Below are 104776 nucleotides of genomic sequence, written 5' to 3'. Positions count from 1 at the left end.
TTCGCTATATTTGTAGAATATAGGATGTGGTTCGGCATAGTCAAATCGGAAATAAGATTTCGGTTTGCCTTTGCGCTCACCTTTCGCTATATTTGCATTTGTTGTAGAATAAAAGGGAATTGTAGTTTTTACGAGTAAAAAGGGGAATGATTTTAGATACATTGTTTATAGAGAGTCTCTCGAATTTCGTACATGGTCTGTCAACGGCTTTTTTTCTATATTTCGGAATCAAATTGGTTTTCTTTCGGGTTACGAATCGGCCTCTTTTTATTTTGGGGTGTCTTTTTTGCCTGTGGGGAGTCCAAGACTTGAAAGACTTGTTATTGTATATAGATACTATCGGCGATTCTCCATATTATTCTACTATTCTTTTATCGATAGATATGTGGGCGGTTCCTCTTTGTGCGCTTTTCTTGTTGGAGATATTGTCCCCCGGGTTCGCCACTCTCCGTCGAGTCCTTTTGTTTGAATTACCATTGGTTTTATTTACCGTCGTTTATATAATGACCGGTTTATTCGAGGTTTATATGTCGAGTGTCGTTTATACGGCGGTAGTTTGTGCATTGGTAGTCTTGTTTATAGTCGTGAGGGTGAGGAGGTATAACCGGTATATGCGTGATAACTATTCTTATACCGAGCGTATTAATGTGCAGTGGCTGATGAACAGTATGGCTATTTTGGCCGTGTGTCTGTTGTCTTGGTTGTATGTTTGTACGAATGTCAGCCATTTGGGCGATATGTTTTATTATATTTCATCTACTGTATTGTGGGCGGTTGTTTTGTATTATAGTTTGCGTCAAGAATGGATTCCTCAGGCGCAAGATATGGAGTCGGAGGAAACGGGTGTATCCCGTAATTTCGTTTCGCAGATGGGAGGCAAGCTCGAAGAGTATATCCGAGAGAAGGAACTCTATCTGAACCCCAAATTGTCGTTGTCGGACTTGGCGGTCGAGATGGGAACAAACCGAAGTTATTTATCTAATTGTCTGAATAACGAATTGGGTATCACTTTCTACGATTATATCAACTCGTTCCGGTTGGAAAAGGCGAAAGAGATTCTCGATGACTCCGGTTTCGAGGGCTGTATCGAAGATGTGGCGATTCGCAGTGGGTTTAATTCTGTTTCTACATTTCGTCGTTCTTTTCAAAAAAAATACGGTTGTACTCCTTCGCAATATCGGAAAAATGCCTTAGGACATAGATAGTTGCCTTGAAGATTCCGTTAAGGGAGAGTAAATTGTTCAGGCTCAATCAAGACAATCAAAAAACTATGGGATCTTTTTTAACCCCTCTCCTCAGAAACAGGTTTCTTCGGTGCTTTCTCTATACTAGGCCAACTTTTGTTTATTGGTCGGTTTCGAAACTATTTATTTGAAATAAAAAAGGCTGTCTCCCGACAGCCAATTTGTAAACCTTAAATCTAATACTATGAAAAAACATAGTACAAATGTATAACTGTAATTCTTATTTTCCAAATCAAGGCCTTAAAAAGGTTGTTGATTTAACATAATTTGAGTGAAATCAATTGATTTTGTTAACTAGTTTGTTTTGCTCTTATTTTCTTGGGAACGAGAAAAGTATTTATGAAAGAAGAGCAGCTGATAATCTATGGAATTGTTCCAATAGGCATGGTTGTGTCCTCCGGGACGTTCGATATAATCGTGTTTTATATTACGGGTGAGTAATGCCTGATGTGTTCTTCGGTTGACTTCGAGAAAGAAATCGTCTACTCCGCAGTCGATGATAATGGCGAGATCTCCGTCGTTTAGAGAGGGGATCAGGTTAATAACGGTGTGTTCGTCCCAGCGTTTTTTATTGGCTACGAATTCTCCCAACTGGTCTTTCATTTTCCAGTTCGTAGGGAAAGGGCGGATATCGAGACCTCCGCTGGTGCTGCCTACGGCTCCGAAAACGTCGCGGTGACGGATTGCATTCCACATGGCTCCATGACCTCCCATACTGAGCCCGGAAATGGCTCTTGCCTTGCGATCGGGTATGGTACGGAAGTGGGAGTCGACGTATCGAATCACTTCGTCTGATATATAGTCTTCGAATTGCATGTCTTTATTGCGGGGGCTGTTCCAGTACCAACTGTTAATTTTCCCATCGGGGCAAACGATGATGAAGTTGTAGAGGGAGGCGATTTGCGGCAACTCGGGTTTTATTTTCAGCCAAGCCGAATAATTGTCTCCGCATCCGTGTAGGAGGTACACTACCGGGTAACGGGTGTCGCTATGGGTGTAGCTTTCGGGGAGGATAATTACGTTTTTGAGGTCGTGCCCCATTTTGCTATGTATAGTTATCGTGTCGACTTGTTGAGCCGAAAGAGTAGCGACACATAGGAATAAAGTGAGCAGTAAAGAAATGTTTTTTTTCATGGGTGTAATTTTTAAAATTTATCGTTTTACATATTCGGTAACAAAATCTATATTGTCGAGTAACAAGTGACCGGGGGCGTTATAGAATTGTAATCCGGTAATTTCTCCGGCTTTAACTTGGGAAATAAAAAAGTCTTTACCGATTTCGTCGCTTAACAGTGCCTGCCAAGCGGTATCGGAAGCATCGAGGGTTTGTCCGTCTTCTCCTTCGGTCGTTGCCAATATATCGGTGAGGATAATTCGTTGTTCCTCTTCGGGTAACTCTTCTTCGGGTTCGAAAAGATTGTATTCGTCATCGTCGCCGGTGATTTGTCCGATGAGGTCTTCGCTATCTTCGTAACTGCTGATCTGTCCGGAAAGCCACCATTCGCCGTTCCATTGAATGAATCCGGTACGTAAAATGAGAGACGGGTCTTTCATATTGCGGGGCAGCCCTACCAGCGAGCGGTTGGTCGCTTCGATAATCCGGTCGGTCGCTATGTGGCGGAATCGGGTGATTGTCTCATCGGCGTTTTCGTAACGGAAATAGCCGGTGTATTTGTGTCCCATACTCGACAGGGAGGCATACAAAGGGGAATCCTCTCCCAATACTTCGGCGAGCCAGCGGGGTGGTGTGAGCCGCATAAATTCGGTTACATGGTTGAAGCCGAAGTCGTTACAAAGCAGGTTTACCATATCGGGTATTTGCTCGTCCATACCGGCTTCTTTGGCTTCTTCGGCAAGGGACTCGGCTTGGTCTTCCAATAAGAAACCGTTGTTGAAGAATAGGTAGGACTGGGTACAAAGCCAAAGGAAACGGGCGTGCAATGCGTAAAGGTTATGAGACTCTTTTTCGTCGATTCGGAAGTATTGGAGTAGCTTTTCGTTTTCGGGAGCCGATTCGTATTCGGTCTCGAATATTTCCATCACGTCGGAGGCTATTGCAGCGAATGTATCGAGTGTGGGTGAATAGGGTATGTCGAGGTTGTTGAGTTGCATGTGGTAATGCCACACGAGGAATTGTACCTCTTCGATGTTGATTTCGCCGGGCGTATAGTCTTCGTCGAGTGTATAAAACGGGAGCGGTTTTCCGAAACGTTTACCGTGAATGCGCGTGAAGGCTTGAAAAATACCGGTTTGTGAAATAATATCCTCGAAATAGGCCGTGAGGATGCAGGCAAGCTCTTTTTGTTCGGTCTCGTCTATTTTGCGATAATCGCTTTCTTCGAGAGAGGTTTCGACGGCTCGAATGGCAGCCAGAACTTTATTGGCCAATGTGATGTAGTAAAGGTCGGTGGGTGCTGAGCCGGAGTAAGGATGCAATGTTTTCCAATCGCCGTTATATATGCGTTGTTTGTCGGTATTCATGCGAAACTTGTGTTATGTGTCTACAAAAGTAGTTATAAATTGGGAAAAGAGTGGCGTATTGCAGCGTTTTATTATTTCTGTTATATGGTTTCCCATTATAAAACGAGTTATAAGGGATATTTGCAGATGAAAAAGCCGGGCCTCATCGTACAATCGAAAGGAATGTATTGATTATCGCGGATAAAATAATTAACTTTGTGACCTAAAAGACATAGGGTCATAGAGATGGCCCACAATATTAATAGCGTTTGCTATTTGTTCCATACAGAATGAAACGTCGGAAACTTCATTTGATATGAACGGGAACAAGTTGTAAGCGTCCTGCTTTGCATGGGCGTGACTTGCCGTTCATAACACCAATTCCGACGGGTGCATTCTGGGCAGTTTCGTCCATGCTTTGTATCCGTTGAATTTGTTGTATTATGAACATTGGCATTCGCATAGATTTTGAATGCCAATGGATTTTATCATTAAGCATGCCTCCCCATTGTACACAATTTTCAAATGGGTATCGGGGCGTTTTTTCGTGCGGGGAAAACGAGGAAAGTATTACCGCACGAAAACCTATATTTCGATAACGTTAATTTGGAGCATTGGATTGTTGTCGCCGGTTGCGAATGTTTATGCCCGTGGGTTTACCGAGTCGAGGTCGAGGCCCACTTTTGTTTCGCCCTATTATTTTGGTCCCAATGCTTTCCCGATTCCTGATGTACTGACAAAAACCAGTGATAAACTTAAAATTGAATTGGCAGGGGATTACTATTGGGGCAAGAATTATACAACGGATATTTTTCTGAAAACTCATATCCCCTTATGGACGCATCGAGCCAATCTTTCGCTTTGGTGGCCCGTGATTGAATGGTACGATGATACAAAAAACAAAGGTAAAATGTCGGGAGATGTATACCTCAGTGTAGATATGCAGCTCTTCGAAGAACGAAGAATAGTGCCATCGTGGACTTTAAGAGCTGCTCTCAAAACCGCTTCGGGGGGAGGTTACGAAATCGACCGTTATTATGATTGTCCCGGTTATTTTTTTGATACCTATTTTGGTAAAACGTTCCAGATTGCGAGCGCCGTGATACAGATTTTTTCCGGTGGCGGATTCTTATGTTGGCAAACGGACAACGGCAGGCAAAATGATGCGGTTCAGTATGGAGTTTTAGTTGGGTTACGATTGGGAAATTTCAGTATAAGCGAGACTTTTGGCGGATATAGTGGTTGGGAATCAAATTCTAAAAAATATGGACATTTGGCTCATGATTGCCCTATGTCTTTGAAAACAAAACTTTCGTATGTCATATCCAATTGGGAGATCGGTGCGATGTTGCAACATGGTTTGTCCGATTATCCTTATACTCAGCTACGAATCGGCATCTCTTATTCTATCGACATTCTCAATCGGGAATGAGTTTTTTGTGCTTTTTACGATAAAATTTATTCTATGCCTGCCTTGTGTTTGTTTGACAAGTCTGTCTAAAAATAGGTAGTGCTCCGGTATCACCAAATAAATTTGTTTCTGCTCTCACCTTTCGCTATTTTTGTCTCGGAATTATGAAAAAAGGAACAGAACAAGAAGAACAGGGCGCGCCGTTGGCTGCCGGTTTGCATGCGTGGTACGCCGAGAATCACCGGGTGTTGCCGTGGAGGGGTATTACCGATGCGTATCGTATTTGGATTTCGGAGATTATTTTGCAGCAGACACGGGTGGTGCAGGGCTTCGAGTATTACAATAGATTCATATCCCGATTTCCCGATGTGCGGTCTTTGGCTGCCGCCGATGACGACGAGGTGATGAAACTGTGGCAAGGATTGGGCTATTATAGCCGGGCCCGTAATTTGTTGACTGCTGCGCGTCAGGTGGTGGAACGATTCGGTGGGGAGTTCCCGACGACTTACGAGGGTATACGTTCTTTGCAGGGAATAGGGGATTATACGGCGGCAGCGGTAGCTTCGTTCGCTTACGGGTTGCCTCATGCTGTGGTGGACGGTAATGTGTATCGGGTTCTTTCCCGAATTTATGGTATCGATACGCCTATCGACACGACCGAGGGACGAAAGTTGTTTGCCGCTCTTGCCGACGAGTTGCTCGACCGGAAAGACCCGGGCGGGTATAATCAGGCGTTGATGGAGTTCGGTGCACTGTATTGTGTGCCTCGCTCACCTCAGTGCGGAAGGTGTATTTTTGCCGACCGTTGTATGGCTTTGGCGACTCATCGAGTAGAAGAGTTACCTGTGAAACAGGGTAAGACGGTGGTAAAACCTCGTTATTTCAATTATTTTTATGTGAGACAGGGCGGAGATACTTGGATTCGTCGGCGAGAGGGGCGTGATATTTGGCGTAATTTGTATGAGCTTCCGCTTATCGAGACCGATGAAGAACAGGGGCTCGATGACTTGCAGCGTAGCGGTATTTGGGCAGAGTTGTTTCATGACGCCGGACAAGTGGGTGTTTCGTCTCAGGTGTATAGTTGTAAGCATGTGTTGTCGCATCGTATCATTCATGCCCGTTTTTACATGGTGGAGACGGAGTTTGCTCCCGATATGACCGGGTATATGAAGATTCCGGTGGAACGATTGGGGGACTATGCCGTGTCGCGCTTGACCGAAAGTTTCTTGGAAAAGCTGTCAATGAATTATCCTTCGTTGTTTTGAGACCGGATAATCTTACTTATTCATACGGGTAAGGAAAGGGATAGTCGCTATTTATATAAACGAGGCTGATGTGCTGAATGTCGCTATGTTTGGGGGCAGTCGAAATCAGAGGGGATTTTTTATGTGTCTAACTCCTGTCATCAGAAACTATTGTTTCTTCGGTTTCTTCCCTTTAACCCCTCTCATCGTCGCTACCGCTCCTCTGTTTCTCCCCTATATTTTGCGTTGCAACACCCCGCAATGCTGCGGGACACGGCAAGGGAGAAGGTAGAATGTTGTCTTGTTGCGTAGAAAGCTCGTCGGATTGTAACAAAAGCTAAGAAATGTGTTGTACTCCTCCTCTGCACACGAATGTGCGATAGGGGAGGTGTCACGAAGTGACGGAGGGGTTGAGCTTTCTCAAATCTATTCAGTTGCTTTTTAACCCCTCTCCGAAAAAAAAACTATCGTTTTTTCGGTTTCTTCCCTATATTTTGCGTTGTAACACCCCGTAATGCTACGGGACACGGCAGGGGAGAAGGTTAGAGTGTTTTGTCGCTAAAATTTGTTTCTGCTCTCGGTTTGCACTATCTTTGACACAACATAAAACAATCGAATGATAGAAAGAGTAATCATATTGGATGCTGTCGATCCGGTAGCGTTTTACGGCGTGAATAACGCGAATGTACAGTTGATTAAGAATTTGTTCCCGAAAGTGCGTATTGCCGCCCGCGGGAATGTGATGAAGGTGATCGGCGATGAGAAGGAGACCGAGGTTTTCGAGGAGAAAATCAAGTTGCTTGAAAAACATTGCGCCGAATATAACCAGTTGAGCGAGGAGGTAATCATCGATATTATCAAGGGCGATGAACCGCAAGCGATAAAACCGCAGGAGAACCTCATTATTTACGGAGTGAACGGTAAACCGATTACGGGGCGTACGCCAAACCAAAAGAAACTGGTGGAGGCTTTCGCCAAAAACGACTTGACTTTTGCGCTCGGTCCGGCGGGGTCGGGCAAGACTTATGTAGCGATAGCACTTGCGGTGAAAGCGTTGAAAAACAAAGAGGTGAAGAAGATTATCCTGAGCCGTCCGGCTGTGGAGGCAGGAGAAAAATTGGGCTTTCTGCCGGGGGATATGAAGGATAAAATAGATCCTTATCTGCAACCGTTGTACGATGCTTTGCAGGATATGATTCCGGCAGTGAAGCTGAAAGAGTACATGGAGACGAACGTGATACAAATCGCTCCGTTGGCATTTATGAGGGGGCGTACGTTGAGCGATGCGGTGATTATTCTCGATGAGGCGCAGAACACGACCACACACCAGATAAAAATGTTTCTTACCCGATTGGGTATGAATGCGAAAATGATCGTTACCGGCGATATGACGCAGATCGATTTGCCTGCGTCGCAGACTTCGGGGTTGATACAGGCGATAGGGATTTTGAAAAATGTAGAGGGTATAGCCCGAGTGGAATTCAACAAGAAAGATATCGTGCGACATAAATTAGTACAGCGTATTGTCGAGGCTTATGAAAAACACGACGAGAAAGTACGCAAGGCTTCCATGTCTAAAAAGTATGAACAAGCCGAGAAAAAAGGAGAAGAGTAATGGGCGGTAACCCGTGGAGAAAATGGTTGGGAGAGAGTGACGATCCGGGTCGTAACCGATTGCAGGCTTTTGTTTATTCTCGTTTGTGGATGGGGGTATTTCCTTCATTCTTGGCAGGATTCGCTGTTATATTCCTTATTTGTTACTGGGGGAATCTGCCTGTCGAGAAGTCGTCTAACAAGGCTTTGCTCTCCGGACTGTTATGCGTGGTGGGTTATGCGATAGGGGTTTGGGCTGCCGTAGCTCCCGATAAAGACGATGAGGAAGACGAGGTAGAGGATTCGACCGGAAGGGCGAGTTGGATAGATAAAGTGAAGTTAGCCGTTTGTTGTTTGGCATTAGTCGCTATATTCGCTTATCCCAGCATAGAACGGGTACTTAGCGGTGAACGAACCATTTTAGAGGGTTGTGTCGAACTGACGGGAAAATGCTTGATGATTGTCTGCTTGTTTGTTCCCGTTTATATCCGTTTAAAACGAAAGTCGAGAGGGAGTTTGAAATAGATTTATCTTAATCTTGCAATCGGTACACTATCTCGTTTTTATGTTGTATCTTTGCGCACAGATGTGAAAATGGGCTGCGCCTAGGAACTCTCAAATGAATTTGTTACAGCTCTCGGCTTGCACCGTTTTTTGCAAGGTCATTATCGAAGACGAATAACCGATTATAGTATAAACAGAAAAAGTATTACAGAAATGAAAAATGCTTTGGTAAAAACCGATTTCAAATTTCCCGGACAGAAGAGTGTGTATCACGGCAAAGTGCGCGATGTATACAATATCGACGACGAGCTGTTGGTGATGGTGGTCAGTGACCGTATTTCGGCATTCGACGTGATTCTTCCAGAGGGTATTCCTTACAAGGGGCAGGTGCTGAACCAGATTGCCGCTAAGTTTTTGGATGCTACGTCGGACATTGTCCCGAACTGGAAGGTGGCTACTCCCGATCCGATGGTGACCGTAGGGCTGCGTTGCGAACCATTCAAGGTAGAAATGGTCGTGCGGGGATATTTGACGGGACATGCATGGCGCGAGTACAAGGCCGGCAAACGAACGCTTTGCGGAGAGACGATGCCCGAGGGCATGAAGGAGAACGAAAAATTCCCGCATCCTATCATCACGCCGACTACCAAAGCCGATGAGGGTCACGACGAGGATATTTCGAAGGCGGAGATTATCGCCAGAGGTATCGTCTCGAAAGAGGACTACGAACAGTTGGAGAAATATACGTTGGCGTTGTATCAACGAGGCTGCGAGATGGCTGCTCAAAAGGGGCTTATTTTGGTGGATACGAAGTATGAGTTCGGCAAAATAGGCGATAAAATCATTCTCATCGACGAGATTCATACGCCCGATTCTTCGCGCTATTTCTATGCCGAAGGTTATGAAGATCGTCTTGCCCGTGGCGAGGAACAACGTCAGTTATCGAAAGAGTTCGTGCGTCAATGGTTGATTCAGAATGGATTTCAGGGTAAAGAGGGTCAACAGGTTCCCGAAATGACCGAGGAATACTGCAACAGCGTGTCGGATCGCTATATCGAGCTATATGAGCATATCGTGGGCGAAAAGTTCGTGAAAGCCGAGGGCGAGGACGTTGCCGCCCGTATCGAAAAGCACGTGACCGATTTTTTGAACAACCGTAAAAAATAACCGGTAAAAATCGATTGGTGACGAATGGATTATAAAGCGGAGGGAATAAAGCCTTATGACGAGGAGACGGACAAGACGACGCAGGTGCGGGAGATGTTCGATTCTATCGCTCCGGCTTATGACACAATGAACCGGACAATGACACTGGGTATAGACCGGTGGTGGCGTCGGGTGGCTGTGAAAATGTTGCGTCGCTATTCTCACCGTCGTATTCTCGATGTGGCTACGGGTACGGGTGATTTGGCGTTGCTACTGGACGAGCGTCTGAATCCAGACTGTGTCGTGGGTATCGATTTGTCGGAAGGCATGTTGCGCATAGCTCGTGAGAAAGTGACCGAGCGAAATGCACAAGAGCGGATTCTTTTCGAGGTGCAGGATTGCTTGTCGATGACATTCGACGACAACAGTTTCGATGTGGTGACGGTCGCCTACGGGGTGCGTAATTTTGAACATCTCGAAGATGGTTTTCGGGAGATGTACCGGGTGTTGAGTCCCGGCGGCGCACTGTGTGTGATCGAGTTGTCCACTCCCGAAAGATTCCCGTTTCGCCAGCTTTATAAGTTCTATACCTATACGTTTATTCCTTTCGTGGGTCGGTTGGTGTCGAAAGACCGCCGGGCTTACAGCTATCTGCCCCGTTCGGTAGCGGCCGTTCCACAAGGTGAGGATATGCTCACTATTTTCCGTCGTGCGGGTTTCGGCCATTGTTATTGTCGTCGGCTTACTTTCGGCGCTTGCACGATTTATATCGGAGAGAAGTAAGAGGAGATAAATAAGAGTGAATTTAGCGAGGCAGTTTTCTAACTGCCTCGCTTTTTAATGATTACATTTTATAATAAGTCGTTCCGGCAAGTGTGAGAGATGAAATATTACGTCTGTCTCGTGCTAATCTGTAAGAACCTTTATAAATGGTATTCCCATTTTCGTCCAATAATCTCACCTCTCCATTTTGTAATCTATAAGTAGCGGTGACGACTAACCGGTCGCCGTCCCATAATTCGCACTTCCCACTGCTGTAAAGATATATTTGTCTACCGTCGTTGGCTTTGAGGCGTTGGGTTGAACGGAAAACGACATTTTGCGATATACAAGTTTCGAAGGAAGCAATGTTTTCAATCGGTTTATTTGCGTTTGAAGAAAATATGATTCCTCCGCCAAGTAGCATAATGGCAACAATTAATTTTTTCATGTTTTTTTAGTTTGAGATTTTCCTACTCATTTATCGGCTTTTCGGATTCCTCCGGTTTGTACCTTGAAAGAGATAGATTACGCACATAAAAAAACGCGGTACTTTCAGTATATTCCCGCTCAGAGGTGTTTGGCGTAACCCGACAGAAAAATAGACCAAAAGCCCGCGCTAAGAAACGCGAGCATTTCAACTCTTATTCTTTTCTGTCTTTTTAGTCGCCAAACTTTCTGAGCAGCAGAATAAAGCTAAAACGCTTTTCCAATATGTCTAAAATGTGCGTATCAAATTATACGCTATGTTTCATAGGCAAATTATGTTATTGTTTATGATAAAAGCAAAGGTAATAAAATATTTATAATTTGTATAAAAACAGAGGAATCTGTGTAGTTATTTACAGATGTTGTATTTCTTTACGGGCAAAATAATGGGGCTATCCGACTTTTTGGGGGGCACTTCACAAAATCGGAGAGGATTTTTATGCATCTAACCCCTCACCTCAGAAACGGCTGTTTCTGAGGTGTCTCCCCTATATTTCTAACGCAACACCCTGTAATGCTACGGGACACGGCAGGGGAGAAGGGATATAAACAGACTGATGAGATGTCGTTTTCAACCCCTCCGTCACTACGTGCCACCTCCCCTATATTTTGCGTTACAAAACACAGGGGAGGAGTTTTAAATGTTTCCGATTGTGAAACAGAAATACTCTATAAAGCTACGGGGACATGGAGGGAAAGGAGGTTTAAAGTTTCGCTTCAATGGCGATATGCACATCTCTCGCGTTCTAAACGTAGACTTTCTCATCATTGCATAAGGATAGTTTTAGTAATAAAATAGGGTATTCCCCTCTTCATCAGCCGTTTCCCCGTAGTATTACGGGGTGTCCGCATAGATCGGAACAGAGGAGAAGTTGGAATACTTCTCGACCTTTCCTTCTGTGTCTCATTGAGGGGAGTTTATAAAGAAAGAGCTGCCAATCGGCAGCTCTTTCTTTATGGATAGATAGTTTGGTCCAATTATTTCTTGGCCGGGCATGTAGGCTTGATTTGTTTGAAGAAATCGTTGCCTTTGTTGTCGACGAGAATGAATGCGGGGAAATCTTCCACTTCGATTTTCCAGATGGCTTCCATGCCGAGCTCGGGATATTCGAGGCATTCGATACTCTTGATATTGTTTTGAGCGAGGATAGCAGCCGGACCTCCGATACTGCCGAGGTAGAATCCTCCGTGTTTCTTGCAGGCGTCGGTGACAGCTTGGCTGCGGTTCCCTTTTGCCAACATAATCATAGAGCCCCCGTGACTTTGGAAGAGGTCTACGTAGGGATCCATTCGACCGGCAGTCGTGGGACCCATCGACCCGCAGGCCATGCCTTTCGGCGTTTTTGCCGGACCTGCATAGTAGATGGGGTGATCTTTGATGTACTGCGGCAAGTCTTCGCCCCGGTCGAGCCGTTCTTTGAGTTTGGCATGCGCGATGTCCCGACCGACGATAATCGTTCCGTTGAGCGACAGACGTGTGGCAACGGGGTATTTATCCAACTCTTTGAGAATTTCGCTCATAGGTTGGTTGAGGTTTATTTTAACGGCGTTGCCTTCACCGGCTTGGCGGAGTTCTTCGGGAATGAGCTCGCCGGGGTGACTGTCGAGTTTCTCGATCCAAATACCGTCTTTGTTGATTTTACATTTGATGTTTCGGTCGGCCGAGCAGCTCACTCCCAATCCTACGGGGCAGGATGCTCCGTGGCGGGGCAGACGGATAATGCGTACGTCGTGAGCCAGATATTTACCGCCGAATTGTGCACCGAGTCCGATACGGTGCGCTTCTTCCAAGACTTGTTTTTCCAACTCGATGTCCCGGAAAGCTCGTCCGAATTCGTTTCCGGTCGTGGGCAGACTATCGTAGTAGTGGGTGGATGCCAGTTTCACAGTGAGCAAGTTTTTCTCGGCCGAAGTCCCGCCGATGACGAATGCAATGTGATAGGGCGGACAGGCTGCCGTACCCAATGTTTTCATTTTTTCCACCAAGAAAGGAACGAGTGTCCCGGGGTTGAGAATGGCTTTCGTTTCTTGGTAGAGGTATGTCTTATTCGCCGATCCACCGCCTTTGGTGACGCAGAGGAATTTATACTCCATGCCTTCGGTAGCTTCCAAGTCGATTTGCGCGGGAAGATTACATTTGGTATTTACCTCGTCGTACATGGTAAGGGGCGCGTTTTGGGAGTAGCGCAAGTTTTCCTCGGTATAGGTTTTGTAAACGCCGAGGGAGAGAGCTTCTTCATCGCAATATCCCGTCCAGACTTGCTGGCCTTTCTCTCCGTGAATGATTGCCGTACCGGTGTCTTGACAGAAAGGAAGTATTCCTTTGGCGGCCACTTCGGCATTGCGGAGGAAGGTGAGTGCTACGTATTTATCGTTTTCGCTGGCTTCGGGATCGCTCAAAATCTTAGCTACCTGTTCGTTGTGCGAACGGCGAAGCATAAACGATACATCGCGGAAGGCGGCGTTCGCCATAGCGGTAAGACCTTCCTTTTCGATTTTCAAGATGGGTTTTCCTTCAAACTCGCTTACAGAAACATAGTCTTTCGTGAGCAAATAATACTCGGTCGTGTCTTCGCCGAGCGGGAACATGGGTTGATACTTAAACGGTGTGATAGCCATAGTTATATGTTATTTAGTATGTTTTGTCTGACGATGGGGAGACCGAACGAGGTGTGGATAGGCTCCGGCGATCGTGTTGCAAAAATAATGAAAGGCGGGTGCAGAATAAAACAAATTCATTTGTTTTTTATGCCCAGCCGGCTCTTCTTTTCGCTCGCAGGACAAAAATAAAGAATTTTTTCGGTAATTCATCTTTTGTCGTGAAATCTTTCGAGAAAGAGGTACAATGTATGAAGCTGCCATAAAAAGGGCCTCGACCGGGGTTTACTTTGCCGTACCATATATGGCTAAACTAATCATTGAATTTATGGAAAAGAATTATCAAAAAGAAAATCGCAATCTGCGAAAATCACGCGATTTGCTCGTGGAACGAATCTTACACCGGTATCCTGCCCGTAGGGTCGATAGCGACGACGATTTGTTCGATGCTTTGGAGGAATACGACTCGTATCGGAACGAACGGTATGAGCGTCTTGCCGACGACCAGAGCAAGTTGTGCAAATTGTTTATGTCGAACCCGAAAATGGGAGCGTTTATCTCGGACGTTATCGGCGGGGAGGATGCTCTTATCGCTTGTGTGCGTTACTTCGGGAAGGATATGCTCGATTGTGCCGAGGACGAGGGTCGCATGGCAGAGGTTCGTAAGGCGAACGACGAGTACCTGTCACGCATGGCACGATTCGGCGAATTGGAAAACCAAATGCGGGAGAACTTGAAAAACAGCACTCGTTGTATGGAGCGTTTCAAGTCGGAGAAAGGAATGAGCGACGAGGAGTTCGAGGGTTTTCTCGACCGGGTGTATCATTTGTGCAACCATGTGTTTATGGGAGAATTGAACGACGAAGTTCTCGGGTTGCTTTTCAAGGGGTTGTATTACGACCGTGACCTGTCTTGTGCCGAGCGGGAAGCCGAGGTGCGTGGACGTAACGAGCGTATCGTTTTCGAAAAACGGGAACGTAACGGCGATTCGTTACCTCCTTTACGAAACGGCGGCAGTTTCGAGCCCGATGCCGATCTTTCGCCTGTATTCGGGAACCGTCGTCGCCGTAGCGTGTGGGACTTGTAGATTTTTGAAAAGGGGATTGAAGTAACTTCTAAATTATTCTAATTCTTATGTTTTTATTGTATTCTAAAATGAAAAGAGAGATGAAAAATTTTTTATTGAAATGGAAAAAGCCGCTTCTTTGGTTGACCGGTTTCGTATTGTTGGTACTGTGTTGGCAAGTTTGGGACGGACTGTTCGATGCCGGGTTGGCATTGGCGGCGATCGTGCCGGGTATGTCGGGTGGAAAAATCGTATCCAACGAACCGCTGACGACCGATATTGTTCGTGAAGGGAGTCCCTCTCTGTTGCGTAGCGAAGTGGATAAACGCATCGTGAAAATACGTCCGATGTCCACGCCTATCGATCAGTTATCACGGTGGAACGGTTCGCGGAAGGCTTCGTCGATGATTGTCGATTATTATTCGGTCGATGTGAAACCTACCAAGTCATATATGAAGGCCTCGTATGTGGCTCCCGGGGCATCGACCGTTAACGACTCGCATAAAAAGGCGACTATCAATGCCGTGGACAACAGCATATTCGAGGTGTCGGAAACTTTGTTGGTTCAAGGTGTAAAAGGGTATGATCCCGACGGGGAGATGTCGAATGCCGACTTGGTGCTTTATATCGCCGCAAAAGACGAGGATACGGGGGCATTGACCGTCTATCCCATCAATGGTTCCAAAATAGGTTCGGTGACCAACTGCGTGCCGTCTATTCCCGTGAATACGCCGCTTATCCGTATGGGGCGCGCGGCAACGGAACTCGATGTGCAGACGGCACAATTCGCCGCTTTGCCTATCAAGAGTCAGAATTTTTGCCAGATATTCAAAATGCAGATCGAGCAATCGACTTTCCAAAAAATAGCGAATAAAGAGGTCGAATGGGATTTCTCGGATGCCGAGGAGGCCGCTATTTACGATATGCGATTGGGTATGGAAAAGAGTTTTATGTTCGGTGTGAAGAACACGATTTTCGACCCTCGTAAAAAGGAAAATGTGATGCTGACGGGCGGTATCTGGTGGCAGGCCGGAAATCATTATACCTACAATCCTACTGTGGAGATGACACAGAACGATTTGATCGATATGATGCGACAGGCTTTTACCGGGAACGGAGGGAATAAACGGAAGGTGTTGATTGGCGGTTCTTCGTTTATCGGCCGTATCAATAAGATAGAGATGACCAAAGTGGTGATGGCCCGCGAAGATAAGGTTCAGTGGGGCATCGACTTCTCGGAAATCAAATCGAAGTTCGGGAAGTTGTATGTGCTTTATTCGGAGGTATTCGACGATTGCGGCATGAGCGACTACGGATTTATTTTCGACCCGGAATTTATCCAGAAATGGTCTCATGTCCCGTTCGACTCGCAGGAACTCGATTTGAAAAAATCGGGGGTACGCAATACCGATGCGTTGGTACTGACCGAGGCCAGTTGTTTGACATTGCGCTATCCGGCTGCACACATGCGTATCGAGCCGGTCATACCCGACGAGGAATAAGTGATATGATTCAAGGGGACTGAGGGGCGACCGGGACATCGTGCCCGGCTCCCCTTTTTCTAAAATTCGGCCTCTCCTCGAAACCGTGTTTTTTCGTGTTACTCTCTTATATGGTTATTTGAAACTGTTGCGTTACATGGCGCGGGAGAAATTTTTATACAGACGTTCTTGCGAGAGAGATATGGTTGTTTCGGCGAGGGGCTATATAGTTTTTAAATTAAATATAATGATATGATGAAGATTTATCAGACCCGGTTGGGAAACCTATCTACCTCGGTCGATGTGAACGGTGTACCTCGTCGGGTACAATTCCTTGCCAGTGACGGTGTAAACGGAGTTTTTTCTACGGCCGACGAACAGTTGCAGCGGGCTATGGAAAATAGTCGGGGGTATGGGAGACGATTCAAATTGTCGGACGTCGCACAACCGGCATCGGAAGAGAAAATTTATATGTTAGTGCCGGAGGTTCGCTCTTGGCAGGACGCAAGGGATTATTTGAGAAAAGAACCGTACGGGCTTTCTGACGAGGAAGTCTCCTCTCCTGCTCTTATCGAGCAAGCGGCCGAACGGTTGAATTTGATTTTTTCACAATTAAAAAAGAGGAACAAGCGATGAAAACGACTATACACAATCATTTGCGAGGGCAAAACGGGTGCTTGGGATTTTATTATGGGTTGGCATCTCTTCTCTCGGCATATCCCGAGGGCGGTTTGCCGGGAGAGTTTTTTATCAATGGAGAAACTCAATCCATTTGGATATGGGATTCTACCGGTCGTTCGTGGTACGATACGAATCATGCGGCTCCTTCTCCGTTCATGGGTATTATCACCGAACCGGCGACTTTCAGCCCGGCGGTCGAAAGCGGTGTGCAGGCTTGTTTCATCTATGTGGCCGGAGGTAAAGGGTCTTATGTTTTCCCTGCCTTGAAAGGATCGGCGGCAATGACCGTGACGACAGACTCGTCGGCAATTATCACCCTTGTGTGGGACGGAACGGCATGGCGGAATTATGTGACTCCATTGATGTTCGACGATGCCGTGCGTCCTGTTTATCTCTACCGAGGGACGTGGAATCCATCTTTCACTTATCGATGTACCGGTGGAGCCGCCGATGTGGTTTATTTTATGGGTAAGTACTATCAGGTGAAGTTTTCGGTAGGCAGCACGACAGCTTCGCCGGCATCTTCGAATGATTGGGAAGAACTTTCTCGTTTTTGTGCCATAGCCGACGAGATAAAATTGAAGCCCAACGGATTGGTTTTGCTCGATGGGCAGCAAACTATTCGGGTGTCGAGCGAGCTTTCTTCGTGGGAGTTGTGCAATGGCGAAATCTGTCATAAAGAAACAGGAACTTTTTTGTCGCAGGCCGGGGAGTTGCGTGTGCCCATTGGAGATGGAGAAGTCGTGATAAGTCCTTTACAAAAGGGAATTGTCGTTTATTCGGGCGATGGCGATAAAGTCTTTCAAATAGGGTTGGATGCAGCCGGAGAGGCTTTGTTAAAAATGACTCGGCCCATTGAAAACGGTTCGTGCGAGGTGTCGATTTCTCCTCGGCAAATCGAAATCTCTCGTCTCGATGGGACCGGATTACCGGTTTACCGCAGTTCGTTTACTGCCGACGGGTTGAATTGTGCATTAAAAAAATGGACCGATATTCTTTCGGAGGGTGATATTTATGTGGACGAGAATAATTTTGTGAGACAGAAGAAAGGCGCGTGATGAAAGTAAGTGTAGATGAGTTGGTAGACCGGGTTAAAGCGAACATGGAGGAGCTAACCGATTCTTTCGATGCCGGTATCGTGATGACCGCAGGGATAGGAGTAGAGCGATATATACGGGAGAAAATGCCGGATGCCTTGCTTGCCGTATGGGCAACGGAACCGGTATCGTCGTTGCCTTTGATAGATTGCGCTTCGTTGTTGCGACCACAGCGTTCGTCCGACGGTAGCGGATATGTACTTTTGCCCGATGATGTGTGGCGTATGGCTGAGTTTTGTATGGACGGGTGGAGGCAGCCTGTTACGGAATTTATCGATAAAACGTCTCCCGAATATGAGTTGCAGTTCAATTTTTATACCCGGGGAGGCTGTTCGACACCCGTATGTGTTTTATCGAACGAAGAAGGACAAAAACGTATCGATTATTACTCGCTTCCTGCGCATGTCATTTCTCATCGGGTGAGGTCGGCTCGTTATGCCGCTTATCCTGCCCGCGATGCCGAGAGTTATGAGTTACTTCCTTCGTTGATACCGGTCGTTTGTTATACTTGTGCGGCTCTTGTGTATGAGATATTGGGTCGTCCGGAACAAGCTGCGGCCATGATGCGTTGTATCGTGCGATAGGGGTTATAGATTCGGGACAGTTTCAAATCTTCCCGAATCTATTTTGTTCCCGTGTGTGGCCGGAATTATTTATCGGGGCGAACGTCGCGCAATAATTCGTATGGTATCTTGCCGATTTGAGCTGCCGTTTCGGAAAAAGAGCTGTGTACCGATCCCAATACATGGCGGGTACGCGATAGGAGGTATAGCTCTATCAGCGCTTCTTGCATACCTTCCAAACTGTTACGGTCGGCTTTGTGGACAGAGGTGAACACTCTATTTCCGAACCGATTTACAATCGAGCGTTTGTCCTCCTCGGAGTCGGAGGCAAGGTAAAATGTCGTGTCGCCGTTCTGTTCTATTTCTTTTTTCATACGCTCGATAAATAAACGGGTAGGACTTTGTGCGATAGATAGAGCATTGTCGGTCCGGCGAATGTGGACACCCACTGTATTTGTTCCGAAGAGGGAACAACGGGTATCTATTTCTTGCAAGATGGAAGCGAGAGGACGAAAAACGGAGAAGCGGTCATTTTCATCTTCGGGAGAATAAAAATATACGAAAGAGGCTATATAAACTTTCCTATTCTTTGCCCAGTCGTAAAAATCGAAGTTCTCGTAAAAAAGGTGTAAGGCCTGTTTTTCATAGATACAGTTATTGAAGATTGCCTTTTGAAAAAGACGGGGAATGAAAATATTTTTCTGCCGGGGCCTGTCGTAAAGCAGGTAATCGCTCCATGTAGCCTCCGTTACTTTTACATTCGGTAAATCGATCGGTTCGAATAATTGGTCGAAACGGCAATTTAATCCTCGGTCTTTGAACCAAATAATATGTAACTCGCTATTTGCTTTTCGGCTTAGTTTAATTGCCGAGTCGATCGCTTTCATGCGATTGGCAAGGCCGCCTACCGGAACGAGCAATATATACCTTTTTTTCATGTTCGAAATGTTTATTTTCTGTTCGATACGAAAGAGAAAAAAATGATTGTAATTCTCTTTTTTATCCGATAATCATATAATATTAAACAAAACTATGAATTTAATTTTATTTCGTTTTGTCTTTTAATAAATGTTTTATCGAGAGCGGATTGAAAGAAATCGAGCAAATGAGGTTGTTTCGCCTCATTAAAAGAATTATTTTTGCAAACCCGTTTAGGGAAGCGGATAAATATTTTGTTCTAAAATGAAAGAGTAGTTTCAATGATCGGTAAAAGTTTGGATATAGGGAGTTCTGTCATTCGATTTTTTTCGAAAAACTTTTATACACTCATTCTTTTTGCGTTGGTTCTTATATCTGCATTTTCCAGTATATGGCTTTTCTATTTTGAAATAGTGAAAGACACGAATCCGCTTTCGTCGATACCGGCTCATATTGTTAAGACGCTGTTCGATGCAATGGTTTTGATGTCTCCTTTTTTTGTCGTCAAAAGACGGGGATTCGTTTTTATACCGTTGATTTTGCTCGATGTATTTTGTTTGTCGGCCGTATGGTATTACCGGAACTATTTGGATATAATACCGTTTTCTTCTTTCCTTTTGTATGAAAACCTTACTCCTTTGTTGTTGGAAAGTGCTTTCGCTTCGGCGCGATGGATCGATTGTCTGGCAATCGTTCCTACTTTGATGACCGGGGTTCTTTACAAATTTGTTTTACAGAAAAAAGTGCAAAAAGAGCGGAGGCGGCTATGGTGGCCGGTGATCGTTATCTTGTCGGTTTTTGTCTGTTTTCATATTTTTCTTTCGGTGCGGGATATAAAATCGAAACAGTATGATTCTCTTACCGATAGATTTGTCACTTTCCCCAATAATATATTGTATTTCGATCTGAATGGAATGTGCGGATATATTCTGTATCATGCCGCTACTTCGCTTTTGCCCCAACCTGAATTGACGGAAGAAGAAACGATTCGAATCCAAGATTATCTCGACGCTTATCCTCGTTATGCAGATAACATCTATTCGGTTAATGAAAACAAAAATTTGATACTTATTATCGTAGAGTCGCTTAACTCGTGGGTGATCGGCAAGAGCTTTTGCGGAGAAGAGATAACACCATGCTTGAACCGGATCGTAAACGACAGCAACTCGATTACAGCAGTTCATGTTTTGCCACAAGTGAAGGACGGTAGATCGAGCGACGGGCAATTTATGTTCAATACCGGATTGCTTCCCTTAAAGAGCGGAGCCGTCGCTACCCGATATGACGATGTGGATTACTATTCTATCGCCAAAGCGTTGAAGCGACGGAATTACACGGCGGTAAACATGACGGTCGATGGGAATAATTATTGGAATCAGGCCGAGATAAGCGTCGCTTACGGGTATGACCAGAATATCGATAGATTGGGTGGTGGAACAAGTGTTACGGATAGTGTGCTGATGGAACGGGCTATTGAAAAAATAAAAGTGCAGAAAACGCCGTTTTTCTATCAATTGATAACAGGGACGTCTCACAAGCCTTATAATGAGCCGTATCGGAAGACGAAGTTGTCGGGTGCTACTGAGTTTCCGGAGGAGGTGAGAAATTATATGGAGGTTATTCATTATACCGACCGTTGTATCGGAGCGTTCGTCGATTCGCTTCGTAGTAACGGATTGTACGATAATACAGTTATTGCGATAGCCTCGGACCATAACCAATTACTCTCTCCTTGCGGAGTACCCGATTATAACGATACGGAGGCTGCATTCATCGTGGCGAACGCCGGTGTGAAATATACGCATACTTCGGTTATGGGACAAATCGATATTTATCCTACCTTACTCGACATAATGAATTGTAACGATTATGCATGGAAAGGTTTAGGTTACAGTATTTTGCGCACTCCGGTCGGAAGTGCGGCCGGTTGGAATGGGACAGTTTACGGTAATGAAGGAGATTCTTTGGCCTCCCGGCAGATAGAGGCATGGGATATTTCGGAAAAAATAATTACCAAAGGATATTTCAGTTTAAAATAATACTATAAATTATTATTTCATTACATTTGCATCGAATGTTATCGAATGCAAATGTGGTTGGATAAATTTTCGGCACGAGTTTTTTCTTGGAACCGCGAGGGACAGTATCTGTTGTTTTATCTGCTTACTGTCTGTTGTTTTATGTTTCCTATCGAATATTTACATATCGGGTTGAAATATTCGACTATTTTCGATTTGCGTATCCTTCTTCCACAGGGAAAGCCTGTGGGCGATACGCTTTCGGCTTTTGCGCCGACTGTGGGCGATGCTTTTTTATTGTCGTTGCCTCTTTTCTTTTTTACGAACAAGAGGTGGGTCGTGTTTATTCCGCTTTTTCTGTTCGACGTTTTTTGTCTTATCCAGACTTTATATGCTCGTGTCTATGAGGATATTATGCCATATTCGTCGTTCCTTCTCGTGAATAACGTCAACGATGTGCTGCTTAACAGCGTGAGGGGATTGATACGGTTACGCGATATATTTGTGTTCTTTCCCACTCTGTTACTTTTGGCGGGGTATATTTTCTATTTCAGGAAACAGCGTCATTATCCGTCTTCACGTACCAGAGCGGTTGCCGCCTTCGTATCGTTGTCGATAGCTTTGTCTTCCTATGCGGTCAGAGCTCATCATATTTATCATCGTGCGCCTTCCGATCAAGAGTCTCCGTGGACGGCTTTCATTACGCCTTATAATTATCGTGAGTACGTGGTGTTTAACGGTGTCGTACCTTATACGTGCTATGCGTTTGTCTCTTCGCTTTTGCAGGGTGGAGAGCTGAATGCCGAGGAACGGAAAACCGTTGAATCTTATCTTGACGATATGCCGCGTTATGGTGATAATAGATATGCCGTAGAACCGGGAAGGAATCTTATTCTTATCGTCGTGGAATCGATGAATTCGTGGTTATTGAACCGGACAGTGAACGGGGTGGAGATTATGCCCCGGCTCAATCGTCTACTGTCCGAAGAAGGCACATTTTCGGCTCTCCATTTAATTCCGCAAGTAAAAGACGGTCGGTCTAGCGACGGCCACTTGATATTCAATACTGGGCTTTTACCTGCGAAGGTAGGAGCGACCGCCGTGCTGTACGGCGGAAACACCTATCCGGCTTTGGGGCATGCGTTGAGAGATAAAGGTTATCGGACTTTGAATATCGTATGCGACCGGGCTCAGGATTGGAATCAGGCGGAAACTTCTCCGGCATACGGTTTTGAAACTTTATATGATAAAACATCGTTCGGTGCGAGCGAGACTTTGAGCGATTCGGTTCTGTTTGCCGAAAGTCTTTCTATTTTGAAATGGACACAAGAGCCGTTTTTCTCTCAGATAGTGACTATCTCGACACATGCTCCGAACAAGGCTCCGTCCAATCCCACGGCTCTTTCCCGATACCCGACCGAGTCGAGCGAGTTGGTCAACACGATGGAGGCTTTTCATCGCCTCGACAGACAGTTGGGCAGTTTTCTCGATTCGCTGAAAGCGTGCGGGCTGTACGAACGCTCGGTAATCGCTATTGTTTCGGACCATGACGAGTTGGGTAAAAATGTGTTGGACGGGCGCGAGCATAGGACACTTGCCGACCGTGAGGTAGCGTTAGTTTTATTGAATACTCCGTACACGATTTCTTATGAGGAGACGGCGGGGCAAATCGATGTATATCCGACATTGCTCGATGTCATGGGGTGTAACGAATACGGTTGGAAAGGTTTGGGATATAGTTTGTTCCGTACTCCGGTCGAGAGTGCTGTTTATTGGGACGGAAGTTCTTTGGGAAACCGTCGGTCTCCTTTGTATTCGAGGCAGACGCAGGCGTGGGATATTTCTCGTTTGATGATTACCGGAGATTTCTTTTCCGGGAAATCTTTCGGGTATGACGAGGAGTGAAGTGTGGGGTAATGTTTATCGACCGTTTTGTCCGATATGATTTTAATATTTCTGTATTTGGCTCTTTGAAAAAAAAATACGAAATTTGCAAATCCGAAAGAAATATAAAACTTATATAAACAAAAGAGATTACAATGAAGAAAAGTGCACTTCAAACCGCTCGTGCTTCGTATCAGCCTAAGTTGCCCGAAGCTATTAAAAACGGCGTTACCATCGTCGAAGGCAAGGCCACGCAATCGGTTGCCGATCAGGAGGCTATCGCTAAGTTATTTCCTAACACATACGGCATGCCTGTTCTCCGTTTCGAAGCAGCTGCAAAGAAAGAATATCCGGCTATCAATGTGGGTGTTATCCTTTCCGGCGGTCAAGCTCCCGGTGGACATAATGTAATTTCTGGTCTTTTCGACGGTCTTAAAGCTCTGAATAAAGAGAGCCGTTTGTTCGGTTTCCTTTTAGGCCCCGGCGGATTGATCGAACATAAATATATGGAACTTACGGCCGATATTATCGATGACTACCGCAATACGGGCGGATTCGACATTATCGGTTCGGGACGTACCAAACTGGAAACGAAGGATCAATTCGACAGTGGTCTCGAAATTATTAAAGAGTTGGGTATCAAAGCTGTCGTTATTATCGGTGGCGACGATTCCAATACCAACGCTTGCGTACTCGCCGAATATTATAAACAAATCGGAGCCGGGGTTCAGGTAATCGGTTGCCCGAAAACTATCGACGGAGACTTGAAGAACGAGATGATAGAGTCTTCTTTCGGTTTCGATACGGCTTGTAAAGTATATTCCGAAGTAATCGGTAACATACAACGTGACTGTAACTCGGCTAAGAAATATTGGCACTTTATCAAGCTGATGGGACGTTCGGCTTCGCATATCGCTTTGGAATGCGCTTTGCAGACTCAGCCCAATATTTGTTTGATTTCGGAGGAAATCGAGGCCAAGCAGATGACTCTTGACGATGTAGTAAACTATATCGCCGAAATCGTGGCTGCCCGTGCCGCCAAAGGTAACAACTTCGGAACGGTGTTGATTCCCGAAGGACTTATCGAATTTATCCCTGCCATGAAGCGCCTTATCGCCGAGTTGAACGACTATCTGGCTGCGAACGGTTCGGAATTCGCAATGATTAAGAAATCGGAACAAATCAATTATATCATCAAACACCTTTCTCCCGAAAATTCGGCTATCTATGCCAGCCTGCCCGAAGGTGTCGCCCGTCAGCTCACGCTCGACCGCGACCCCCACGGAAATGTTCAGGTATCGCTTATCGAAACCGAAAAACTGTTGGGCGAGATGGTTGGACGTCGTTTGGCCGAAATGAAAGCCGAAGGGAAATTCGTGGGTAAATTCGCTACGCAATTCCACTTCTTCGGTTACGAAGGCCGTTGTGCCGATCCTTCCAATTTCGATGCCGACTATTGTTATTCTCTCGGTTATACCGCAGCACTGTTGGTAGGCGAGGGTAAAACGGGTTATATGTCGTCGGTTCGCAACACGACCAAACCGGCCAGCGAGTGGATTGCCGGGGGCGTGCCTGTGACTATGATGATGAATATGGAACGTCGTCACGGAGAAATGAAACCTGTTATACAAAAAGCATTGGTTCGCCTCGATGGGGCTCCTTTCAAATATTTCGCCGCACATCGTGACGAGTGGGCTATGAACACGTGCTATGTTTATCCCGGTCCTATACAATATTTCGGTCCTACCGAGGTTTGCGACCAGCCTACCAAAACGTTGATGTTGGAACAAAACGGAACTATTTGAGAAACCGTTTTGAAGTCTCACGAAGATAAGACCGATTATTAGAAAACAAGCAGGTTGCCTGCTGCCGAAAGGCATATAATTATTCAACAAAAAATCCGCACTTGCGGCTTGCAAAATCCCTCGGTACAGAGCGTTCTGTGCCGGGGGTGTTTTTTATTCGTTCTTGGTAAGCGGAGATTAAGGTTCATCAATAATTAGTGTGGATTGTCTTTGTATATTTCAACCCCTTCGCCCTATGGGCACTCCCCCTATATCGCTGTGCGACACAGGGGGAGAGGTTGAATGCTTCATTTCTTTCTAATATTATATTCTAAGTTATTCTTCTTAACCCCTCTCCTCAGAAACTGTCGTTTCTTCGGTGTCTCCCCTATATCACTAACGCAACACCCCGCAATGCTACGGGGCACGGCAAGGGAGAAGGATAAATACAATCATCTCATTAGATAAAATAATGTCGCAGAAGGGTGTTAAAACTCCTCCTTTGCTATGTTCCGTAGCCTCACGCGGGTGTTTTTCTCTATTGAGCTATTTTAAAACTCCTCCCTTGTGTTTTGCAACGCAAAATATAGGGTGAGGTGTCACGGAGTGACAGAGGGGTTTGGAAATAAATTAACCATAGCTTCTATATGCGAATGTATGATAGGAAGTGTATCTGTAAGCGGGGAAATGTTGAAAAATTGGAGGTTTGCAGAATCGAGGCATTGGGAATAAACAATTTATGAAGGTCGGTTTCCCTATCATCAACTACGAACCATTCTTAAACGATTCGCCCCTGCGTTGTATGAAACAAAACGCAGGGGCGAATGTTGTTACGGAACTATATGTATCGATTATTTGCCGCTCTCGATAACGAGGGTAGCTTTTTTCAACCCCTTAGATGTAGCTTCGAGGGTGATTTTCCCCGGTTCTTCGGTCGATGATACGATGGCGGTCATCATGCCTGAGAATACTTTCATGTGGGGGGCTTGGAACGATTCCAACGATGTGGGATCGCCGTTGGCTCCTGCCCGGTAGTATCCTTTTCCTTTTACCTTAAAGGTTATTTCATTGGCTGCCGTGGGGCAGAGGTTTCCGTCTTTGTCCACGATTTTCACCGTTACGAACGAGAGGTCTTTTCCGTCGGCCATGATTTTGTCACGATCGGCTGTCAGTTCGATACGATAGGGTTTACCAGCTGTTTTCATCTCTTTTTCGGCAACTGCGTTTCCGTCTTTATCATAGGCGATGACTTTGACAGTCCCCGGTTCGTATTTGGTGTCCATCCACATCAGACGGTAGCGTTTTTGCCGTTTGAAGTTCGCCGTCGATAGAGAGTCTCCACTATTATGGACGGTTACTGACAGGTCTTTGGTGCGTTTCCCCTGACTTTTGCCATTTATGAAGAGCTCGGCGGTGGGGTAATTGGTATAGACGAATACGGGAGTTACTTCTCCCTCGCGGCCTTCCCAGTTCCAATGGGGTAGGATATGGAGGGTTTCCACATCTTTATTCCAATGGCTGCGATAGAGGTAGTAGCGGTCTTTGGGGATTCCGGCGAGGTCGATGATACCGAATAGGGAGGAGTGGCTGGGCCAATCGGAATAGTAAGGGGTGGGCTCACCCAAGTAATCGAATCCGGTCCAGACAAATTCTCCTATGCAGTAGGGCAAATCTTCGTGCTGTATGAAATCATCTTCGGGAAGATTGGACCACCCGCAGTGTTCCACATCGTAAGAGGAGGACTGGTGGTCGGGGTATTTGGGCATGGACCGTCGTACTACCGGGAATTTGTAGACTCCCCGTGAACTGATGGTCGATGCCGTTTCGCTTCCTAAAATGATTTCTTGGGGGAGTTTTTTGTAATTTTCGATATATTTGAACGGGCGGTAATTGAATCCCGGTACGTCCATGACTGCCGCCATGTTGTTGTTGACTACGGCGTCCGGGGCATCCATGCCTTGCGTGACGGGGCGGGTGGGGTCTTCGCGGTGGCAGATGTTCTGCAACCATAACGACAGTTTGGGGCCTTTGTCGCCCGCCCATTGGTCGGGGACTTCATTCCCGATACACCACATGACTACGCTGGGATTGTTCCTGAAATGGCGTACTAAGTTCACAATATCTTTTTCTGCCCATTCGCCGAATACGGTGTGATATCCGTTTTGGACTTTGGCTGTCGCCCATTCGTCGAACGATTCGGCCATGACCATCATACCCATTTCGTCACAGGCTTTAATCAATTCGGGTGCAGGCATATTGTGCGAGGTGCGAATGGCGTTACAACCCATATCTTTCAACATACGGATTTGCCGACGTATTCCCGCTTCGTTGGCGATACCTCCTAACGGGCCTAAATCGTGGTGATTGCAAACTCCTTTGAATTGCACCCGTTTGCCGTTCAGGAAGAACCCTTCGCCTTGTCGGACTTCAACGGTGCGAATGCCGAAAGTCGTCGAGTATTGGTCTTTCAGCACATCGCCTTCATATATTTTTGAAATCGAGGTGTAGAGGTCGGGGGTCTCAGGAGTCCATGCCGCAGGATTTTCTATTACAAATTCTTGCTCGAATAGGTCGTTGTCGAAATCGCTTCCTTGTTTGCGATTCGTTGCGACTATCTTTCCGTTATGGTCGACCAAGTCGGTCACGATGACATAGTCGCTCAGGGATTTTCCAGACGGGTAATTCCAAGAAGTCGCTTGCTTTACTTTTGCATATTTGTCGGTGAGTGCGGTGGTGATGATTTGTGTTCCCCACACCGGTACGTGGGCATCGTCGGTTACGATCAGGTGTACATTTCGGTAAAGACCGGCGCCGGGATACCAGCGGGAGCTCTCGGTAAAGTTTTCGAGCCGTACGGCAAGTGTGTTGCTCTCTCCTTGTTTTAAGAAAGGCGATGCGTCGACAGAGAATGCGTTATATCCGTTAGGCCAGTAGCCTGCTTCTTTTCCGTTGATGTAGACACGGGCATGGCTCATGGCTCCATCGAATACCAATGTACATTTTTTTCCGTCTGTATATTCGGGGACATCGAATCGAAGCCTGTACCAGCCGGTTCCTACGAAGGGTAAACCTCCGGTACGTCCGGCGTGTTCCATCGCTTCTTTCTGTCCGTCTTGAACAATCGCCGTGTTCTGTTTGTCGTTGTTGATACTGAAAGGACCATAGATAGCCCAATCGTGTGGGATACAGACCGATTGCCATTTGGTATCGTCGAATTGCGATGTCTTGAATTCGGGATTGTCTTCCCTTGTAAATTTCCACCCCTTTTCTAACAGTTTTTCTGTACGAACCTGTGCCGATAACCATAAAGGGGTAACTAAAAGTGTTAATAGTGCGATTCTTTTTATCATATTTGTAATTTTAGATGGATATGGTAAAAAAATTTCGGATAATATCTATTACGTTTTTATTGGTGGATAAGAGGTTTAGCGAGAATTTTTCCCAATTCTCGGGGCGAGACTCACTCGAAGTATTCTTCGTCTTCTTCGTCGGGAATGTGAACGATAAAAGTCGTCGCTCCTATCGTCACCACATCGCCGTCGTGTAATACCGCGCGTTCCCGATCGCTCAACAATTCATGGCGGAGGAATGTGCCGGTGAGACTGGGATTGTCTCTGACCGTGAGTATCGGTCGATTGCCTTTTTCTTTCACATTGATGATGCAGTGGCGACGATCCATGCTCATGTCGCTCGTTTCGATGGGTATATCCACTTCCGTACCTTTCGATGCACGGCCTATTATATTATCGCCTGCGTGTAAAGGAAATTCTTGTCGGTATCCGAACGCATTTTCCAATACCGTGATGAAACCGAGAGAGGTGTCTATGTCGTTCTTGTGGCATGCGTCTATCTCGGGCAGTGTCATTAGGAATCGTTTGCGACAGGCCGGGCAAATGAAAGATATGTTGCAGGAAGCGTCGTAACGAGACTCGTCGAAAGAAAACGTTTTTCCGCATTTCGGACAGATTACCTGTTTCATAAATATCGAGAAGTAAGTGGCAAATTATTTTTCTTTGTCGAAATAATAGTCTAACACATCTTTGGCCGCCATAAACGAACTTTGCTCGTTGTTCAACACTTTCTGTTGTTTCTCTTCCAACATTCTTTCGATTTGAGGATTGCGATAGAAGTGGTCGCGAAGTTGTTCGTTTATCGTTTCGAACATCCAGTATTTGGCTTGTTCCTGCCGTTTGTAATCGAAATATCCGTTTTTCTTGACAAAAGCGATGTATTTGTCTATCATGTCCCAGACCTCGGCGATTCCCAACTCGTAGTATCCAGAGTAGGTGAGCACTTGCGGAGTCCAGCCCGAAGGCGTAGGCGGGAACAGATGTAATGCGTTACGGAATTGGGCTTGGGCTAATTTGGCTTTTTCGATGTTGCTTCCGTCGGCTTTGTTGATGACGATACCATCTGCCATTTCCATGATGCCTCTTTTGATTCCTTGCAGTTCGTCACCTGTACCGGCTAATTGGATAAGCAGGAAGAAATCGACCATCGAGTGCACGGCTGTTTCCGATTGCCCGACCCCGACTGTTTCTACAAAGATGTTGTTGTATCCGGCGGCCTCACAGAGAACGATCGTTTCACGAGTTTTCCGGGCTACACCGCCTAACGAGCCTGCCGACGGTGAAGGGCGGATAAAGGCGTTGGGGTGTACCGATAGTTTTTCCATACGGGTTTTGTCGCCCAATATGCTACCTTTCGAGCGTTCGCTACTGGGGTCGATCGCCAATACAGCCAATTTCCCACCCCGTTTCAGTACATGCAACCCGAAAGTATCTATCGATGTGCTCTTGCCGGCTCCCGGTACGCCGGTAATACCCACCCGCACCGAGTCGCAGGCATGGGGCAGACATTTTTCTATGACTTCCTGTGCGAGAGTCTGGTGCTCGTACAGATTGCTTTCCACCAAAGTTACGGCCTGACTGAGTATGCTCGTGTCGCCTTTGACGATACCTTCGACATATTCAGAGGCTGTAAAGGATCGACGTTTCGCTGTCCGCATCTTTTTCAAATACGGATTCACGATAGGCGGTTGTTCTATTCCTTTGTTTACTGCAAGTCCTGCATATTGAGCGTCATTTTCGGGGTGATCCATAATTCAAGAAATTAAGAGTTATTCAAAAGAACCTAATACCCGTATGGGAACCGATGGTCTTTCGGGGTCATCGGTAATAACCATCAATCGGCTGTTCAATAAATTGTTACGAGCCATAGACGGGTCTGCTTCGATAACCAACTCGGTCGTTTTGCCGGGGTTGAGCGTATTTCGTTTCAGTTTTATGTTCAGAGAGCGATTTTCATTCGCCACTTTGTGTATCGTCAACCGACTTTTTCCGGTATTCGTTATTTTCAAAGTCTGTTTTTTAGCAGTGTTCCCTTTGATGATACCAAAGTCTATGACATTGCTCGATAGCTCGATGTGTCCGGCGTTTTGACGCTGTTCTGGCGAGAGGATGCTAAAATCGTCCAGCAAGTTCGCCGATACCGTGACCGTATTGAAGTCGTTCGAGGAGCCGTTGTCGAGTCCCAAATCAAACTCGTCGCGTCGGAACCCCCAGTCGTCGACAACATCGGGATCGTAATAAATTTTTATAAGACCTTCCTCATCGGGGTGCAAAACTGCGGGTATCATCTCGACCGAGATGTGAGAAGGGACATTTTTAAAAGTAGGAACCAGTTCTGTTTTTCCTTCGTTGCGGACGAATAGATGTCCCTCTTTTACGTGTCCTTTCGGGGTGTCGAACAGCGGTATGTGCAGACTGCGTAACGATAGGGTTCCTATTTTATAGGGATTGGTCGCTCTACGGGATTTTGATCCGATGACGACTCCTTTGATATGGAGCGTCTCTCTATCGCCCGAAGCGTTGGTCGTTATATAGATGGGTTTTGAAAACTTACCGGGGCGTCCTTTGGGGTTGTAGGTCACTTTAATGCTCCCGGAGTCTCCGGGGGCAATGGGTTCCCGGGTGTATTTGGGAACGGTGCAGCCACATGTGGAACGCACGTTTTGCAAAACTAAGGGTTCGTTCCCGCTATTGACGAATTGAAAATCGTGAGTGACCGGACCTGTTTCTTCTTCGAATGTACCGAAATCGTGATTTTTATTATCGAATACAATTTGCGGTTGGGCTACCGATACGGTTATGGAAAAAATGAGAATCAATCCTAAAATCAATTGTTTCATAACTATTATTTTTTAGGTACAACAATCCCTTCGATAATCAATTTTATGGATGCTTTTCTGGCATTGGTATAGACTTTGACCTCTTTTCGAAAGGTCCCGGGACGCCCTTCGGGGTCGAAAGTTACGTCTATCGAACCCGTACCGGCAGGGGCGACAGGCTCTTTGGTGAAATGCGATGCCGTGCAACCGCAGGTACTACGCGTATATATGATAATTAACGGGGCATCTCCGTCGTTGGTAAATTTGAAAGAGTGCGTTACCTTTCCTTTATCTTCCTGAATATAACCGAAATCATAACGGGTGGAGTCGAAAACTATTTTGGCTTTCCCTCCGCCGGCATTTAAAGATAATGTAAACAAGATAGCAATGAGCAAACTCAAATATTTTTTCATATCTCTATGTTTTATCTACTATCGGCAAATTTAGTCAAATTCTTCATACTTTACTTATTTAAGAAGTGGTTTTAATTTTTATATTATGATTCATTTTCCTCTCTTGTGTTTTGTATAGGGACAGTATTTTGTTGCGCTATTTTATTGAAGCATAAAAAAATGGTGGGCTTCTGTAAATCAGAAGCCCACCATAACGTGTAAGCGATCGATTTTATTTTCTTAATTTCAAAGATACCGGATTGTTGTCTATTATTGCTTTGAATATATAGTACCCCGGAGTTAAATCGCTTATGTCTATGGTGTTATGATGTGATGAAATGCTCATGACCAATCTTCCGTCTATCGTGTATAGTGCTGCTCCATTTATATTTTCACCGTCGATAAGAATATTGTCTCCGCTGATATAGGCCGCTTGTTTTTGCCGAGCAGTTTCTATGCTCGACGATCCCTCCTCGTATATCGGGCAGCCGCTATTGTCCACCCATTCGATTCCTGTTTCGTCCATGTCGTTGATTAAAACTATCGAGGCTTGGTTTCTACTCGAATGCATCAAGTTTTTCAATGTCGTGCCTTCTCCTTCCTGCATGTTCCAGTTGAGAAAGAGGTTCTCTTTTTTTGAGGCGAAATAGTAATTCAAATCGGATTTTATTTCTTCTTCTGTGCGGGCTACCGTCCAAATTCTGACATCGGTTATCATTCCTTGAAATTTTTCGCCATCTACCCAGTTGGGATTGGCGCCCAATGTGAGGTCTCCTGTGCCAACAGCTATTGGTGCGCTGAAAGTTTCCTCCACTGTTTTTTCTCCGTTTTTATAGCAGATCAGTTTGTTCCCGTCTATCACCATAGACAGTTTTGCCCATTCTCCGGCTTGTAACTGAGTATTGACCCATTTAGGTTCGTTACCTCCGTTACCGACACAGAATGTAGCTCTCGCCCAGCCGTTGGGTTGCAGCATCAGTTCGTAGCCCCCTGATTTGTTGTCATTGGCAGGATCATCGACGAATGCACTTTTAGTGCTTATCAATACGCCGCCTTGCGCGTCGAGGGTTTCGCTTATACGCACCCACATTTCGATGGTCTGTTGTTGGTTGTAGACATCGGCGAAGTACTTGTTCCCTTCTTGTGACAGGTGAATATCACAGCCTCTGATGCTGTTGTCGTGGATAAAGTTGACAGCTTTGATGTTTGCAGCCTGTAATGACATTCCGCAACTGAAAATCATGGCAAATAACATGCATGAAGTAATTTTTTTCGGTTTCATACGATTTTGTTTTTTAAGGTTAGTTTTTAATGAATTTTTTACTGATAACTTGCGATCCGACATTGAATTTTATAATGTAGTTACCCGATGGTATATTTTTGATGTTTATGTATTTATAGACGGGTTTCGTGTTCGATGTTTGCAATACTTGTCCCGAAGTGGAGCATATTTGATAGCTTATCTTTTCCGTATCTCCATCGTAGGAGATGAACAGTTTGTCGTCCGTGGGATTGGGATAAATTTCGATTGTATTGCGGTCTTTCGACGGAATCACCAGATTGGACATGTTTACGGGCGTTGCTTTTGCGACTTCGGTCAGTACGGCTTTTGCGTCGTTCACCAAGCTCGTGATGCGGTTGTCGGTCTCTTTGCTGATTTCTCCCAATGAGAATGTTTGCAATACTCTTTGCAGTTTTTGAATGTTTTCGTTGGCTTCCGGCGTACCCAGCCCTTTCAGGCGTTCCATAATGACTCGTAACTTTTCATAATCTTGGATGCCTTCACGTAGGCGGGCCATTCTTACAGAGTTGCGAGGTCCGGGATATACCATGTGTTGGTCGCCTGCCGGAGCCGATGCACAGCGGGTATCTTTGAGAACGTTCTGCACCCAAATGTTGTAGGCCCAACGCAAGAATCCTGTATATCCCTGAGCGTATGCGAACCACCCGACAAGAGCACTTTCGGCAGGAGGCGAGAATGTGAACTGGTTGGGGTGTTCGGGCCATGAACAGCTCGTATAAAATGTCGTGGGTTTACCTTGTGCGATTCGAGCCTGCATGTTCTCCGATGTAGTGGGGTGACCCACAAAGATGGACAGATCGTATATGTCTTCTTGCAAGGAGGGGATATAACCCCCGGCCAATGCTATCTTGAAGTCGGGGGTTGTCTCTTTGATGAAAGAGATTACTCCGGCCATAATGGGTTCGAGTTTTTCGTCCATAGCGATAGCTGTTTTTTCGAACCAGCCATTTTCTTTGAGGTGTTCCCGGAAATCGAGGAGGAAGGGCCTCCAAAAATCTGCAAATTCCTGTGTGCCGGGTTCTGGCTGTATAGAAATCCAATCGCCTGATTTTTCGTCGAAGTAACGTGTAGCTCCCCACGGGTACATCGAGTAACAATTGATTTGTTGGTCGATTCCTATCGAAGCCATCATATTCACGAATTTATCGAATACCGTATAGTCATAAGACCAAGTGCCATCGGCTTTTTTGGTCCATAGAATCATACTTTCGTACCAGTCGTCGAAACTTTGTCCTCCGTGGTTGATTACGGCGGTGCAAACTTTTTGTCCGGCATCGGCCAATATTTTAAAATACTCTGCCAGTATCTCGAAATGTTCGTCGCTCCATAGGGTAGGCTTATGATACCTTTTTACCGAAACACAGTTTTGCCAAAGGTCGAGATGGAATTGCCAATCTTTCGGTGCGGGGACTATATGGTCGAGTACTTCTACGGTCAAAGACAGTATTTGGTCTTCACCCGCAGCCGAACGAATAAATATCTCTCCCGTATATTCTCCCGACGGTATGTCTCGTGGAATCTCTACTGTAATCCATATCGGGCGAGTGGTTCTTCCCGGTATCGTCATTTGGGGGATATAATCGAGAACATCGGGCACGAGGTGGCTATTTTGTGTTTTATGCGGCGTTCGAGCGGCACAAGCCAATATTTCGTCTGAAATTTTGAACTTGTCGGAGAGTGTGTATCGGACAAAGTTAGATTTGACATTTCCCGCCGGAATTATGGAAGATATACCTTTTAAATCGGAGGTAACGCATTTTACGTCTTTTATCTCGTTTTTGGTATAAGCCAATGCGATGAAGTTTACTTTTTCGCCTTTCCATACGACTGCTTTCGTTTGTTTTATTTTATTTGCGGGGACATTTCCTTTTTTGTATAAAGTATCGATCGACCCCCATGCGGCGTGAAGTCCCGAAGAAAGATCGTCCCATTGTTTGCTGTCGTAGGTTTCGGGATCGGCGGTTTCTACGAAGTCGTTTAACCCGTATGCCGGATATACCTTTTGGGCAGATATCGGTCCAGAGAAAAGGAGGCAGCATAAAGACCAGAAAGTCGCTTTTTTCAAAAGATTTCTTTGATTAGTAGCCATCATTTTGTTTTATTTTAAGTTCATAAATCGTTTGTTGAGGAATAGGATATAGTTCGTGGTAGTCTTTCGCCAGATTTTTACCCCGGCTGATTGCATTGGAAATGAATACGCCGTGTCGTATCATGTCGCTTCTTCTTTTACCTTCCCAAATAAACTCCCAAGCTCTTTCTTGAAGCAGATGAGCGCGAAAAGCGTCTATGTCGGTTATTTGGTCTATTTTCTTTTTGTGGTCGGTTTGGTCGTAATTGTCGAAACTTCTGCGGCAGACTTGGTGCAGGAGTTCTTTGGCCGTGGGTGTGCCTCCCTCGTCCGGGCCGAAAATTTCGTTTTTAGCTTCGGCACGTAACATGATGACATCGGCGTACCGGTAAATGACATATTCCGATGCATCATTCGTCCCATCGGTGTTTGCATTTTCCTGATATTTCATAGGCAAAGCTCCATATTCGAGAGTTCCGGTACGTCCTGTAACCATCTCTTTCCCATTCCAGTATTCGGTTTTGTGTACTTGTCTGCGCTTATCGGCCGGATCGAAAGAGTCATATACTTCCCACGGGGTTCTGAATCCATTCCAACCGGTCAGCGGGATACCTTGCTGGGACTTGTAATCGGTGGGTAGTACATGGGCAAGAAAGTTGTTCCCCATTACCGGAATGGGAAAACTCGGAAGAGCGAAGATGATTTCGTTGTTGTGTTGGTTTTGAGGACTCCAAATGTCTTTGAATTCAGCCTGCAATTCATAATATTGTAAATCCATGATGTCTTTGGCTACCTGTTCGGCCTTTTTGAAATAATCCAGATAGTCGCCGACGTGTTTGTTCCGACAGTAGCCACCTTCGTGCATGTATAGTTGGAGCAGTACCATCATAGCCGTTGCTTGACTTACATGACCGTAGTCGCTACCTGTCCATGCGACAGGCAAAATTTTGGCATTGATTACTTCTTTCAATTCGGTTTCTACAAATGTGATGTATTCTTCCCGAGAGGGGCGAGTTACCGTAAAGTCCTGAGTGGGATTGAGTATTTTTTCGGGGTCGGTGATTGCCGGAACCGGCCCATATAGGTCGAACAGATCGTACATCCAGAGCGCCCGTACTACTCTCAATTCGGCAATGTATCGATTTTTTATGTCGTCGCTCACAGGAGCGTCTTGTATACGTGCGATTAAAGCTGTGGCTTTTGTTATGGCCGGCACGAAAAATTCGAATATTTCACAGACGAAATAGTCGGTTGCTTTCCACATGAAATCTGTATGGGCTTTATAGAACCAATTCGCAGCCCATAGGTCGGTGGGGACTTCTTGAAGCGTCATTACCGAACCCCAAGAGGTTTTGTATCGTCCCCATTCGGATATTCCTCGGAACTCGGCGTAAACACCTGTGACAGCAGTCTTTACGTCGTCTTCGTTGGTTAAAAAGTTTTCGGGTGTAATTTGATCGAATAGTTCCGGTTCCAAGTTTCCCTCGCATGAAATCATCGAGAGACATAGAATAACCAGTATATGTTTGAATTTTGTCTTCATAGTGTACGTGTTTTTAGAATGTGATATCTATACCTATCGAATATGTCCTTTGAGACGGATATCCGCCTTTTGAATCCATCTCCGGGTCTAATCCCTGATAGTTCGTAATGATGAAAGGGTTTTCAACATCGACGTATATTCTGGCTTGTGAAAAGACTTTGTGTATCCACTTGTGCGGGAAAGAGTATCCCAGTGTTATGTTTTTACAACGTACGAACGATACTTTTTCGAGCAGCCAGTCATCTCCACCGTAGTAGGCACTGTAAAATCCCGATGGAAATTTGTTCGTAGGATTGTCGGGAGTCCACCGTTCCAATACTTCTTTCGAATAGTTTTGCCGTTGCAAGATGTATTCGCAACCGGAGGGCCCGTATTTTGCCCGATTCGAATTGGCCACGTATTGACCGAACATGCCATAGAAGAAAATATTCAAATCGAAGTTCTTGTATTCGAACATGTTGCCGAATCCGATGATAACTTTCGGGTCGGTACTTCCCAAATAGATTCTGTCGGCTGCGTCTATTTTGCCGTCGGGGTGTCCGAGCAATTTGGAACCGTCGTTCGGGTCAAACCCGTTCAGGTCTTTTACTTTCATTTGTCCCGGCAATAAATCGGGCATGGAGGCAGGAGGAGTTTCTCCTATTTGCAGAATACCGTCGGATACGCATCCATAGATAGCCCGGATAGGTGCATCTTCTTTTTCATAAGGCGCCAAGACTACATCGGGGTTGCGTTCTTTCCATCGGTCGTTATAGGAGGATATATTCAAGGTAGTGTTCCATTTGAACGGGCCGGTAAGATTTACCGTATTTAAAGAAAACTCATATCCGGTGCTTTGGGTCGCTCCGATGTTGTCTGCAATAGTAGAGACTTCCATCAAGGAATTCAGTTTGCGGAAGGCGAGCAAATCGCTGACTACTTTGTGGAAATATTCAAACGATCCTGTGATTCGGTTGTTTAGAAATCCGAAGTCGAGACCTACGTTCAACTCTGTCGTCGTTTCCCATTTGAGGTCGGGATTTTCGAGTTGGCTTTTGATACTGCCTGTTTGTACAGCATCTCCGAATACATATTGATTACCGGCTTCATAGTATTCGTAGGCATTGCCTCCGATATTGCTGTTTCCGGTTTGTCCGAAACTGACTCTTAATTTTAATTCGGACAACCAGTCGACGTCTTTCAAAAAGTTCTCATTTTGCATTTTCCAAGCGAATGCTCCCGACGGGAAAAGACCCCATTTGTTGTTTTTACCGAATTTCGAAGAGCCGTCATATCTTAAAGAGAATGTAAACAGGTATTTGTCGAGCAGGGAATAGTTGATTCTGCCGAAATAAGAACCTAATTCGTTTTTGCCTTTGGAAGAACTTACTGGCGGACGGGCCACATTCCCGGCTTCCAACTTGTTCCATAGGAATAAATCGGTGAAAAATTGAGAGCTGCCGGCTCCTAATCCGTCCCAGTTCTCTTGTTGGTATGAATACCCGAGCAATACTTCCAATCTGTCTCTTTCCTTGAAAAGCTGTTTCGTATAGTTGGCTGTTAGTTCGAACAATAAATCGACCGTCCTATTTTCATTGATATTGGCTTTTCCTCCTTCTTGTTTTCCGTATAGCGTCGATTTGGGAAGATAGGTACTGCGGCGACCTTGATTTTTGTCGATACCCATATTGAGCTTTACTTTCAAATCTTTCCAGAATGTAGCTTCGATATAGCCGTTTGCCAGTAATCTATCGGTTTGCGTCTGGTCTGTAATTTCGAGCATTGAAACCGGGTTGGGAATCATGCCCAGTGTGGGACTTAGCGCATAGTTTCCCGATTCGTCTTTTACCGGGACGAGGGGGTCGTAATGCAATGCCGAATTCAGCAGGCTGGAATTTTCGGCGTTACCTTCTCCTAATGGGACATTATTGTTGAAAATGGTGCTGTATGTTGCATTGATACCAGCTTTGACGTATTTCCCTAAATCTTGATCGAGGTTTATTCTTCCCGATATACGTTGGAAATCGGAATTCTTGATTACTCCTTTTTGTTTGTAATAATTCAAAGATGCCAAAAATCGTGTGGATTCCGTACCGGCTGAAACAGATACGTTGTGTTGGTTGATGGAGCCGTCGCGCGTAAGCAGCCCGAACCAGTCGGTCCCTTCTCCGGCGGTAGCGATTTCTTCCGGACTATATGGATTGCCCTTGTAGGGTAAAGCGTCTTCTTCCAGTTCTCCGCCATACGGATATAATTCATTATCCATGCGCCATTTTTGATAGGATATTTCGTTTGAAACATTCATGAATTCCTTAGCCGATAACATTTCCAGTCGTTTGGCTATTGTTTGAATCGAATAGTTGGCGTTGTATTTTACTATGGGTTTCCCGCTTTTCCCTCTTTTGGTCGTGACCAAGATCACGCCATTGGCAGCTCTTGCTCCGTAGATGGCAGTGGCGGAGGCATCTTTAAGAATTTCTATGGATTCGATATCGTTGGGATTCAACGAGTTCATCGGGTTTCGGGAACCATACTCGTAGCGGTTCCCGCTTTCGGGTTCCACGCTTTTATTGGTGACGGGAAATCCGTCGATTACATACAGAGGGTCATTCCCTGCACCGGTCGATGCAGCACCTCTGACGTATATTTCGATTCCTCCGCCCGGTTGAGCGGAATTTTGTTTTACCATTACTCCGGCGGCCTGTCCTGCCAACATGTGTGTGACAGAAGTGTTGGCTGCGATGGGCAGATTCTCTGTTTTGACACTCGATACAGCTCCCGTCAAATCACTTTTTTTAACCGTCCCGTAACCAATAACCACTACTTCGTCCATCAGAACGTCGTTTTTTTGAAGAGTTACCGGAATATAATTTCTGTCACCGATTTCAACTTCTTGTTTTTTATATCCGATGTAGGAGATAACGAGAGTCGTTGCACTGTCGGGTACATCGATTGTGTATTTCCCGTCGATGTTGGTCATGGTTCCCTTGTTTAAACCTTTTACCAAGACGTTGCCCCCGATAATAGGTTGTCCTGAATCGTCGGAGACGACACCGCTGATTTTGTTCGTGCGAACGGGAGCCTGACGTTTGGCGGTGATGATGATCTTTTTATTGTTGATGCGGTAAGAGTATTCGTTCAGGATTTTATCCAAAACGTCTTTTATATTCGCATCTTTCATATTAATACTGATTTTCTTCTCTGTATCGATGTCTGCGTTGTTATAGAAGAACACATAGTCGCTTTGAGCTTCTATTTGTTTCAGCACATCGATTAATGTCACGTCGTTTACCTCGATGTTTATCTTCCGTTCCGATGCGTACAGGTGATTTGCTCCAAATGGTTGAACCCATAGAAGATACAAAACCAGTCCTATGACTTTGTAGGGGAATGAAGATCGTTTTGTGATCGTTTTTTTGTGTTTAAGGGTCTTCATGGTTTTATGTATTTAACTTGGTTTCTTCTTTCGATGTGTTTACGAGAAATGGTCGTATTTTTTATGATTGAATCGCTTGTTTTTTGTTAGGGTCGCTTCATGGTGTTTCATAGGCTGTGTTGTAAAGTTTGACAATCGGTGTTTTCCGGGAAATCGAAATAGACCGTATCGTTGTGTATGGAGTATTGCAAATGGGAGATACGCGCTATTTCCTTGAATATCTCTTCTTTGGTTTCGTTCCTTACGACGAGGGTCAGGTATAAAGTATCGGCGATTTCTTCCGGGCAGATTATTTGAAGTTGGTATTTGTCTTCCAAATATGAGATCACATCTGTGAATCTGTCGTTGTCGAATGTCATCTTTTCCGTAGCCCATGCTATATATTCATGAGCGACGACCGTGTCTTTACGGATAGATTGATTTGACTTGGAGTAGGTTATCTGTTCGTTCGGATTTAATCTGACGGGCACGGAGTCATTATTGAAACGGAGGGATACGGCTCCCGAAATCAACGTCGTTTCCGCAAGGTCTTCGTTCGGTCTGTTTCGCACATTGAAAGATGTTCCTAATACTTTAATCTCTTGTCCTTGTGATTTCACGACAAACGGACGTGCTTTGTTTTTCGTGACCTTGAAATAGGCTTCGCCTTCTATAAACGGATCGTTCTGTCGATGAAAATACTTCGGGATAAATGAGTTTCGTATTATTGTTGAGCCATACTATCGTGCCGTCGGGTAGAGTGACTTCTGATTTATGGGTCGAGGTGAGAACCGTATGGGTTGTGGCGGAATAGGCGTTGGATTCCTTTACGGTATGAAAGATAAAGGCTATCGCAATAATGGCTGCAATTTGAGAAGCGTAATAGACGGTTCTTCTGATTTTTACGAGAGAAGTATATTTCCTTATTCTCTTTTTCAGTTTTTCGAGAGCCGACCGTGTGGATATAATCGGTTGCCACAGAGCCGTATTGTATAACCATAGGTCTCTTATTTCGGCAAAATATGCGAGATGCTTTTTGTCTTCTGCCAAATAACGGCGCAGTTCGGCGCATTCTTCCCGAGTAAGGGATTTATCCAGATACTTCGTTATGAGTTCGTCTATATGTCGGTTGTGTTTTTCCATGTGCTCCACTCTATAATTATCACAAACAAGAGTGGGCATACCCTACCTTAACGAGTGGGTATTAATATATTTTAACTATTCGGCTTGTGCTCGATGTAGACTGTGTCGTTATTGAAACGATAATCTATGGGGGCTATCGATTTGAGCGTTTGCAATATTTCTTTCAGCGGTTCTGTTCTGACCGTCAGCGTCATATAAACAGGGGTAGGGGAAGTGTTCGTACAGGTCATTGTTACGTTATACCATGCGCCTAATTTTTCTATGACTTCTGTCAATTCACAATTGCTCAATAATAGTTTTTCTTGTGCCCAAATGTGGTAGAGACTACTATCTTTTCGCGTATATATTTTCGTTTCTTTCGTCTTGCGGGAGTATGTGACTTGCTCGGCAGGTTGCAAAGTTATGGGAGGAACCGAGCTATTGGGAAAATAGACTTCTACATGCCCGTCAACCAATGCCGTTTCGATGATTTCGTCTCGTATGTAATTCTTGACGACAAAGCTGGTCCCGAGAACTTTTATATCCATATCGTTGGTTTCGACAACGAATGGTTGATCTTCTTTGTGGAAGACTTTGAAATAGGCCTGCCCGTTGAGCCGGACTTTTCTTTTTTTATCGGAAAACCGGCTGGGGTATGTCAATTTACTGCCTGAATTGAGCCAAACTACCGTGCTGTCGGGGAGGGTAATACAACCTTTGTTTCCGATTGCCATCTCTACGCAAGCGTATTGTTCGGGATTAGATTCTCTTGTGAAAAAGTAATACAAGCCTAATAGTATCACTATTATGGCTGCACATTGGGTAATGTAGTAGAGTGGTTTGCGGAATGTTTTGCCGCGGCGATTGTAGTTCTTGATTTTAGAACGGAAACGCTGTAATGCTTTTTCCGTATCTTCTTTCGGTGCGAGTATGGCTTGGGTCGATAGCCACAGTTCTTGTGCTTCTTTGAAATGTGTCTTATTTTCCTCCGAAAGTTCGATCCAACGGTATAACGCGATCTTTTCATCTTTCGAAGCCTCTCCTTCGAGATATTTCAAGATGAGTCTATCTATTTCTTTTATTTCGTTCTGTCCGTCCATACGAAGCAATTTATTTTTTTATTCGAATCCTGAAAACAGTAAGAAGAAAAAGGATAGCAATCCATTTTTTTTCAAATGATTTCTTAGTCCCGACAAGGCTTTTGTTATTTGTTTTTCAACGGTTTTAATGCTTATCCCCAGTCGCAAGGCAATGTCTTTGTTTTTCAAATTGAGGGAACGACTCATGATGAATATACGGTGGCATTGCTCGGGCAGAGATTCGACATAGGTTTTTATTTCCCGATCCAAATCTTTCAATAGTAGGGAATCTTCCTGATAAACGACGAACGATTGTAAGTAGTCGTCTATGAACTGGATATCGTTATCCGAATCGAAACTTATTTTGTCTTTTACGCGTTTGTCGTAAATATAGTTTCTCGATTTATTCAAAACCGATTTGAATAGATAGGCTTTCATCGGGAGGTCGAAATCTATCTCGTTACGCCGTAGCCATAATTCGAAGAATACGTCTTGTACAATATCTTCTGCCGCATCTTGGTTTTGAACGTAACGTAATGCATAGGCGCGCAATATCTGATAATATTGTGTAAATAGATTTTCAATATTATTACTCATATTGGCCGATTTTGTTTAGTTATCTCTTTCTTTATTTTGAATGGAGCATATGTAAACGAATGCAATATTACATAATTTTTCGCAACTATAATATTATATGGCGATTGTAAATGGCTGTTAAGTTATTTTAGATTGGTAGAAATTTTATGTTATTCTTTTCTATTTTGGGCGGAGTCGGTTATCCATAGAGTCATTGTATCTGAGACTTTATCTTTCGTGGTCGACTGCACAAGAATGGTGTTCTTTCCGAGAGGAAGCTCTATTTGTTCCCATTTGACGATGGCATATCGGTCGGGTTTTTGTTTTCCCATGCTTTTCCCGTTCACGAACAGTTCTACTTCTGGCAGGTTGGTAAATGCCATGAAATTTTGTTGAGCGGTCGGGCGCATGTCGCAACGTTTTTCGGCCAGATGTACCATAGGGTCGGTTTTGTTCCAGTTTGCCTTATAAAAGTAGAATGCGTCTTTTTTATATTTACGGTCGAATGTTACGAGTCCTTTATCATTAATTCCCGGACGGTCTCCTTCTCTTCGGTGAGCGGCTCCGAAGTCGAACATATTCCATATGAAGCTACCCCAGACAAAGGGCCGTTCATGAATAATTTTCCAGTTCTCGATATGATAGAATGTCTGCCAGTTTTCGGGATGCCACCAACCGGCCGGGTTCGGACGTTTTAAAGAATCCGATTGATGATAAATACTGGCTCCTGCTCCATATTCGCTGATTGCAATGCGCAACTGGGGGTATTGGTTGTGAGTCTGATCTAAAAATTTCGCCAAAGCGTCGGGCATACCTCCGTACCAACCGTCGTAGCGGTTCCAAGCGATACAGTCGGTAATGAAATTGAGTCCTCCGTTCTGGTTACTGGCAGAGGTTGTCAGGCGAGTGGGATCTTCCGAGTGTGCCAGTTCGTTCAGTTCGGTAATGTAAGTAACAGGATTATCTCCTCGTTCGGTCAATTCGTTGAATAATCCCCAAAAACAAATCGAGGGGTGATTGTAATTTTGGCGGATTAGTTCTTTCAATTGTTCTTCTCCGTTTTTCTTGAAAGCCTCGGAGTCGATAAATCCTTTGTCGGCATATCCTCCGGGGCCGATGAATGGGATTTCGGCCCATGTGATTATACCCGATTGATCCATTAGGTCGTACATGTATTCTGCTTGTTGGTAATGGGCTAACCGAACGGCGTTGACTCCCATTTCGAGCATCAGCTTGGTGTCTTCTTCGTGATGCATCGAGCGTAAGGCGTTGCCGATTTCCGCCCGGTCCTGATGCCGGCAAACTCCGTATAAAGGCAAATGTTTACCGTTCAAGAAAAAGCCATTGTCGGGATCTACACGATAGTATCGTATTCCCAAAGGTTGTATCACCTTATCCAATAATTTATCATTTTCCCATAGGGATATTTCGGCCCGATACATGAACGGGTCTTCACGACCATTCCATAAACGGGGATTCTGTATGGTGAAAGGAATGATGGCTTCTCCTTCGGAATGGGCGTTCAATGTGACATGTCGTTTTATTTCTTGTATAGTTTTATCATGGTCTTTGACGGTGACTTTCACATTTACTTGTTTCGTTGTGGCTGCATTGGATAATTTTACAGTCGCAACGATGTGGGCTTGTTTTTCGGTCACGGACTTTTGAGTAAGATATACTCCGGGAGAAGCGTAATCCAACAGCGATATACATGTCGGTTCTGTTATAATCAAACTGACATCGCGGTAAATTCCCCCGTAGAAGTTGAAGTCTCCGACCAGAGGCATTATATCGAATTGCTCGGCGTTGTTTACTCGCACGAGAATTTTGTTGTCTGTCCCGTATTCGACATCGTCGGTTATTTCAAAAGTAAAAGCGCTGTATCCGCCTCGGTGTTCGCCCCGGTATTTACCGTTGATAAAAAGGTCGGCTACGCTGTTGACGCCTTCGAAATATAAAAATAATCTTTTGCCTTTCCATTCGGGGGAAATGTACAGGTCTTTTTCATAATTGCCGATACCACGTTTGTAGTCTAATTTCCCAGATAGGGCATCCGGGGCATTCCATGTGTGCGGCAATGAGATTCGTTGAGTCGAATTTTTACCGACTTGGTGAGAAAAGCGAAACTGCCAGTTGTCGTTTAGAGACAAATACGAACGTTGAGCATTCGTTTGGAAAATACATAATGAGATAACTATTGTTATGAGCCATTTGATTCTCATGTGCGTTATTGTTTAAGGTTTTCGTTCGACGAATGCAAAGATAATAGATTATTCCTATTGCATAGAATTCGGTTTGTGCTATATAATATTAGAAATGTATCTTCGAGAAATAATTTTTGAATCCCTTCCAGTCTTTGATTTTTGCGTATTTGGGTATCATGCGAAAAATGGGTCACTATAAATTTTCCTCAGATAGTTTGGCAAATTTTATGACATTTTATAAATTCGCATATTGTCACATTAACCTTGTCTCGATATCTATGGGATTATTCGATTTGTTCAAGAAAGATCGCGGGTACGAAATCCATTCGCTCGAATTTTGCGAAGTGGGTAAAGACGGCAAACGCGATACCCGGCCAAGTAGCAAACACTATACCGACTCTCGCTATATTATGCCTGTGGTGAAGATGACATCGCGCATCGACCGCACCGTCAAGATAAAAGTACGCATTACCGAACCAAGCGGCAAAACTCATACCTACGACTTCGATGCCCCGTTAAAACCCGTTGAGAACATGTCGGCGCAATTTCCGTGGTGGGGGTCGGAAAAGCGAGACCATTTCACTGCGGTCGGTACATGGCGGTTCGATATTCTTGATGAAGAAGATCATGTGGTTATCAGTGCTCCGCTCGAAATAGCTCCGTTGGAAGACATTTGGGAAAGCATGGGTTGGATTCATATTGTCTCGAACCTTGAATTTCGTAATATCAACGGCAATGGTGAAGTGATCGATGATTGGAATACAGGCAACTTCGTGGAGCCCAAGTATATGCAAATGCGTTGCCGATGTACCTGCTATTCGGACGTTGTGCGCAAGGTTACTTACCATGTGGAGATCAAGAATGAAAGGACAGGCAAAATCAAAGCGTTCGACCACACAGTCACACTCAATCCCCGAGATGGATCCCAATGGTTGCAAATATGTGGCTGGGGCTCCGATTCCGGTACTTCTTATGCTCCCGGCACTCATACTTACACTCTTTACTATAAGAATCGAGAAATGGGTCGTGGGCGATTCGAGGTCGTGAAATCGCCTAAGCAGCGAGGCTGGATAGAACCTTTGGCATTGGTGCTTCATTTTTACAATACCGATGAAGAAGTGCAACAATGGGTTACTTATGATTGCGCATTGCACATCTACGAGGGAAAAATCATTGAACAGAAATCTTTCAAAGCCAATACATACAAAAGGCTATTAGCCGGATTCCAGTGGCGCTCGCTTGAAAAAGGACATTCATTGAAATTGATATTCAAGTTCTATATGGAGGGTAACTTAGTTTATACCAGTGTTCAAGATGCAGTCACTAATGAACCGGACTCGAAAGATATTTTTCAACAAGATTTCGAAGTATCCAGTTCCATGAGGCTGGAAGGTCCGAACGGTATAACAAGCCCATTCCCAGCCGGGCGTTACGAAGTGGAGCTGTACCTCAAAACCGAAGAACTCGACGAGCATTTTGTGATGCGGCGTACATTAGATGTGAGGTAGATTATTGTTGCTTCTTTTCTGCAAAAGAAAAGGTGGGTAAAAGGAAGCCCCCGATTTTTCCCATAAGATAGATAATCTTTACCAGAATTTTTGTAGAACTAACCCCTCCGTCACTACGTGCCACCTCCCCTATATTTTGCGTTGCAAAACACCCCGTAATGCTATGGGGCACGGCAGAGGAGGAGTTTTGCGACACTCTTTTATCGTGTAATTTTGCCGGTAAGGCGAGAAAGCTTTCCCCTTCACCCTTGTGTTGCGAAGCGGTATAGAGGAGAGACAGAGGAGCGGTGGAGACGAAGAGAGGGGTTAGAAAGAGGCATATAGGATTTTTTAGAACTAATCCCTCCGTCACTGCGTGCCACCTCCCCCTATATTTTGCGTTACAAAACACCCCGTAATGCTACGGGGCACGGCAGAGGAGGAGTTTTGTGATGTTATCATGAGGTTTTGCAGGTGGGGACCGAAAGTATTTTGCATGTTCGTTTTGTCCTGTACTCGCCTTATGCTATCTTTGGGGAAAATAACTTGGATAATACAGTATGACGATGAAACGCGAAAAGTATATTCCGGCTCCGACGGATACCAGCCGGGAAAAACTACCGGAGGAACTTATGGAGTTGGTCGAGGTAATGGCGAAAAATGTTCATGAGGTATGGTCGCAATCTCGTTTGTCCGAAGGGTGGACTTACGGAGCGCGACGGGACGATGAGAAGAAGACGCATCCCTGTCTCGTGCCTTATGAGGAATTACCCGAAATAGAAAAGGATTACGATCGCAACACAGCGATAGGGACGCTTAAACTGATACAAGCGTTGGGATTCGATATTGTGAAGAAGAGATGAAAAGACTAAAAGAATTTTTCGGGGCGATGAAGGATTTTTTCAGACACCCGGTTATCGGTATAGACCGGATTTTGTCATCGGGTATCAAATGGCAATTGCTTTTTTTACTGGGTGTTATCGTTGCTGCTATTCTTTTGTTCATCGTAATCGAATGGCTTACAGGCAGTATTCTTACTATTAAGGAGAACGACCCACGTAATATTTTTGTTGATGTCTATTATCATTTTGCCGATCCCGGCAATCAGTATGTCGTCGAAGGGACATGGAATCGATTCCTTGCATTCCTTATTTCGATCACCGGGTCTGCACTGATGGGCGGTTTGCTCATCTCTATTTTCTCGAATATTATCGACCGCCGGGTAGAGCGTGCGAGGGAGGGTCAGATAGGCTATAAATTTAGGAATCATTATGTGATTATAGGGTTCGATAAGATGGCTATCGGGCTTATCAAACAGTTGTATCAAAAGAGTGTGGCCGAACAGTCGGATCATACGCCTTATTTGTTTGTCATTCAGACTTCGGGTAGCGTCGATTCTGCCCGTCACGAGTTGTTGTCCAAACTTGATGCCTCTATCGACCGTCGTACGATAATTTTGCACGGGGGCCGCGATTCGCGGGAAGATTTGGAGAAACTGTATTTGCCGGATTGCAAGGAGATATTTTTGTTGGGCGAGGAGAATGAAACCGATCATGACTCGATCAATATCGAATGTGCGGCTCTCATTAATAGGATTTTGCGGGAAAAGAACGCAATAGGAAAAGAGCCCCGGGATATAGAGGAGCTGCGTATGTTGGTAGCGCAAATACAGGGCCGTTGTAAAAAATGTAATGTGCTTTTCGAAGCTCAATCGACCTTTGCCGTATTTCAACGGTATGATATAGAATCTATATTCCAACTTCCGAAGAAGACTGAGAAGCAATGGCTGGTGCATTTCCAAAAAAAATATAAAGACGGTGCGGAGAATGAAAAATTATTGAAATTAATGCTGACTTTCAATCGATTGAGCGAAAGGCTTATCGATTTTCTGCCGTTTAATTTTTATGAAACTTGGGCGGAGAAGGTGTTGGTGCGAGGCCTGTATACTCCGCATGACAAAGGTTCGGAAGTCATACGTTATGTACCTATCGACGGTGACGGAATCGGTTATGACAGCAACCGATACGTCCATCTCGTCATTGTGGGAATGACCAGCATGGGAATCGCCATGGGGGTGAAAGCCGCTCATATCGCCCATTATCCCAATTTCCTTCGAGACCGGAGTAAACGGACTCGAATCTCTTTTATCGACATGAATGCCGACACCGAGTTCGATCGGTTGCGGGGCAGATACAACTCTTTGTTCGACATGTGCGACTATCGAGTTATCGATACGGTAGAGCCAGCTAAGAGTTATGCCAACCCGAATACCGATGATAAGTTTACCGACATAGAGTTTGAATTTATCAAAGGTTCTGTCGAGAGCCGTCCGATACAAGAGTTGCTACAACATTGGGCAGAGGAGGAAGACGGACGGTTGTTGACTATCGCTATCTGTTTCGAAATTCCTCAAAAGAGTATCGCTACGGCACTTTATATGCCTCGGCTCGTGTATGAAAAGGCTCATTCGATACTCGTGCGTCAGAATGTTTCCTGCTCGACCATCGAATTGATACGAAAAGCTCATCAATACGGTAAATTGAGGGCGTTCGGCATGTTGGACGAGTGCTATGACATAGACGACGATTGCATGAAACGGGTACGGCGGATAAACTTTATTTATCATAAAATAACTCCCGAACAGCCTTTCCCGCAAACATTGAACGATATCGAGGCAAGGGCATTGTGGGAAGAATTGTCTACCGTGCATCGTTGGTCGAATGTTTACAATGCCCACTCTATTCCTTCCAAGCGAAGAAGTTTCGGAAAATCGGAACCTGAAAATCTCGATGAAGATACTGCTTTGATCGAGATGATGGCAGAAGTGGAACACAATCGTTGGAATATGGAGAAACTGATTATGGGGTATCGTCCTACAACTTCCGGAGAAGACGAGGAGATACAACGATTGGGCAAGGAACGGAAAAGAAAGATAGAGCGTGAATCTTTTGCCCATACTTATATCAAACCGTATGAAGCATTGAGCGAATCGGTTAAGGATTACGATCGATTGATTATGAAATATTTGTGGAGGGTATAATCATTTTTTGTCATTGGTGATTATGGAAAAAGTCCTGCGAGATTACCGTTCCCGACTTCAAGCTAACAGCCGGGAAACGGAGCGGATAAAAATGTATATTCGTATCATTGCTTTTCTTCGTCTTTCGGTAGTCGTTGTTGCGACATTGATCGTGTATTTGTTTAGAAATGAGGGTGTAGAGGTGTGGGGCACAACCGTATTGATAGGAATCGTTCTGTTCCTGTCGTTGGCCCAGGTGCACGATCGCTGGTTTCGGAAAAAAGAATTTGTCGATTGTCGGGACCGGATTATTCATAGGGAATTGTCCTTGTTGGAATATCGTTTCGACGGAATCGACGGGGGCAGTGAATTCATCGACCCTTCCCATGATTATAGCTTCGACCTCGACCTTTTCGGCGAGAGGTCCTTCTTCGCCTATATCAATCGCACAGCGACGACAGTAGGGCGAGTCGCGTTGTCCCGGGAGTTGCTTCACCCCGATTTGAAAACTGCGTCTATTCGGGAGAGGCAGGAGGCTGTCGAGGAAATGTCCTGCCATACGGATTTCAGGATAGATTTTCAATCATACGGGGGCTGTTCGGGAGAGAGCCGGGTAGATACCGAGGCTATCGAACGGCTTGCCGGAATGCCTCGGTTCGGAACGGGGCGGATTGTGCGTTGGCTGGTTTATGCGGTTCCTGCGGTTTATCTTGCCTTATTCGCTTTATGGTTAACGGGAATGGTCGCAGGGAATGTGATCGTGGCGGTTTTCATTTTTTTGTTGGTTTTGTCCGGTCTATTTGCCAAACGGGTAACCCGCATACAAGAACAGCTCAACCGGACGCTTCAATCGCTTTCTCGTTATTCACGTCTGTTCGAGATGATGGAGCGGACGCGATTCCGGTGCAAGCCATTGAGTGAGTTACAAAGCCGGTGTGTTGACAGCAACGGCTCTGTCTCGCAGAGGGTGTCCCGTTTACGGCATTTGCTCAGCAATCTCGACCAACGCTACAATTTCGTAGGATTCGCCTTGTTGAACGGATTTCTGCTTTGGGATTTGCGGCAAATCAACGCGCTCGACCGATGGCTGTGTGACAATCGTGAAAAAATAACGCAATGGATAGATGTATTGTCGCGGTTCGACGTATATGTCTCGTTAGGAACTTTTCGATACAATCACCCCGACTATGTATTTCCCGATATACGGGAAGATCGCACCCCGGTTATGCAGGCCGAAGCTCTGGGACACCCGCTTATCCCGAGAGAGAAGCGCGTCTGTAACGATGTTGCGCCCATGAACGAGGCTTCTTTCCAGATTATCACCGGAGCCAATATGGCCGGGAAGAGTACGTTTTTGAGGACTATCGGAATCAATTATTTACTCGGCTGCATGGGCGCTCCCGTTTGTGCCGATAGCATGACTTTTACTCCGTTGCCTTTGTTTACCGGATTGCGGGCCTCTGATTCTCTTGCCGATAACGAGTCTTACTTTTTTGCCGAATTGAAACGTTTGCAGCAAATCGTTTTGCGTTTACGTCGTGGGGAGAAATTATTTATTATTCTCGACGAGATACTGCGGGGAACCAACTCGGTCGATAAGCAGACCGGTTCGCTTGCTCTTATCCGTCAGTTGGTCGGGGCCGGAGCAACGGGAATTATCGCTACTCATGATTTGGCTTTGGGCAAACTTGCCGATAGTCTGCCCGGAAAAGTCGGCAATTATCGCTTCGAGGCAGCTATACAAGGAGACGAACTTACTTTTTCTTATCGGTTACAGCCGGGTATAGCCGAAAATATGAACGCCTGTTTTCTCATGAGAAAAATGGGTATTATTCCCTCTGACTCTTCTGAAAACGATTGAATGGCGATATAATTATTTTGAGCCGTTACAAATAAATTTGCTATTGCTTACATAAAGAAAAAAAATTATCTTTGCAACGCTGAAAAGAGCGTAAAAATACTCATCAAATAAAAAGAGCGAATTATGGTTTATTCACACGAAGTAGAACACATGTGTGTTGTAAAGAAAGGTCCTAATCACGGACCGGCTCCTATCCCCGAAGAGGGAAAATGGGTGAAGGCAAAAGAAGTGATTGATATTTCGGGCTTGACTCATGGTATCGGTTGGTGTGCTCCTCAACAGGGTGCATGTAAACTGACGTTGAATGTAAAGAACGGTGTTATTCAAGAGGCATTGGTAGAGACTATCGGTTGTTCGGGTATGACCCACTCGGCCGCTATGGCATCGGAAATCCTTCCGGGTAAAACTATTTTGGAAGCTCTGAATACCGACCTCGTTTGTGATGCCATCAATACGGCTATGCGCGAGTTATTCCTGCAAATCGTTTACGGGCGTACTCAATCGGCTTTCTCGGAAGGCGGTTTGATGATCGGTGCAGGTCTCGAAGACCTCGGTAAAGGATTGCGCAGCCAAGTAGGTACGTTGTACGGTACATTGGCCAAAGGTCCTCGTTATCTTGAAATGGCAGAGGGTTATATAAAAACTCTTGCTCTTGATGAAAACGATGAAATCTGCGGATATGAATTTGTTCACATGGGTAAATTCATGGACGAAATCAAGAAAGGAACCGATGCCAACGAGGCATTGAAGAAGGTAACCGGAACTTACGGACGTTTCACCAAAGAGGCCGGTGCAGTGAAATATATAGATCCCCGTCACGAATAAAATAAGGAGGAAGTTACTATGATTAGAGAAGTGAAATTTGAAAGTCAAGACCGTCGTATCAAGCAAATTCTTGCCGCTTTGAACGCTAACGGTATTAAAGATATTGAAGAGGCTAACGCTATCTGCGAATCTTATGGACTCGATCCTTATAAAACTTGTGAAGAGACACAACCTATTTGTTTCGAGAATGCAAAATGGGCTTACGTGGTAGGTGCTGCTATCGCTTTGAAGAAAGGTTGTAAGAATGCTGCTGATGCAGCCGAAGCTATCGGTATCGGTTTGCAGTCGTTCTGTATTCCCGGTTCGGTAGCCGATGACCGCAAAGTGGGTCTCGGACATGGAAATTTGGCCGCTCGTTTGCTTCGCGAAGAGACGAAATGTTTTGCATTCCTTGCCGGCCACGAGTCGTTCGCCGCAGCCGAGGGCGCTATCAAAATTGCCGCTAAGGCCGATAAAGTGCGCAAGGAACCTTTGCGTTGTATTTTGAACGGTCTGGGTAAAGATGCTGCTCAAATCATTTCGCGTATCAATGGATTTACCTACGTTCAAACACAATTCGACTATTATACGGGCGAGTTGAAGGTAGTTCGTGAAATAGCTTATTCCAAAGGTGAACGTGCCAAAGTAAAATGTTATGGAGCCGATGATGTGCGCGAAGGCGTGGCTATCATGTGGCACGAAGGTGTAGACGTATCTATCACGGGTAACTCTACGAACCCTACCCGTTTCCAACACCCCGTAGCCGGTACTTACAAGAAAGAGTGCGTAGAGAAGGGTAAGAAATATTTCTCGGTAGCTTCCGGTGGCGGTACGGGTCGTACTTTGCACCCCGACAACATGGCTGCCGGTCCTGCTTCTTACGGTATGACCGATACAATGGGTCGTATGCACAGCGATGCTCAGTTTGCCGGGTCTTCGTCAGTTCCTGCTCACGTAGAAATGATGGGATTCCTCGGTATCGGTAATAACCCTATGGTGGGTTGCACCGTGGCTTGTGCTGTCGATGTAGCTCAGGCTTTGAGTAAGTAATCATTTGTATCTTATTATGTATAAGCATCTGTGGCCGTTTGGTCGCAGGTGCTTTTTGTTTTCTCCCCGATGTTTTCCTTTTTCGTTTTCTCCCATAGGCCGGAGTATTTTAGCCGGAAATGTTCTTTTAGCGGATAAGAGAAGAGGTTAAATGTCCAATATAAATCGGCAGATGAGAGGCTGTTTTTAACCCCTCCGTCACTACATGCCACCTCCCCTATATTTTGCATTACAAAACACAGGGGAGGAGTTTTAAATGTCTCCGATAGTGAAAACAGAAATACTCCATAAAGCTACGGGGCACGGCAATGGAGGAGTTTAAAATATTTGAAGCGACACTTTCAAACCTCTCCCCCTGTGCCGCATAGCGGTATAGGGGGAGTGCCCATCGGGCGAGGGGGTTAGTTCTACAAAAAAATCCTATGTGCTTCTTTTTTAACCCCTCTCTTCGTCGCTGCCGCTCCTCTGTCTCTCCCCTATATTGCTGCGCAACTTCCCGTAAGGCTACGGGACACGGCAGGGGAGAAGGGGGGAATACTCACAAAGAACCGAAAAGATAAAAAGACCGTTCAAAGCAACACATTTAATCCTTTCCCTCTGTATCGCAACAATCGATATAGGAGGGAGTGCCCGTAGGGCGAAGGGGCTGAAACAAAACCTGCAAGAATCTCAATGACAAAATCCGGGCGAGCGTTGCTTTATACCTTGAAATAAATAATTACTTCGATAGCCGTAGATACGATGATGCGCTACGTGTCGACTCTACTGTCAAATCGTGGGTTCTTGCTGGCTTTATTATAGGATTATTGGTAGTTGCATTCTATGTATTTTGGTATTCTATAATCTGTCTCGAAGAATGTCAAATTCGGACAAAATGATTCTGCAATTATGTCATTAAAGAGGTTGTATTGTCTTGGTTTTTATTTTTAGGTTATGATAAAGTCTTATTATTATGTGATGGTATAATTTTTGTATATTATCGATATGTAATGAAAATGAGTATTAACATATAAAAAATAAACCATTATGATTTCACAGAAATTACAAGAAGCCATTAACGTTCAGATTGCGGCTGAAATGTGGTCGTCGAATCTTTATTTATCGATGTCGTTTTATTTCAAAAAATTGGGATATGACGGATTTGCCAATTGGATGAGAAAACAGTCTCAGGAAGAGTTGGAGCATGCTTACGACTTGGCCGATTATGTATCGAAGCGCGGCGGTGTAGCCAAAGTAGATAAGATAGATGTCGTTCCTCAGGAATGGGAGAGTGTGCTCGATGCTTTTGAAAATGTTTATAAACACGAGTGCCATGTATCTTCTCTTATCGACGAGTTGGTAAATGTCGCTTCTTCCGAAAAGGATAAGGCTTCGCAAGATTTTCTCTGGGGCTATGTGCGCGAGCAGGTAGAAGAAGAGGCCACGGCTTTGGGCATTGTCGAGAAGTTGAAACGTTGTAAAGACGAAGCCAGTATTTTGTATATGGACGAGAAACTGGGTGAGAGGTAATTGTCAAGGATTATTTCTTATAAGTGATTGAAAAAGGGACTTTGGAAGAATTGTTTTTTCCGAGGTTCTTTTTTTGTATATTCGGTATCGATTGGGTAAACTATTTGTACGATGAGAAAATTGCTTTGTCCGCAGTGTAAGGTGTCTTCGATGTATGTGAAGAACGGTAAGGGGGAGCGTAGGGCGGTGTATGTGACCGATGGAGGGGTAGTCGTTGCCCGCAAAGAGGGCGAGACTCTCGATGGTTTCGATCTTGAAACAGTTTATTGTATGGGTTGCTCTTGGAGCGGGTCCCCCAAACGTATGGTGAAAATGTGATTTGTCCGATATGAATCGGTTGATGAGGGGCTGTTTTCAACCCCTCCGTCACTACGTGCCACCTCCCCTATATGGCTGGCGTCACACAGGGGAGGAGTTTTAAATGTCTCCGATAGTGAAACAGAAATACCCCATAAAGCTACGGGGCACGGCAATGGAGGAGTTTAAAATTTTCGAAGCGACACTTTTCAACCTCTCCCCCTGTGCCGCGCAGTGGTATAGGGGGAGTGCCCATCGGGCGAGGGGGTTAAATGATCAATATAAACCGGCTGATGAGAGGCTGTTTTCAACCCCTCCGTCACTACGTGCCACCTCCCCTATATGGCTGGCGTCACACAGGGGAGGAGTTTTAAATGTCTCCGATAGTGAAACAGAAATACCCCATAAAGCTACGGGGCACGGCAATGGAGGAGTTTAAAATTTTCGAAGCGACACTTTTCAACCTCTCCCCCTGTGCCGCGCAGTGGTATAGGGGGAGTGCCCATCGGGCGAGGGGGTTAAATGATCAATATAAACCGGCTGATGAGAGGCTGTTTTCAACCCCTCCGTCACTACGTGCCACCTCCCCTATATGGCTGGCGTCACACAGGGGAGGAGTTTTAAATGTCTCCGATAGTGAAACAGAAATACCCCATAAAGCTACGGGGCACGGCAATGGAGGAGTTTAAAATATTTGAAGCGCATTTTAGCTCTCTCCCCCTGTGCCGCGTAGCGGTATAGGGGGAGTGCCCATCGGGCGAGGGGGTTAAATGTCCAATATAAACCGGCTAATGAGATGCCGTTTTCAACCCTTCCGTCACTACGTGCTACCTCCTCTGCCCCCCCGTAGCATTGGGGTGTCGAGTAACAATAGGGGGCGTGGTAGAGGAGAAAGAATTTGTCAAGGTAGGGAGAGCGGGGGAATTTTGTTCTTGTCTCCGGCGACGGCTATGTAGAATTGTGAGGGGACGAGATATTTTTGTGCTGCCGATAGTAGATCGCCGGGTGACAGTTGCCGTATGGCTTCGTCTTGCTGCGCAAAATATTCGACTGGGAGATCGTTGGCTTTCAATGAAAGGTAGTAGTCCGCTATGGAAAAGGGGGAGTCGAGGGTACGAGCCATGTCTCCTCTCAGGTAGTTTTGTACGGTGATGAACTCGTCGGTCGGGACGGGCTCGTTTCTGAGTCGATCTATTTCGACGAAGACTTCGTCGATGAGCGGGCGGGTGAATTCGGTTCCGGTTTGGGTTGATATGGTTAAATAGCTTCCGTATCGCATGGCGGCGATAGAGGAAGATATGCCATAGGTATAGCCCTTTTCTTCCCGTATGTTGGACATGAGTCTGCTGCCGAAATATCCGCCGAGTATAGTGCAGAGCAGTTTCAGGGCGAAGAAATCGGGGTTTTCCCGGCCGATGACCGGCAGTCCCATTCGGATTCCGGATTGGAGGGCGTTTTCTTTGTGGGTGACTATTATCGGATTTTCGGTACGATGTATGGGGAAAGCGGGGATTATCGCAGAATCGACAGAGGGTACATTCCATGTGTGGCCGAAGTGGAGTTCCAAATTATCGAGAAGTTTCCCGGTGATTTTTCCGGCGATGAAGATACGACATTTCCCGGGAGCGATGTGCTGCCGATGGTAGTCTCGGAGGTCTTCGGTTGTGATATGGTTTATATGGTCGGGGGTGACAGCCCGTCCGTAAGGGTGCTTGTCCCCGAAAATCATAGAGAGAAAAGTCTCGGAGGCGAGGACGTCTACTTTTTCTTTCTGAACGAGCAGTTGTTGGAGACGCCGTTCTTTGAGCCGGGTGAATTCTTTTTCCGGGAAATCGGGCCGTATAACGATGTCTGCCAGTAGAGATAGGCAGGTGTCGAGATGCCGATTGAGCGTGTAGAGCGTGACATAGAGATAGTGACTCGATGCGGAGGTTTGCAACCATGCTCCGTGGTAGTCGAATGATTCGGCTATCTCTTCCGAGCTTTTGCCCGCAGCGCCTTCTTTGAGCATCAACAGGGTGAGGGCGGCTGTACCCGGTTTCTGTTCGGTATAGTAACCTCCTTCGAACATAAGGTCTATGCGGCACACGTCTTCGTCACCTCGATTACAAGCGATGATTTCGATGCCGTTCGATAAAGCATGGATGCCGGGTGCGGGCAGGGATAGGGGCGGAAATGTTCCGACAGGCGGAGTCGTTGTTCGGTCTAACGTCATAATTTTCAGAGTAGAGTGAGTGCTTTTTGTAAATCATCGGGGGTATCTATACCGATTGTTTCTTGTGTGGTGATGCCCACTTTAATCGTATAGCCGTTTTGCAGCCACCGGAGTTGTTCGAGCGATTCGGCGATTTCGAGCGACGACTGGGGCAGCCGGGTGATCTGGGACAATATGTCGGCTCTGTATCCATACATGCCGATGTGTTTGTAGTAAACGTGTTTATCGGGCCATTGTTCGGGGGATATATTTCTCATATAGGGAATTATCGAACGGCTGAAATAGAGTGCTTCGTTTTTGTCGTTGAGAATGACCTTCGGAGAGTTGGGATTGGCGAGGGCCTCGTAACCTTCGGTTGCCTCGAAGGGGCGCACGAGGGTCGCTATCTGGGTTTGAGGCGAATCGAAGCAAGCGATGAGGCTCTCGATCTGTTCGGGTTTGATAAATGGTTCGTCTCCTTGAATGTTGATGATTACGTCTTCGTTTCCGCCCAGACGATTGTAGGCTTCGAAGCAACGATCTGTTCCACTACGGTGTTCGGCCGATGTCATGACAACGTTCCCGCCGAAAGATTCCACGGCGTTGAATATTCGGTCGTCGTCAGTGGCGACACATACATTGTCGAGGATTTTGCGGACTTGCTCGTAGACCCGTTGAATCATATATTTCCCTTTCATGTCGGCCAGCGGTTTCCCGGGGAATCGGGTAGAGGCGTAGCGAGCCGGAATAATACCGATGAATTTCATATTGAATTTCTTATAACGTTTTTTTATTTGATTTCGATCACATAAAGCTGCGCGTTTTCGTATTTGACAACTTTTATACCCGCTCCTTTTTCGATGTATCCGTGAAGGGCTACGGCGTCGAACTGTCTGTCGCCGATGGTTACTTTCCCGGAGGGTCGGAGTATGGTTGCCGCGAGTCCTTCTTTTCCGATATATTCTTGTAATTCGGAGGGAACTCCGATGTATCCTTTTTCTGTGGCTTGATCCGCTTGAAGGGCTAAACGTCCGAGTGGGCCTTTACTGCCGATTTTTTGGAAAAACCAAAAGAGTAAAGCTACGGAAATAATGACTCCCGAGATGACAGTTATTATTCCTTTGCTGATGTCGGCGGCAGATACGAAGTCGAAATCGAAATTGACATTCCCGACTAATGCCAAAATGAGTGCTCCTAATATCAGAATGGAGCCCGAAATGCCGGCTATACCGAAGCCGGGGATAACGAGAAATTCGAAAATGAGCAGAATGATGCCGATGACGAAAAGCAGTATTTCCCAATTTGCGGCTAATCCGTCGATGTAAAGCGGAGTGAAATAAAGTACGGCTGCGGTACAGGCAATGGCCGAGGGCAATCCTATGCCCGGTGTTTTCAGTTCCATGAAGATACCGCCGAATATGAGCGTTACCATGAGAGCCTGAAAGGCGGGGTGAGTGAGAAAACCGGCGATATCGTCGAAGAGCGAGGGTTTGAATTCTTGTAAAGTATAAGTCTCGTACCGGAGTTTTTGCGAAATGATCTCGTCAACGTTATCGACTATGCCTTCGCAATATTTTTGGGCGATGGCCTCGTTTGCCGTAAGGGTGAGTACTTTGCCCGAATCGCAAAGATTGGGGACGATTACTCTTTCGTCGACCATAGCTTCGGCTATGAGCGGATTGCGCCGCCAGTTTCCCGATTCGTCTTTTCCGTGTGACTCGGCCGTCGCCCGCATGGTCGCCCGCATGTATGACTGGTATTTGTCGGGCATGGCGGCTCCGGTTTCATTGACTACCGTAGTGGCTCCCATGCTTGCGCTGCTGCGCATATAGATACTGTCGCAGGCTATGGCGATGAGTGCTCCTGCCGATGCGGCATTGTTGTCGACGAAAGCATAGACGGGAATGGGTGCATTGAGTATAGCCGTTCTCATGGAATCGGCGTGAACGACAGTTCCCCCGTAGGTGTTCAGCCGTAGTATGACGGCTTTTGCATTTTGTTCTTGGGCTTGGTGTAAACCGGCTCTTAAATATCGCCAAGTCGTACTCCCGATTTCTTTGGTTATATCTATTTGATAAACAGTGTTTTGTGAGTTCGATACAAAATACTGGAAAAATAATATGAGAAAAAAGATATATTTGTGAAACTTTTTCATGAACCTATGTGTTTAATATTAAGAAGCACAATTAAAAAAGATAAGAAATATGTTACAAAGTAAATAAAAAATAATCAGAACAATATTATGGGATTGTATTTTGCGAAAACAGATTTTTTTTGAGCCCCTTTGAAATAGCTGAATGTTTCGAAGACGTTTAGGAGAATGTAGAAATTTCAGATTGTAGTAGTTAGTATGAGTAGATTTTCGATGCATTTTCGTAATACAAAGTAGTAGTATAAGTAGTAAACAAGAATTACAAAATCATCAAAATTTTCAATTATGAACTCTCTAAAATTTCAAGATAGATTGTTAGGTCTCCAAGACAATTTGCTAAACTTCGCTTATATGCTTACCGCAAACCGGGAAGAAGCGAAAGATTTGCTTCAAGATACGACTCTTAAAGCTCTCGACAACGAAGATAAATATATCGACAATGTCAATTTCAAAGGTTGGGTGTTTACCATCATGCGAAATATTTTTATCAATAATTATCGCAGGGTTGTACGGAACCAAACTATTATAGACCAGACAGAAGATCTGTATCACTTGAACTTGCCCCAAGACTCGGGATTCGCGTCGCCGGAAGGTTCTTTTACGGTGAAGGAGATTACAACGGCTATCAATAGTTTCAGCGAGGAGTATCGGATACCGTTTTCTATGCATGTGGCAGGGTATAAATATCACGAGATTGCCGAAAAAATGGATTTGCCTTTGGGCACGGTAAAAAGCCGAATCTTTTTTGCCCGTCAACGTTTGCAGGAGATGCTGAAAGATTATAAATAAAGTATAGCCGAATTGTTTTTAGGCTCATTCGAAGTGTTCCTCATAGAAAGCCCTCATAAATCCTATATGATTTATGAGGGCTTTGGATTTTCCGGGAAAGGCGGAATAGCCATACTTTTTTGTCTTTTTCTTTAACCCCTCCGTCCTTCGGACACCTCCCCTATATTTTGCGTTGCAAAAACACCCCGCAATGCTGCGGGACATGGCAAGGGAGGAGGGCGTTGGTGTTCAGTATTTTAGCTTTACCGTTTATTTTCACTCCTTCTTTTTTCTACGGGTACTTTCCCTATCGGCAGGGGGAGGATTGACATGTTATTTTTGATATTCTTTTCAACCCCCTCGTCCTGCGGGCACTCCCCCTATATTCCTTTCAGGAACACAGAGGGAGAGAGATATGCCTCACTCTGTTCTCGTTATCGAAGGTATTAGCCCTTCTCCCCTGCCGTGTCCCGTAGCCTTACGGGAAGTTGTGTTAGCAATAGGGGAGACCCACAGAACTTTGTTCTGCGGAGAGGGGTTCGCTGATTGTTTATTTGTGATTTACCTGAGTTTCTCTTCGAGAAGATCGGAGAGGATATGGATATTCTTTTCATTATCGTACGCTTTCAGCAGCTGTATTCGTTCGGTGCGTTTGGCTTGGTCGAAAGGTTCGTTTAAGGCGGTTTCGACAGCGCGAGCCATAGCCTGAGGTGTATCGGCAATGAGGCAGGCTTTGTCCAAGCCTGTGCCGAATAGCATTTTGCTGTTTACGATACAGTGTCCTCCGTGAAAGAGGGCATTCAATAGTTTCAGTTTTAATCCCGTGGGTTGGAATGTGACGAGCAGGTTGGCTGCCGCTTTTTCAATAAGGTGGTTCATTTGTTCTTCCGAGGGATTGGCGATGAGTTGTGCGCCGGGTGTCCGTTCGACCAGCCGAACGAGTGTTTCCGGGGGATTTTTTCCGGCGAATATCCATGATGTGCCTTGTGTGAGCGGGACGACTTGCCGTAACAGGTATTCGGCGGCTTCGATGTTCTCTTCGACCGAAAGGTTTCCGTGATAAAGGATATAGTTCTCCTTCGGGTCGGCAGGGGCTACTTCGGTGTATGCGTGAAAGGCGGGAAGCAGCGACACCGGAATTTGCGGGTATCTCGACGAGAAATAACAGCGGTCGCTCTCGGAGATCGCTAAAATGGCATCGGCATGCAGGAGTATCTTTTCGTATTTTTCCAATTTGACAGCTTCGAGTTCGTAGTAGAATTTTTTCCACCCTGATGTCTTGCGGAATAATTCTTTGTAATATTCGTGCTCGATGTTGTGCATTCGGACTAATTTGACACGGTCTTTCAGCCGTTTGTCGGATAGAAAGGCGCAGCAATGCAGACCTTCGAACAGTATGGGGGCATTGTCGGAAAGCAGATCGTCGAGAAGTTTTGAACAATGGCGACTGGAAACAATATAAGGGATATGCGAAAGCTGGCGGATAACAGACCGGTGGCGCGGATAGTAAGAGACTCTGGCGGCTACTTCGTTCAGTTGTTCGGCTCTACTCCGGTCGTATTGGAATGTGTGTAGCCATGTCTCGTAGCCCATATTTTTTAACGCTTTCAACTTATAGTAAATATCGATAACTCCTCCATAGTCCGGTGGAAAAGGGACTTGCAGAGAAACGACATGGAAACGTCGGGAGGGAGACGGAGACAAACTCATGGGAAATTAGAATTTGTATCCGAGACCAATGGAGATATTAGCCTGATTGAAGTCGTTTATGAAAATATATTTTCCCTCTATATGTAGGTTTAGGTGGCGAGAGATGTTCATTTCGAATCCGGCTCCGGCGTTTATTCCGAATTTATTTCGGGTATTGGAGAGTTCTTTATCGTTTTGTAACGCATTTCCCCTCCAACTTTGAAACGCGATACCGGCTAAGGGATATACCGAGAATCGACCGGCGAAAGGAATGAGGTAATGAATGTTCCCGTTGATTTCCCATTCGTTGAGGTCGTGGTGCGAGAATGTGTAGTTGACCGACGGCACTACTCGCCAGTTTTTTGCAAAGGGGAGATGCATGAAAACTCCTGCTTGTACGTTTTCTGTATCGAACATGTATCCGGCTGATATGCCTAAGCACTTCGTATTGTAATTTTGTGCTTGGACGGTGGTGGCGGAAAGCAGCCCCATGAATATAAAAAGTCCTATTATTTTTTTCATATCCAAAAGTTTGAGGGACAAATATACGGTATCTTTCTGTTAATATGTAGTCGATGAAGTTATTTTTAGGATAGTATGGCTTTAAATGTGAAAAATGTTTTTGATATAGTCCTTATTGTTAAGAAGATATTAGAAATTGTTTTAATTTTTGAAGAGAGGATTTTCGTACGGGGAGTTTGAAATTGCGGTAGAGTTTGTAATCCTTAGTAATGAATATCGTTTTGTTGTATATGAGGCTGTGCTGTTTGTGTTGCTTTTTTCTATGGGATTGACTTTTACAGCTTCTACGACTTTGGACATGGATTGTGAGCGAGCCAATTCGGGAACGGCCTCTGCGTTGTTCGGAGCAGCAGGTTTTGCTTTTGGAGGTATCGTTTCTCTGTTGGTGGGATTGGGCGATATCCTTTCTACTACGGGTCTGATATTTTTCGTTTGCTCGGTGTGTTCTCTTTGTTTTTCCGTTTTGGCTATGAACCAGACACGTATGAACTTATGGGGGAGTTTCAAATGTAAGATGGGGCCTGCTGCTAGGTTTTTCTTTTTGAGGCGAGAGAAATAAAAATGGGTAATAAAAGTAGTGATCGTAATTAACAGAAATGTATAAATCCCCCGCTCTTTTTCAAGGCGGGGGATTTTGTGTAGGACTATATCTTTATAATTCAAAAAGATGAGTTGGGATAATTTAGCATTTTATTTTTTGATGACTTTCACGGCTTTACCATCGTTCACTTTTACAAAATACATACCGCCAGCAAGATCGGAAAGGTCGAGAGAAATAGTTGTCGTACCTACATGGGCTTGTCTCATTACCAGAGAACCGGCTATATTATATATTTCGACCGTTTCGATTGTATTTTGAGCAGATATCGTAATGATTCCCGTCGTGGGGTTGGGCGATATACGTGAAATGCTTACTGCATTTTCTATGCCTGTATATATATTGTTCAATACCAATGATTTCTTTGCGGGTGTCACACAACTGTTGTCACTGGTAGGCATAGCCCATACGGCTAATCTTTCACCGGCATTGGATACCGCATATAAGTTCCCGGCATAGTCGAATTCGAAATCATTAACATAACCGCCCATTTCGGCAATTTCTTTTCGGAATTTTTCCGTGACAGAAGGTATTCCCTCTTTCATCTTGTAGGAGTACACGGCCACTCCGCCATTTACGCTAAGGGCTATAAGCTGTTCTTTTTCATTGACGGCGAGAGCTCCGTTTTGGGACGACTCACCGATGATGTTGGGCTCGGCTGTATTAAATACGGCATCTTGGTATTGATCGCTGTAATAGAACATACATGGATTTGCGGGAGAGTTGCTTCCGCCACCTCTGTATTGTGCGGCCCAATATCCGGTAGAAACGGGTACGATACTGCTGTTGTCGTTGCCCACGTAACTACTGGCGGCTTTCGATTCGTTGGGCGCAGTTGTCCATGTATTCGATTCGCCGATGTTATAGACGTTGATAAATTTTTTCCAAGATGAACCCGAAGCCGTTTTATCTATGGCATAAAGTTGAGTTGTAGCACCTTCTCCTCGAATACCTACGGCTGTTATTTGGCCGCATACATATTTGCCTCCTATCATTAGGCTGCCATTCGAATTTGTAGCTCCTGTAAATATAGAAGAAATATCAAAGGTTTCGGGGTTCATCAGGTAAATACCTGCGTTGTTCGTGCTGGCGTCGCATAGGAATACTCGTCCATCTGATGCTACGGCTGCTTTTCTCGGACCCATACCGGTTTCTCCGCTCCAAGATATGGTTCCGCTATAAGCTGTGGAGCCTTGTTGAGTGATATCGCTTATGTCTGCACCGAGTACATACACACCCACTGTCGAGGTTTGGGCTTGTGAAGGATTTCCTGCACTTACTGTTCCGGCAGCAGTGTTCGTTATATAGATACGTCCGAAGTAGTCGCTTTCAGGTGATTTATCGATGGCGACACCGTATGGTGAGTAGTACTGGTATAGAGGACTGTCGTCGGATATTTTCGTAAATTTCGTGACGTTTCCGGCGATGGCTTGAATACTCCAATTCAGCTTTTCGGCAGGAAGATCGGCTCTGGATATAGTAGTCTGATTCGCTCCTTTTGGTAGCGCTCCTAATGCAATCGTTTGAACAGCTTCGCCTGTTTCTGGATTATTCAATATCAAGTTTACAGATGTGGCATCCTCGTTTAAGTTGAAGTTGATAGTATATCCGTCTTCTGTTTCGTCATAGGATAAACTGTATGCAAATATACGGGCGGGAGATTCGGATTGCTCCATGCCTTTGGTCGTGTATTTTACGATTTTGTTTCCAGCCAACAGGTATATATCTATATCGGAATTATCTACGATTCCTATACTTGTCATTGGAGAAAGTCCCGTAGTGGAGATGAAAGATTCGGTATCTCCGATGTTTTGGGCTTGATCTATTCCATTCGTAATGTCGTATAAACGAACTTTATAAGAATAATTTCCATCTCCTTGACTTTCACAAATGGGTGCGCTCATATAAATTTTATCGGCGTAACGGAAATAATTCGCTCCGTATGACTCTACCGGAATGTTATCCGAGAAATCGGCTAGCATGATTCCCTGATCGCTCATCCAGTCCATTAAAAATTCTCTTGGGGCCGTGAGTGTACCGTCTATGATCAATCTACTTTTTGCTAAGGGCGAGAGTGTGATATGGGCTTTTTCTCCGATTTGACTTTCGTCGAAGTCCGTATCGTTTTTCTGGAATCCGGCCACTTCTCCGTTTTTAATGTTCCAACATACATATCTGATACCGTATGCCGTATTCCAAGCGTTTCCGGCATGGGAGTCGAAATACAGTTGGAAATCGTCGATCGTGCCGCTTACAGCGATGGTGTTGGCTATATAGTTGGAGTTGTTATTTCCGGCGGCTGCGAGGCTGGCACTTGTATTCGTTTGTAATGTAGCGACGACAACCGGGGCTGAATCTTCTAACGAGGTCGTTTCACTTCCCTGCCATTTATATACGTAAAAGTCTCCGGTTTGATACGCATTGCCTTCTTTGCCGATGACCGTCGAGTTTGTCCCAATAAGCACGCCGTCGATAGTAAAGGCGATATCGGATAGTATATAGGGTAATTCTTTCCCGTTATAACCTTCGGTTACAAGACCTTCGGTACTCATTTCTTTAATGAGTTCTCCGGTTGCTGGATTTAGAACCAAGAGTTTAGGAATTTTATTTTCATCTACTGCCAATACATAATATTTGTTGTCTCGCAGTATTGCCCGACGTACGGTAAGTCCATTCAAGGCTTCGATGTCGGTAATTTCTGTTTCTTTGGAGAGATTGTAATATGCCGCTGCTGCAATATCTCCGTCTTGGTCGGGGTGTGGATAATCAAGCACTTCCTCTTCTATTTCTTCATCAGAGGGTTCTTCATGTTCCAAATCGGTCAGCCTTTTATTAATGAATGCCGTTTCATTGACGATGACTTCGATTGGTTCGGTTTCTTTCCAGAATCCCTCGATGTCGAATACCAGATTGTAGTTTCCGGGAGTCAAATCGGTAAATACGAATAATCCATTATATTCTTTATCGGTTGTATATCGGCCTACTTCTTCACCGTTCTCGTTTTGAAGAATAACAGTTACGTTGTTCAAGGGAGCATAGGAATCGATCGAATTGATTTTGTATTTATAGAGGTCGTGTTCGAGAGTGTTATATTTATCTTTAACAGTCCCCATAATGCAGCCGGTAGTTTCGCTATCGTCGTTGAACCATGCACGTATGGCCCGAGCATATCGCATACCTTCTTGTTTGCAGTAGTCTTTGTTGAGAAGTCTTTGGCGTTCGGGTTGATAGGTGTGGAAACAGCCTTCACAAAGGAAGCCGTCACACCCGTGTTTCAAAACACCGAGATAACCGGTATATCCCATGCTGTTTGAGGACGAGCTACCATAGAAAGATATGTCGCCCCGGCTGTTGTTGTCGTTTTCGCCGGTATAATAGGATTTATAGGTAACCTCATTCTTGTTGACATATGGCCATGCGGCACGAGCCATATCGCGGGCGTTTGTCAATCCGTTTCCCGATTCCGAATCGGTCCCTCGATAGAGAATCAGTGGATAATTCGTACTGCTCCCCTCCGTTGCAGCGTTACTATGGATCGAAATGAAATAATCCATATTGTTGGCCTCTACATCTTGACAAATCACCGATAGGGTAACTAACTGTTGAGTTCCACTTTCTCCGGGCTGAGTCTCGATGTATTTGTCGTTTTCGGTTTTGTGTTCATCATCGGCCGATACAACACCGTTTACCGTGCGCGACATTCTCACATATCCGGCTCCGGCTTTTACGAGTTCTTCCCTTAGGGCCATTCCTTTTATCAAGTTCGTATTTGTTTCGAAGAATCCGAGAGTATCCATTTGAGCATAGTTGATCGTTGCCATCGGCCGGTCGTTAGGCCCCCAACCGCCGTGCCCCGGATTAATATATATTCTGGCCTCGCTTAGATCGTTTGCACTTACCGAAAATGCTAACGTTATTCCTAAGCATATCGATAGAAGTTTATTGAGTTTCATGGTGATTAATTATTTTGAGGTTGCTACATTCATTAAAAATATCTCTCCATTTTGTGTCGTATAGACGATTTTAGAAGCATCGTCGGATGCAGAAGGGTACATGCAGATTTTTGATTGATCTGTCAATGCCGTGCGATGAGTGCCTTGTGACGTAACGGCGAATATTTGGGAGTAAGTAACGATTTCCCCGTTATCATAATCTACCATGCCTACAACCCAATCGTTACCTAACCAGACCGGCGCACGCAATGTCCCCAAAGAAACCGGATTTGTTCCATCTATATTGCAGACGTATGCTTTCGCTTCGTCAATGACATAATAGAGAAGTTTTCCCCCATCGGGAGAAACCGATGGCCATAAATATCCTACATTCGTTCCGTTGGGAGAAAGTTGCTTTGTTTTTCCATCGATTGTAACGTAAAGCTGGCTGTTCTTAATACTTGGGATAGCTGGGAGGTTTTTCAGCTTTTTACCGGCAATCCGTTTAGAAATAAGTTTGCCATTATTTACAGCGAGAACCGTACCTCCTTTCACAGTCACACCTTCTAGATTTCGGGTAGGTTTTACTAGTTGTTCTGTTTTCCCGGTTTGTAGATTTACACTGTTTAATGATGAGTAGCGAAGTTTCCCTTTATATTCACTCTTTCTATAAATTACGGTAGAGCCGTCTTCGGAAAATTGGGCATTAAACCCAGCACTTCGGTCATTGGTAATGGTCGTCAATTTCCCGGTTGCAAGATCAAATTTTTTCAGACCGCTCATGTCTTCGTTGGTTACTAGAACGCAATCCCCCTTCGGACTTATCTTCGGGAGAAATACTCCTTGCCCGTCGAGTGTAAGGGCTTTGGTACTGATTACCTCAATTCCTTGGGCAAAAATCAACTGACTCATAAAAACGAGTACTCCTAGAAATGTTTTTCTCATAATGATTAAAATTATATAGGTAAATAATGGATTATTAAGGATAATTCGAGTATATTTTGAGTCTTTGTGTTTATTTCAGGTTTTCAAATGTAGATATTTTTATTTTATATTCATTATTTAAGTATATAAAAAATGATTCTAAAATATAATATATTTAAAATTGTAATGAAAAATAAATGGAAATAAGATTTGTGGTTCTTGTAAAATATTGATAATTAGATGTTTGTTTGGCTTTATTATTATAATACTAATTATCGGGAATAATCGAAATAATTATTAGCAATTATTTTTTGTTGGTGATAAATTTCCCTTGTTGTATTGAATTTCTAACTTTGATTGGATTGAAGTCGGTCGGGTAACAAGAATGTATTTAACGTAACTACCGAAGTATAAAAATGAAAAAGCCGGTCAATCACCGGCTTTTCTTGTTTTTAATAAGATATCGGACTTTCCATTTGTGCTTTTTCAAGTCCTTCAAGAGTACTTTATTCTTTATCTGATAATCGAGATGTATCGACACGGATTCTTGGAAGGACTCTTCCGCATTTCGTATGCTGTTCCCGGAGACGGCTAAATCGATGGAAGGACAATAGGCGATATAGGTATTATCTTGTTTGAAGATGTAGATGTGGAATACCCCTGTAAGCAGATTACCGGAGATTTCTATTTTATCGGTACGAGGTCGCATAACGTTCACGAGTCAATTTGTTTATATATGATTTCGGGCGGAATAGCCGATATTTTCGAGAAGGCGAAAAGTTTCTTTCCCAAGTCTTTCAGCGAAGCGCCTATATGGTAGATTTCCCCATCGATGATTAGGAACCGATCGTGCGCCTTTGTGTATAACTTGACCTTTACAGGCGAATATTGAGCGTTGAATCGCTTGATGTCGAGCTCTAATTGCGGAGTGATTTTATCCGTATAAATCACCACCGATACCGATTTTCCTCGTTTCCCGAATAAAGTCAAGACAGACTCGTCTATGTAGTTGTCGAAAAGGACGATACTCTTTCGGGCTGACTTGACAAGATCGCAAACGAATTTGTAGGCGTCGAATATCTGGCCGGCAAAAAATATTCCCTCTATCGGCGGTAAGGAATGGCGGACAAAAAAATCTACTTGGTTACTGAGCCTTTGTATTTCGGAGTCATATCTTTGGAAACGGGTATCGATTTTGTCTTCCAATCTTTCAAACCGATGGTTTAAGGAATAACCTTTCAACATATAATCTTTTAGAACAGAATTTGCCCAACGTCTGAAAAGTGTAGCGTTTTTTGAATTTACACGATAGCCTACCGATAGAATAGCATCTAAGTTATAGACTTTTGTTTTATAGTTTTTTCCATCTGCGGCAGTTAGTTCCAAAATGGAACATACTGAATTTTCGTCTAACTCATTACTGGCAAAGATGTTTTTTAGATGTTTGGTTATAGCTTGCCTCCCTGTTCCGAACAGTTCAGATATCTGTTGTTGTGTCAGCCATACGGTCTCATTTTCTAAACGGACTTCCAGACTTACAGAACCTTCTGGTTGATATAATACGATTTCACTCTTTTGTTCCATCTCTGAATAGTTTTTGCAAATGTACATAAATAATTAAAAAACAGTGATGAACTTCTGAGATATGAGTTCACCGGGTATTGGTCTCGTCGTATCAATTCCGAACATCGTATTATCTACACGGTTCATGATGATATTGTGACCGTTTTTGTCTCCATGAGATACTATTATGCAAAGTAAATTTATAGAAATTCTATTTTGCTTTTATATTGTCAAAATCAATGACTTGACGATTAGCAGTGTCTATTTTTTTCGGAATCAAAACCTGTATGAATGTCTATTAATGCGATTACCGGCCTACCATTTGCCTATTAGGTCCATATTTTTAAGACTGGATATAAAAAGAAAAACACTGATAATTAATTATCAGTGTTTTTATAAATCAGTCGGGGTGACAAGATTCGAACTTGCGACCACACGCCCCCCAGACGCGTACTCTAAACCGGGCTGAGCTACACCCCGCTGAATTGGTAGTGCAAAAGTAGTGGTATTTTCTATACTGACAAAATTTTGAACAACTTTTTTACTCCTGTTTTTCTTCGAAATTTCCTAATTGCTTGCAAGAGAGTCGGTAGGGGTTATAATTTAAATAGGTCGCGGTATAGGTCGAATGCTACGAATATTTCTTCCTTATCGACGTGACAGTCGATGACCGGTTTGCCGATGGTTTGTAATAATGTGAAGTTGATGTATCCGGCTTCGTTTTTTTTGTCGTGGGTCATCAACTCGTAGAGTGTTTCGTAGTCCTTACAGGTAATGGGAAATGCTCTGTAATGGCGATAGATGTATGCTGCCAATTCGGAGATTGTTTCGGACGGAAATTTCAGATAACGGTGGGAGAGTAGTAATTCGCATATGAATCCCCAAGCCACGGCGAATCCGTGAGGTATGGGAGTTTCCCGCTTGTGTGAAAGGCTCTCGAATGCATGGCCGATGGTATGACCTAAATTCAAGGCTTTGCGTATTCCTTTTTCAAAGGGATCTTCGGCGACGATACGTTCTTTGACTTGTATCGATTCTTTGAGCAGTGGCAGAAGTTTTTCCCAATTGGGCATGGACAAGTCGAAATCGAGCAATGAACGGTAGGTGGCTGGATTGTCGATAAGTCCGTGTTTTAACATTTCGGCGTATCCCGACAATAATTCGTTCTGTGGCAGTGTCTGAAAGAATTGTGTAGAGACGATGACCGTATCGGCCGGGCGAAAGGCTCCTATTTCATTTTTCAATCCGTTGAAATTTATTCCTGTTTTTCCTCCTACGGCGGCATCTACTGCTCCTAATAGGGTTGTGGGGATATTGATGAAACGGATTCCTCTTTTGAAACAGGCTGCGGCGAAACCTCCCAAGTCGGTGACCATACCTCCTCCCAAGTTGATAAGAAGCGATTTTCTGCTGGCTCCCTTGTGGCTCAGTTCGTTCCATACGTGAACGAGTGTTTGGAGTGTTTTATAGGTGTCGCCGGCTTCGATCGTAATATATTGGGCTTGTGTGGATATGTTTTTCGATATTTCGGGTAGGGCGAATTTTTGGGTATGTGTGTCGCAGAGTATAAAAAGGGTATCGAAAGAAAAGTTTTCGAGCATATTTTTAAGGGTCTCGCCGGGTGTGGCTGTGAATATGATTTTTTGCGACTCCATACAGATGATATTATCGGGTGATTTTTAGCGTGTGTATAAGTTCGTCGACATGATTGGCGAAATCGGGCATGGACGGGAAAACCATATCGGCTCCGGCTTCGATGAGTGCCTGTGCCGGAATGGGGCCTGTGTTGACTGCTATGGTAAATATTTGTGCTGCCGTACCGGAGACTACCCCTAAGGGTGCGTTTTCGATGACAATCGCTTCGTTCGCTTTGACTCCGGCTTTGGAAAGTCCCATTAAATAGGGTTCGGGACTCGGCTTCCCAATCTTTACGTCATATGCCGTCACCTTATATTGCTGTTCGAATACACCGGGATAATCGTGGTCTAACCGATCTAAGAGAGAACCTTGTCCCGAACCTGTGACCAGTACAGGGCGTATGCCGTTACCGATGATTCGTTGCAGCATGAGGTCGGCTCCCGGCATGGGGACGATTTTTTCCAACGCGTTGAAATGTTTTTCCTTGATTTTATAAATCTCGGCACACTCGTCATCGGACACCTGTTTCCCGAAATGTTTGTCGAACAAGTATTTAATTGTACTGGCTCCTGTTCGTCCTTCGTATAGATAAAATTCATCTTTGGAACATTTGAATCCCATAGGGGTGAGTGTACGATACCAAGCTTCGACATGATTTTTCATCGAGTCGTAGAGAACTCCGTCCATATCGATAAGCGCGGCCTTAGGAGTAATGCAAGGCACGTTGTGCTGTAAAAGATAGTTTTTAATAGCGATATTTTCCAAAATGTCGTGTTTCTTGTTTTATTCTACAAAAATAGAGCTTTTGAGATAATTAGCCAAAGAAGTGATGTTGAAAGACTTTTATTTTGTTTGAGATTGGATATTGGGTTTATTTCTGGTTTGTTAAAAATTTAACAAGATGTAAAATTAAGGCATAAATGTTTGTATTCTGTGATAATCCATTATTTTTGCAATAGATACGAGAATAGGTCGAGTTTCGGCATTACTAATCAAACTTGTTTCTGCGTTGGGCTTGTACTATTTTTGTCGCAAATATGGAAATGGATTGTATTTCGATATTATCAAGATTTGTTTTTTCTGCTTTTTGAAATAAAATAAAGTTATAAGGATATGAAGAGACTATTATGTAAATGGATTCCGGTGTGTGCAATGGGTGCTGTTTTATGTGCCTGTGGGGGTGGAGTAGCCGATGGAGATTATGTCGGTGCATTTAAAGAATATGTAAAATCGGAGTTGAAGTCTGGAACGTGGGTTCTATCGGCCGATGAAAACTTATCCGCAGAGAAAGTCGATTCGATTCAAGTAGAAATTCTCCATGAAGTGACCGTTGCCGATAGTCTTCGAGCCGGTCGTCAAGAGGCTATCGATAGCTACGTTTCTACCGAACAACGTTTGAAATATGAGATGGAGGTAGCGGAACATAATTATAAACTCGATGAGAACAGCCAGTTTGCTCGTCGTGCCGATTATGAACGAAAATTGAAAGAGGCTATGCGTTCACATGGGAATGACCGTAATTATGCTTCGAAAATAGAAGGATATAAACAGGCTATGGAGCGTTTGCCCAAAGATCATGAAGCTTATGTAAAATTTGACAAGGATAGGGACTTTTCGTATATTCGAGAATATGAGACCGCCAAATCGGCTTATGATCAATTTGTCGCCACGAATGTAGACGATTATATACAATCGTATGATTTAATCGCTCGCTATGTCGGTCGTGATACGACTGAGGTTTTGGGTGTTGCTGCTCAGGTAGAGTTTATTACTCCGGACGGGAATCAATCTGCTATCGTTTTGTTTAATGAGAAACCAACCTTTGTGAAAACCATCTTAACGGATGCTCAGGCGTTGGAAGACGATGATACAGAAAGCGACGCCATAGAGTATGAAGCGGAATAATAAATAGAATGGTTTAAAAATAAAAAAGGAAAGGGCTACATTTTGTAGCCCTTTCCTTTTTTATTCGATTCAAAATATTATCGATATCGTATAACAAAACATGTAAAAGCAAAAATTTTTCAGGTATGTAGGGGGTATGTGTATTTTTTGTGTCATAATGGTAGAACGACTTTAATCTTTCTATTAAAAATTTATGTATTTATGATTAAAAAACATGTACTCCTAAGTATTTTGGGACTTTTCATTGCGTGTACTGTCGGGGCGCAGGATAATTCGATGGCCGATGAAAAGGCTATTGTGAAGTCGGGTAACATGCGCTTTACGGTGTTGACTCCCGAAATGATTCGTATAGAATATAGTGCGAAATTGCAGTTTGAGGATCGCGCGTCCTTTGTAGTCATTAATCGCCATCTTCCGGTTCCGAATTTTACCCAAGAGGAACGTGACGGATATCTTTATCTTACAACCGATAAACTGGAACTGCGTTATAAACTGGGTACATATCCGGTAAGCAATGATCGTTGTAATCCTAATTTACAAATTACACTCGATGTGAACGGGGTCGAAGAGGTGTGGTATCCTGGGAAACAAGACCCGTATAATCTGAAAGGAACGACTAGAACTTTGGATAGAGCAGAGGGCGATGTGCGTGAATGGTTGGAGAATGGGTTACTTTCTCGTGTTGGTTGGGCTGTGATCGATGAACGAGAACCTCGCAAAGACGGTAGTCTGAGTCTTATGTTCGAGAGAGATACGAATGGGGGTATGGATTGGGTCGCTCAACGTAAGGATACCGCCGCTCTTGATATGTATTTCATGGGTTATGGGCATGATTATAAAAAGGCTCTTGGCGATTTCACCAAGATAGCCGGTAAGATTCCGTTGCCTCCGCTTTATGTATTTGGATATTGGTACTCTAAGTTTCAACGTTATACCGAGCAAGATATGCGCGATATTGTAAATGAAATACGTTCGCGTGATATTCCTATGGATGTACTCGTTATAGATATGGATTGGCATCGTAATGGTAAGACCGGTTCTACCGATGGAACCGAGTGGACCGGTTGGAGTTGGAATAAAGCTCTTTTCCCCGATCCTGCCGGTTTTATCTCTTGGTTGCACGATGAACAAAATTTGAATACGACACTTAATTTGCATCCGGCCGATGGTGTTTTCCCAAAAGAGGATAATTATGATGCTTTGTATGCCGATTTGGCCGGACGTTATTCCGATATAAAGGCCGATAGTCTGACTAACGAAGACGGTACCATTCGTTGGAATATCGAAAACAAGGATTTCTACAAGGCCTTTTTCGAACATATTTTACGGCCTCATGAAAATATCGGTGTCGATTTTTGGTGGGTCGATTGGCAACAGTGGATGATTGCGCAGAATGAACCGAATTTAGGTAATACTTTTTGGTTGAATCATGTGTTTTTCAACGATAAAAAATTGCAGGCAAAAAATCGGCCGTTTATCTTTCATCGTTGGGGTGGGTTGGGTAATCATCGTTATCCTATCGGTTTTTCGGGAGACTCGGAAGCGACTTTTTCTTCGTTGGCTTTTCAGCCCTATTTTACAGCTACCGCATCTAATGTCGGTTATGGTTATTGGAGTCATGATATAGGAGGTCATAATCAGGAGGGAGCCAACGATGCCGAGTTGTATTTGCGGTGGATTCAATACGGGGTCTTCTCTCCTATATTGCGTACACATGCTACGGCTGCCGGCCATATCGAACGTCGCATTTGGAAATATGCTAATTTTGAGCAGATGCGTGATGCCATTTATTTGCGTTATGCTTTGATACCTTATATTTATACGATGGCACGTTGGTCGTACGATACGGGAGTGGGCATGTGTCGTCCTATGTATTATGATTATCCCGAAGCAGATGAGGCTTACCGTTATGAGGGACAGTATATGTTTGGAAACGATATACTCGTAGCCCCCGTCACTTCGTCGGATAAAGGAACGAATGTCAGTGAAAAAGATATTTGGCTACCTGAGGGCAAGTGGTATGAAGTGATGACGGGTGAGTTAATCGACGGTGGTTCGGTCGTTACTCGTTCGTTCACTCGTGAACAGATTCCTTATTATTATCGCGAGGGTGCTATCATTCCGCTTTATCCTCGTATGATGCACCTGAAAAAACGGCCTGAAACACTCACTTTGCAGTTTACACCCGGAGCCAGAGGCGAATTTAATTATTATGAGGATGCCGGAAACAACGCTGATTATCAAACAGCTTGTACATTTACAAGAATTACGCAAAATACCGAGGACGGAAGAACCTCTTGTACTATTTATCCTCGTACCGGATCATTCGACGATATGCCGGAAGAACGGGCTTATCGTCTTGAATTTTTGGCTCGGAACGAGGCTCCGACAAAGGTCACTTTTTCCGATGGAACGCATGCTGTCTATGAGTATGATGCCGAGGGTAAAAAGATCGTGATCTCCGTACCGAAAAGAGCATGCAGTTCAGCTATAACCGTAATCATTGAATAATAAAAAGAGAAAAATATGAAAAGATTTTGCAAGAATATGGCCGTTTTACTTCTCTTGTTTGGATTTGTTCTAACTGCGAGAGCAGATTGGCGGCTTGTTGGAGATACGGCTGAATTAAAGATTCCCGTCGTGCTTTCTCCGGTGGGAGACGATGGAAAGGAGTTTGTTTACGTGGGTGGCTTGCCGGAAGTTTTGTTTAAATTGACCGATGGTATAACGGAGTATGTCCATGAATGTGGTAGTAATAATCCTTTGGGCGATTCTATACCTTTGCGAGAGGCCGGTGAAGACGAGCGAGGGTTGTGTATCCGGTATGCGAGCGAGACCGATGTATATAGATTGACCCTTACAGTCGATGGTAATGCAAAAAGTTTGAAGGCTGAACGGCTCGAATTGCCTAAAAACTTGTATATCATAGGAGGCCCGTTTAATCGAGAGATTCAATTTTGGAAGTTTCAGGATGCCAAAGCCTTAGAAGTGGATCGGACATATCCTTATATTTTCTATTATAAGGGTGTCATGCGCTATAACGATGAGGGTGACGAGTGCGGTAGTTTCATGTTTTTGAAACGATTGAGCTGGGACGATAAATATCACCCTGCATCGAGTGGAGATTTTTCTATTTCGGGAAAGGTGGGACAACCTTTGAAAATGCGTTTGAATGGAGAGGATAATAAGTGGACTATTCCGGCTGACCGAAGTGGAGATGGATATTATGAATTGAAAGTCGATTTACTCAATCTTACACTTACCGTCGAAAAGTTTGAACCGGATTTGGTAGAGAATCCATTTCCTCTTTCGGTTTTTGCTGTTGGAGCGGCTATGCCTTGTGGTTGGGATAATGCCCATCCTATGGTGATGACCCCGATCGCAGAGGGTGTATATCGTTGGGAAGGAGATGTAGAGGCCGGCGATTTCAAATTCCTTCGTAGAAGAGGAACTTGGGAACGTTGTTATGTGGCTAGGACAAAAGATGAACCTATTCGTTTTGGCGAGGAACATGATGTTATTTATGAGTATAATTCGTTTGAGGAGGGAAATGACTATAAGTTTGTGCTTCCCAAGACAAATCATTGTATTCTGACGCTCGACCTTAACCGAATGAAATTGAGGGTGGATAATGAAGAAACGGAAGGCAGTGGCGTTGAATCGATTAAAACATCTGGCGAGTTGATCTATTATAGTTCGGATAATACGCTTTTCTTGCGAAGTAAAAACAATTTACAGTTGCAGGTTCGTGTATTTGCCCTTGATGGGTGTCTCGTCTCGGAAGATGTTTTTATAGGTGGTACGGACATTAGCCTCTCTCGTGGTTATTATATCGTAGTCCTTCACCGTGAAGATGGTACGCAAGTTGCCGAGTTCAAAGTTTTTGTTGATTGAATCTGGACTTAGATTGGAATTTGTTATAATAGTTAATCGACACGAGCCTGTGTTCCGCTATCGGGATTTTAAAGTAATCGGGCTGTTGAAATAAAAATAAAACGAGATTATCTTTTGGAGGTAATCTCGTTTTATTTTAAATGTGAACGTTTTAATTATATCGACTAAATGTTGAATCCGATTTTCGTTTTGCTCGTTTCTTCGTTATCGACAGATAAATTTTTGACAATGGTTACCACATCGCAACAAATAAATCCCTTGCTTCAATGAGATGGAGTTATCTCCCTCAACACCTTGAACTTGGGCTACGATTCGACCTTGTAGGTCGCTGATGATAATTTCTTGGGGTACAAGAAGTCGTATAATTGTGTTGCCGGGATAGGAAATAACCTTGATCTCTTGGTTTTCTCGACGGGTATTGTCTATATTCGAGGGAACGGGAACTTCTGTCAGTTCTGTCCATTGAGATTGGTAAAGATCGTCGCCCACTACTGCATAGGCACTCATGCGAAATGCAAATTGGTCACCCCATGCTTTGGGTAGATCTGTAAAAGTGTAACTGTTCGTCCTGCGGCCTTCGACGAGGGTATAATCGTAGTTATAGCTAAACCGGTCTCCCTTTGAAAGAGTTTGAGTCATTGTGAATTCGTCGAGATAGATTTCTTTGGTATAATCGAGTTGCCTGAAATATAATTCGATATACATTTGTTCACTGCTATGCTTAAAGTCTATTGTCAAATTATTATAGCCTTCTTGTGTGAGAAATTTGGTTATTTTCTCGGGAGTACCTTGTGAGTAGTAGTTGTTAAAGTCGATTTTGTCTCCTTTGGCTCCATATACTCGTACGTTGACTGTACAACCATTTGTATTGGTTGTGCTGATGACGGGGGTCTGAATATTGATACCACTGAGCATGCCTTCCGTCCAGCATCCGAAATTAACAGACCAGTCAGGGACCGTTGTATATTCGTCGTAATTCGTTGTACCGTCGTCTTCTGCCGGAAGATCGATCGTGCCTCCCGTAAAAGCATCGAAATTTTCGTGGAGAATGGTTTTTGTTTCGTCTCTTTGGGCAATGTGGGTATAAACATTGTAAACGACATATCCGTTGGACCCGATGACTGTGTTCCAGTTGGCTGTATATTGCCCCCCTTTAATATCGGTGAATTCTTTGAGTACAGGTTTGGAAAGGGAACCTGCATATCCGAATACATCAATCATATTTGATTCCAAAGAAGTTTCAGAGCCGTTGGTGCTTTTTACCGTGTAAAAATAATCGGTATTGTCTTTGAGTCCGGTTACGGGAGCTGACGTTTCTGTGATTCGTTTGTTTTCGACAAGATAATCCCGTGTTTTTACGATACCGCCATAAGTATAACTTATTTCGTCAATAGCCGTGGGACTGTTTAGATCTGGATTTTCATCGGTATAAATCATTTTGAACTGAATACACCCCACCGGGATATTGGCGGAAAAATCGGCTATTCCCCCACTTCGATAACTAATTGTTGAGGCTTCACCGAGAGAGTGCCATTGAAAGCCGTCAAATCCGTAAACTGCGACTGTTCCGGTGGCATTGGCGTTTTTTATCCAAAACGAAAATTTCGAGGCGGGAGCCGGTAATACAGGGGTAACAATCGAATCGCCTGTGGCATCGAATGCAAGAGCTATTTTCCCCGAATAAACAGATGTGGTATCTCCGGCGACATTGGTCGTATATAATTGGCGAATAGAGCCGGTATTCACGTCGATTTTCCAATTTTCGGGGAATACGGATAGGTTAGAGTCTATGTATTTATTTCGTTTTGACCCGGAAGAACGAGGCACTAATCCCTCAAAACTTTCTGTGACTTTTACTGTTTCTGTCCCGCAATCTTCCATTTTATAGGCAAAAACATTCAAATTGTAAGCCGAAGCCTGAGATACAGATTGCCAGTTTGCGGTAAAGGAATTTTCAGTAATATCGGTTGCGGGTAGAGCTTTGGGGACTTCAAGAGCGGCATGGGAGAGTGCAATTCCCCATAACGATAAAATAAGAGTAGCTAATCTTCTCATGATCTAAGGGTTATGTTTTATAGGGAGTAAAGATATTAAAAATATATAGAAAAATTTATTTGATAAGATATTTTAAAAGAACAGCCTGCCGAATTTTTCGGCAGGCTGTTCCTACATTTACGTTATGTTTAATTAGATACGAGCTTGTATGGCTTTACTTTCTTCTTCGTAACCGGGTTTATTGAGCAAAGCGAACATATTGCGTTTGTATGCTTCGACTCCCGGTTGGTTAAACGGGTTTACGCCCAAAATATAACCGCTAATGCCGCAGGCTTTTTCGAAGAAGTAAATCAGTTGTCCCAAATAGAGCTCCGATAATTCGGGTATTTCTATTTTAAGGTTGGGGACTCCGCCATCTACGTGAGCTATTTGAGTCCCAAGTTCGGCCATTTTGTTTACTTCGTCCACTCTCTTTCCCGACAGGAAATTCAGCCCGTCCAGATTATCCTTGTCGGAAGGGATATTTACCGTATGTTTCATTTGGGCAACCGAAAGAACGGTTTCGAAGATGGTTCTTTCACCTTCCTGAATCCATTGTCCCATCGAATGTAAATCGGTCGTGAAGTCGACAGACGCCGGATAGATTCCGAGGTTTTCTTTTCCTTCGCTTTCTCCGTAGAGTTGTTTCCACCATTCTGCGAAGAAGTGTAATTTAGGATTGAAGTTGACGAGGATTTCTATTTTCTTTCCGCTTTGATATAAAGCATTTCGGGTGGCAGCATAAATCGCTGCGGGGTTTTTCTCGAAAGGAATATCTTCTCCACACGCTTTTTCCATAGCTACCGCTCCGGAAACCAGCGTTCTGATGTCGAATCCGGCTATGGCGATAGGCAATAGTCCTACGGGAGTGAGTACCGAGAAACGGCCTCCTACGTTGTCGGCAATGACAAAAGTTTTGTATCCTACGTTGTCGGCCAGTTTACGCAATGCACCTTTTTTTGCATCGGTTATGGCGATGATGCGATGTTTGGCTTCGTCTTTTCCTACTTGTGCTTCGAGCTGTTCTTTCAACAATCGGAAAGCAATGGCGGGTTCTGTTGTCGTTCCCGATTTTGAAATGACGACGATGCCAAAAGATTTATTTTTCAGGAGGGTTTGCAGTTCAAACAAATAGTCTTCGCCGATGTTGTGTCCGGCAAACAGTACGAGCGGATTTTTATGTTCCGAGCGAAGAAATTCGAATGAGTCGGATAGAGCCTCGATAACAGCTTTGGCCCCGAGGTAGCTACCTCCGATACCAATGACTACTACTATTTCGCAACGGTCTTTCAATTGTTTTGCAGCAGCTTCGAGGTCTGCTAAATGGGCTTCTGTTATTTCGGAGGGTAGATGCAGCCACCCTAAAAAGTCATTTCCTTTACCCGTACCTTTGTGCAGCATTTCCATGCCGCTTTTCGCTTTGTCTTCCAATGCGAATACATCGCTTTTGGATACAGTGCCTAATGCTTTTTCAATGTTCAATTCGATTGATTTCATAGTTTCACTATATTAGTTGTATTACAGAAATGTATCATATATACTTTCGATGGCGTGCCGGGGCAATACTTTTTTGTAGAGTATATCATAAACACATTGCAGTATGGGCATGTTCACCTTGTATCGTTCGTTTATTTCGTAAATACACTTCGTGCCGAAATATCCTTCGGCAATCATCTCCATTTCCATTTTTGCGGCGCTGACGGAGTAACCACGTCCTATCATGGATCCGAAATTGTGATTGCGGCTGAACCGGGAATAGGCGGTAACCAAAAGGTCTCCCAAATATACCGAGTCGCTGATGTTTCTGTCCCGGCATGGGGAGACTGCTTGTAAAAAACGGTCCATTTCGTTCAAGGCGTTGGATACGAGCATAGCTTGAAAATTATCTCCGCTCTTCATACCATGACAAATCCCGGCGGCTATGGCATAGACGTTTTTTAATACGGCAGAATATTCAATACCTTTTACATCGGAGGAGATAATGGTTTTCAGCTTGGGACTCGCCAATATGTCGGCGAAACTTCTCGCTTTTTGCAGATCGTTACACCCGATGGTGAGATAGGAGAGCCGTTCGAGCGCTACTTCCTCGGCATGGCATGGCCCCCCGATTACGGCCAAGTGGGATTCCGGCACGTGATAGAAATTTTGCAGGTATTCGGTGACGATCATATTTTCGTCGGGAACGATTCCTTTTATCGCTGTCACGACAAATTTTTTACTGATGTCGGCCGACAGTTTCTTTAAATGGGACTTCATGTAGGGCGATGGAGTCACCAAGAGCAATGTGTCGGCCGCATCGGCGATTTCGTTGATGTCGGAACTGAAATGTATTCGAGATGTGTCGAATGTGACATCGGACAAATATACAGGATTGTGACCTGTTTGTTTGAAATCGGCGATACGGTCGTCTCGACGCATGTACCATAGGATATTATCGGCATTATTAAGCGCCAGCTTTGCCAAAGCTGTCGCCCAACTGCCACCTCCCATGATCGCTATTTTACCGGGTATAGGCATGGTCGATTATCGTTTTGCGTTTTCTACCCATTCTTTTACATCGTCGATCGTGGGGTTAGCCAGTTCGAGCTTGTATTTTTTGTTAATGCCACAGATTTCTTGATGCATTTTGTTCGGATTGGCTTCTGCTACGTCTGCTACGGTGAGGTATCCTGCTTTTTGAATGGGTGCGACCCATTCGGCAGGAATGTTTATGGTGGTATAGGCCGCTTCGTTATCTCGTTTTTGAACTTTCTCGGGGCGCATTTGCGGGAAGAGGAGAACTTCTTGTATGGTGGTTTGTCCGGTCATGAGCATGACGAGCCGGTCCATACCTATTCCCATACCCGATGTGGGAGGCATGCCGTATTCGAGAGCCCGGATAAAGTCATTATCGATGAACATGGCTTCGTCGTCTCCTTTTTCGGAGAGGCGGAGTTGTTCTTCGAAACGCAACCGTTGGTCGATGGGGTCGTTCAACTCGGAGTAGGCATTACAGAGTTCTTTCCCATTTACCATTAGTTCGAAACGTTCGGTCAGTTCGGGGTTGTTCCGATGACGTTTGGTAAGCGGCGACATTTCGATGGGATAATCGGTGATAAAGGTGGGCTGTATGTAATGGCCTTCGCATTTCTCGCCGAATATTTCGTCGATGATTTTTCCTTTGCCCATTGTTTCGTCGACCTCGACCCCGATTTTTTTGCAAACTTCGCGCAATTGTGCTTCGTCCATGCCGCTGATGTCGATACCCGTGTGTTCCTTGATGGCGTCGAGCATAGTGATACGCTTGAACGGAGTTTTGAAATTGATCGTGTTTTCACCGACTTTGACTTCGGTAGTACCGTTTACGTCGAGACAGATTTTTTCTAACATTTTTTCGGTGAAATCCATCATCCAGTTGTAGTCCTTGTAAGAGACATAGATTTCCATACAGGTAAATTCCGGATTGTGCGTTCTGTCCATGCCTTCGTTGCGGAAGTTTTTGGAAAATTCGTACACTCCTTCGAAGCCTCCGACAATCAGCCGTTTCAAATATAATTCATCGGCGATACGCAAATATAGAGGTATGTCGAGTGCATTGTGGTGGGTGATGAACGGACGGGCGGCCGCACCTCCGGGTATCGATTGCAGAATGGGTGTTTCGACTTCCAGATATCCACGAGAGTTGAAATATTCCCGCATGGAGGTGTACACTTTGTTCCGTTTGATGAATATATTTTTTACTCCTTCGTTTACCACCAAGTCTACATAGCGTTGACGATAACGGAGCTCGGGGTCTTCGAAAGCGTCGTAGGCTACCCCGTCTTTCATCTTTACGATGGGAAGGGGGCGTATCGATTTGGCGAGTACTGTCAGCTCTTGTGCGTGGACCGTTATTTCTCCCATTTGGGTGCGGAATACAAATCCGCGAATACCGATGAAATCGCCGATGTCGAGCAGCTTTTTGAATACGGTATTGTATAATTCTTTATCTTCTCCCGGGCAGAGGTCGTCACGCGAAATATAAACTTGGATTCGGCCCTCCGAGTCTTTCAACTCGATGAATGAGGCTTTACCCATGATACGCCGACTCATAATACGTCCGGCTATGGCTACCTGACGAGGAGTTTCCGCACCATCGACGAAATTATTTTTTATTTCCTGAGAATAGGCGTTTACAGGATATTCGGCAGCAGGGTAGGGTTCTATGCCCAATTTGCGCATTTCGTCGAGACTGTTACGACGAATGATCTCTTGTTCGCTTAGGTCGAGAATATTCATAGGTATATGTTTGTAAATTTTCGCAAAAATACAAAACTTTGAGCTAATCCGGCTATGTTTGGCGTAAATTATTGTTATCGAGCGACTGTTATCCCGATGTAAAGTTTATGTTTTCGTGGTATCGTTTTCATCGTCGGAGGGAACCATAATATCGGACTTGTTTTTTAACCATTTGAAGATATTGATTCGCAGTTTGCTTCCCCGGGCTTCGAAGTAATTGTTGAAACACGAATTGATTTCACAGCCATACACCACTAACAGCACGAGAGCCGGTAATATGGGAATCCCGAACGGTGTGCCGAACGCTTCGCCAAAGCTCGTGGCGACCAGTATCCAGCAAAGATAGTCGATGATTTTGTTTGCGCTTCGGCGTATTGCCCTGCTTTTGCGTATGGTTTCGCCCCTATGCCGTGCTGCTTCGATACCGAATTTCAAGTCGGCCAAAACCAATGCGAATGCAGCTAATAGAAACCAACGTATGGGTGAGATAAAATCGGCGGCCCAAGAGAGATACGACACGAGCGAGCCGTTGATGAGATTGCGTTCGTCCATAATTTAAAATTGTATTCAAATGTTTCGACGGCAAATTTCGTATCGGGAAGCGAGGAATACATGTCTTGTTTATAAAAAATGAGAAATAAAAGTTTCTTTTCTTTTCGATATGTGACTATTTTGTTATTTTTGCTTTTGTTTATCATTGCATTTTACAGAGTAATAATAAAATAAAGTTAACCTTATGAACATTTTCCAAAAGTGCATTTCCCTTTTTATTGCGGTCATGACGGTATTTGCGGCCCAAGCTAAAAATTATGAAGTAGCTTCGCCCTCGGGAGATTTAAGAGCGGTTGTATCGGTAACGAATTCCGGGACGACTCTAAGCGTGTTTGCCGGAGAAACAGAGGTTTTGGCTCCGTCTCCTATATCCATCACGATAAAAGAAAACAACGAATCTCGAACAAAAGTTTTATGGGGCATGAATTCCAAACAACCCAAAGTTCGCAGGAGTTTTGTAGACGAGATGATTCCGGCTCCTGTTTATAAACGTTTTCAAGTGAAGGATCGTTATAATCAGATGGTTTTGACATCGGGAAAACAGGGGTTGGTCGTGCGGGCTTATGACGATGGAATAGCGTATCGATTGACCTATAAAAGTAATATCCCTTATACGGTATATAACGAACAAGCCGATTTTACATTTCCCGCCGATTATCCGATGTACGCTAGCTATGTGAAACGTGGAGACGATGGCGATTTCGAGTCGCAGTATATCAACTCGTTCGAGAATACTTATGAACATGAATCTATTACCAAATTTAAATCGTCGCGCCTTTTATTTCTTCCTGTATTGGTAGAGTTGCCTCATGGAATGAAAGTGTGTATAACCGAAGCCGACTTGGATAATTATCCGGGTATGTATTTGGTGGGTGGAGGCGATACTCCGGTCCTTGCGTCGCACTTTGCGCCGGTCCCGAAAACGACGGTTCAAGGGGGACATAACATGTTACAAAAGTTTGTTACTTCCCGAGAAGAATATATTGCTCGTGATGCCAATGCCCAGCTTCCGTGGCGGGTGATTGCCGTTGCCGGTAATGATGCAGAGTTGGCCGCCAGTGATATCGTGTTCCGTTTGGGGAAACCTTTGCGTATCGCCGATACTTCGTGGATAAAACCGGGTAAGGTGGCTTGGGATTGGTGGAATGCGTGGAATCTCTACGGGGTAGATTTTCGTGCCGGAATCAATAACGAGACGTATAAATATTATATCGATTTTGCTGCGGAGAACGGGATAGAATATGTGATTCTCGACGAGGGGTGGGCTGTGAATAAAAAGGCCGATTTAATGCAGGTCGTTCCTGAAATAGATTTGCCTGAATTGGTAACGTATGCCGACGGGAAAAATGTCGGTTTGATTCTTTGGACCGGATATTGGGCTTTCCATCGGGATATGGAAAATGTCGTGAAGCATTATGCCGATATGGGGATAAAAGGGTTCAAAGTAGATTTTATGGATAGGGACGACCAAGAGATGGTGCGGTTTATCAATGAGGCTTCGGAATTGTGCGCCTGTTATAATATGTTGGTGGATTTTCATGGAATGTACAAACCTACGGGTGCGCAACGTACATGGCCCAATGTGATCAACTATGAAGGCGTGAATGGTTTGGAACAATTGAAATGGAGCCCGAAAGGATATGACCAAGTGACTTACGATGTACAGATTCCTTTTATTCGTCAGTTTGCCGGACCTATGGACTATACGCAGGGAGCTATGCGCAATGCAATCAAGAAGAATTATAATCCGGTGAATAGTGAGCCGATGAGTCAGGGCACACGTTGTCGTCAGTTGGCTACGTATGTTATTTTTGATTCTCCGTTGAATATGTTGTGCGACAATCCTTCGAATTACAGAAGGGAACCGGAGTGTACCGCTTTCATAGCCCGCATCCCGACTGTGTGGGACGAAACTTTGGGGCTTGACGGGAAAGTGGGCGAATATATTACAATGGCGAGGCGCTCGGGCGATGAGTGGTACGTAGGAGGTTTGACAAACTGGGATAAACGGGATATAATTGTCGATCTCTCATTTTTAGAAGAGGGCTTTTATGAGATAGAGCTGTTCAAGGACGGTATAAATGCCGACCGTGCCGCTTGCGATTATAAACGGGTAGTAATGCCTGTTCCCGAAGACCGACAGTTGAAGGTCACTTTATTCCCCGGTGGCGGTTTTGCCGGCCGTATTGAGAGACGGTAGATAGCATGAAATACAACAAGCGGAGCTTTTTCTCGAAGCTCCGCTTGTTTTTTATTGGGTTTATAATTATAAATCTTCTCCATCGGCGTGATTGTATTCATTGTCATAATATATAGTAATGTAATATTCCCCGAATTGCTCGTTAATCATAAACCAAACCGCCTTTTTTGAATATAAATCCATCATGTATGAAAATGTGGCTTCTAAAACTTCTTGTTTCATTTCCTCCGAGGGATTGGCCAATTGTTCTTCGGTATATTTCGATAGGAGAGTCGATTGTACTTCGTTTGCAAAAGCTATGCTGTCTGTGATTTCCGGTTGTTGATAATAAACAGCCTCATACCGTTTGTTGTTTACAGTCATTTCATAGGATATTTTTTCATCTTCTGATAATGTGTAATCATCGAATGATACATATTTTTTGTTGTTTTTGAATTGTCGGCAAAGGGTATTGAATCTTATCTTAATGTCGGTTTCATTTGAATTTTTAGCATCTGTAACTGCTATTCGATATACTTTGTTGTTATTGGTTACAACTTTCAACAAAACATTTCTACCGTTAAATTCACCGGTCAGGTAATCGCCGGAACTGTTGTATTGGAATCCTTTGGCTTTAAGTTTTTGTATCATTGCAGTTTTAGCGCCATCGACGGGAATTCCGAGAAATTTGGTTACGTCTTTTTGTGCATATAATGCTGTTGAAAAAACAAACAGCATCACAACGGTCAGTAAATTTTTCATGATTATATTGTTTTAAAGATTAGTAGAATTTTGAGTTGGATTTATAGGAATAACAAGCCGTTGGTCGACATCGATAGCCCATTGTACTTGCCACATGCGACCGTTTCGGGTATCCAATTTGATAAAAGTCCACATATTGGTGGTGGGGAATAATTGGAATGCCGGGGCAGCATTGTTTTGTTGTTTCGGCTTGTCTTCGGGTGTTACGGGTGTAGAACAAGCCATCAGCCCTGTTAAGAACAAAATGAATAAAAGGGTTGTCTTTTTCATAATTATATAGTTAAATGGTTAGAAATCTATTGTATAGGAGGCTTCGTCGCTCCCTCCATCGGGGAATGTACCGGATTTTTGACTTTTTAAAACAAAAGGCTCTGTGTTCTTGCTTACATATATGCGAATATTATAATTTGTACTTCCTCCACGGCCTTCATGATAAAAACGTGCATATGCATATGCTCGGAACCCTTTTGGAACTGGACCAAATGTTTCGTTGAATTTTCCAGAGAAATCTAAATTCCCTTTTTCGGTTGCAACGTTTCCTCTAACAGAAAAAGCACTGCCATTTGATATTTCATATCTCACGTAATAGTTATCTTTTGTTTCTGTGTCGGCTTTTTGTGTATCGGGTTCATCAGCATTGGTACAAGCCGAGCATATCAAGAGGGCTAACAATGTAGTCAATATTGGGATAATTCTTTTCATTTTTTTTCGATTGGTTTAAATATGGAAAAGGCGTGTAACCATTCTTCGCTTGCTTTACGTTTGGTTACCGCCAAGTGACCATATTCCACAACAAGCACAGAACAGCTCACGCCTTTGAAGCGTGAACTTTCGATCTGCTTGTTCTCGTGGAATGAATGTTTGGCGGTATTCAACGTAAAGAGAACAAGAGCTGAAAGCTCGATTTTATTTTAAGTGTCCGAACGGGAAACGCTTATCCGGGTGTTTATACATCGGGTTAATTGCATTTATGAGGATTCTATACTGTCGTACACAAATCCCATTGTTTCGTTCGTGTTTTTTTATTTGTTTTCTCCTTTCTTCTTTTAGGGTTTATACTTGATTGAATGATTTCAAAAACAGTTTATTAACGACTGTTCAAATACAAAAATAGAAAAAAATGATAAAATAGTATCTGTATCGCTTAATTTTTTTGCAGATACGGTTCGATGTGGATATTGACCTGCGTCCTTTTCCCGAAAGTGGTTTTGAGCGATTCTTCCACTTGTGTGGCGATGTCGTGCGCTTTGACGATAGACGAATCGGGGTCGACTTTGATGTGCATGTCGATGATGAATGTGTTTCCGTTTTTACGCGTGCGCAGGTGGTGGAATGCGATGACTCCGGGTGTCTGCTGTATTTTCTCGGCAATATTTTGTTCCACTTCTTCGGGGAGGGACATTTCGAGAAGTTCTTGTATGCTGGGGCGGGCGAGCTTATAAGCGACTCCAAAGATAAATATTCCTACGACGAGAGAGGTTATGGGATCGAGCACACGCCAGCGTTCACCCAGAAACATAGCTCCCGATATGCCTATGAGGGTTCCTATCGAGGAGAAAGCGTCGGAACGGTGATGCCAGCCGTTGGCAATGACAGCCGGACTGTCGATGTTGCGCCCGATTGTGATCGTGTACCAGTATAAGCCCTCTTTTACGATGATGGAAACAGCCGCCATAGCGAGTGCCAAATAGGTGGGCCGTTCGATAATTTCCCCGTTGAGGACTTCGTATATTTTGATGCTTCCCGAATAAAATATTCCAATGGCGACGACGAAGAGTGCAAAGCTGATGAGCATGGTGGCAAAGGTTTCGAATTTGCCATGTCCGTAAGGGTGGTCACTGTCTTCGTTTTTCGATGAGATTTTAATGAAGATGATAACGATGAAATCTGTGATAAAATCGGATAAGGAGTGTATGCCGTCTGCAATCATGGCACTACTTCGCCCCCATATGCCGGCTATGATTTTTGCGGTAGACAAGATGAGATTGGTAAAAAATCCCACCCAAGTGACCCGTGCGGCTTTTTTCTCCCGGATTACATTCGAGATGTCGTCTTTTCCGTCCATAATAGTGTAATGTTGCTGTACAAATGTAAGGCGTTTCGTGGCTATTTCGTATCGTTTGTTCTGTGTTATCGTTTAATTTATAACGGTTCTACTTAGCCTGTTTACTGTCGTAACAGTTCGAGACCATGCGAAAAGAAATGATTGTAAGAGCGTTTTTTGTCGGTGAAACTTTACGATTTGTTTTGAACTACGGGATTGAATTTTTATATTTGATAGAGATTTAATCGTATCTGTATGCACGTCGAATCGTTTCATATACGCAGGCGGGTGATGCCGCCTCACCGGGGCGCGTTGTTGGTGGCGGAGCCATTTTTGGACGAAGGGTGTTTCCGCCGAGCTGTTATTTGTTTGGCCGAATATTCGGAGAAGGGTGCGGTGGGGTTTGTGTTGAATAGCCCTACGAGATATGTTCTGAGTGAATTGTTAGAGGGAGAGAACGATATACCTTCCATTCCGGTTTTTTGTGGAGGGCCGGTAGGAACGGATCATTTGTTTTTCTTGCACGATATAGCGTCATTGCCCGGTGCAGTGGAGGTTTCGACGGGCTTGTTCGCTAATGGGGATTTCGATATGCTGCTCGATTTTTTGAAAAGCGACTCTACGGTGCAAAAACATGTGAAGTTTTTGATCGGGTATAGCGGTTGGTCGGCCGGGCAACTCGACGGGGAATTAAAACAGGAGTCGTGGGCTGTGACGACTATGTCTTCGCCGGGCGATTGTCTTGCGGCCGAAGGTGATGCTTTTTGGAGAGAGATAGTAAAGGGTATGGGCGACGGATATAAGTTGTGGTTAAATTCCCCGCAGGAGCCTTCGCTCAATTAGAAGCCTCTGATGAATTAGGCACTTATTCCCGATTGAATTTTTGAAATATCAGAGCATCGGCATATCCCTGAGGCAACCGTATCCAGTCTTTTAAGCGTGTGCTTTCGTGAAATCCGCATGTCCTGAAAAGCGCTATGCTGGCTGTGTTACAAACGGGAATATGTACATATAATTGATGCAGGTGTAAAAAACGGAAAGCATATTCAATGAATGTTTCGAGGGCATCTCGTCCGAATCCTTGTCGTTTGTGATCGGGATCGATGAGGAGACCTATCGCTGCTTTACGGTTTGTGATATCGTAGTCGAAACAGTCTATCGCACCGATAACTTGGCGACTCTCTTTTCGCATGATTATGAGTCTTAATTGTTTGTCCCGAGCGATGTCGGCAGTATAGTTTTCGATGTATTGTTTCAACAGATAACGTGAGAAGGGCGATACGGTACTTCCGTATATCCACAGAGACGAATCATTTTCCCAGCGGTAAAGAGCATCGAGGTCTTCGGGTTCTACCGCTCGCAGTTCTATTTGTTTGCCGGTGAGGTAGTTCATGGTTTCGTATAGGTTTGTTGGGGTGAAATGATGATTTCTGAGTCGGGAGTATAGATGAGGAAATGGTTACGGACGTCGCTTTTTGATTGTATGGTTTCTATGATTTCCCGATAGGAAAGTAGTCCCGAATCTAATATGATGTGTCGGTTGTCTTGTCGTTCAGATGACGATGGAATTTCATCGGCTGACCATATAGGCGTGTAGTGTTTTATACCCGGAATCAATCGGGCTATGGTTTGCGGGGTGCGGGAGAGAATATACCATTTTCCTTTCTCTTTCTTATCGGTTTTTCCATGCTTATGAAACGGAAAGGAGACGACTCGGTAAGCAGCGGCTAACGAGGCTCGGAAGAATATAGAGAATTTTACGGCGAGGTAGTACCCTTTGCTGTAATGCGGGTAATGCTTTTTGAAAAAAATGAGCATAGCTTCATAAAAGACACGGACGTATCGCAGGCTTCCTTTCTTCGTGCTCTCTCCTTTGTAATGTATAATAGGAGTCGGCAGGAAATAATTGGTGTATCCTGCAAGGACGAGCCGATAGGAGAGATCGATGTCTTCGCCGTACATGAAAAAACTTTCGTCGAGTAGCCCGCTTTTGTCCAGTGTTTCACGTCTCATGAACATGAATGCACCCGAAAGAATGTCTATGGGGTGGCATTCGTCGGGAGAGAGATATTTCATGTGATAACGACCGAAAATGCGGGAATGGGGAAATAATGCCGAGAGCCCGAAAATCTTGCAGAACGATACCCACGGAGTGGGGAATCCTCTTTTGGATTCCGGTAAAAACCGTCCGTCACCATCGAGCATTTTTACCCCGGTTCCTCCGGCTTCGGGGTGAGCTTCCATAAATTGGAAAACTTCGTATAACGTATTTTCGGCTATTACAGTGTCGGGGTTAAGCAACAGAACATATTTCCCGGTAGATTGTTCGATGGCTTGGTTATTGGCTCGTGCGAATCCTACGTTTTCGGTATTGGCGATGAATCGGACTTCGGGAAACCGGGGTATGAGGTAATCGAGCGAGTCGTCTTGCGAGTGGTTGTCCACGACAAAGATCTCGACTTCCATCGGGTATGCCTTTAATGCAGCCCGTACCGACCGAAGCGATTGCTCCAAAAAGTATTTTACACGGTAATTGACAATAACGACACTGATTTTTACCACAAGACAGAATCTCTAATATTATAATGTATAACGGCAGTCTAATGAAAATAGTATAATATTATCCTTTGAAACTTTCGCTGAATAACGTGCGGTTGAGAATGGAACGCCCCAATGTGATTTCGTCGGTGTATTCCAGCTCTCCGCCTATGGATACTCCTCTGGCGATGATGGTGATTTTAACATCGAACGGAGCCAACTTCCTGAATATGTAGAAATTGGTCGTGTCGCCTTCCATCGTGGCGCTGAGTGCGAGTATTACCTCTTTTATTCCACCGGAGGCGACTCGGTCTACCAAACTTTCGATTTCGAGGTCGGCCGGACCTATGCCGTCCATCGGGGAGATGACCCCCCCCAATACGTGATAAAGCCCGTGGAATTGGCGAGTGTTCTCGACTACCATCACCTCTTTCACATTTTCGACAACGCATAACGTGGAGGCATCGCGCGAAGGGTCGCCACAGATGGTACAGGTATCCGAGTCGGATATGTTATGGCAAATGTGGCAACGTTTGATTTCTTTACATAACTTAATAATGGTATTACCGAACTTTTCGGCTTCGCCCTCTTCTTGTCTTAACAAATGCAGAACCAAACGTAAAGCCGTTTTCCTACCGATACCGGGTAGTTTGGCAAATTCGTTTACCGCATTTTCGAGAAGAATAGAAGAATATTGTTGGTCCATAAGGGTTGTTCCTTTTCACGAGTTTGCAAATATAGTAAAAGGTGAGTGCAGAGGCAAACCGAAATCTTATTTCCTGCTTGACTATTCCGAACCGCATCCTATATTCGTATCTACAAATATAGGAAATATCTGTTAGTTATTGTTCTGTATGTCATATTTTGAGACAGAGAAAAAACAGCGTTGTCGTCAAATCGGGAAAAATGAGTATTTTTGCATGGATTGTCAAAATTTGAATATAATATATGGAAATAAAAAACGCCCGGTTTGTGATTAGCAGCAGCCATGTGAAGGACTGCCCATCGCACGGATTACCCGAATATGCTTTTATCGGACGTTCCAATGTGGGAAAGTCGTCGTTGATAAATATGTTGACTTGTAAGAAAGGGTTGGCGATGACCTCTTCTACTCCGGGGAAGACAATGCTTATCAATCATTTTTTGGTCGATGATAGTTGGTACTTGGTCGATTTGCCGGGTTATGGATATGCCCGCCGAGGCAAAGAGAGTCGAGAGGCATTGCGGGAAATGATAGAGGGGTATGTGCTTTATCGCAAGGAAATGACTTGTCTTTTTGTCCTGCTCGATTGTCGGCACAAACCTCAAAAGATAGACCTCGAATTCATGGAATGGTTGGGTGAAAACAGCGTGCCTTTTGCTATTGTATTTACAAAAACGGATAAGATTGGTCCCGTAGTACTGAAAGAGCATATAGAGTATTACAAACAGGTGCTGCATGAATCTTGGGAAGAATTGCCTCCTATTTTCGCTACATCGTCGGAAAAAAGACGGGGACGTGAAGAGTTGCTCGATTATATCGATCGCGTGAATAAAAGTTTGAAAGAAGCTTAAAATAGGGACATACTTTTTTAAGTATATTTTTTTCGTTGAATCTGTTTTGTAACTTTGCAAGTAATGCAAAATAGACAATATACAGTGCAATCGAATAAATTCGTTTTATTCATGTCGTCTTTTTGTAGTGAAAGAGAGAAATAGGCATAGTTATAAGCGGAGATGTGCAGCCCTTTTTACTTGCTCTCATTGAAGACTTTATAAATTAATGTGAATTGTTCTTGACGTATGTGTGAAAAAGAATCATTTATGAGGGAGGCTATAAAGTTGTCTCTCGATAATATAGATCACGACGGAGGTCCGTTCGGTGCGGTGATTGTGAAAGATGGAAAAATCATAGCGCGGGGGGTAAATCGTGTGACTGCGTCGGTCGATCCTACGGCGCATGCAGAAGTAAATGCGATTCGTGAAGCAGCCCGGGTATTGGGAACATTCGATTTGAGCGGATGCGAGATCTATACTTCTTGCGAGCCTTGTCCCATGTGTTTGGGAGCCATTTATTGGGCGCATCTCGACAAAGTGTATTACGGAAATACGAAGGCGGATGCCAAGGAGATAGGATTCGATGACTCGTTTATTTACGACGAATTGGCTTTACCTTTGGAAAAACGCCATTTGAATGTAGTCCCGATGATGCGCGATGAAGCTATCAAGGCTTTTGAAAAATGGGAAAACAAGAGTGATAAAATAGAATATTAACAACCGAGGGTGCAGGAGCACCTTCTTTTTTGAATGCAAAAATATGGCTAATTGGTTTGAGTGCAGAGTTAAGTACGATAAGATGCTGGAAAACGGCATGCAAAAAAAAGTGACAGAGCCCTATTTGGTGGATGCTTTATCGTTTACCGAAGCGGAAGCTCGTATTATTGAGGAGGTATCTCCGTTTATCTCGGGGGAATTTTCTGTTTCGGCGGTAAAGCGCGCTAATTTCAGCGAGCTTTTTTTCGATGAAACAGGTGATCGGTGGTATAAATGTAAGCTCAATTTTATCACTCTCGACGAGAAAAGCGGTATGGAAAAGCGTACGGCATCGTATATGCTTGTGCAGGCCGCAGATTTTGAAACGGCATTGAAAAACTTGGTGGAAGGCATGAAAGGAACAATGGCCGACTGGGTGATTGTTTCTATTACAGAAACTCCGTTGATGGACGTTTATCCGTTTGATCCCGAAAGAAAAACAAAAGAAGAAGATCGTCCGCAAGAATGAGTGATATAGCCCGACATATAGAGCGAATTCGTCAAGAGTTACCTGCTGGAACTCGGTTGGTGGCGGTCTCGAAATTTCATACGGCCGAAACCATAATGGAGGCTTATGAGGCGGGACAGCGTATTTTCGGGGAGAGCCGAGTACAGGAACTTGTTGAAAAATATGAGGTTTTGCCTAAGGATATAGAATGGCATTTTATAGGTCATTTGCAAACCAATAAAGTGAAATATATTGTCCCGTTCGTTTCTCTTATTCATAGCGTGGATAGCGAAAAGCTCCTTTCGGTTATAGAAAGCGAGGCGGCCAAATGCGATCGAGTAGTCGATTGCCTTCTTGAAATCCACGTGGCGCAAGAGGATAGTAAATATGGCTTTACGCCTGATTCTTGCCGGGAATTGTTACAAGGCGGTTCCTCGGAGAAATATCCTCATGTAAGGATATGTGGATTGATGGGTATGGCCACCCAGACAGATGATGAGGATTGTATAGAGCGAGAATTCGGTGCTTTGAAAAAATTGTTCGATGAGGTGAAAGGTTCGAGCGCGGTCGACTCTTCGGCATTTTGTGAATTATCGATGGGAATGTCACATGATTATCCGTTGGCTTTACGACATGGCAGTACGTTGGTGCGTATAGGAACGTCTATATTCGGGGAACGTGTTTATTCATGTTTTTGAATGACAATCTGAATGTGAGTTTTGAAAGTTTTTATGCTCAAAAACATGCTGCTATCGTATCTGTTGATGGATAATTAACATTACTTTTGCTCTCAATTTTGTATTTTTTGATGTGCAAAGGGTAAAATATCTATTGTAAAAGAAATAAAACACACATAAATTCATTAATTAAAATCTTATAAAATGAGTACAGAGCAGAAAAAGAACTATGCACTTCCCATTATAGTGATGTTTGCATTGTTCGCCATGATTTCGTTTGTGACAGGGCTTCAGAATCCGATGGGAGTCATTGTTAAAAGTCAGTTCGGAGCCAGTAACTTTATGTCGCAGTTGGGAAATGCGGCTAACTTTATCGCTTATGCCTTTATGGGAATTCCGGCCGGTATGCTGTTGCAGCGCATTGGTTATAAGAAGACCGCGCTTCTTGCCGTAACCGTCGGGTTTATCGGTGTAGGTATCACTTTCTTGTCGGGTATCGCCGAAAGTTTCGCCGTGTATTTGGTGGGCGCTTTCATTTCCGGTTTTTCCATGTGTATGTTGAATACGGTAGTGAATCCTATGTTGAATACTCTTGCCGGCGGTGGAAACAAAGGAAATCAATTGATTCAATTAGGTGGCTCGTTCAACTCGATTAGTGCGACTATTGTACCGGTGTTGGTAGGTTATTTGATCGGTGATTTGGCTCAGGCTAAAATTTCCAATGCCGACCCTGCCTTATTCTTGGCAATGGGTATTTTTGCTTTGGCATTTGTCGTTTTATATTTTGTAAATATTCCAGAACCTCATATCGTAAAAACTTCTGCCAAGAAGGAAAAGAGTAAACATAGCGCACTTTCTTTCCGCCATTTTGTGTTGGGAACTGTTGCTATCTTTATATATGTAGGTGTTGAAGTCGGCATTCCTAATTTTGCCAATTTGTTTATGACTTCACCTGAGATAAACATCGATCCAACGATTGCCGGATCGGTTGTAGGGACATATTGGTTCTTGATGATGATCGGTCGTTTGTGCGGGGCCTCTATCGGAGCGAAGGTGTCCAGTCGCGCGATGTTGACGGTTGTATCGACAGTGGGTATCGCATTGGTATTGGGTGCGATATTCTGTGCTGATAATATTTTGGTAAATATGCCGGTATTTAAGTCCGATATTTCATTCGGCTTTGCCCAAGTTCCTGTAAACGTGATGTTGTTAATCCTTTGCGGACTTTGTACTTCTGTGATGTGGGGCGGTATTTTCAACCTTGCAGTAGAGGGGTTAGGCAAATATACAGCAGCAGCTTCTGGTCTGTTTATGGTTATGGTTTGCGGTGGCGGTATATTGCCTTTGATTCAAGGAGGTGTAGCCGATTTCGCCGGATTCTTGAATAGCTATTGGGTAATTGCGTTGGGATTGGCTTATATTTTATTCTATGCTGCCATAGGTAGTAAGAATGTTAATACAGATATTCCGACCGACGATTATGAGGCATAACTATTTATTTAATAGATAAGATTTAGTAAAGAGAGTGAAGATGCTTCTTCACTCTCTTTGTCTTTTTGTGAACTTTTGGCGGTTTTTGTGTTTGTATACTCATGAATTGTATTATTTTTGTAAAAAAATTCCCATGAACGATACGAACTTATTAAACAAATCGGCCGACAATATCAGAGTATTGACGGCGGCGATGGTTGAAAAAGCCAAATCGGGTCACCCCGGAGGTGCTATGGGGGGAGCTGATTTTATCAATGTGTTATATTCCGAGTTTTTAGTGTACGATCCGGCGGATCCGAAATGGATAAATCGTGATCGTTTCTTTTTAGATCCCGGGCACATGTCCCCGATGCTTTATAGTGTATTGGCTATGTCGGGGTTTTATACGATGGACGATTTGAAGTCGTTTCGTCAATGGGGCAGTATAACTCCCGGCCACCCCGAAGTCGATGTAATGCATGGTATTGAGAATACTTCGGGACCTTTGGGTCAGGGACATACGATGGCTGTCGGCGCTGCTATCGCCGAGCGTTTTATGGCTGCTCGTTTCGGCGAATGGTGTAGTCATAAAATTTATGCGTTTATTTCCGATGGAGGTATTCAAGAGGAGATTTCTCAGGGTGCAGGTCGTTTGGCCGGATTCTTGGGATTGCATAATTTGATTATGTTCTATGATAGTAACGACGTACAACTTTCGACTGATACAGATGCGGTGACCGATGAAGATACTGCTGCGAAGTATAGGTCGTGGAATTGGAATGTCGTGGAAATAGATGGAACCGATCCGGTAGCTATTCGTGATGCATTGGCGCTGGCTAACCGTGAGACAGAACGTCCGACTCTGATTATAGGGAAAACCATTATGGGACGTGGGTGTGTAACGGTTACGGGAGAGAAATTCGAAGGGAAATATTCTACGCATGGACAGCCTTTGAGTAAGTCGGGTGCATCTTATGAAAAGACCATTGAGAATTTAGGCGGAAATGTGGAAAATCCGTTTGTGATATTCCCTGAAACTGCCGGTCTGTATGCTCGTCGAGCAGAGGAATTGAAAGCGATTGTCGCAGAACGTAAATCGGCGCAAGCTGCGTGGGAGAAAGAAAATCCCGAATTGGCCAGAGAGTTGCACGATTTTTATGCTGGGAAACTTCCTGCACTCGACTTCTCATCGATAGAGTATAAACCGAATGTCGCTACTCGGACTGCTTCGGCAAACGTTTTGGCTTATTTGGCGGAACGGGTGAAAAATATGGTCGTTTCTTCGGCCGATTTGGCAAATTCGGATAAGACAGAGGCTTTTTTGAAGAAGACAGGAGCTTTTGCGAAGGGTGATTTCCACGGAGCATTTTTACATGCTGGGGTCGCTGAATTGACTATGGCGGCGATTATGAACGGTATATTGTTGCATGGAGGAATGCAGACTGCTTGTGGAACATTCTTTGTTTTCTCTGACTATATGAAACCGGCAGTTCGTATGGCGGCTTTGATGGAATTGCCCGTGAAATATGTTTGGACGCATGATGCTTTCAGGGTGGGAGAAGATGGACCTACTCACGAGCCGGTAGAGCAAGAAGCTCAAATACGGTTAATGGAGCAGTTGAAGAATCATAGCGGCAAAAATAGTGTGTTGGTTCTGAGGCCGGCCGATAGCGCCGAAACTCTTGTTTCTTGGAAATTGGCTATGGAGAATAAGGATACACCGACGGCATTGATTCTTTCCCGTCAAGATGTCCCCGATTTACCGTCGGCTTCGGACAGTCGTTATAACGATGCATTACAAGCAGAGAAAGGCGCTTATATATTGATGAAAGACGAGACTCCCGATGTTGTATTGGTAGCCAATGGATCGGAGGTCTCTACCTTAGTCGGCGCTGTAAATATATTGCATGATAAGGGGGTACGGGTACAGATCGTCTCGGCTCCTTCGATAGGTCTATTTTTGGAGCAGCCTTTATCGTATAGAAACGTGGTAATACCTCCCGGGTTGCCGGTGTTTGGGTTGACGGCCGGTTTGCCTTCGACTCTGTTCCCGTTGGTGGGCAGTGAGGGCAAAGTGTATGGATTGGACCATTTCGGTTATTCTGCGCCATATAAGGTTCTTGATGAAAAATTGGGATTTACCTCGGATAATATCGCTCGGGAAATTATTGAATTTGTAGAGAAATAAGTATTTAGAGAAATTTAAGCAAAGTCGTTTTTCTTTTTTATAGAAGAACGACTTTGTTGTAAATTTAAATAAAATTTGTTTGTCGAATAAAATAAATCAATTATCTTTATCCCCAAATTCAATTGGGTCTATAAAATGATTGATTTTCATATCTTTTATATGCTGGTCGATCGAATGTTAAACATATATTAATTAAAAATAATAGTAGTATGAAGAAGACTGTATCTGCAATTTTGCTTACAGGTGCTTTTGCAGCAATGCCGGCAATGGTTGCAGCAGCTTCCCAAGAGGAGGCTAAGACAGAACCTTCCAAAGAAATTGTCTTGAATAAGTTTAAAGACAATTGGATGATTTCACTTGAAGGCGGGGTTGATTTTAGTTTAGGGAGATTTGATAGCCATGCCGATTTTGGTAAGCGTATTGCTCCTGTGTTTGGTCTTAATGTCGAGAAATGGTTTTCTCCTGTTATCGGGTTGCGTTTGGGCGCTGATTATTATGGAATGAAAGGAGCTGCTTTATGGGGTAATGGCATGAGTGGCGAGATGCTCGACAATACTTATTACAAACAATCGTATGCTTTAATAACGCCGGCTCTTGATGTGATGGGCGATTTGGCAAGTTTGTTCTGTGGATATCGCGAGCGCGTTTATTCTCCTATTTTATATGTCGGTATGGGAATTCCTGTTGCGGTTTCCGGTGATGGAGATATTGCCGATTGTGTCAATATGGGTATGAGAGGCGGTTTGTTAAACCGTTTCCGTTTAAGCGATGCTTGGGCTATCAATTTGGATCTCCGTTTCGATGTGTTTGAAGCGACTGTTGCCGGAGAAGGGAATCATGCTAAGACTCTTTCTGCTTTGGTGGGTGTAACCTATAAGTTCAAGGGTCGTGGTTGGAATGCTCCGGTTGTGCCTGTTGTAGCTCCGGTTGTGGGCAAATACAGCGATGCGGAAGGAGATGCTCTTGTCGCTCAATTGCGTGATGCCAATCGAAAAATAGCAGACCTCGAACAACAATTGGCCGAATGTAAGAATCGTCCGGCAGAAAAGATCGTTGAGGAACAAGCTCCTGTGGTTACCGTTTATTATAATATAAATAGTTCGGAACTGCAAGGGAAAGACAGAGTCGTGTTGAAAGCTGTTGCAAAGGCTATTAAAGCTAACAAGGATACGAAGTATGTGATTACCGGTTATGCCGATAGCGAAACAGGTACGGCAGCCTTCAATGCTAAGTTGCGCAAAGCTCGTGCCGAAAGAGTCTATGATGCCTTAGTATCTTATGGCGTTAGCCCCGATCAGTTGGAACAAAAGACCAGCGATGCGAAACTCGATCGTTTCGGTTCTTATATTCTCGATCGTGCAGCAACGATTTCTCCTGCGAAGTGATAACTAAACGAATAAATAAATTAAGAGAGATTATCGAGGTTCGGTAATCTCTCTTGTGTTATATAGGTATTTCTAATGAAATATTATTGTGTTTGTTTATTATAGGAGCTTATAAGTGGGGAAGATACTTCTTTGAAATAATGTTAAAATAAAAAGTAATAAACACTATCATATTATAAATTGCAAAGTCGGCTTGCCAAAATAGAGGTGTTTTATTATCTTTGTGGCCTGTTTAAGAGAGAAGCCGTGGAATCGTTTTATAGAACACACAAGTATCTCGTCGAGCATGTAGAGTCTCCGGTGAAACGGGACTTAATGTATCAAATCGACAAAAACAGCCGTTTGGTAGGTATAAAGGGTAGCCGAGGGGTAGGAAAAACCACATTTTTGCTGCAATATGCCAAAGAAAATTACGGCTTAGACCGGTCGTGCTTATATATAAATCTCAATAATTTATATTTTACAGAGCATACTCTGAGAGATTTTGCAGAACGTTTTTATGGACAAGGGGGACGGGTATTACTGATAGATCAGGTATTTAAGTATCCGGGTTGGTCGGAGGAATTGAAATATTGTTATGATCATTTGCCCGAATTGAAAATAATTTTTTCCGGTTCGTCGGTTATGCGATTAAAAGAGGAGAATCCGGTATTGGCCGGATTGGTCGATTCTTATAATCTGCGAGGGTTTTCATTTCGGGAATATTTGAATTTGATGGCTTCGACTCATTTCCCTTCATATTCACTTAGCGATATTATAACCAATCATAGGGCTATCGCTCAGGAAATTTGTGCGCAAGTAAATCCATTAGATTATTTTCCGGGGTATTTGCATCATGGATATTATCCGTTCTTTTTGGATAAATCGAATTTCTCGGAAAATCTGGTTAAAAATATCAATATGATTATGGAGGTGGATATTCTGTTGATTAAGCAAATAGAATTGTCTTATCTCCCGAAGGTTCGTCGTTTAATGTATTTGTTGTCGGTTCATTCGCCGGCTCCCACTAACGTGAGTCAGTTGAGCAAGGATATTCAAATTTCAAGAGCGACGGTTATGAATTATATTAAAAGTTTGAAAGATGCGAGGCTTATTAATATGCTTTATCGGGTAGGGGAGGAATTTCCTAAAAAACCGGCTATGGTGTATATGCATAATACGAATATTATATATTCCAATCGGTCGGTTCAGGCAGATCCTCAATCGATTCGCGAAACCTTTTTTTATAATACGTTGCACAAGGATCATCGTTTGAATATGGGTAGTAAAAACGCTCAGTTTTTGGTGAACCGAGAACTTTTGTTCAGAATACAAGGGAGTGTGCCCCGCAGTCGTATCAACCCTCATTTTTATTATGCGGTAGACGATTTGAAAATAGGTAGTGAAAACTTAATACCTTTATGGTTGTTTGGGTTTGTGTATTGATTTAGAGATGAAAAAAACAATATTAATTACTTAATAACAAGAAAAGATGAGTAAACAGAAAAAATTTTTAACTTGCGATGGTAATCAGGCCGCAGCGCATATCTCGTATATGTTTTCTGAGGTTGCAGCCATCTATCCCATCACTCCGTCATCTACTATGGCTGAGTATGTAGATGAGTGGGCTGCTGCCGGGCGTAAGAATATTTTCGGGGAAACCGTCCTCGTACAAGAAATGCAATCTGAGGGTGGAGCTGCCGGAGCAGTTCATGGTTCTTTGCAGGCAGGTGCATTAACGACAACTTATACAGCGTCTCAGGGACTTCTGTTGATGATCCCCAACATGTATAAGATTGCCGGTGAATTGTTGCCTTGCGTGTTCCATGTATCGGCACGTACGTTGGCTTCTCATTCGCTATCCATCTTCGGAGATCACCAAGATGTGATGTCGACTCGGCAAACGGGATTTGCCATGTTGGCCGAAGGGTCTGTGCAAGAGGTAATGGATTTGGCCGGTGTAGCTCATTTATCTACGATTCGGTCGAGAGTGCCTTTTGTGAATTTCTTCGATGGATTCCGTACATCGCACGAAATACAGAAAATAGAGGCTCTTGAAAATGAGGATTTAGCTCCGCTTATCGATCAGAAGGCTTTGGCCGAGTTCCGTGCACGAGCATTGAATCCCGAGGCTCCGGTTATGCGGGGTATGGCCGAGAATCCCGATACCTTCTTCCAACATCGTGAGGCTTCCAATAAATTTTATGAAGCCGTTCCTGCTATCGTAGAAGACTATATGCAGGAAATCAATAAGATTACCGGTCGTGATTATCATTTGTTCAACTATTATGGAGCCGAGGATGCCGATCGTGTAATTATAGCGATGGGGTCGGTAACCGAAGCTGCTCGTGAGGCAATCGACTATTTGATGGCAAAAGGCGAGAAAGTAGGTTTGGTCGCTGTTCATTTATATCGTCCTTTCTCGGCGGAACATTTCTTGTCTGCCCTGCCTAAGACGGTTAAACGTGTGGCTGTGCTCGATCGTACCAAAGAACCGGGCGCTAATGGCGAACCTTTGTATCTCGATGTTAAAGATGTATTTTATGGTAAAGCCGATGCTCCGCTTATCGTTGGCGGTCGTTATGGTTTGGCTTCGAAAGATACGACTCCGACACAGATTTTGTCGGTATATGAAAACTTGTCTTTGCCTGAGCCTAAGAACCACTTTACTATCGGTATTGTCGATGATGTCACTTTCACGTCTCTTCCTCCGAAAGAAGAATTGGCATTGGGCGGCGAAGGTATCTTCGAGGCTAAATTTTATGGTTTGGGAGCCGATGGTACGGTAGGTGCTAACAAGAACTCTGTAAAGATTATCGGTGACAATACCGATAAATATTGTCAGGCCTATTTCTCCTACGATTCGAAAAAGTCGGGAGGTTTCACCTGTTCTCACTTGCGTTTCGGCGATACGCCTATTCGCTCTACATATTTGGTGAATACGCCCAATTTCGTGGCTTGTCATGTTCAAGCCTATTTGCACATGTACGATGTGTTGCGCGGAATTCGTCAGAACGGTACGTTCCTGTTGAATACGATTTGGACCGCCGAAGAGCTGGTTAAGCATTTGCCCAATAACGTGAAACGTACATTGGCACAGAAAAATATTTCGTTCTATACGATCAATGCTACGAAGATTGCTCAGGAAATAGGTTTGGGCAATCGTACGAATACGATACTTCAATCGGCGTTTTTCCGCATAACAGAGGTGATTCCCGTGGATTTGGCTATCGAGCAGATGAAGAAATTCATCGTGAAGTCCTACGGTAAAAAAGGCGAAGATGTCGTAAACAAGAATTATGCTGCCGTAGATCGTGGAGGTGAATATGAGAAGGTGACGGTAGATGCTGCATGGGCAAATCTACCCGATGACGAAAAAGCCGAAAGCAAAGCTCCCGAATTTGTAGAAAATGTTGTGAAGGTTATCAATGCACAAGCCGGAGATGACCTGCCTGTTTCTGCATTCTCTGGAATCGAAGACGGAACTTGGCCTGCCGGAACCGCTAAATATGAAAAACGCGGTGTTTCTGCTTTCGTTCCTGTTTGGAACAGTGAAAACTGTATACAATGTAACAAGTGTGCTTACGTTTGTCCTCATGCTTCTATCCGTCCGTTCGTCCTCGATGAAGCCGAATTGGCTGCTTCTCCTTACAAGGCTGGCGAGACTCTCGAAATGAAAGTTCCTGCTGCCATGAAGGGTATGCACTTCCGTATGCAGGTCGATGTCCTCGACTGTTTGGGCTGTGGTAATTGCGTAGATGTTTGTCCGGGCAATAAGAACGGTAAGGCTCTGTCTATGTCCGATTTGGAAAGCCAGTTGGGCGAGGCTCCCCGTTGGGATTATTGTGCCGAGAATGTGAAGAGCAAACAACACTTGGTAGATATTAAATCGAACGTGAAAAATTCGCAGTTCGCTACTCCGTTGTTCGAGTTCTCGGGTGCATGTTCGGGTTGCGGTGAAACTCCCTATGTAAAATTGATTTCTCAGCTTTTCGGCGACCGTGAAATGGTATCTAACGCTACGGGCTGTTCTTCGATTTATTCGGGTTCGATACCTTCTACTCCTTACACAACGAACGATAAAGGTAAGGGTGTCGCTTGGGCCAATTCGTTGTTCGAAGATTTCTGTGAGTTCGGTTTGGGTATGACGTTGGCCGTTGAAAAAATGCGCGAGCGTTTGGTGAAATTGATGAATCGAGCCATCGAGGGCGATAGCTGTCCGGCAGAGACCAAAGAACTGTTCGCAGCATGGATTGCCGATAAAGACAATACCGAACGTTCTATCGAGCTCGAAGCTCAAATTACACCTATCGTGAAAGCCAATGCCGATAAGTGTGAAATATGTAAAGAAATAGCTTCATTGAGTCAGTATCTTATCAAAAAATCACAGTGGATTATCGGTGGTGACGGTGCTTCGTACGATATCGGCTTCGGTGGTCTCGACCATGTTTTGGCATCGGGCAAAAATGTGAATATCCTCGTTTTGGATACCGAAGTATATTCGAATACCGGTGGTCAGGCTTCGAAAGCTACTCCGGTGGGAGCTATCGCTAAGTTTGCCGCGGCGGGTAAACGGGTTCGTAAGAAAGATCTCGGTCTTATCGCTTCGACCTATGGATATGTATATTGTGCACAGGTGGCTATGGGAGCCGATCAAGCTCAGACCTTGAAAGCTATCCGTGAGGCAGAAGCCTATGATGGTCCTTCTATCATCATTGCTTATGCACCTTGTATCAACCACGGTTTGAAGGCTGGTATGGGTAAGGCTCAGGCCGAGGAAGCTGCTGCCGTAGCATGCGGATACTGGCACTTGTGGCGTTACAATCCCGAATTGGAAGCCGAAGGCAAGAATCCGTTCACATTGGACAGCAAGGAACCGCAGTGGGAAAAATTCCAAGACTTCTTGAAAGGAGAGGTTCGTTTCGCTTCTGTCATGAAACAATATCCTTCGGAGGCTGCGGAACTGTTCAAAGCTGCCGAGGACAATGCTAAGTGGCGTTACAATAACTATCGTCGTTTGGCAAAACAACAATGGGGTGTTGAACAGGAAGATTAAAATTCAGTCTTTCACATAATCGAAAAAGGGGCTTGCCGTGTGCGAGCCTCTTTTTTTATGTAACAAGCTATTCAACCTTCTCCTCCCCTATCCCTCCTGCCTGTCTTTTCTAACCCCTCCGTCCTTCGGACACCTCTCCTATATGGCTAACGCCATACAGAGGAGGAGTGTGACACATTTCATACTTTTGTTACAGTTCGGCGAACTTTTATGTAACAAGTTATTCAACTTCCTCCCCTATAATTGCATGGTAAAGCACCCCGTAAGGCTACGGGACACGGCAGGGAGGAGGTTTAATCTCTATTGAGTCGCTACTGGG

General features: G+C 44.3%; 82 protein-coding genes and 1 tRNA gene. 40 read left to right on the top strand and 43 right to left on the bottom strand.

All coding sequences use genetic code 11. The features are described 5' to 3' along the window. Positions 1-146 precede the first annotated feature (146 nt). Positions 147-1205, top strand: coding sequence for a helix-turn-helix domain-containing protein (locus tag HMPREF9448_RS03520; protein WP_008861212.1), 1059 nt, complete (start codon positions 147-149; stop codon positions 1203-1205). Between the two features lie 333 nt (positions 1206-1538). Here HMPREF9448_RS03520 and HMPREF9448_RS03515 read toward each other — a convergent pair whose 3' ends face one another. After that, complete coding sequence (locus HMPREF9448_RS03515) at positions 1539-2378, bottom strand: alpha/beta hydrolase (protein WP_008861211.1); 840 nt, start codon at positions 2376-2378, stop codon at positions 1539-1541. A gap of 18 nt (positions 2379-2396) precedes the next feature. Then, positions 2397-3725, bottom strand: coding sequence for a DUF3843 family protein (locus HMPREF9448_RS03510; protein WP_008861210.1), 1329 nt, complete (start codon positions 3723-3725; stop codon positions 2397-2399). A 457-nt stretch (positions 3726-4182) separates the two neighbouring features. On the opposite strand from HMPREF9448_RS03510, the gene HMPREF9448_RS03505 reads away from it, so the two are divergent. The 6 genes from HMPREF9448_RS03505 to ubiE all read left to right on the top strand — a co-directional run bounded on the left by HMPREF9448_RS03505 (position 4183) and on the right by ubiE (position 10385). Continuing rightward, positions 4183-5136 (top strand): hypothetical protein, encoded by a 954-nt coding sequence (locus HMPREF9448_RS03505; RefSeq protein WP_008861209.1) that lies wholly within the window; start codon positions 4183-4185, stop codon positions 5134-5136. Positions 5137-5279: 143 nt separating this feature from the next. After that, positions 5280-6380: an A/G-specific adenine glycosylase gene (gene mutY / locus HMPREF9448_RS03500; RefSeq protein ID WP_008861208.1), complete on the top strand. Its 1101-nt coding sequence runs from the start codon at positions 5280-5282 to the stop codon at positions 6378-6380. 595 nt (positions 6381-6975) lie between these two features. Further along, the gene (locus HMPREF9448_RS03495) at positions 6976-7974 is read left to right on the top strand and encodes a PhoH family protein (protein WP_008861207.1); all 999 of its coding nucleotides are present in this window, start codon (positions 6976-6978) and stop codon (positions 7972-7974) included. Then, positions 7974-8477, top strand: coding sequence for a hypothetical protein (locus HMPREF9448_RS03490; RefSeq protein ID WP_008861206.1), 504 nt, complete (start codon positions 7974-7976; stop codon positions 8475-8477). The genes HMPREF9448_RS03495 and HMPREF9448_RS03490 overlap by 1 nt, the downstream gene beginning before the upstream one ends. A gap of 192 nt (positions 8478-8669) precedes the next feature. After that, positions 8670-9623 (top strand): phosphoribosylaminoimidazolesuccinocarboxamide synthase, encoded by a 954-nt coding sequence (locus HMPREF9448_RS03485; RefSeq protein WP_008861205.1) that lies wholly within the window; start codon positions 8670-8672, stop codon positions 9621-9623. 24 nt (positions 9624-9647) lie between these two features. Then, entirely contained in the window at positions 9648-10385 is a 738-nt protein-coding gene (gene ubiE / locus HMPREF9448_RS03480; protein WP_008861204.1) for a bifunctional demethylmenaquinone methyltransferase/2-methoxy-6-polyprenyl-1,4-benzoquinol methylase UbiE, read from the top strand. 61 nt (positions 10386-10446) lie between these two features. Here the strand turns inward: ubiE and HMPREF9448_RS03475 are convergent, their stop codons facing one another. Together HMPREF9448_RS03475 and HMPREF9448_RS03470 are read right to left on the bottom strand one after the other, a co-directional pair. After that, positions 10447-10812 carry a hypothetical protein gene (locus HMPREF9448_RS03475; RefSeq protein WP_040295854.1) on the bottom strand — a complete coding sequence of 122 codons (366 nt, stop codon included), beginning with the start codon at positions 10810-10812 and terminating at the stop codon, positions 10447-10449. 1016 nt (positions 10813-11828) lie between these two features. Beyond that, positions 11829-13469, bottom strand: coding sequence for a fumarate hydratase (locus HMPREF9448_RS03470; RefSeq protein ID WP_008861202.1), 1641 nt, complete (start codon positions 13467-13469; stop codon positions 11829-11831). 307 nt (positions 13470-13776) lie between these two features. Between HMPREF9448_RS03470 and HMPREF9448_RS03460 the strand changes: the two genes are divergently transcribed. From HMPREF9448_RS03460 to HMPREF9448_RS14105, 5 genes are all read left to right on the top strand, one after another. After that, a complete protein-coding gene (locus HMPREF9448_RS03460; RefSeq protein ID WP_157260326.1) occupies positions 13777-14535 on the top strand; it encodes a hypothetical protein in 759 nt (252 codons plus the stop codon). Between the two features lie 80 nt (positions 14536-14615). Further along, a complete protein-coding gene (locus tag HMPREF9448_RS03455; RefSeq protein WP_021892271.1) occupies positions 14616-16016 on the top strand; it encodes an SU10 major capsid protein in 1401 nt (466 codons plus the stop codon). A 231-nt stretch (positions 16017-16247) separates the two neighbouring features. Then, positions 16248-16631: a hypothetical protein gene (locus tag HMPREF9448_RS03450; RefSeq protein ID WP_157260325.1), complete on the top strand. Its 384-nt coding sequence runs from the start codon at positions 16248-16250 to the stop codon at positions 16629-16631. Then, entirely contained in the window at positions 16628-17734 is a 1107-nt protein-coding gene (locus HMPREF9448_RS03445; RefSeq protein WP_008861198.1) for a hypothetical protein, read from the top strand. The genes HMPREF9448_RS03450 and HMPREF9448_RS03445 overlap by 4 nt, the downstream gene beginning before the upstream one ends. Next, positions 17734-18357 (top strand): hypothetical protein, encoded by a 624-nt coding sequence (locus HMPREF9448_RS14105; RefSeq protein WP_008861197.1) that lies wholly within the window; start codon positions 17734-17736, stop codon positions 18355-18357. Before HMPREF9448_RS03445 ends, HMPREF9448_RS14105 begins: the two co-directional genes overlap by 1 nt. A 65-nt stretch (positions 18358-18422) precedes the next feature. On the opposite strand, the gene HMPREF9448_RS03435 is transcribed toward HMPREF9448_RS14105, so the two are convergent. Beyond that, on the bottom strand, positions 18423-19274 hold the full coding sequence (locus HMPREF9448_RS03435; RefSeq protein WP_008861196.1) for an O-fucosyltransferase family protein: 852 nt from the start codon (positions 19272-19274) through the stop codon (positions 18423-18425). 261 nt (positions 19275-19535) lie between these two features. On the opposite strand from HMPREF9448_RS03435, the gene HMPREF9448_RS03430 reads away from it, so the two are divergent. From HMPREF9448_RS03430 to HMPREF9448_RS03420, 3 genes are all read left to right on the top strand, one after another. Beyond that, complete coding sequence (locus tag HMPREF9448_RS03430) at positions 19536-21293, top strand: LTA synthase family protein (protein ID WP_008861195.1); 1758 nt, start codon at positions 19536-19538, stop codon at positions 21291-21293. A 45-nt stretch (positions 21294-21338) separates the two neighbouring features. Continuing rightward, positions 21339-23177 (top strand): LTA synthase family protein, encoded by a 1839-nt coding sequence (locus tag HMPREF9448_RS03425; protein ID WP_008861194.1) that lies wholly within the window; start codon positions 21339-21341, stop codon positions 23175-23177. A gap of 134 nt (positions 23178-23311) precedes the next feature. Beyond that, entirely contained in the window at positions 23312-24961 is a 1650-nt protein-coding gene (locus HMPREF9448_RS03420) for a diphosphate--fructose-6-phosphate 1-phosphotransferase (protein ID WP_008861193.1), read from the top strand. Between the two features lie 830 nt (positions 24962-25791). Here the strand turns inward: HMPREF9448_RS03420 and HMPREF9448_RS03415 are convergent. From HMPREF9448_RS03415 to lacZ4, 14 genes are all read right to left on the bottom strand, one after another. After that, positions 25792-28290 carry a DUF4982 domain-containing protein gene (locus HMPREF9448_RS03415; RefSeq protein WP_008861192.1) on the bottom strand — a complete coding sequence of 833 codons (2499 nt, stop codon included), beginning with the start codon at positions 28288-28290 and terminating at the stop codon, positions 25792-25794. A gap of 110 nt (positions 28291-28400) precedes the next feature. Beyond that, positions 28401-28919: an FHA domain-containing protein gene (locus HMPREF9448_RS03410; protein ID WP_008861190.1), complete on the bottom strand. Its 519-nt coding sequence runs from the start codon at positions 28917-28919 to the stop codon at positions 28401-28403. Positions 28920-28943: 24 nt separating this feature from the next. Continuing rightward, positions 28944-30041 carry a methylmalonyl Co-A mutase-associated GTPase MeaB gene (gene meaB, locus HMPREF9448_RS03405; RefSeq protein WP_008861189.1) on the bottom strand — a complete coding sequence of 366 codons (1098 nt, stop codon included), beginning with the start codon at positions 30039-30041 and terminating at the stop codon, positions 28944-28946. An 18-nt stretch (positions 30042-30059) separates the two neighbouring features. After that, the gene (locus tag HMPREF9448_RS03400; protein WP_008861188.1) at positions 30060-31130 is read right to left on the bottom strand and encodes a DUF1573 domain-containing protein; all 1071 of its coding nucleotides are present in this window, start codon (positions 31128-31130) and stop codon (positions 30060-30062) included. A gap of 5 nt (positions 31131-31135) precedes the next feature. Next, positions 31136-31522 carry a DUF1573 domain-containing protein gene (locus tag HMPREF9448_RS03395; RefSeq protein ID WP_008861187.1) on the bottom strand — a complete coding sequence of 129 codons (387 nt, stop codon included), beginning with the start codon at positions 31520-31522 and terminating at the stop codon, positions 31136-31138. Positions 31523-31733: 211 nt separating this feature from the next. Next, the gene (locus HMPREF9448_RS03390; protein ID WP_008861186.1) at positions 31734-32783 is read right to left on the bottom strand and encodes a LamG-like jellyroll fold domain-containing protein; all 1050 of its coding nucleotides are present in this window, start codon (positions 32781-32783) and stop codon (positions 31734-31736) included. Between the two features lie 19 nt (positions 32784-32802). Beyond that, on the bottom strand, positions 32803-34896 hold the full coding sequence (locus tag HMPREF9448_RS03385) for a glycoside hydrolase domain-containing protein (protein ID WP_008861185.1): 2094 nt from the start codon (positions 34894-34896) through the stop codon (positions 32803-32805). After that, complete coding sequence (locus tag HMPREF9448_RS03380) at positions 34883-36415, bottom strand: RagB/SusD family nutrient uptake outer membrane protein (protein WP_008861184.1); 1533 nt, start codon at positions 36413-36415, stop codon at positions 34883-34885. Before HMPREF9448_RS03380 ends, HMPREF9448_RS03385 begins: the two co-directional genes overlap by 14 nt. A 13-nt stretch (positions 36416-36428) precedes the next feature. Beyond that, complete coding sequence (locus tag HMPREF9448_RS03375; RefSeq protein WP_008861183.1) at positions 36429-39830, bottom strand: TonB-dependent receptor; 3402 nt, start codon at positions 39828-39830, stop codon at positions 36429-36431. Positions 39831-39937: 107 nt separating this feature from the next. Further along, positions 39938-40429, bottom strand: a complete 492-nt coding sequence (locus HMPREF9448_RS03370; protein ID WP_008861182.1) for a FecR family protein — start codon at positions 40427-40429, stop codon at positions 39938-39940. Beyond that, the gene (locus HMPREF9448_RS03365) at positions 40404-40952 is read right to left on the bottom strand and encodes an anti-sigma factor family protein (RefSeq protein ID WP_040295850.1); all 549 of its coding nucleotides are present in this window, start codon (positions 40950-40952) and stop codon (positions 40404-40406) included. The genes HMPREF9448_RS03370 and HMPREF9448_RS03365 overlap by 26 nt, the downstream gene beginning before the upstream one ends. 71 nt (positions 40953-41023) lie before the next feature. Further along, positions 41024-42031, bottom strand: coding sequence for a FecR family protein (locus tag HMPREF9448_RS03360; RefSeq protein ID WP_008861180.1), 1008 nt, complete (start codon positions 42029-42031; stop codon positions 41024-41026). A gap of 18 nt (positions 42032-42049) precedes the next feature. Continuing rightward, the gene (locus HMPREF9448_RS03355; RefSeq protein ID WP_008861179.1) at positions 42050-42607 is read right to left on the bottom strand and encodes an RNA polymerase sigma-70 factor; all 558 of its coding nucleotides are present in this window, start codon (positions 42605-42607) and stop codon (positions 42050-42052) included. Between the two features lie 149 nt (positions 42608-42756). After that, positions 42757-44808 (bottom strand): beta-glucuronidase LacZ4, encoded by a 2052-nt coding sequence (gene lacZ4, locus HMPREF9448_RS03350; RefSeq protein ID WP_008861178.1) that lies wholly within the window; start codon positions 44806-44808, stop codon positions 42757-42759. A gap of 260 nt (positions 44809-45068) precedes the next feature. Here lacZ4 and HMPREF9448_RS03345 point away from each other — a divergent pair, with 260 nt between their 5' ends. The 8 genes from HMPREF9448_RS03345 (at position 45069) to HMPREF9448_RS03300 (ending at position 54838) form a co-directional block, all read left to right on the top strand. After that, positions 45069-46298, top strand: a complete 1230-nt coding sequence (locus HMPREF9448_RS03345) for a hypothetical protein (protein WP_157260324.1) — start codon at positions 45069-45071, stop codon at positions 46296-46298. A 539-nt stretch (positions 46299-46837) separates the two neighbouring features. Continuing rightward, a complete protein-coding gene (locus tag HMPREF9448_RS03335; RefSeq protein WP_157260323.1) occupies positions 46838-47140 on the top strand; it encodes a RyR domain-containing protein in 303 nt (100 codons plus the stop codon). Next, positions 47137-49317: a hypothetical protein gene (locus HMPREF9448_RS03330; protein WP_040295848.1), complete on the top strand. Its 2181-nt coding sequence runs from the start codon at positions 47137-47139 to the stop codon at positions 49315-49317. The genes HMPREF9448_RS03335 and HMPREF9448_RS03330 overlap by 4 nt, the downstream gene beginning before the upstream one ends. A gap of 22 nt (positions 49318-49339) precedes the next feature. Next, positions 49340-51157 (top strand): MutS family DNA mismatch repair protein, encoded by a 1818-nt coding sequence (locus HMPREF9448_RS03325; protein ID WP_008861174.1) that lies wholly within the window; start codon positions 49340-49342, stop codon positions 51155-51157. A gap of 123 nt (positions 51158-51280) precedes the next feature. Further along, complete coding sequence (locus tag HMPREF9448_RS03320; RefSeq protein ID WP_008861173.1) at positions 51281-51982, top strand: iron-sulfur cluster assembly scaffold protein; 702 nt, start codon at positions 51281-51283, stop codon at positions 51980-51982. A gap of 18 nt (positions 51983-52000) precedes the next feature. After that, positions 52001-53011: a GGGtGRT protein gene (locus HMPREF9448_RS03315; protein ID WP_008861172.1), complete on the top strand. Its 1011-nt coding sequence runs from the start codon at positions 52001-52003 to the stop codon at positions 53009-53011. 1026 nt (positions 53012-54037) lie between these two features. Next, positions 54038-54520 carry a ferritin gene (locus HMPREF9448_RS03305; RefSeq protein WP_008861171.1) on the top strand — a complete coding sequence of 161 codons (483 nt, stop codon included), beginning with the start codon at positions 54038-54040 and terminating at the stop codon, positions 54518-54520. A 111-nt stretch (positions 54521-54631) separates the two neighbouring features. Continuing rightward, positions 54632-54838: a hypothetical protein gene (locus HMPREF9448_RS03300; RefSeq protein WP_008861170.1), complete on the top strand. Its 207-nt coding sequence runs from the start codon at positions 54632-54634 to the stop codon at positions 54836-54838. Positions 54839-55718: 880 nt separating this feature from the next. Here the strand turns inward: HMPREF9448_RS03300 and HMPREF9448_RS03285 are convergent. From HMPREF9448_RS03285 to HMPREF9448_RS03275, 3 genes are read right to left on the bottom strand one after another with little or no spacing between them, the layout of a single operon-like run. Further along, a complete protein-coding gene (locus HMPREF9448_RS03285) occupies positions 55719-57032 on the bottom strand; it encodes a M16 family metallopeptidase (protein ID WP_008861169.1) in 1314 nt (437 codons plus the stop codon). A 5-nt stretch (positions 57033-57037) separates the two neighbouring features. Next, complete coding sequence (gene kdsB, locus HMPREF9448_RS03280) at positions 57038-57778, bottom strand: 3-deoxy-manno-octulosonate cytidylyltransferase (RefSeq protein ID WP_008861168.1); 741 nt, start codon at positions 57776-57778, stop codon at positions 57038-57040. A 23-nt stretch (positions 57779-57801) separates the two neighbouring features. Continuing rightward, on the bottom strand, positions 57802-59166 hold the full coding sequence (locus HMPREF9448_RS03275; RefSeq protein ID WP_008861167.1) for an NfeD family protein: 1365 nt from the start codon (positions 59164-59166) through the stop codon (positions 57802-57804). A gap of 282 nt (positions 59167-59448) precedes the next feature. Here HMPREF9448_RS03275 and HMPREF9448_RS03270 point away from each other — a divergent pair, with 282 nt between their 5' ends. Continuing rightward, positions 59449-59952: an RNA polymerase sigma factor gene (locus tag HMPREF9448_RS03270; RefSeq protein WP_008861166.1), complete on the top strand. Its 504-nt coding sequence runs from the start codon at positions 59449-59451 to the stop codon at positions 59950-59952. Between the two features lie 540 nt (positions 59953-60492). Here HMPREF9448_RS03270 and HMPREF9448_RS03265 read toward each other — a convergent pair. Beyond that, entirely contained in the window at positions 60493-61641 is a 1149-nt protein-coding gene (locus tag HMPREF9448_RS03265) for a glycosyltransferase family protein (RefSeq protein WP_008861165.1), read from the bottom strand. A gap of 6 nt (positions 61642-61647) precedes the next feature. Then, positions 61648-62142: an outer membrane protein gene (locus HMPREF9448_RS03260; RefSeq protein ID WP_040295844.1), complete on the bottom strand. Its 495-nt coding sequence runs from the start codon at positions 62140-62142 to the stop codon at positions 61648-61650. A 148-nt stretch (positions 62143-62290) separates the two neighbouring features. Between HMPREF9448_RS03260 and HMPREF9448_RS14590 the strand changes: the two genes are divergently transcribed. Then, a complete protein-coding gene (locus HMPREF9448_RS14590) occupies positions 62291-62701 on the top strand; it encodes a hypothetical protein (protein WP_008861163.1) in 411 nt (136 codons plus the stop codon). Positions 62702-62832: 131 nt separating this feature from the next. Here the strand turns inward: HMPREF9448_RS14590 and HMPREF9448_RS03250 are convergent, their stop codons facing one another. The 4 genes from HMPREF9448_RS03250 to HMPREF9448_RS03235 form a co-directional block, all read right to left on the bottom strand. Further along, positions 62833-66693 carry a T9SS type A sorting domain-containing protein gene (locus HMPREF9448_RS03250; protein WP_008861162.1) on the bottom strand — a complete coding sequence of 1287 codons (3861 nt, stop codon included), beginning with the start codon at positions 66691-66693 and terminating at the stop codon, positions 62833-62835. 9 nt (positions 66694-66702) lie between these two features. Then, entirely contained in the window at positions 66703-67617 is a 915-nt protein-coding gene (locus HMPREF9448_RS03245; RefSeq protein WP_008861161.1) for a TolB-like translocation protein, read from the bottom strand. 412 nt (positions 67618-68029) lie between these two features. Continuing rightward, a complete protein-coding gene (locus HMPREF9448_RS03240) occupies positions 68030-68314 on the bottom strand; it encodes a hypothetical protein (protein ID WP_008861160.1) in 285 nt (94 codons plus the stop codon). Further along, the gene (locus tag HMPREF9448_RS03235) at positions 68311-69180 is read right to left on the bottom strand and encodes a virulence RhuM family protein (protein WP_008861159.1); all 870 of its coding nucleotides are present in this window, start codon (positions 69178-69180) and stop codon (positions 68311-68313) included. The genes HMPREF9448_RS03240 and HMPREF9448_RS03235 overlap by 4 nt, the downstream gene beginning before the upstream one ends. A 54-nt stretch (positions 69181-69234) precedes the next feature. Between HMPREF9448_RS03235 and HMPREF9448_RS14355 the strand changes: the two genes are divergently transcribed. After that, complete coding sequence (locus tag HMPREF9448_RS14355; RefSeq protein WP_083855839.1) at positions 69235-69357, top strand: type II toxin-antitoxin system YoeB family toxin; 123 nt, start codon at positions 69235-69237, stop codon at positions 69355-69357. Between the two features lie 206 nt (positions 69358-69563). Here HMPREF9448_RS14355 and HMPREF9448_RS03230 read toward each other — a convergent pair. The 3 genes from HMPREF9448_RS03230 to HMPREF9448_RS03220 all read right to left on the bottom strand — a co-directional run bounded on the left by HMPREF9448_RS03230 (position 69564) and on the right by HMPREF9448_RS03220 (position 71562). Further along, positions 69564-69639, bottom strand: a tRNA-Pro gene (locus HMPREF9448_RS03230). A 116-nt stretch (positions 69640-69755) separates the two neighbouring features. Then, positions 69756-70814 (bottom strand): 3-dehydroquinate synthase, encoded by a 1059-nt coding sequence (gene aroB / locus HMPREF9448_RS03225; RefSeq protein ID WP_008861158.1) that lies wholly within the window; start codon positions 70812-70814, stop codon positions 69756-69758. Between the two features lie 10 nt (positions 70815-70824). Beyond that, on the bottom strand, positions 70825-71562 hold the full coding sequence (locus HMPREF9448_RS03220; protein ID WP_008861157.1) for an HAD family hydrolase: 738 nt from the start codon (positions 71560-71562) through the stop codon (positions 70825-70827). Between the two features lie 348 nt (positions 71563-71910). Here HMPREF9448_RS03220 and HMPREF9448_RS03215 point away from each other — a divergent pair, with 348 nt between their 5' ends. The 3 genes from HMPREF9448_RS03215 (at position 71911) to HMPREF9448_RS03205 (ending at position 76596) form a co-directional block, all read left to right on the top strand. Then, positions 71911-72702: a hypothetical protein gene (locus HMPREF9448_RS03215; protein ID WP_008861156.1), complete on the top strand. Its 792-nt coding sequence runs from the start codon at positions 71911-71913 to the stop codon at positions 72700-72702. Between the two features lie 201 nt (positions 72703-72903). Further along, positions 72904-75213: a glycoside hydrolase family 31 protein gene (locus HMPREF9448_RS03210; RefSeq protein WP_008861155.1), complete on the top strand. Its 2310-nt coding sequence runs from the start codon at positions 72904-72906 to the stop codon at positions 75211-75213. Between the two features lie 15 nt (positions 75214-75228). Beyond that, on the top strand, positions 75229-76596 hold the full coding sequence (locus tag HMPREF9448_RS03205) for a SusF/SusE family outer membrane protein (protein ID WP_008861154.1): 1368 nt from the start codon (positions 75229-75231) through the stop codon (positions 76594-76596). Between the two features lie 204 nt (positions 76597-76800). Here HMPREF9448_RS03205 and HMPREF9448_RS03200 read toward each other — a convergent pair whose 3' ends face one another. The 5 genes from HMPREF9448_RS03200 to HMPREF9448_RS03180 all read right to left on the bottom strand — a co-directional run bounded on the left by HMPREF9448_RS03200 (position 76801) and on the right by HMPREF9448_RS03180 (position 83439). Continuing rightward, the gene (locus tag HMPREF9448_RS03200; RefSeq protein WP_008861153.1) at positions 76801-78651 is read right to left on the bottom strand and encodes a hypothetical protein; all 1851 of its coding nucleotides are present in this window, start codon (positions 78649-78651) and stop codon (positions 76801-76803) included. 132 nt (positions 78652-78783) lie between these two features. Then, positions 78784-80127: a glucose-6-phosphate isomerase gene (locus tag HMPREF9448_RS03195; protein ID WP_008861152.1), complete on the bottom strand. Its 1344-nt coding sequence runs from the start codon at positions 80125-80127 to the stop codon at positions 78784-78786. A gap of 21 nt (positions 80128-80148) precedes the next feature. Continuing rightward, on the bottom strand, positions 80149-81147 hold the full coding sequence (locus HMPREF9448_RS03190) for an NAD(P)H-dependent glycerol-3-phosphate dehydrogenase (protein WP_008861151.1): 999 nt from the start codon (positions 81145-81147) through the stop codon (positions 80149-80151). Positions 81148-81153: 6 nt separating this feature from the next. Beyond that, entirely contained in the window at positions 81154-82887 is a 1734-nt protein-coding gene (lysS, locus tag HMPREF9448_RS03185; RefSeq protein WP_008861150.1) for a lysine--tRNA ligase, read from the bottom strand. Between the two features lie 105 nt (positions 82888-82992). Continuing rightward, positions 82993-83439: a hypothetical protein gene (locus tag HMPREF9448_RS03180; RefSeq protein ID WP_008861149.1), complete on the bottom strand. Its 447-nt coding sequence runs from the start codon at positions 83437-83439 to the stop codon at positions 82993-82995. A 184-nt stretch (positions 83440-83623) separates the two neighbouring features. On the opposite strand from HMPREF9448_RS03180, the gene HMPREF9448_RS03175 reads away from it, so the two are divergent. Continuing rightward, positions 83624-85639 (top strand): glycoside hydrolase family 97 protein, encoded by a 2016-nt coding sequence (locus HMPREF9448_RS03175; RefSeq protein ID WP_008861148.1) that lies wholly within the window; start codon positions 83624-83626, stop codon positions 85637-85639. 66 nt (positions 85640-85705) lie between these two features. On the opposite strand, the gene HMPREF9448_RS03170 is transcribed toward HMPREF9448_RS03175, so the two are convergent. The 4 genes from HMPREF9448_RS03170 to HMPREF9448_RS03155 form a co-directional block, all read right to left on the bottom strand. Further along, complete coding sequence (locus HMPREF9448_RS03170; RefSeq protein WP_008861147.1) at positions 85706-86380, bottom strand: hypothetical protein; 675 nt, start codon at positions 86378-86380, stop codon at positions 85706-85708. A gap of 12 nt (positions 86381-86392) precedes the next feature. Further along, the gene (locus tag HMPREF9448_RS03165) at positions 86393-86650 is read right to left on the bottom strand and encodes a hypothetical protein (RefSeq protein WP_008861146.1); all 258 of its coding nucleotides are present in this window, start codon (positions 86648-86650) and stop codon (positions 86393-86395) included. A gap of 18 nt (positions 86651-86668) precedes the next feature. Continuing rightward, positions 86669-87082: a hypothetical protein gene (locus tag HMPREF9448_RS03160; protein ID WP_008861145.1), complete on the bottom strand. Its 414-nt coding sequence runs from the start codon at positions 87080-87082 to the stop codon at positions 86669-86671. Positions 87083-87524: 442 nt separating this feature from the next. Beyond that, positions 87525-88445, bottom strand: a complete 921-nt coding sequence (locus tag HMPREF9448_RS03155) for a cation diffusion facilitator family transporter (RefSeq protein ID WP_008861144.1) — start codon at positions 88443-88445, stop codon at positions 87525-87527. A gap of 234 nt (positions 88446-88679) precedes the next feature. Between HMPREF9448_RS03155 and HMPREF9448_RS03150 the strand changes: the two genes are divergently transcribed. After that, the gene (locus HMPREF9448_RS03150) at positions 88680-89267 is read left to right on the top strand and encodes a YqgE/AlgH family protein (RefSeq protein ID WP_008861143.1); all 588 of its coding nucleotides are present in this window, start codon (positions 88680-88682) and stop codon (positions 89265-89267) included. A 22-nt stretch (positions 89268-89289) separates the two neighbouring features. On the opposite strand, the gene HMPREF9448_RS03145 is transcribed toward HMPREF9448_RS03150, so the two are convergent. From HMPREF9448_RS03145 to recR, 3 genes are read right to left on the bottom strand one after another with little or no spacing between them, the layout of a single operon-like run. Further along, positions 89290-89817 carry a GNAT family N-acetyltransferase gene (locus tag HMPREF9448_RS03145; protein ID WP_008861142.1) on the bottom strand — a complete coding sequence of 176 codons (528 nt, stop codon included), beginning with the start codon at positions 89815-89817 and terminating at the stop codon, positions 89290-89292. Next, the gene (locus HMPREF9448_RS03140) at positions 89814-90986 is read right to left on the bottom strand and encodes a glycosyltransferase family 2 protein (protein ID WP_040295840.1); all 1173 of its coding nucleotides are present in this window, start codon (positions 90984-90986) and stop codon (positions 89814-89816) included. Before HMPREF9448_RS03140 ends, HMPREF9448_RS03145 begins: the two co-directional genes overlap by 4 nt. A 58-nt stretch (positions 90987-91044) precedes the next feature. Then, a complete protein-coding gene (gene recR, locus HMPREF9448_RS03135) occupies positions 91045-91668 on the bottom strand; it encodes a recombination mediator RecR (RefSeq protein ID WP_008861140.1) in 624 nt (207 codons plus the stop codon). A gap of 242 nt (positions 91669-91910) precedes the next feature. On the opposite strand from recR, the gene yihA reads away from it, so the two are divergent. The 9 genes from yihA to nifJ all read left to right on the top strand — a co-directional run bounded on the left by yihA (position 91911) and on the right by nifJ (position 104457). After that, a complete protein-coding gene (gene yihA, locus HMPREF9448_RS03130; protein WP_008861139.1) occupies positions 91911-92516 on the top strand; it encodes a ribosome biogenesis GTP-binding protein YihA/YsxC in 606 nt (201 codons plus the stop codon). A 228-nt stretch (positions 92517-92744) separates the two neighbouring features. Then, entirely contained in the window at positions 92745-93215 is a 471-nt protein-coding gene (locus tag HMPREF9448_RS03125; RefSeq protein ID WP_157260322.1) for a nucleoside deaminase, read from the top strand. A gap of 43 nt (positions 93216-93258) precedes the next feature. Further along, positions 93259-93723, top strand: a complete 465-nt coding sequence (locus HMPREF9448_RS03120) for a DUF4494 domain-containing protein (protein WP_040295839.1) — start codon at positions 93259-93261, stop codon at positions 93721-93723. Next, positions 93720-94400 carry a YggS family pyridoxal phosphate-dependent enzyme gene (locus HMPREF9448_RS03115; RefSeq protein ID WP_008861136.1) on the top strand — a complete coding sequence of 227 codons (681 nt, stop codon included), beginning with the start codon at positions 93720-93722 and terminating at the stop codon, positions 94398-94400. Before HMPREF9448_RS03120 ends, HMPREF9448_RS03115 begins: the two co-directional genes overlap by 4 nt. 183 nt (positions 94401-94583) lie before the next feature. Next, on the top strand, positions 94584-95870 hold the full coding sequence (locus HMPREF9448_RS03110; protein WP_008861135.1) for an MFS transporter: 1287 nt from the start codon (positions 94584-94586) through the stop codon (positions 95868-95870). 133 nt (positions 95871-96003) lie between these two features. Continuing rightward, positions 96004-98037, top strand: a complete 2034-nt coding sequence (locus tag HMPREF9448_RS03105) for a transketolase family protein (RefSeq protein ID WP_040295838.1) — start codon at positions 96004-96006, stop codon at positions 98035-98037. 209 nt (positions 98038-98246) lie between these two features. Next, the gene (locus tag HMPREF9448_RS03100; protein ID WP_008861133.1) at positions 98247-99422 is read left to right on the top strand and encodes an OmpA family protein; all 1176 of its coding nucleotides are present in this window, start codon (positions 98247-98249) and stop codon (positions 99420-99422) included. A 246-nt stretch (positions 99423-99668) separates the two neighbouring features. Next, positions 99669-100847, top strand: a complete 1179-nt coding sequence (locus HMPREF9448_RS03095) for an ATP-binding protein (RefSeq protein WP_021891908.1) — start codon at positions 99669-99671, stop codon at positions 100845-100847. Positions 100848-100893: 46 nt separating this feature from the next. Then, on the top strand, positions 100894-104457 hold the full coding sequence (gene nifJ / locus HMPREF9448_RS03090) for a pyruvate:ferredoxin (flavodoxin) oxidoreductase (RefSeq protein WP_008861131.1): 3564 nt from the start codon (positions 100894-100896) through the stop codon (positions 104455-104457). The last annotated feature ends 319 nt before the right edge of the window (positions 104458-104776 follow it).

This window comes from Barnesiella intestinihominis YIT 11860 (assembly GCF_000296465.1).
Taxonomy (GTDB): domain Bacteria; phylum Bacteroidota; class Bacteroidia; order Bacteroidales; family Barnesiellaceae; genus Barnesiella; species Barnesiella intestinihominis.
Note: the sequence above shows the minus strand (reverse complement) of the source record. Positions and strands in the feature narration are given on the sequence as shown.

Excerpts from the sequence above, each read along its gene's own strand:
- HMPREF9448_RS03520 (WP_008861212.1), top strand. The coding sequence starts at position 147 with ATGATTTTAGATACATTGTTTATAGAGAGTCTCTCGAATTTCGTACAT.
- HMPREF9448_RS03515 (WP_008861211.1), bottom strand. The coding sequence starts at position 2,378 with ATGAAAAAAAACATTTCTTTACTGCTCACTTTATTCCTATGTGTCGCT.
- HMPREF9448_RS03510 (WP_008861210.1), bottom strand. The coding sequence starts at position 3,725 with ATGAATACCGACAAACAACGCATATATAACGGCGATTGGAAAACATTG.
- HMPREF9448_RS03505 (WP_008861209.1), top strand. The coding sequence starts at position 4,183 with ATGGATTTTATCATTAAGCATGCCTCCCCATTGTACACAATTTTCAAA.
- mutY (WP_008861208.1), top strand. The coding sequence starts at position 5,280 with ATGAAAAAAGGAACAGAACAAGAAGAACAGGGCGCGCCGTTGGCTGCC.
- HMPREF9448_RS03495 (WP_008861207.1), top strand. The coding sequence starts at position 6,976 with ATGATAGAAAGAGTAATCATATTGGATGCTGTCGATCCGGTAGCGTTT.
- HMPREF9448_RS03490 (WP_008861206.1), top strand. The coding sequence starts at position 7,974 with ATGGGCGGTAACCCGTGGAGAAAATGGTTGGGAGAGAGTGACGATCCG.
- HMPREF9448_RS03485 (WP_008861205.1), top strand. The coding sequence starts at position 8,670 with ATGAAAAATGCTTTGGTAAAAACCGATTTCAAATTTCCCGGACAGAAG.
- ubiE (WP_008861204.1), top strand. The coding sequence starts at position 9,648 with ATGGATTATAAAGCGGAGGGAATAAAGCCTTATGACGAGGAGACGGAC.
- HMPREF9448_RS03475 (WP_040295854.1), bottom strand. The coding sequence starts at position 10,812 with ATGAAAAAATTAATTGTTGCCATTATGCTACTTGGCGGAGGAATCATA.
- HMPREF9448_RS03470 (WP_008861202.1), bottom strand. The coding sequence starts at position 13,469 with ATGGCTATCACACCGTTTAAGTATCAACCCATGTTCCCGCTCGGCGAA.
- HMPREF9448_RS03460 (WP_157260326.1), top strand. The coding sequence starts at position 13,777 with ATGGAAAAGAATTATCAAAAAGAAAATCGCAATCTGCGAAAATCACGC.
- HMPREF9448_RS03455 (WP_021892271.1), top strand. The coding sequence starts at position 14,616 with ATGAAAAATTTTTTATTGAAATGGAAAAAGCCGCTTCTTTGGTTGACC.
- HMPREF9448_RS03450 (WP_157260325.1), top strand. The coding sequence starts at position 16,248 with ATGATGAAGATTTATCAGACCCGGTTGGGAAACCTATCTACCTCGGTC.
- HMPREF9448_RS03445 (WP_008861198.1), top strand. The coding sequence starts at position 16,628 with ATGAAAACGACTATACACAATCATTTGCGAGGGCAAAACGGGTGCTTG.
- HMPREF9448_RS14105 (WP_008861197.1), top strand. The coding sequence starts at position 17,734 with ATGAAAGTAAGTGTAGATGAGTTGGTAGACCGGGTTAAAGCGAACATG.
- HMPREF9448_RS03435 (WP_008861196.1), bottom strand. The coding sequence starts at position 19,274 with ATGAAAAAAAGGTATATATTGCTCGTTCCGGTAGGCGGCCTTGCCAAT.
- HMPREF9448_RS03430 (WP_008861195.1), top strand. The coding sequence starts at position 19,536 with ATGATCGGTAAAAGTTTGGATATAGGGAGTTCTGTCATTCGATTTTTT.
- HMPREF9448_RS03425 (WP_008861194.1), top strand. The coding sequence starts at position 21,339 with ATGCAAATGTGGTTGGATAAATTTTCGGCACGAGTTTTTTCTTGGAAC.
- HMPREF9448_RS03420 (WP_008861193.1), top strand. The coding sequence starts at position 23,312 with ATGAAGAAAAGTGCACTTCAAACCGCTCGTGCTTCGTATCAGCCTAAG.
- HMPREF9448_RS03415 (WP_008861192.1), bottom strand. The coding sequence starts at position 28,290 with ATGATAAAAAGAATCGCACTATTAACACTTTTAGTTACCCCTTTATGG.
- HMPREF9448_RS03410 (WP_008861190.1), bottom strand. The coding sequence starts at position 28,919 with ATGAAACAGGTAATCTGTCCGAAATGCGGAAAAACGTTTTCTTTCGAC.
- meaB (WP_008861189.1), bottom strand. The coding sequence starts at position 30,041 with ATGGATCACCCCGAAAATGACGCTCAATATGCAGGACTTGCAGTAAAC.
- HMPREF9448_RS03400 (WP_008861188.1), bottom strand. The coding sequence starts at position 31,130 with ATGAAACAATTGATTTTAGGATTGATTCTCATTTTTTCCATAACCGTA.
- HMPREF9448_RS03395 (WP_008861187.1), bottom strand. The coding sequence starts at position 31,522 with ATGAAAAAATATTTGAGTTTGCTCATTGCTATCTTGTTTACATTATCT.
- HMPREF9448_RS03390 (WP_008861186.1), bottom strand. The coding sequence starts at position 32,783 with ATGAAACCGAAAAAAATTACTTCATGCATGTTATTTGCCATGATTTTC.
- HMPREF9448_RS03385 (WP_008861185.1), bottom strand. The coding sequence starts at position 34,896 with ATGATGGCTACTAATCAAAGAAATCTTTTGAAAAAAGCGACTTTCTGG.
- HMPREF9448_RS03380 (WP_008861184.1), bottom strand. The coding sequence starts at position 36,415 with ATGAAGACAAAATTCAAACATATACTGGTTATTCTATGTCTCTCGATG.
- HMPREF9448_RS03375 (WP_008861183.1), bottom strand. The coding sequence starts at position 39,830 with ATGAAGACCCTTAAACACAAAAAAACGATCACAAAACGATCTTCATTC.
- HMPREF9448_RS03365 (WP_040295850.1), bottom strand. The coding sequence starts at position 40,952 with ATGGAAAAACACAACCGACATATAGACGAACTCATAACGAAGTATCTG.
- HMPREF9448_RS03360 (WP_008861180.1), bottom strand. The coding sequence starts at position 42,031 with ATGGACGGACAGAACGAAATAAAAGAAATAGATAGACTCATCTTGAAA.
- HMPREF9448_RS03355 (WP_008861179.1), bottom strand. The coding sequence starts at position 42,607 with ATGAGTAATAATATTGAAAATCTATTTACACAATATTATCAGATATTG.
- lacZ4 (WP_008861178.1), bottom strand. The coding sequence starts at position 44,808 with ATGAGAATCAAATGGCTCATAACAATAGTTATCTCATTATGTATTTTC.
- HMPREF9448_RS03345 (WP_157260324.1), top strand. The coding sequence starts at position 45,069 with ATGGGATTATTCGATTTGTTCAAGAAAGATCGCGGGTACGAAATCCAT.
- HMPREF9448_RS03335 (WP_157260323.1), top strand. The coding sequence starts at position 46,838 with ATGACGATGAAACGCGAAAAGTATATTCCGGCTCCGACGGATACCAGC.
- HMPREF9448_RS03330 (WP_040295848.1), top strand. The coding sequence starts at position 47,137 with ATGAAAAGACTAAAAGAATTTTTCGGGGCGATGAAGGATTTTTTCAGA.
- HMPREF9448_RS03325 (WP_008861174.1), top strand. The coding sequence starts at position 49,340 with ATGGAAAAAGTCCTGCGAGATTACCGTTCCCGACTTCAAGCTAACAGC.
- HMPREF9448_RS03320 (WP_008861173.1), top strand. The coding sequence starts at position 51,281 with ATGGTTTATTCACACGAAGTAGAACACATGTGTGTTGTAAAGAAAGGT.
- HMPREF9448_RS03315 (WP_008861172.1), top strand. The coding sequence starts at position 52,001 with ATGATTAGAGAAGTGAAATTTGAAAGTCAAGACCGTCGTATCAAGCAA.
- HMPREF9448_RS03305 (WP_008861171.1), top strand. The coding sequence starts at position 54,038 with ATGATTTCACAGAAATTACAAGAAGCCATTAACGTTCAGATTGCGGCT.
- HMPREF9448_RS03300 (WP_008861170.1), top strand. The coding sequence starts at position 54,632 with ATGAGAAAATTGCTTTGTCCGCAGTGTAAGGTGTCTTCGATGTATGTG.
- HMPREF9448_RS03285 (WP_008861169.1), bottom strand. The coding sequence starts at position 57,032 with ATGACGTTAGACCGAACAACGACTCCGCCTGTCGGAACATTTCCGCCC.
- kdsB (WP_008861168.1), bottom strand. The coding sequence starts at position 57,778 with ATGAAATTCATCGGTATTATTCCGGCTCGCTACGCCTCTACCCGATTC.
- HMPREF9448_RS03275 (WP_008861167.1), bottom strand. The coding sequence starts at position 59,166 with ATGAAAAAGTTTCACAAATATATCTTTTTTCTCATATTATTTTTCCAG.
- HMPREF9448_RS03270 (WP_008861166.1), top strand. The coding sequence starts at position 59,449 with ATGAACTCTCTAAAATTTCAAGATAGATTGTTAGGTCTCCAAGACAAT.
- HMPREF9448_RS03265 (WP_008861165.1), bottom strand. The coding sequence starts at position 61,641 with ATGAGTTTGTCTCCGTCTCCCTCCCGACGTTTCCATGTCGTTTCTCTG.
- HMPREF9448_RS03260 (WP_040295844.1), bottom strand. The coding sequence starts at position 62,142 with ATGAAAAAAATAATAGGACTTTTTATATTCATGGGGCTGCTTTCCGCC.
- HMPREF9448_RS03250 (WP_008861162.1), bottom strand. The coding sequence starts at position 66,693 with ATGAAACTCAATAAACTTCTATCGATATGCTTAGGAATAACGTTAGCA.
- HMPREF9448_RS03245 (WP_008861161.1), bottom strand. The coding sequence starts at position 67,617 with ATGAGAAAAACATTTCTAGGAGTACTCGTTTTTATGAGTCAGTTGATT.
- HMPREF9448_RS03235 (WP_008861159.1), bottom strand. The coding sequence starts at position 69,180 with ATGGAACAAAAGAGTGAAATCGTATTATATCAACCAGAAGGTTCTGTA.
- aroB (WP_008861158.1), bottom strand. The coding sequence starts at position 70,814 with ATGGAGTCGCAAAAAATCATATTCACAGCCACACCCGGCGAGACCCTT.
- HMPREF9448_RS03215 (WP_008861156.1), top strand. The coding sequence starts at position 71,911 with ATGAAGAGACTATTATGTAAATGGATTCCGGTGTGTGCAATGGGTGCT.
- HMPREF9448_RS03210 (WP_008861155.1), top strand. The coding sequence starts at position 72,904 with ATGATTAAAAAACATGTACTCCTAAGTATTTTGGGACTTTTCATTGCG.
- HMPREF9448_RS03205 (WP_008861154.1), top strand. The coding sequence starts at position 75,229 with ATGAAAAGATTTTGCAAGAATATGGCCGTTTTACTTCTCTTGTTTGGA.
- HMPREF9448_RS03200 (WP_008861153.1), bottom strand. The coding sequence starts at position 78,651 with ATGAGAAGATTAGCTACTCTTATTTTATCGTTATGGGGAATTGCACTC.
- HMPREF9448_RS03195 (WP_008861152.1), bottom strand. The coding sequence starts at position 80,127 with ATGAAATCAATCGAATTGAACATTGAAAAAGCATTAGGCACTGTATCC.
- HMPREF9448_RS03190 (WP_008861151.1), bottom strand. The coding sequence starts at position 81,147 with ATGCCTATACCCGGTAAAATAGCGATCATGGGAGGTGGCAGTTGGGCG.
- lysS (WP_008861150.1), bottom strand. The coding sequence starts at position 82,887 with ATGAATATTCTCGACCTAAGCGAACAAGAGATCATTCGTCGTAACAGT.
- HMPREF9448_RS03180 (WP_008861149.1), bottom strand. The coding sequence starts at position 83,439 with ATGGACGAACGCAATCTCATCAACGGCTCGCTCGTGTCGTATCTCTCT.
- HMPREF9448_RS03175 (WP_008861148.1), top strand. The coding sequence starts at position 83,624 with ATGAACATTTTCCAAAAGTGCATTTCCCTTTTTATTGCGGTCATGACG.
- HMPREF9448_RS03170 (WP_008861147.1), bottom strand. The coding sequence starts at position 86,380 with ATGAAAAATTTACTGACCGTTGTGATGCTGTTTGTTTTTTCAACAGCA.
- HMPREF9448_RS03165 (WP_008861146.1), bottom strand. The coding sequence starts at position 86,650 with ATGAAAAAGACAACCCTTTTATTCATTTTGTTCTTAACAGGGCTGATG.
- HMPREF9448_RS03160 (WP_008861145.1), bottom strand. The coding sequence starts at position 87,082 with ATGAAAAGAATTATCCCAATATTGACTACATTGTTAGCCCTCTTGATA.
- HMPREF9448_RS03155 (WP_008861144.1), bottom strand. The coding sequence starts at position 88,445 with ATGGACGGAAAAGACGACATCTCGAATGTAATCCGGGAGAAAAAAGCC.
- HMPREF9448_RS03150 (WP_008861143.1), top strand. The coding sequence starts at position 88,680 with ATGCACGTCGAATCGTTTCATATACGCAGGCGGGTGATGCCGCCTCAC.
- HMPREF9448_RS03145 (WP_008861142.1), bottom strand. The coding sequence starts at position 89,817 with ATGAACTACCTCACCGGCAAACAAATAGAACTGCGAGCGGTAGAACCC.
- recR (WP_008861140.1), bottom strand. The coding sequence starts at position 91,668 with ATGGACCAACAATATTCTTCTATTCTTCTCGAAAATGCGGTAAACGAA.
- yihA (WP_008861139.1), top strand. The coding sequence starts at position 91,911 with ATGGAAATAAAAAACGCCCGGTTTGTGATTAGCAGCAGCCATGTGAAG.
- HMPREF9448_RS03125 (WP_157260322.1), top strand. The coding sequence starts at position 92,745 with ATGTGTGAAAAAGAATCATTTATGAGGGAGGCTATAAAGTTGTCTCTC.
- HMPREF9448_RS03120 (WP_040295839.1), top strand. The coding sequence starts at position 93,259 with ATGGCTAATTGGTTTGAGTGCAGAGTTAAGTACGATAAGATGCTGGAA.
- HMPREF9448_RS03115 (WP_008861136.1), top strand. The coding sequence starts at position 93,720 with ATGAGTGATATAGCCCGACATATAGAGCGAATTCGTCAAGAGTTACCT.
- HMPREF9448_RS03110 (WP_008861135.1), top strand. The coding sequence starts at position 94,584 with ATGAGTACAGAGCAGAAAAAGAACTATGCACTTCCCATTATAGTGATG.
- HMPREF9448_RS03105 (WP_040295838.1), top strand. The coding sequence starts at position 96,004 with ATGAACGATACGAACTTATTAAACAAATCGGCCGACAATATCAGAGTA.
- HMPREF9448_RS03100 (WP_008861133.1), top strand. The coding sequence starts at position 98,247 with ATGAAGAAGACTGTATCTGCAATTTTGCTTACAGGTGCTTTTGCAGCA.
- nifJ (WP_008861131.1), top strand. The coding sequence starts at position 100,894 with ATGAGTAAACAGAAAAAATTTTTAACTTGCGATGGTAATCAGGCCGCA.